Origin of the sequence: Sporolactobacillus caesalpiniae, assembly GCF_040513385.1 — a bacterium.
Classification (GTDB): domain Bacteria; phylum Bacillota; class Bacilli; order Bacillales; family Sporolactobacillaceae; genus Sporolactobacillus.
This window is the reverse complement of record NZ_JBEVCB010000001.1, coordinates 403,701-517,230: the sequence shown is the minus strand read 5'-3', so window position 1 is coordinate 517,230 and position 113,530 is coordinate 403,701. Positions and strand designations below refer to the sequence as shown.

The 113,530-nt window shown below is 44.2% G+C and carries 131 protein-coding genes, 5 tRNA genes and 1 pseudogene (1 of these 137 running past the window's edge); 25 read left to right on the top strand and 112 right to left on the bottom strand.

The window, feature by feature from the left end; genetic code table 11:
* The 27 genes from ABWW58_RS02525 to ABWW58_RS02395 all read right to left on the bottom strand — a co-directional run.
* On the bottom strand, positions 1-289 hold the 5' end (the start) of the coding sequence (locus ABWW58_RS02525; protein ID WP_353867679.1) for a phage portal protein. Its footprint begins 938 nt before the window's first position; 289 of the gene's 1,227 nt are visible here — the first part of the coding sequence; its start codon is at positions 287-289; its stop codon lies beyond the left edge, outside the window.
* Between the two features lie 22 nt (positions 290-311).
* Complete coding sequence (locus ABWW58_RS02520; protein ID WP_353867678.1) at positions 312-2,006, bottom strand: terminase large subunit; 1,695 nt, start codon at positions 2,004-2,006, stop codon at positions 312-314.
* Positions 2,003-2,359: a hypothetical protein gene (locus ABWW58_RS02515; RefSeq protein ID WP_353867677.1), complete on the bottom strand. Its 357-nt coding sequence runs from the start codon at positions 2,357-2,359 to the stop codon at positions 2,003-2,005. The genes ABWW58_RS02520 and ABWW58_RS02515 overlap by 4 nt, the downstream gene beginning before the upstream one ends.
* Positions 2,360-2,455: 96 nt before the next feature.
* Entirely contained in the window at positions 2,456-2,746 is a 291-nt protein-coding gene (locus ABWW58_RS02510) for an HNH endonuclease family protein (RefSeq protein WP_353867676.1), read from the bottom strand.
* 178 nt (positions 2,747-2,924) lie between these two features.
* Complete coding sequence (locus ABWW58_RS02505) at positions 2,925-3,470, bottom strand: tyrosine-type recombinase/integrase (RefSeq protein WP_353867675.1); 546 nt, start codon at positions 3,468-3,470, stop codon at positions 2,925-2,927.
* Complete coding sequence (locus ABWW58_RS02500; protein ID WP_353867674.1) at positions 3,467-3,928, bottom strand: sigma-70 family RNA polymerase sigma factor; 462 nt, start codon at positions 3,926-3,928, stop codon at positions 3,467-3,469. Before ABWW58_RS02500 ends, ABWW58_RS02505 begins: the two co-directional genes overlap by 4 nt.
* A gap of 10 nt (positions 3,929-3,938) precedes the next feature.
* Positions 3,939-4,106: a hypothetical protein gene (locus ABWW58_RS02495; RefSeq protein WP_353867673.1), complete on the bottom strand. Its 168-nt coding sequence runs from the start codon at positions 4,104-4,106 to the stop codon at positions 3,939-3,941.
* 89 nt (positions 4,107-4,195) lie between these two features.
* The gene (locus ABWW58_RS02490; protein ID WP_353867672.1) at positions 4,196-4,828 is read right to left on the bottom strand and encodes a hypothetical protein; all 633 of its coding nucleotides are present in this window, start codon (positions 4,826-4,828) and stop codon (positions 4,196-4,198) included.
* Positions 4,825-5,022, bottom strand: coding sequence for an XtrA/YqaO family protein (locus ABWW58_RS02485; protein ID WP_353867671.1), 198 nt, complete (start codon positions 5,020-5,022; stop codon positions 4,825-4,827). The genes ABWW58_RS02490 and ABWW58_RS02485 overlap by 4 nt, the downstream gene beginning before the upstream one ends.
* A 358-nt stretch (positions 5,023-5,380) precedes the next feature.
* On the bottom strand, positions 5,381-5,734 hold the full coding sequence (locus ABWW58_RS02480; protein ID WP_353867670.1) for an HNH endonuclease: 354 nt from the start codon (positions 5,732-5,734) through the stop codon (positions 5,381-5,383).
* Positions 5,735-5,753: 19 nt separating this feature from the next.
* Positions 5,754-6,122 (bottom strand): hypothetical protein, encoded by a 369-nt coding sequence (locus tag ABWW58_RS02475; protein ID WP_353867669.1) that lies wholly within the window; start codon positions 6,120-6,122, stop codon positions 5,754-5,756.
* A gap of 114 nt (positions 6,123-6,236) precedes the next feature.
* Entirely contained in the window at positions 6,237-6,815 is a 579-nt protein-coding gene (locus ABWW58_RS02470) for an HNH endonuclease signature motif containing protein (protein WP_353867668.1), read from the bottom strand.
* A gap of 2 nt (positions 6,816-6,817) precedes the next feature.
* On the bottom strand, positions 6,818-7,048 hold the full coding sequence (locus ABWW58_RS02465; protein ID WP_353867667.1) for a hypothetical protein: 231 nt from the start codon (positions 7,046-7,048) through the stop codon (positions 6,818-6,820).
* Positions 7,049-7,053: 5 nt separating this feature from the next.
* On the bottom strand, positions 7,054-7,638 hold the full coding sequence (locus ABWW58_RS02460; RefSeq protein WP_353867666.1) for a Rha family transcriptional regulator: 585 nt from the start codon (positions 7,636-7,638) through the stop codon (positions 7,054-7,056).
* Positions 7,577-7,858 (bottom strand): hypothetical protein, encoded by a 282-nt coding sequence (locus tag ABWW58_RS02455; protein ID WP_353867665.1) that lies wholly within the window; start codon positions 7,856-7,858, stop codon positions 7,577-7,579. The genes ABWW58_RS02460 and ABWW58_RS02455 overlap by 62 nt, the downstream gene beginning before the upstream one ends.
* Positions 7,859-7,981: 123 nt before the next feature.
* Positions 7,982-8,128 carry a hypothetical protein gene (locus ABWW58_RS02450; RefSeq protein WP_353867664.1) on the bottom strand — a complete coding sequence of 49 codons (147 nt, stop codon included), beginning with the start codon at positions 8,126-8,128 and terminating at the stop codon, positions 7,982-7,984.
* Positions 8,129-8,272 carry a hypothetical protein gene (locus tag ABWW58_RS02445; protein ID WP_353867663.1) on the bottom strand — a complete coding sequence of 48 codons (144 nt, stop codon included), beginning with the start codon at positions 8,270-8,272 and terminating at the stop codon, positions 8,129-8,131. It abuts the gene before it with no gap.
* Entirely contained in the window at positions 8,238-9,566 is a 1,329-nt protein-coding gene (dnaB, locus tag ABWW58_RS02440) for a replicative DNA helicase (protein WP_353867662.1), read from the bottom strand. Before dnaB ends, ABWW58_RS02445 begins: the two co-directional genes overlap by 35 nt.
* The gene (locus ABWW58_RS02435; protein ID WP_353867661.1) at positions 9,559-9,882 is read right to left on the bottom strand and encodes a hypothetical protein; all 324 of its coding nucleotides are present in this window, start codon (positions 9,880-9,882) and stop codon (positions 9,559-9,561) included. Before ABWW58_RS02435 ends, dnaB begins: the two co-directional genes overlap by 8 nt.
* A complete protein-coding gene (locus ABWW58_RS02430) occupies positions 9,851-10,738 on the bottom strand; it encodes a phage replication protein O (RefSeq protein WP_353867660.1) in 888 nt (295 codons plus the stop codon). Before ABWW58_RS02430 ends, ABWW58_RS02435 begins: the two co-directional genes overlap by 32 nt.
* Positions 10,731-11,081, bottom strand: coding sequence for a putative phage replisome organizer (locus ABWW58_RS02425; protein ID WP_353867659.1), 351 nt, complete (start codon positions 11,079-11,081; stop codon positions 10,731-10,733). Before ABWW58_RS02425 ends, ABWW58_RS02430 begins: the two co-directional genes overlap by 8 nt.
* Positions 11,074-11,235, bottom strand: coding sequence for a hypothetical protein (locus ABWW58_RS02420; RefSeq protein WP_253059715.1), 162 nt, complete (start codon positions 11,233-11,235; stop codon positions 11,074-11,076). The genes ABWW58_RS02425 and ABWW58_RS02420 overlap by 8 nt, the downstream gene beginning before the upstream one ends.
* Positions 11,236-11,332: 97 nt before the next feature.
* Positions 11,333-12,076 carry a hypothetical protein gene (locus ABWW58_RS02415; RefSeq protein WP_353867658.1) on the bottom strand — a complete coding sequence of 248 codons (744 nt, stop codon included), beginning with the start codon at positions 12,074-12,076 and terminating at the stop codon, positions 11,333-11,335.
* Positions 12,077-12,098: 22 nt separating this feature from the next.
* Positions 12,099-12,416 (bottom strand): DUF771 domain-containing protein, encoded by a 318-nt coding sequence (locus ABWW58_RS02410; RefSeq protein ID WP_353867657.1) that lies wholly within the window; start codon positions 12,414-12,416, stop codon positions 12,099-12,101.
* Between the two features lie 53 nt (positions 12,417-12,469).
* Complete coding sequence (locus tag ABWW58_RS02405; protein WP_353867656.1) at positions 12,470-12,634, bottom strand: hypothetical protein; 165 nt, start codon at positions 12,632-12,634, stop codon at positions 12,470-12,472.
* 49 nt (positions 12,635-12,683) lie between these two features.
* A complete protein-coding gene (locus ABWW58_RS02400; RefSeq protein ID WP_353867655.1) occupies positions 12,684-13,196 on the bottom strand; it encodes a helix-turn-helix domain-containing protein in 513 nt (170 codons plus the stop codon).
* A gap of 14 nt (positions 13,197-13,210) precedes the next feature.
* Positions 13,211-13,435 carry a hypothetical protein gene (locus tag ABWW58_RS02395; RefSeq protein WP_353867654.1) on the bottom strand — a complete coding sequence of 75 codons (225 nt, stop codon included), beginning with the start codon at positions 13,433-13,435 and terminating at the stop codon, positions 13,211-13,213.
* A gap of 85 nt (positions 13,436-13,520) precedes the next feature.
* Here ABWW58_RS02395 and ABWW58_RS02390 point away from each other — a divergent pair, with 85 nt between their 5' ends.
* Positions 13,521-13,907 carry a hypothetical protein gene (locus ABWW58_RS02390; protein WP_353867653.1) on the top strand — a complete coding sequence of 129 codons (387 nt, stop codon included), beginning with the start codon at positions 13,521-13,523 and terminating at the stop codon, positions 13,905-13,907.
* A 29-nt stretch (positions 13,908-13,936) separates the two neighbouring features.
* On the opposite strand, the gene ABWW58_RS02385 is transcribed toward ABWW58_RS02390, so the two are convergent.
* Positions 13,937-14,161 carry a hypothetical protein gene (locus tag ABWW58_RS02385; protein WP_152540337.1) on the bottom strand — a complete coding sequence of 75 codons (225 nt, stop codon included), beginning with the start codon at positions 14,159-14,161 and terminating at the stop codon, positions 13,937-13,939.
* 6 nt (positions 14,162-14,167) lie between these two features.
* Complete coding sequence (locus ABWW58_RS02380) at positions 14,168-14,368, bottom strand: hypothetical protein (protein ID WP_353867652.1); 201 nt, start codon at positions 14,366-14,368, stop codon at positions 14,168-14,170.
* Positions 14,369-14,451: 83 nt separating this feature from the next.
* Between ABWW58_RS02380 and ABWW58_RS02375 the strand changes: the two genes are divergently transcribed.
* Positions 14,452-14,754 (top strand): hypothetical protein, encoded by a 303-nt coding sequence (locus ABWW58_RS02375; RefSeq protein WP_353867651.1) that lies wholly within the window; start codon positions 14,452-14,454, stop codon positions 14,752-14,754.
* Here ABWW58_RS02375 and ABWW58_RS02370 read toward each other — a convergent pair.
* Both ABWW58_RS02370 and ABWW58_RS02365 read right to left on the bottom strand, forming a co-directional pair.
* Positions 14,714-14,929, bottom strand: a complete 216-nt coding sequence (locus tag ABWW58_RS02370) for a hypothetical protein (RefSeq protein WP_353867650.1) — start codon at positions 14,927-14,929, stop codon at positions 14,714-14,716. The two genes, ABWW58_RS02375 and ABWW58_RS02370, sit on opposite strands and share 41 nt — an antisense overlap.
* A 36-nt stretch (positions 14,930-14,965) precedes the next feature.
* On the bottom strand, positions 14,966-15,151 hold the full coding sequence (locus tag ABWW58_RS02365) for a helix-turn-helix transcriptional regulator (protein WP_353867649.1): 186 nt from the start codon (positions 15,149-15,151) through the stop codon (positions 14,966-14,968).
* A 158-nt stretch (positions 15,152-15,309) separates the two neighbouring features.
* Here ABWW58_RS02365 and ABWW58_RS02360 point away from each other — a divergent pair.
* The 3 genes and pseudogenes from ABWW58_RS02360 to ABWW58_RS02350 all read left to right on the top strand — a co-directional run.
* A pseudogene (locus ABWW58_RS02360) lies at positions 15,310-15,525 on the top strand (helix-turn-helix domain-containing protein); the annotation flags it as partial.
* Between the two features lie 136 nt (positions 15,526-15,661).
* The gene (locus ABWW58_RS02355; RefSeq protein ID WP_353867647.1) at positions 15,662-16,153 is read left to right on the top strand and encodes a DUF4429 domain-containing protein; all 492 of its coding nucleotides are present in this window, start codon (positions 15,662-15,664) and stop codon (positions 16,151-16,153) included.
* Between the two features lie 156 nt (positions 16,154-16,309).
* Positions 16,310-17,308 carry a beta family protein gene (locus ABWW58_RS02350; RefSeq protein ID WP_353867646.1) on the top strand — a complete coding sequence of 333 codons (999 nt, stop codon included), beginning with the start codon at positions 16,310-16,312 and terminating at the stop codon, positions 17,306-17,308.
* On the opposite strand, the gene ABWW58_RS02345 is transcribed toward ABWW58_RS02350, so the two are convergent.
* A complete protein-coding gene (locus ABWW58_RS02345) occupies positions 17,277-17,849 on the bottom strand; it encodes a sce7726 family protein (protein ID WP_353867645.1) in 573 nt (190 codons plus the stop codon). The genes ABWW58_RS02350 and ABWW58_RS02345 overlap by 32 nt on opposite strands.
* 211 nt (positions 17,850-18,060) lie before the next feature.
* Between ABWW58_RS02345 and ABWW58_RS02340 the strand changes: the two genes are divergently transcribed.
* Positions 18,061-18,564: an ImmA/IrrE family metallo-endopeptidase gene (locus ABWW58_RS02340; RefSeq protein WP_353867644.1), complete on the top strand. Its 504-nt coding sequence runs from the start codon at positions 18,061-18,063 to the stop codon at positions 18,562-18,564.
* Positions 18,564-19,709, top strand: a complete 1,146-nt coding sequence (locus ABWW58_RS02335) for a tyrosine-type recombinase/integrase (protein WP_353867643.1) — start codon at positions 18,564-18,566, stop codon at positions 19,707-19,709. Before ABWW58_RS02340 ends, ABWW58_RS02335 begins: the two co-directional genes overlap by 1 nt.
* Before the next feature lie 140 nt (positions 19,710-19,849).
* Here the strand turns inward: ABWW58_RS02335 and ABWW58_RS02330 are convergent.
* The 6 genes from ABWW58_RS02330 to ABWW58_RS02305 form a co-directional block, all read right to left on the bottom strand.
* Positions 19,850-19,939, bottom strand: a tRNA-Ser gene (locus ABWW58_RS02330).
* Positions 19,940-19,947: 8 nt separating this feature from the next.
* Positions 19,948-20,024: transfer RNA gene (locus ABWW58_RS02325), tRNA-Ile, on the bottom strand.
* A 3-nt stretch (positions 20,025-20,027) separates the two neighbouring features.
* A tRNA-His gene (locus ABWW58_RS02320) sits at positions 20,028-20,100 on the bottom strand.
* Positions 20,101-20,127: 27 nt separating this feature from the next.
* Positions 20,128-20,201, bottom strand: a tRNA-Met gene (locus ABWW58_RS02315).
* A 1-nt stretch (position 20,202) separates the two neighbouring features.
* Positions 20,203-20,277: transfer RNA gene (locus ABWW58_RS02310), tRNA-Asn, on the bottom strand.
* 172 nt (positions 20,278-20,449) lie between these two features.
* Positions 20,450-21,088: an NfeD family protein gene (locus ABWW58_RS02305; protein ID WP_353867642.1), complete on the bottom strand. Its 639-nt coding sequence runs from the start codon at positions 21,086-21,088 to the stop codon at positions 20,450-20,452.
* A 233-nt stretch (positions 21,089-21,321) separates the two neighbouring features.
* Here ABWW58_RS02305 and yqfZ point away from each other — a divergent pair, with 233 nt between their 5' ends.
* Complete coding sequence (gene yqfZ, locus ABWW58_RS02300) at positions 21,322-21,666, top strand: protein YqfZ (RefSeq protein ID WP_353867641.1); 345 nt, start codon at positions 21,322-21,324, stop codon at positions 21,664-21,666.
* A gap of 137 nt (positions 21,667-21,803) precedes the next feature.
* Positions 21,804-22,913 carry a flavodoxin-dependent (E)-4-hydroxy-3-methylbut-2-enyl-diphosphate synthase gene (gene ispG / locus ABWW58_RS02295; protein ID WP_353867640.1) on the top strand — a complete coding sequence of 370 codons (1,110 nt, stop codon included), beginning with the start codon at positions 21,804-21,806 and terminating at the stop codon, positions 22,911-22,913.
* Between the two features lie 75 nt (positions 22,914-22,988).
* On the opposite strand, the gene ABWW58_RS02290 is transcribed toward ispG, so the two are convergent.
* The 4 genes from ABWW58_RS02290 to ABWW58_RS02275 all read right to left on the bottom strand — a co-directional run bounded on the left by ABWW58_RS02290 (position 22,989) and on the right by ABWW58_RS02275 (position 27,324).
* Positions 22,989-24,506: a glycosyltransferase family 2 protein gene (locus tag ABWW58_RS02290; RefSeq protein WP_353867639.1), complete on the bottom strand. Its 1,518-nt coding sequence runs from the start codon at positions 24,504-24,506 to the stop codon at positions 22,989-22,991.
* Between the two features lie 673 nt (positions 24,507-25,179).
* Positions 25,180-25,758 (bottom strand): nitroreductase family protein, encoded by a 579-nt coding sequence (locus ABWW58_RS02285; protein ID WP_353867638.1) that lies wholly within the window; start codon positions 25,756-25,758, stop codon positions 25,180-25,182.
* Between the two features lie 128 nt (positions 25,759-25,886).
* Complete coding sequence (locus ABWW58_RS02280) at positions 25,887-26,249, bottom strand: hypothetical protein (RefSeq protein ID WP_353867637.1); 363 nt, start codon at positions 26,247-26,249, stop codon at positions 25,887-25,889.
* An 85-nt stretch (positions 26,250-26,334) separates the two neighbouring features.
* On the bottom strand, positions 26,335-27,324 hold the full coding sequence (locus ABWW58_RS02275) for an ATP-binding protein (protein ID WP_353867636.1): 990 nt from the start codon (positions 27,322-27,324) through the stop codon (positions 26,335-26,337).
* Between the two features lie 297 nt (positions 27,325-27,621).
* On the opposite strand from ABWW58_RS02275, the gene ABWW58_RS02270 reads away from it, so the two are divergent.
* Positions 27,622-27,885 carry a DUF2624 family protein gene (locus ABWW58_RS02270; RefSeq protein ID WP_353867635.1) on the top strand — a complete coding sequence of 88 codons (264 nt, stop codon included), beginning with the start codon at positions 27,622-27,624 and terminating at the stop codon, positions 27,883-27,885.
* A 63-nt stretch (positions 27,886-27,948) separates the two neighbouring features.
* Here the strand turns inward: ABWW58_RS02270 and ABWW58_RS02265 are convergent, their stop codons facing one another.
* Entirely contained in the window at positions 27,949-28,842 is an 894-nt protein-coding gene (locus tag ABWW58_RS02265) for a deoxyribonuclease IV (protein WP_353867634.1), read from the bottom strand.
* A gap of 153 nt (positions 28,843-28,995) precedes the next feature.
* On the opposite strand from ABWW58_RS02265, the gene vrrA reads away from it, so the two are divergent.
* Together vrrA and ABWW58_RS02255 are read left to right on the top strand one after the other, a co-directional pair.
* A complete protein-coding gene (vrrA, locus tag ABWW58_RS02260; RefSeq protein ID WP_353867633.1) occupies positions 28,996-29,610 on the top strand; it encodes a VrrA/YqfQ family protein in 615 nt (204 codons plus the stop codon).
* 91 nt (positions 29,611-29,701) lie between these two features.
* Positions 29,702-30,664, top strand: a complete 963-nt coding sequence (locus ABWW58_RS02255; protein WP_353867632.1) for a 4-hydroxy-3-methylbut-2-enyl diphosphate reductase — start codon at positions 29,702-29,704, stop codon at positions 30,662-30,664.
* 102 nt (positions 30,665-30,766) lie between these two features.
* Here the strand turns inward: ABWW58_RS02255 and aroD are convergent, their stop codons facing one another.
* Positions 30,767-31,519 (bottom strand): type I 3-dehydroquinate dehydratase, encoded by a 753-nt coding sequence (gene aroD, locus ABWW58_RS02250; RefSeq protein WP_353867631.1) that lies wholly within the window; start codon positions 31,517-31,519, stop codon positions 30,767-30,769.
* A gap of 488 nt (positions 31,520-32,007) precedes the next feature.
* Here aroD and tkt point away from each other — a divergent pair, with 488 nt between their 5' ends.
* Genes tkt through aroB form a run of 3 tightly spaced genes read left to right on the top strand, consistent with a single transcriptional unit; the run spans position 32,008 to position 36,170 of the window.
* Positions 32,008-34,026: a transketolase gene (gene tkt / locus ABWW58_RS02245; RefSeq protein WP_353867630.1), complete on the top strand. Its 2,019-nt coding sequence runs from the start codon at positions 32,008-32,010 to the stop codon at positions 34,024-34,026.
* A 57-nt stretch (positions 34,027-34,083) separates the two neighbouring features.
* On the top strand, positions 34,084-35,085 hold the full coding sequence (aroF, locus tag ABWW58_RS02240; RefSeq protein ID WP_353867629.1) for a 3-deoxy-7-phosphoheptulonate synthase: 1,002 nt from the start codon (positions 34,084-34,086) through the stop codon (positions 35,083-35,085).
* 8 nt (positions 35,086-35,093) lie between these two features.
* Positions 35,094-36,170 carry a 3-dehydroquinate synthase gene (aroB, locus tag ABWW58_RS02235; protein WP_353867856.1) on the top strand — a complete coding sequence of 359 codons (1,077 nt, stop codon included), beginning with the start codon at positions 35,094-35,096 and terminating at the stop codon, positions 36,168-36,170.
* A 122-nt stretch (positions 36,171-36,292) separates the two neighbouring features.
* Here aroB and ABWW58_RS02230 read toward each other — a convergent pair whose 3' ends face one another.
* The 20 genes from ABWW58_RS02230 to rpsU all read right to left on the bottom strand — a co-directional run bounded on the left by ABWW58_RS02230 (position 36,293) and on the right by rpsU (position 54,190).
* Complete coding sequence (locus tag ABWW58_RS02230; RefSeq protein ID WP_353867628.1) at positions 36,293-37,417, bottom strand: Nif3-like dinuclear metal center hexameric protein; 1,125 nt, start codon at positions 37,415-37,417, stop codon at positions 36,293-36,295.
* A 26-nt stretch (positions 37,418-37,443) separates the two neighbouring features.
* Positions 37,444-38,151 (bottom strand): tRNA (adenine(22)-N(1))-methyltransferase, encoded by a 708-nt coding sequence (locus tag ABWW58_RS02225; RefSeq protein ID WP_353867627.1) that lies wholly within the window; start codon positions 38,149-38,151, stop codon positions 37,444-37,446.
* A gap of 288 nt (positions 38,152-38,439) precedes the next feature.
* The gene (rpoD, locus tag ABWW58_RS02220) at positions 38,440-39,546 is read right to left on the bottom strand and encodes an RNA polymerase sigma factor RpoD (protein ID WP_093669989.1); all 1,107 of its coding nucleotides are present in this window, start codon (positions 39,544-39,546) and stop codon (positions 38,440-38,442) included.
* Positions 39,547-39,582: 36 nt separating this feature from the next.
* Positions 39,583-41,379, bottom strand: a complete 1,797-nt coding sequence (gene dnaG, locus ABWW58_RS02215) for a DNA primase (protein ID WP_353867626.1) — start codon at positions 41,377-41,379, stop codon at positions 39,583-39,585.
* A gap of 23 nt (positions 41,380-41,402) precedes the next feature.
* The gene (locus ABWW58_RS02210) at positions 41,403-41,879 is read right to left on the bottom strand and encodes a YaiI/YqxD family protein (RefSeq protein WP_353867625.1); all 477 of its coding nucleotides are present in this window, start codon (positions 41,877-41,879) and stop codon (positions 41,403-41,405) included.
* Between the two features lie 199 nt (positions 41,880-42,078).
* Entirely contained in the window at positions 42,079-42,732 is a 654-nt protein-coding gene (gene ccpN / locus ABWW58_RS02205) for a transcriptional regulator CcpN (protein ID WP_353867855.1), read from the bottom strand.
* A gap of 372 nt (positions 42,733-43,104) precedes the next feature.
* Positions 43,105-43,857: a DNA repair protein RecO gene (recO, locus tag ABWW58_RS02200; RefSeq protein WP_353867624.1), complete on the bottom strand. Its 753-nt coding sequence runs from the start codon at positions 43,855-43,857 to the stop codon at positions 43,105-43,107.
* A 35-nt stretch (positions 43,858-43,892) separates the two neighbouring features.
* Positions 43,893-44,048, bottom strand: coding sequence for a YqzL family protein (locus ABWW58_RS02195; RefSeq protein WP_445783405.1), 156 nt, complete (start codon positions 44,046-44,048; stop codon positions 43,893-43,895).
* 106 nt (positions 44,049-44,154) lie between these two features.
* A complete protein-coding gene (era, locus tag ABWW58_RS02190) occupies positions 44,155-45,060 on the bottom strand; it encodes a GTPase Era (RefSeq protein WP_353867623.1) in 906 nt (301 codons plus the stop codon).
* Positions 45,057-45,452, bottom strand: a complete 396-nt coding sequence (locus ABWW58_RS02185) for a cytidine deaminase (RefSeq protein WP_093669977.1) — start codon at positions 45,450-45,452, stop codon at positions 45,057-45,059. The genes era and ABWW58_RS02185 overlap by 4 nt, the downstream gene beginning before the upstream one ends.
* 20 nt (positions 45,453-45,472) lie before the next feature.
* The gene (locus tag ABWW58_RS02180; RefSeq protein ID WP_353867622.1) at positions 45,473-45,847 is read right to left on the bottom strand and encodes a diacylglycerol kinase family protein; all 375 of its coding nucleotides are present in this window, start codon (positions 45,845-45,847) and stop codon (positions 45,473-45,475) included.
* A gap of 1 nt (position 45,848) precedes the next feature.
* Entirely contained in the window at positions 45,849-46,325 is a 477-nt protein-coding gene (gene ybeY, locus ABWW58_RS02175) for an rRNA maturation RNase YbeY (protein ID WP_353867621.1), read from the bottom strand.
* 7 nt (positions 46,326-46,332) lie between these two features.
* Positions 46,333-48,471 (bottom strand): HD family phosphohydrolase, encoded by a 2,139-nt coding sequence (locus tag ABWW58_RS02170; protein ID WP_353867620.1) that lies wholly within the window; start codon positions 48,469-48,471, stop codon positions 46,333-46,335.
* A gap of 77 nt (positions 48,472-48,548) precedes the next feature.
* Positions 48,549-49,448, bottom strand: coding sequence for a PhoH family protein (locus ABWW58_RS02165; RefSeq protein WP_353867854.1), 900 nt, complete (start codon positions 49,446-49,448; stop codon positions 48,549-48,551).
* A 181-nt stretch (positions 49,449-49,629) separates the two neighbouring features.
* Positions 49,630-50,847 (bottom strand): sporulation protein YqfD, encoded by a 1,218-nt coding sequence (gene yqfD, locus ABWW58_RS02160; protein WP_353867619.1) that lies wholly within the window; start codon positions 50,845-50,847, stop codon positions 49,630-49,632.
* Between the two features lie 15 nt (positions 50,848-50,862).
* A complete protein-coding gene (gene yqfC, locus ABWW58_RS02155) occupies positions 50,863-51,144 on the bottom strand; it encodes a sporulation protein YqfC (RefSeq protein WP_353867618.1) in 282 nt (93 codons plus the stop codon).
* Positions 51,145-51,929: 785 nt separating this feature from the next.
* A complete protein-coding gene (locus tag ABWW58_RS02150; RefSeq protein WP_353867617.1) occupies positions 51,930-52,397 on the bottom strand; it encodes a YqfB family membrane protein in 468 nt (155 codons plus the stop codon).
* A 27-nt stretch (positions 52,398-52,424) separates the two neighbouring features.
* On the bottom strand, positions 52,425-53,429 hold the full coding sequence (gene floA / locus ABWW58_RS02145) for a flotillin-like protein FloA (RefSeq protein ID WP_093669963.1): 1,005 nt from the start codon (positions 53,427-53,429) through the stop codon (positions 52,425-52,427).
* Positions 53,430-53,551: 122 nt separating this feature from the next.
* On the bottom strand, positions 53,552-53,995 hold the full coding sequence (locus ABWW58_RS02140) for a GatB/YqeY domain-containing protein (RefSeq protein ID WP_093669961.1): 444 nt from the start codon (positions 53,993-53,995) through the stop codon (positions 53,552-53,554).
* A gap of 15 nt (positions 53,996-54,010) precedes the next feature.
* A complete protein-coding gene (gene rpsU / locus ABWW58_RS02135) occupies positions 54,011-54,190 on the bottom strand; it encodes a 30S ribosomal protein S21 (protein WP_093669959.1) in 180 nt (59 codons plus the stop codon).
* 240 nt (positions 54,191-54,430) lie between these two features.
* Here rpsU and ABWW58_RS02130 point away from each other — a divergent pair, with 240 nt between their 5' ends.
* A complete protein-coding gene (locus ABWW58_RS02130) occupies positions 54,431-55,351 on the top strand; it encodes a Na/Pi symporter (RefSeq protein WP_093669957.1) in 921 nt (306 codons plus the stop codon).
* A 13-nt stretch (positions 55,352-55,364) separates the two neighbouring features.
* Here the strand turns inward: ABWW58_RS02130 and mtaB are convergent, their stop codons facing one another.
* The 11 genes from mtaB to gpr all read right to left on the bottom strand — a co-directional run bounded on the left by mtaB (position 55,365) and on the right by gpr (position 68,188).
* Entirely contained in the window at positions 55,365-56,714 is a 1,350-nt protein-coding gene (gene mtaB / locus ABWW58_RS02125) for a tRNA (N(6)-L-threonylcarbamoyladenosine(37)-C(2))-methylthiotransferase MtaB (protein ID WP_353867616.1), read from the bottom strand.
* A gap of 2 nt (positions 56,715-56,716) precedes the next feature.
* A complete protein-coding gene (locus ABWW58_RS02120; RefSeq protein WP_353867615.1) occupies positions 56,717-57,484 on the bottom strand; it encodes a 16S rRNA (uracil(1498)-N(3))-methyltransferase in 768 nt (255 codons plus the stop codon).
* Position 57,485: 1 nt separating this feature from the next.
* On the bottom strand, positions 57,486-58,430 hold the full coding sequence (prmA, locus tag ABWW58_RS02115; protein WP_353867614.1) for a 50S ribosomal protein L11 methyltransferase: 945 nt from the start codon (positions 58,428-58,430) through the stop codon (positions 57,486-57,488).
* Between the two features lie 121 nt (positions 58,431-58,551).
* Positions 58,552-59,694, bottom strand: coding sequence for a molecular chaperone DnaJ (dnaJ, locus tag ABWW58_RS02110; protein ID WP_353867613.1), 1,143 nt, complete (start codon positions 59,692-59,694; stop codon positions 58,552-58,554).
* A gap of 184 nt (positions 59,695-59,878) precedes the next feature.
* Positions 59,879-61,723: a molecular chaperone DnaK gene (gene dnaK / locus ABWW58_RS02105; protein ID WP_353867612.1), complete on the bottom strand. Its 1,845-nt coding sequence runs from the start codon at positions 61,721-61,723 to the stop codon at positions 59,879-59,881.
* Between the two features lie 49 nt (positions 61,724-61,772).
* Positions 61,773-62,387, bottom strand: a complete 615-nt coding sequence (grpE, locus tag ABWW58_RS02100) for a nucleotide exchange factor GrpE (protein ID WP_353867611.1) — start codon at positions 62,385-62,387, stop codon at positions 61,773-61,775.
* Positions 62,388-62,427: 40 nt separating this feature from the next.
* Positions 62,428-63,450, bottom strand: a complete 1,023-nt coding sequence (hrcA, locus tag ABWW58_RS02095; RefSeq protein WP_093669943.1) for a heat-inducible transcriptional repressor HrcA — start codon at positions 63,448-63,450, stop codon at positions 62,428-62,430.
* 100 nt (positions 63,451-63,550) lie between these two features.
* Complete coding sequence (hemW, locus tag ABWW58_RS02090) at positions 63,551-64,684, bottom strand: radical SAM family heme chaperone HemW (protein ID WP_353867610.1); 1,134 nt, start codon at positions 64,682-64,684, stop codon at positions 63,551-63,553.
* On the bottom strand, positions 64,674-66,497 hold the full coding sequence (gene lepA / locus ABWW58_RS02085; RefSeq protein WP_353867609.1) for a translation elongation factor 4: 1,824 nt from the start codon (positions 66,495-66,497) through the stop codon (positions 64,674-64,676). Before lepA ends, hemW begins: the two co-directional genes overlap by 11 nt.
* 205 nt (positions 66,498-66,702) lie before the next feature.
* Positions 66,703-67,029 carry a hypothetical protein gene (locus ABWW58_RS02080; protein ID WP_353867608.1) on the bottom strand — a complete coding sequence of 109 codons (327 nt, stop codon included), beginning with the start codon at positions 67,027-67,029 and terminating at the stop codon, positions 66,703-66,705.
* Between the two features lie 79 nt (positions 67,030-67,108).
* On the bottom strand, positions 67,109-68,188 hold the full coding sequence (gpr, locus tag ABWW58_RS02075; protein ID WP_353867607.1) for a GPR endopeptidase: 1,080 nt from the start codon (positions 68,186-68,188) through the stop codon (positions 67,109-67,111).
* A gap of 275 nt (positions 68,189-68,463) precedes the next feature.
* Here gpr and rpsT point away from each other — a divergent pair, with 275 nt between their 5' ends.
* A complete protein-coding gene (gene rpsT, locus ABWW58_RS02070; RefSeq protein WP_353867606.1) occupies positions 68,464-68,730 on the top strand; it encodes a 30S ribosomal protein S20 in 267 nt (88 codons plus the stop codon).
* Positions 68,731-68,788: 58 nt separating this feature from the next.
* Here the strand turns inward: rpsT and holA are convergent, their stop codons facing one another.
* The 4 genes from holA to ABWW58_RS02050 all read right to left on the bottom strand — a co-directional run bounded on the left by holA (position 68,789) and on the right by ABWW58_RS02050 (position 74,029).
* Positions 68,789-69,817 (bottom strand): DNA polymerase III subunit delta, encoded by a 1,029-nt coding sequence (gene holA / locus ABWW58_RS02065; RefSeq protein ID WP_353867605.1) that lies wholly within the window; start codon positions 69,815-69,817, stop codon positions 68,789-68,791.
* A 627-nt stretch (positions 69,818-70,444) separates the two neighbouring features.
* Positions 70,445-72,763: a DNA internalization-related competence protein ComEC/Rec2 gene (locus ABWW58_RS02060; protein WP_353867604.1), complete on the bottom strand. Its 2,319-nt coding sequence runs from the start codon at positions 72,761-72,763 to the stop codon at positions 70,445-70,447.
* 68 nt (positions 72,764-72,831) lie between these two features.
* On the bottom strand, positions 72,832-73,299 hold the full coding sequence (locus ABWW58_RS02055) for a ComE operon protein 2 (protein WP_353867603.1): 468 nt from the start codon (positions 73,297-73,299) through the stop codon (positions 72,832-72,834).
* An 85-nt stretch (positions 73,300-73,384) separates the two neighbouring features.
* Complete coding sequence (locus tag ABWW58_RS02050; RefSeq protein WP_353867602.1) at positions 73,385-74,029, bottom strand: helix-hairpin-helix domain-containing protein; 645 nt, start codon at positions 74,027-74,029, stop codon at positions 73,385-73,387.
* A gap of 111 nt (positions 74,030-74,140) precedes the next feature.
* Here ABWW58_RS02050 and comER point away from each other — a divergent pair, with 111 nt between their 5' ends.
* Positions 74,141-74,971, top strand: a complete 831-nt coding sequence (comER, locus tag ABWW58_RS02045; RefSeq protein WP_353867601.1) for a late competence protein ComER — start codon at positions 74,141-74,143, stop codon at positions 74,969-74,971.
* Between the two features lie 73 nt (positions 74,972-75,044).
* Here comER and ABWW58_RS02040 read toward each other — a convergent pair whose 3' ends face one another.
* The 8 genes from ABWW58_RS02040 to ABWW58_RS02005 form a co-directional block, all read right to left on the bottom strand.
* Positions 75,045-76,055 (bottom strand): DMT family transporter, encoded by a 1,011-nt coding sequence (locus ABWW58_RS02040; RefSeq protein WP_445783404.1) that lies wholly within the window; start codon positions 76,053-76,055, stop codon positions 75,045-75,047.
* A gap of 95 nt (positions 76,056-76,150) precedes the next feature.
* A complete protein-coding gene (rsfS, locus tag ABWW58_RS02035; protein ID WP_093669919.1) occupies positions 76,151-76,504 on the bottom strand; it encodes a ribosome silencing factor in 354 nt (117 codons plus the stop codon).
* A gap of 9 nt (positions 76,505-76,513) precedes the next feature.
* Positions 76,514-77,095, bottom strand: a complete 582-nt coding sequence (gene yqeK, locus ABWW58_RS02030) for a bis(5'-nucleosyl)-tetraphosphatase (symmetrical) YqeK (protein WP_353867599.1) — start codon at positions 77,093-77,095, stop codon at positions 76,514-76,516.
* On the bottom strand, positions 77,085-77,669 hold the full coding sequence (locus ABWW58_RS02025; RefSeq protein WP_353867598.1) for a nicotinate-nucleotide adenylyltransferase: 585 nt from the start codon (positions 77,667-77,669) through the stop codon (positions 77,085-77,087). The genes yqeK and ABWW58_RS02025 overlap by 11 nt, the downstream gene beginning before the upstream one ends.
* 8 nt (positions 77,670-77,677) lie before the next feature.
* A complete protein-coding gene (yhbY, locus tag ABWW58_RS02020) occupies positions 77,678-77,974 on the bottom strand; it encodes a ribosome assembly RNA-binding protein YhbY (protein ID WP_353867597.1) in 297 nt (98 codons plus the stop codon).
* Positions 77,975-77,996: 22 nt separating this feature from the next.
* Complete coding sequence (gene aroE, locus ABWW58_RS02015) at positions 77,997-78,836, bottom strand: shikimate dehydrogenase (protein ID WP_353867596.1); 840 nt, start codon at positions 78,834-78,836, stop codon at positions 77,997-77,999.
* Between the two features lie 6 nt (positions 78,837-78,842).
* Entirely contained in the window at positions 78,843-79,943 is a 1,101-nt protein-coding gene (yqeH, locus tag ABWW58_RS02010; protein ID WP_353867595.1) for a ribosome biogenesis GTPase YqeH, read from the bottom strand.
* A gap of 3 nt (positions 79,944-79,946) precedes the next feature.
* A complete protein-coding gene (locus ABWW58_RS02005; protein ID WP_353867594.1) occupies positions 79,947-80,492 on the bottom strand; it encodes a YqeG family HAD IIIA-type phosphatase in 546 nt (181 codons plus the stop codon).
* Positions 80,493-81,005: 513 nt separating this feature from the next.
* Between ABWW58_RS02005 and ABWW58_RS02000 the strand changes: the two genes are divergently transcribed.
* The 3 genes from ABWW58_RS02000 (at position 81,006) to ABWW58_RS01990 (ending at position 82,444) form a co-directional block, all read left to right on the top strand.
* Positions 81,006-81,146, top strand: coding sequence for a sporulation histidine kinase inhibitor Sda (locus tag ABWW58_RS02000; RefSeq protein ID WP_093669905.1), 141 nt, complete (start codon positions 81,006-81,008; stop codon positions 81,144-81,146).
* A 156-nt stretch (positions 81,147-81,302) separates the two neighbouring features.
* Positions 81,303-82,004: an RNA polymerase sporulation sigma factor SigK gene (sigK, locus tag ABWW58_RS01995; RefSeq protein ID WP_093669903.1), complete on the top strand. Its 702-nt coding sequence runs from the start codon at positions 81,303-81,305 to the stop codon at positions 82,002-82,004.
* A 143-nt stretch (positions 82,005-82,147) separates the two neighbouring features.
* Positions 82,148-82,444, top strand: coding sequence for an acylphosphatase (locus ABWW58_RS01990; protein WP_093669901.1), 297 nt, complete (start codon positions 82,148-82,150; stop codon positions 82,442-82,444).
* Between the two features lie 1,171 nt (positions 82,445-83,615).
* Here the strand turns inward: ABWW58_RS01990 and ABWW58_RS01985 are convergent.
* The 17 genes from ABWW58_RS01985 to ABWW58_RS01905 all read right to left on the bottom strand — a co-directional run bounded on the left by ABWW58_RS01985 (position 83,616) and on the right by ABWW58_RS01905 (position 97,620).
* Positions 83,616-83,837 (bottom strand): YrhC family protein, encoded by a 222-nt coding sequence (locus ABWW58_RS01985; protein ID WP_353867593.1) that lies wholly within the window; start codon positions 83,835-83,837, stop codon positions 83,616-83,618.
* A gap of 116 nt (positions 83,838-83,953) precedes the next feature.
* A complete protein-coding gene (locus ABWW58_RS01980) occupies positions 83,954-85,087 on the bottom strand; it encodes a bifunctional cystathionine gamma-lyase/homocysteine desulfhydrase (RefSeq protein ID WP_353867592.1) in 1,134 nt (377 codons plus the stop codon).
* A 34-nt stretch (positions 85,088-85,121) separates the two neighbouring features.
* Positions 85,122-86,036, bottom strand: a complete 915-nt coding sequence (locus ABWW58_RS01975; protein WP_353867591.1) for a PLP-dependent cysteine synthase family protein — start codon at positions 86,034-86,036, stop codon at positions 85,122-85,124.
* Positions 86,037-86,073: 37 nt separating this feature from the next.
* Positions 86,074-86,544 (bottom strand): S-ribosylhomocysteine lyase, encoded by a 471-nt coding sequence (locus tag ABWW58_RS01970; RefSeq protein WP_353867590.1) that lies wholly within the window; start codon positions 86,542-86,544, stop codon positions 86,074-86,076.
* A gap of 1 nt (position 86,545) precedes the next feature.
* Complete coding sequence (mtnN, locus tag ABWW58_RS01965) at positions 86,546-87,244, bottom strand: 5'-methylthioadenosine/S-adenosylhomocysteine nucleosidase (RefSeq protein WP_353867589.1); 699 nt, start codon at positions 87,242-87,244, stop codon at positions 86,546-86,548.
* Positions 87,245-87,267: 23 nt separating this feature from the next.
* Positions 87,268-87,906: a class I SAM-dependent methyltransferase gene (locus tag ABWW58_RS01960; protein WP_353867588.1), complete on the bottom strand. Its 639-nt coding sequence runs from the start codon at positions 87,904-87,906 to the stop codon at positions 87,268-87,270.
* A 236-nt stretch (positions 87,907-88,142) separates the two neighbouring features.
* Positions 88,143-88,697, bottom strand: coding sequence for a YrrS family protein (locus ABWW58_RS01955; protein WP_353867587.1), 555 nt, complete (start codon positions 88,695-88,697; stop codon positions 88,143-88,145).
* A 378-nt stretch (positions 88,698-89,075) separates the two neighbouring features.
* Positions 89,076-89,546 carry a transcription elongation factor GreA gene (greA, locus tag ABWW58_RS01950; protein WP_353867586.1) on the bottom strand — a complete coding sequence of 157 codons (471 nt, stop codon included), beginning with the start codon at positions 89,544-89,546 and terminating at the stop codon, positions 89,076-89,078.
* 102 nt (positions 89,547-89,648) lie between these two features.
* On the bottom strand, positions 89,649-90,293 hold the full coding sequence (udk, locus tag ABWW58_RS01945) for a uridine kinase (RefSeq protein WP_353867585.1): 645 nt from the start codon (positions 90,291-90,293) through the stop codon (positions 89,649-89,651).
* 1 nt (position 90,294) lies between these two features.
* Complete coding sequence (locus ABWW58_RS01940; RefSeq protein WP_353867584.1) at positions 90,295-90,969, bottom strand: O-methyltransferase; 675 nt, start codon at positions 90,967-90,969, stop codon at positions 90,295-90,297.
* Between the two features lie 41 nt (positions 90,970-91,010).
* On the bottom strand, positions 91,011-92,099 hold the full coding sequence (mltG, locus tag ABWW58_RS01935; RefSeq protein WP_353867583.1) for an endolytic transglycosylase MltG: 1,089 nt from the start codon (positions 92,097-92,099) through the stop codon (positions 91,011-91,013).
* A 140-nt stretch (positions 92,100-92,239) separates the two neighbouring features.
* Complete coding sequence (locus tag ABWW58_RS01930; RefSeq protein ID WP_093669875.1) at positions 92,240-92,560, bottom strand: DUF1292 domain-containing protein; 321 nt, start codon at positions 92,558-92,560, stop codon at positions 92,240-92,242.
* Positions 92,553-92,990 (bottom strand): Holliday junction resolvase RuvX, encoded by a 438-nt coding sequence (ruvX, locus tag ABWW58_RS01925; RefSeq protein ID WP_353867853.1) that lies wholly within the window; start codon positions 92,988-92,990, stop codon positions 92,553-92,555. The genes ABWW58_RS01930 and ruvX overlap by 8 nt, the downstream gene beginning before the upstream one ends.
* The gene (locus ABWW58_RS01920) at positions 92,987-93,253 is read right to left on the bottom strand and encodes an IreB family regulatory phosphoprotein (RefSeq protein WP_093669871.1); all 267 of its coding nucleotides are present in this window, start codon (positions 93,251-93,253) and stop codon (positions 92,987-92,989) included. Before ABWW58_RS01920 ends, ruvX begins: the two co-directional genes overlap by 4 nt.
* Before the next feature lie 37 nt (positions 93,254-93,290).
* A complete protein-coding gene (gene alaS / locus ABWW58_RS01915) occupies positions 93,291-95,933 on the bottom strand; it encodes an alanine--tRNA ligase (RefSeq protein ID WP_353867582.1) in 2,643 nt (880 codons plus the stop codon).
* 348 nt (positions 95,934-96,281) lie between these two features.
* Positions 96,282-97,343: an AI-2E family transporter gene (locus ABWW58_RS01910; protein WP_353867581.1), complete on the bottom strand. Its 1,062-nt coding sequence runs from the start codon at positions 97,341-97,343 to the stop codon at positions 96,282-96,284.
* Between the two features lie 79 nt (positions 97,344-97,422).
* The gene (locus ABWW58_RS01905; protein ID WP_093669865.1) at positions 97,423-97,620 is read right to left on the bottom strand and encodes a YrzR-like zinc ribbon domain; all 198 of its coding nucleotides are present in this window, start codon (positions 97,618-97,620) and stop codon (positions 97,423-97,425) included.
* 815 nt (positions 97,621-98,435) lie between these two features.
* On the opposite strand from ABWW58_RS01905, the gene ABWW58_RS01900 reads away from it, so the two are divergent.
* Complete coding sequence (locus ABWW58_RS01900) at positions 98,436-99,674, top strand: IS110 family RNA-guided transposase (protein ID WP_353867580.1); 1,239 nt, start codon at positions 98,436-98,438, stop codon at positions 99,672-99,674.
* Between the two features lie 723 nt (positions 99,675-100,397).
* Here ABWW58_RS01900 and recD2 read toward each other — a convergent pair.
* The 5 genes from recD2 to cymR all read right to left on the bottom strand — a co-directional run bounded on the left by recD2 (position 100,398) and on the right by cymR (position 106,286).
* On the bottom strand, positions 100,398-102,755 hold the full coding sequence (gene recD2 / locus ABWW58_RS01895) for an SF1B family DNA helicase RecD2 (RefSeq protein ID WP_353867579.1): 2,358 nt from the start codon (positions 102,753-102,755) through the stop codon (positions 100,398-100,400).
* 41 nt (positions 102,756-102,796) lie between these two features.
* A complete protein-coding gene (locus tag ABWW58_RS01890; RefSeq protein ID WP_353867578.1) occupies positions 102,797-103,465 on the bottom strand; it encodes a tetratricopeptide repeat protein in 669 nt (222 codons plus the stop codon).
* Positions 103,466-103,500: 35 nt separating this feature from the next.
* Complete coding sequence (gene mnmA / locus ABWW58_RS01885) at positions 103,501-104,637, bottom strand: tRNA 2-thiouridine(34) synthase MnmA (protein ID WP_353867577.1); 1,137 nt, start codon at positions 104,635-104,637, stop codon at positions 103,501-103,503.
* Positions 104,634-105,800 (bottom strand): cysteine desulfurase family protein, encoded by a 1,167-nt coding sequence (locus tag ABWW58_RS01880; protein WP_353867576.1) that lies wholly within the window; start codon positions 105,798-105,800, stop codon positions 104,634-104,636. Before ABWW58_RS01880 ends, mnmA begins: the two co-directional genes overlap by 4 nt.
* A 63-nt stretch (positions 105,801-105,863) precedes the next feature.
* Entirely contained in the window at positions 105,864-106,286 is a 423-nt protein-coding gene (gene cymR, locus ABWW58_RS01875; RefSeq protein ID WP_093669855.1) for a cysteine metabolism transcriptional regulator CymR, read from the bottom strand.
* A gap of 257 nt (positions 106,287-106,543) precedes the next feature.
* On the opposite strand from cymR, the gene ABWW58_RS01870 reads away from it, so the two are divergent.
* From ABWW58_RS01870 to ABWW58_RS01860, 3 genes are all read left to right on the top strand, one after another.
* A complete protein-coding gene (locus ABWW58_RS01870) occupies positions 106,544-107,881 on the top strand; it encodes a replication-associated recombination protein A (RefSeq protein WP_353867575.1) in 1,338 nt (445 codons plus the stop codon).
* A 123-nt stretch (positions 107,882-108,004) separates the two neighbouring features.
* Positions 108,005-108,703, top strand: a complete 699-nt coding sequence (locus ABWW58_RS01865) for an RsfA family transcriptional regulator (RefSeq protein ID WP_353867574.1) — start codon at positions 108,005-108,007, stop codon at positions 108,701-108,703.
* 315 nt (positions 108,704-109,018) lie between these two features.
* Positions 109,019-109,774, top strand: coding sequence for a prepilin peptidase (locus tag ABWW58_RS01860; RefSeq protein ID WP_353867573.1), 756 nt, complete (start codon positions 109,019-109,021; stop codon positions 109,772-109,774).
* A 12-nt stretch (positions 109,775-109,786) separates the two neighbouring features.
* Here the strand turns inward: ABWW58_RS01860 and ABWW58_RS01855 are convergent, their stop codons facing one another.
* The 3 genes from ABWW58_RS01855 to ABWW58_RS01845 are packed head-to-tail and all read right to left on the bottom strand — an operon-like array spanning position 109,787 to position 113,504.
* On the bottom strand, positions 109,787-110,821 hold the full coding sequence (locus ABWW58_RS01855) for a glycoside hydrolase family 5 protein (protein ID WP_353867572.1): 1,035 nt from the start codon (positions 110,819-110,821) through the stop codon (positions 109,787-109,789).
* Positions 110,822-110,865: 44 nt separating this feature from the next.
* Positions 110,866-112,071 carry an alginate O-acetyltransferase AlgX-related protein gene (locus tag ABWW58_RS01850; protein WP_353867571.1) on the bottom strand — a complete coding sequence of 402 codons (1,206 nt, stop codon included), beginning with the start codon at positions 112,069-112,071 and terminating at the stop codon, positions 110,866-110,868.
* Positions 112,072-112,082: 11 nt separating this feature from the next.
* Complete coding sequence (locus ABWW58_RS01845; protein ID WP_353867570.1) at positions 112,083-113,504, bottom strand: MBOAT family O-acyltransferase; 1,422 nt, start codon at positions 113,502-113,504, stop codon at positions 112,083-112,085.
* Positions 113,505-113,530 lie beyond the last annotated feature (26 nt).

The window sequence follows — 113,530 nt, the reverse complement described above, 5'->3', positions numbered from 1 at the left end:
CCTGCATAACTTGGCCGGTCATCAACGGGTTCGGCTCCTCGAGTAAAAAACGAATGCCAGGATCCGGGTTCACTTTGAAATCAGTCGCGTTGTTCCGAACATGCTTAGCCACAAGCTTGCCGACCGCTTTTGCTTTGGGTCGAATGCAGGAACGGACAATATCGCTCTTATACAAACTGCCATTCCACTGATAAAAGCCATTTCCGGCATCATTGATCATTTCAAAACGCCGGTGCGTGCCGCTGCTCTGCGGCGTGCGCTTGCCGAATATTTTTTCAAACAGCCCCAATCAACCACCCCCTTTCCTGCGATCAGATCATGTTCATATAGTCGTTTTTCTTTTCCTGAAAAATAACATAGGCATCAAGCAGTGATGCGGTACCGTCAATTCTCCGACGCTGATTCTGCGTTTTGCACGGCTGAATGTTCAGGTTCTTGTCTATTTCAATCGCTGTATTCGACAGGCACCATTTGTCGATCGGATTGTTGTTGTAGACGACAATCTTTTTCTCAAGATCTGCGCCAAGCAACTTCATCGGACTAGACAAAGTCTTCTTACCCTGGATCACCGGCATCATTGCTTCCTTGCCGAAGTAGCCTTGCATGTCCTCAACCCAGTATTTAGCACTCCAAGAGTCATAGCCGATCCATGGAAGATAAATGCCGTAGTCATCGCGCATTTCGAGGAACCATTGCGTCACGTATTTCGCGTGAACGCTGTTTCCCGGTGTCGTGCGCAGGAAGCCTTGCTGTTCCCACAGATCATAGGGAATCTTGTCCTCTTTGGCTCTCTGTTCAAGCAAGTCTTCAGGCAGCCAGTACATTTGCAAAACGTAGATATGCGGATCATTGGCGACCATGAAAATGACTTTTGCTGATGTAAGGTCGGTCGTGCTCGACAAGTCAGTACCGCCAATCCCATAGCTTGGATTCAGCTGCTTGATGTCAAACGTTTGCGGATTGTTCAGCTGCTCGAAGGTCAGCCAGGCTTCGCTCGAAGTCTCACGAATATCAAAATCCTTGCACAAGAGATTCTTGACAAGAATCGGATTCGCTTTTGCCTTGTTGACTTTGCTACGCAGCGTGTCCAATTTCTTAATCGTGCCCAGTCCAGGATTCGCCTTTTTCCAATTCTCCTGTTCCGTCCATTCCGCCCGGTTGTCGAGTTCATAGATGATTGGGAGAAATCGGTCATCCGTGTAGCCATTGGGATCATCAAAACCATTGAGCACCATCTCTCCTTCATCGTATTTGATATCGTAAACCGATTCGCGCACCGTTCCCGCCGTTGAGATCATGAGGATCATTGGCTGCTCACGGGATGAAGTTCCGTCAACAATGACATCATAGAGATTCTTGTCTTTCCACGCGTGAATCTCATCAAGCGATGCGCCATGGACGTTCAATCCGTCCAGTTTGTCACTGTCACTGCCCAGTGGTTCAAATGTGCTGTCATTGAAATCCGCCCGCAGCTCCTTTACGAGCGGTGTGATCCGCTTGCGAAGTACCGGCGACTTCTTGACCATCTTTTTGGATTCAGACCAAACGATTTTCGCTTGTTTCTCTTTCGTGGCCACCGCATACACTTCCGCGCCGCCTTCACCATCCGCAATTTGCAAGTAAAGACAGATGCCCGATGACAACGTGGACTTGCCATTCTTACGGGCAACGATCAGCAGCACTTCGCGATATTTTCGCGTGCCGTCAATCTTATGAATGAATCCGAAACTCGCAGCGAGAAAAGCTTTCTGCCAGAGCTCCAAATCAATTGGCTGCCCCGCCCATTTGCCTTTCGATTGCCGGCAATAATTTTCGATGAATTCGATGATGTGATTGGCGCGTGCCGGCGAGTATTCATAGACCGACTTCTGATCATAGACATCAGCGGCCAGCTTTTTATAAATCCGTCTGACCTTGTCACCGACAACTTCCTTGCCATTCTCAATCTGTTCCCAGTAGTCAAGAATCGGATTATAGGCAAGTGGGTACTGTTTTCTCTGACTCATCGGCTGTTCACGAATTCATCGAATCCATCATCCTCATCACCATCATTTTTGGGCAGGAGATTGATCAGCTTGTCCATTGCCGCGGTATAACGATTGATCATCGCGTTGTACGACTTCTGCGCCGGGTTCTCTATCAGCATTCGCTGGCTCCCTTGAACCAGCAAATAAGTCGGGCCCTTGGTTTTGATCGTGTCTTCAAGAATTTGAAGCGTGATCGTCATAAAAGCGACCCGCTCAATTAAGCGCTGGGCCGCTTTCTTTTTATCCTCTGAAATATCTTTGTAAATCTCGGTAAGTCGGTCAATCTCGGAGTTGATCAATTCATCTTGTTTTTTCTTGCTCAATTTTGCCATAAAAGTGACCCCCCCTCATGTGGGATGACCTGCGTGTTCACCGAAGCTGGGGCTAACGGTTACGGTGACATAGGAAGAAAAATGAAAATGGGGGGGCTATGACTGCACCAGTTCACCATATTCATTGAAGTGAACACCTTCCATCGTCACCCCATACTTCTCATTGTGCTCCCTGTTGTGGCAGTCCTGGCAAAGCAATTCAAAATGTAAATCATTCAACGTGATCATTGGATCATTGATGTTCTGTGGATTAAGGACGATCTTATGATGAACAATCTTGCCAGGCTTGCCACATCGTTCACAGATGCCACGCTTCTTTTTGTAGTAAGCATCCCTGCATCTTCTCCATTGCTTTGATGCATAAAATGCTCTAGCCCATGGTTGCATCTGCATCACGTCCTAAAAATAACCCCTACACTAATAGGTGCAATTCGTGTGACGAGTTCACCTCAATACCTATTCTGTTCAACTCGCTAAACTCTTGGAACCCTTGATCTATCAGGCTTAAAAAATATTTTTACTATGAGTTCACGCTAATAGAAATTGTGGTGAAGTGACTAGATTGCTAGATTAATTTGACCTTGTCTACAGACCGATCAATCTGGTCTTGCGTGATGCCGATGTACCTGAGCGTGATCTCAGGTTTCGAATGGTTGAACAGTTCCTGCAGGATGGCCACATCATGGTTCACCTTGTAGTGATGATAGCCAAACGTCTTGCGCAGCGTGTGTGTGCCGATCTCCTGCAGGTGACATGCCTTGGCTGCATCATTAAGAATCTTATATGCTGTTGATCGGCAGATCGGTTTATTCTTCCCTTGCCGGCTCTTGAAGATAAAGTCCCCATCGTTCAACCGATCAGCAAACGGAACCACGTATTTCTTGATGTAGCCAGGAATCTTGAAACGCTTGGTCTTTTTCGTTTTCTTCTCAATAATCGTGATGTGCGGTTTGTAAAGATCCTCTTTCTTCAGCCGCAACAAATCGGAGATACGCAGTCCAACGCAGATGCCGAGCAAAAAGATCATAAAATCACGCTCGGATCTGCTTCTCAAATGCTCATACATTTTATTGATTTTCTCCTGGTCCCGAATCGGCTGCACAACGTTCATGATCTGCCTCCTAACGCTTGATTGATTTTCTTTTGCGCGCGTCTGATCGTGGTGGCTACCGTACTTTTCTTCACGCCAAGCAGCTCCGCAATTTCATCCAATGGCAGCATCTCAGCATGATGCATGACATAAATATCTGTCTCGCGTTCTGTCAGCTTTGAGAGTGCAATCTTTATGTCTATACGTTCCATATAGCTTAACTCTCGTGATTGTTGTGGCTCTGATTCCAATTCAATTGCATCCATCAAATCAGGATCCATGAATTGAACTTCTGATCTGCGATAAGCTCCGCGCTTATGGTATGGATTGAATCCGCAGTAGATCCATGTCAGTGCAAAATGCATGTCACTCAGCATTCCGCCAATCACTGTTTTCTCTGTTCCTTCAGCAGCTTCGTAAGCTCTATTAGCCAATCGTATTGATCGTCTATATTCATAAACCATTGTTCTTAAACTCAATGACTACACCTCACTTTTGCTTGAATGCTCCACCCTTGACGCGCTTGTATGTCGGTCCATGAATGCCCATAAGGTTCTCGATCACGTGTTGCGGCATCTTTTTGGAACGATGCTTCTGTTTCCGCAAACGATCGCTGTCAGAATCAGTACTTTTCTTGCGACTTTCGGAACGATTCATGAATAACACCCCTTTTTTGGCAAATAAAAAGAGGACACAGAATAACGGCTTTTAACCGTATTCCGTGTCCTCCAGTTGACTGGTAGAACTTATATATTAAGATAGACATCTAAATATTTTTTTGCAGAGCGAGCATCCTCAATTAACTGATTAAAATATTCATCAATCGATTTCAAGTATTTCCTCAACTCATTTATATCACCGCCAATATTAAAATATCTAAAAAAACCAATCATTTTCTCAACAGAATTTTTTAGAATATAGTATTGATCAACAACATCAAACTCAAATTTATCAATTTGTAAATTTTTCAGGTCAATTGACGTATTATTTAAATGAAACAACACAAATTGACTAGCAATAAAAATTTGATCATCACTTATTTTTTCTGAACTAAGATCTTCAAGAAACTGAACTCCATGTTTCAAAGCTGTTTCTATTTCTTTATTTATTATTTTATAATTATTTATCGTTGCCTTTTTACTTGATTCCTTAGTATTATTTAGATCTTTATTGTAAAAATAATAAGCAATATAATAAGCCGTCAAAGCACTCAGTAATGTACCAATTATAGAACCGATAAATCCCATCCAACCATCTGCGGATATTCCAAACCATCTAGTTTTGAATATTAATCCCAGTAATGACACCAAAAGAAACGATGACATAATTCCCCCAAAAAATCCCAATGCCCATTTGAGGATTGTTAATATCCTGTTCAAAACTCCTCCCCCTCGTCCCACTTCACGCGCTTCACCTTGCCCTGGTGCGTCACAATCGTTGTTTCGCCGTGTTCCGGCAAGTCTGTTACTTTTGCCTTACCGTCACCAATTACAATCACTTTATTATGTAATTCCATTATATCAAGTTGCAGGCTCATTGTGGCTGTATCTATTTTCATTTCTTTTAATCGCATCAATATCCCTCCGTATGGTAGAATTAACTTGTCGAAGTTGCTCGGAGGGATCCGAGCTTTTTCTATGTACGCAGATGTATTAGAATCCGTGTCTTAATACACCTGCACATTCGCGTCTGACTATGCATTAAGGGAATTTAATGAAATTGATAACCGCAAGCGAACTCTTTGGATAATTAAGCTCCTTTTCTATAATCCTGCCAATTTCTTGAATATCATTCATACCCTTTATCTCGTTTTTTATGTGATACTCATAATTTCCATATCCAGCATGTGTTCCCAGATTGTCATTATATCTAACGCTATAAGATATAAAATATCTAATCATGAAATTTTCTCCCTTCCTTCACCTTAGTTGTCAACTGCGCCGTTCGAACCAAAACTTAACTTTCACATTCGTCTCTTGCAAAAGACCATATCTCTTAGCAACCGCATATTGTGTATGGTACTCATTCAGACTATTTACGAATCCTGCTATACGGTCTCTAAAATTCTCTACTGACATATTTCCTTTTTGAATGTTGCAGCTGGCGCAGCAGGGGACAAGATTATTCATTTCCTCGTTTTCTGGATGTTGCTCTGTACCATCCCACCAGTTTCGGATAACTGGCTTTACATGGTCTGCATGCCATCCTTTTTCAGACAAATCGCAACCACAATACCAACACTTTCCGTTTGACTTGTTCCAAATTTCCTGTCGCTTCTTATTCATTTACTCACCTTCTTATCCTTTAAACCAACTCGATCTGCAGCTTCTTCCTCCGTTCATCGAACAGCTTTGCCCTGGCTTCTTTACGACTGATAGGGAATAGTGGCTTTATGTAAAAGCTAATGTCTATATCCGTTCCGTCAATTTCTATATCCGAATATTCAATCACCTTGTACCATAAACTGTCTAATTCAAATACATAACCAAGTGCCGTGGAATTTTTCAACCGTTTGTCGTCATATTTACATCGGACGTGCGCTTCCTGCCAGTGTTCAACCGGTGTCCATATTTTTTCACTGTCCGCGTAATTTGTTTTATTCAGGTTCTGACATGTATACCAGATTGTCAGATGCTGTCCATAAAGTTCGTATTGGTTAATTCCAATAATCAAGTAAATATCATCCTGGTATTCCATTGTGTCGCCAATTCGTTTGGGATGTTTGAATAATCGTGTCGATCTCCTCAAAACTCTTATTGGGCTGGTCAAGTCCTCCGACAATCAGAATCACCTGCGCTTCCATTCTTGTATCTTACTAAACAGATCAGCGAGCACAATTCCGGTTCTAGTCAATTCAGCATTATTCTGAATGAGTCCTTTTCTGTTCAGAACGGCGAGCTGCTTATCAGTCACCAAGATTAAATTATTGAGGTCGATGTTCTGACGATCGCCATCACCGAAAATGATTTTATGTCCTTTCGGTACCGGACCGTTTACCCGTTCCCAAAGCAGCAAGTGCTTTTGTCTCCATTTGCCTGGATCCGCAATCTTAACCCAAATGTAACCGTCACTTTTGACACATTCGGTACCGATCGGCATGTAGTTATGCGGTCGGCGCCCGTTTTTGAATTGAGTCGGTTCCCAGCCGCCGTTGTGTGTGCCTTTATTTACTGGCACATGTCCTTTTTTAAAGTGACCATTCAAACCACTGCTAAGCCTATGATTACGCTTGTACGTTTTTACTTGTTGCCGGGTGAGCGACAAACCAAACTTCTCGTTGAGCATCGTGGCAAGCTCTGCGTTTCCAATGCCTTCAACATGGTCTCTGAGAAATTGATCTTGCTCCGGAGTAAATAACCGCGCCATGATCAACCCTCCAACATTTTCGGCAGCTGAGAGTCTGCCCGGAAGCTGTCCTCCGTTGCCTTTTTCGCTTCCAATACCAACGCACCGTTTGCGATGATCTGAGAAGCAACACCGGTAATCGACTTGGCACGTTTCATTTCCGTCTCAAGTTCTTCTCCAGTTAGTTCTTCATTGCTTAGCCGTTCCAGTTCTTCAAACAAATGGTTGTTCAGATCGCCTAATGTGTTTCTCACTTTCATCATCCTTTCACGAGGTTTTCGCTAATTGTGGCACTCGCCAATTTTGGTGAGTCCCATTCCTGAATGAATTTTTTCGCAGATTCAAAGTCCGAGCTGTTAATATCCCGATAGGATTGCACGCCGTATTTTGCTTTCAGCTGTCTGTAGATTCTTGCATAATACTTTCTCCTGGCAGCGTCTCGGACGGTTGGAAAGAGCAGCATGATTCGTGTTCGCACCGCATCCCTTATTGCGTTCTGCTGCTTTGAAATGATCGTCAATTGGTGCCCGTTTCGACTCTCCAAAACTGTGCGCATCCTCTGAAATTCGTTGATGTACTGCTCTTTGAATGCCATTGCCTTGTCGCCGGTATAACCCATGGCAAGGATATAAAATCCATTTTCCTTGATGATGTAGAGCGGCATTTCTCGTCCTTGTTTATTTAAGTAAGAGGACTCTCCAAAATTGAGCACTTTGAATTGTTCAGAACATGACAGGTTCTTGATGTCACGCAAAACCTTGTCATGGCGCTTCTGAAACACTTTAGCGATCGTCAGAGAATCTGTTACAATTGCGGCATTCTTTTGATAGACCAGGCTGTCCATCGCTCGCGCTCCTTTCTAAGTCTTTTAACCGATGCTTAACTTCAAGCTCAATAATTTTCTTACACAAGGGTTTCATAGAACTCGCAAGTTTCCCATCCCAATCGGACACCATATGTTCTTCTTCCTCGTTCAGCTCGTCTCGCCACTGCTGTGTCTCTTCATCGTTTGTTTCGCTCCAAAACAACTCACTCAATTCGCTCATGCGTTCTTTTGCAATCATGAAGATTCTCCCTTCTTCGCAATTTTCTTTTCGCCAAAATTGATCCACAGAGTAACGCTGCGATCGCCATGATTCCATTTGCCAGCAGCATGAAGATCACCAAACACAGTGCCACCAAAATGATCATCTGCTCACATCCGTTTCGCCTTTGGCAACTTCCCAACCAGCACGCATTCTTTCGCGCGTTTGCTTCCACGTCAGATACTCGAATGTAAAGATCAATGCGCCTTCATCCTTTTTCTGCAAATAAACAAGTTCACGTCTTCGCATTCACTCACCGCCTTCAGGAAGGCAGCATTCCAAATAGTTTTTCTGAATGAGCTTGTCCGACTTTCTTTCCCAAAACTCTCGGGTGCAGCCTTCTGCCATCATCAAGTACTCAATCATCATTTCTCGGTCTTGCTTGCTGAGCATGAGCGGCCACCGCCTTTCGATCGATATTGACGAATTTTGCATACTCCTTGATGAACGCTGCTTCTACGGTTCCGACCGGGCCGTTGCGCTGCTTTCCCATGATGATTTCAACAATGTTCTGTTTGTCAGATTCGCGGTTATAATAGTCATCGCGATAGAGAAACAAGATCAGATCCGCATCCTGCTCAATGTTCCCGGATTCCCGCAAGTCGCTGAGCATCGGACGCTTATCTTGCCTTGATTCAACGCCACGGGACAGCTGAGCAAGAAGGATGATCGGCAGATGGTAACGCCTAGCAAGCTGTTTCAAACCGCCTGTGATGGCACCTATGGCCAGGTCTCTGCGCTCATACTTTCCGGTGATCTTGATAAAGCTCAAATAGTCGATGATCGCCAAGTGCTTTTTATCCGGATGCTTTTTAATCGACTTGCGAATGGTTGCGCGGATGTTGGCAATGGTCTGTGACGGTCGGTCATGAATCGCTAAGGACCATCGTTCATAGATGCCCATGCCTTTGATGACGCTCTCCACGTCTCGTTCGCTCATGAATCGTTCCGGATTGCGCCACTTGCCCGCATCGATGTTGCCGATTGCCGACAGCAGACGCTGCTGAATTTTTGTTTTCGGCATTTCCAGGCTGAACAGATCGACCACCACATCATCGGCCGCTGCGCTCTTGGCAATATTCAGCGCGAAGGCTGTCTTACCCATGGATGGGCGACCGGCAACAATGATTAGGTCATCATCCTGCAGGCCGCTTGTCATGCGATCAAGATCGGTGATGCCTGTGGTTACACCGGAAATGTCACCGCGCTTCTCAAAAAGAGAGTCATAGATTTTCATCATGCTTTCGCGATCGGTCATCTCGTCATCGATCGGACGCGCATCGGCGATCTCATCCAGCGATTTTGCCAACTCTTCGATGCCCTCGGTGCTTGGATCGTTCACAAAACGATTGGCCTTAGCCCTAGCTTCACGCAGCTTCCGTGCATCGTTCAGGATCCGTTCGTAAAACTCAAAGTTCGATGTCGTTGCAATCCCGTTGACCAGTTCAGCCAGGTAGCCAATGCCGCCTGTTTGATGCAGCCTGTCGCCAAGCTCTTTCGCAAGCGTCACCGGATCGATCGGCGCCTCTTTAAGATTCAAGGCTTCAAAGCCAGTGAAGATCACTTTATGTGCTGCCTTAGAAAAATGGTCTGCAGTCAGCCAGCACATGTCCATCAGCTGATTGTCATACAAAATGGATCCAAGAACCGCCTGCTCGGCTTCGATTGTTGCTTGTTCCTCAATCATTTTCGAACACCTCCAAGCGCGGCAGTCTGCTTTTATTTACCGGATGCGCCTTGGCTTCCGCTTCCCACTGCCGCATCTTTTTCGCCTCCTGAGACAGTCCATTATCGCGTCCCTTTACGACAAGGTCAGCAGGCAATGGAACAGCGTGACGGCTTTTAGGATCGCTGACGTAGCGATAGAAGTGCTCCATCGTTGCGTCAAAATCCGCATGCTTTGTCGTCGCAAGCCAGATGTTCATGTATGTATCATCAGCGACAACGAACGGATACATTTTCACGATACACTTAACCAGATGGGCCACTTGCAATTGATTCATTCTGCCTCAACCACCTTTCAATCGCTGCATCATTTTGCTTCGCTCGATTCGTTGGAAAACCTCTGCCTTGCTTTTGCTTACTCTCTTGCCGACAACGCGCAACCATTTTGTCAAAGCCTTTTCTTAGACTGTTTGGAGATAAAATGACTGTGTTCCAAAAATCATCTTTCTGTGACCAACGAATTAAATACTCTACCTGCTCTTTCGTCCGATTGTCTCGCTCCATCATGAGACGAATGTCATTTGCCCATTTATCCATGCTTTTCGGTGATTTGTAGTTAGGGTTATTCTTCTTGATCAAAGAGAGTAATAGATTCGCCATTGACAGGTGCTCGTCGGAAAACTTTGTTTTTCGACAAGAAGTCTTTTCTTTTTCTTGTTCTTCTTCTTTTTCTTCTTCTTGTCCCCCTGTCGTTGACGTGTCGTTACACGTATCGTTAACGACACGTAAGAACCGCTCTACAATCGTATCGTTAGGAATGTGCTCAACGATTAAAGTAAGCAGCGATTTGTCTTTGACGGAGGCTAATTCTTTGTCAATACAATCCAGCACCGGTTTACCTGTCTTATTAAGGTTGTATTTGCCCCATTTTATAATGGCAATCTCCCGTGTCTCCTGGTTGTATTTGATCAACCGATGATGCATTTCAAACCGATTAATCAAGCTGTTGACCGTTTCAAGTGAGTAACCAAGATCAAAGGCCATTTGCTTTTTTGTAATCTGATAAACGCCTATTTGAGCCGTCAAAGGATTGGTTAAAAGGTAAAGATAAAAATAGCGATCTTCCGGAGTCATTTCCTCAATCACTTTAGGATCCGACCAAAAATTCACATGAACCTGCCTGAATTTAGCCAATGCCCTTCACCTTCTTACAATCTGGGATCAAATAACTTTCCCAATTCACAATGTGAATTAATTCATTTCGATCCATTTCGACCATTTGTAGACGACATAAAACACTAATTGAGTAGCGGACAATATTGATCGGACGTTTTATAAGAGTTGAGATCTCTTCAATGTTCAGTGGAATGTCTTTTTCAAGTACTATAAATCCTTTTGCATTTGCTCGATGTGAAAGACCAATCAATTTGAACCATATTACTAAAACCGTGTCACCCGATGGTTGTGATTCTATTTCTCGTATCTTCTCGTTTTCAAACATGTCGGTCTTCAACTTGATCCATGTAATATCACCCAATGCCTCTCACCTGCCGTTCCTGCTTCGCCAGTCGGTAATACCTACATTTATTCGCCTTGGCATAAGAAACGACATGAGGCTTGTCCTGAACAATCATGTTCACTTCCAGAGTGGCGAAGAACCCGTACCAGTCTTTGTTCGTCTTGAGTGCCAAACCATCGTCCCCTTTCCTGTCGGTGTTCCTGCCCGCTGCATGGGCAACACTTGGTATTACCCCTGCGCCGGGCAGGAACATGTCCGGCATTGATCATTTACTCAAATGTTGGTTCTGGTCTCTTCTCAGGAGTCACTTCATCACGATCACCATCAGAGTCAATGATCAGATTTGTACCTGCTTGGCAAAGATTCATGAGAAAAACCTCAAACTCATCAATGTTTCTGAGTGAACTTAGATCGCTGGCATGTTTATAATCAATGGTCCAGCCCTCGTTTGACGATTTAGTGTATCTATAGAGCTTAATTTCAAAATTCATCGTTGCATCATGCTCGCATTCAAAAGTCAAAGTAGCATGTTCGAAGCAGCTCCAATCTCTCTCGTAATCACGTTCAACTTCAAAAGTGACGTCAACAGCTTCATAGGTTGGCTCGTCATCGTAATCAATGTCCAAGTCGTCAGTATCAACATTCTCCTCAACGAACTTCATCCAACGATCAAAGAGATCTGTTACCTTGATTTCTTTGATGTCGTGATCAACCATTAGATTTTTGAAGTTAGTCAGAAGCTTTTTATTTTCCAATGCGGAATTTTTAAGCACATCCACTAAGACACTATCCAACTTGACGAGATACTCGGAATAGTCGTAGGATTCCAGGTATGGAATCATGACCGATTTCACCTTTTTCTCAATGACCTCTGTGACATCGCCATACGAGCGAAAAAGATTGTCGAGCGCGTTTTTCACTCCGTTTTCGAGCTGCTCACTAATCAACTTTTCAACCGTTCCATCTTCGAGTTTTTTGCTGATGACATCTTTAATATTGCTTTCCAAGTTCATGACCAATCCCCCCAATGAATTTTTATCCTAACCGCCGTACCTTGCTGTTTTCCTGAACAAAAATATCTCTGAAATGAAGCTTGAGAAACTGCTCCATCTTATCCGCAATGAAACACCATTTGTCGCCTTGTGCTTCCGGAAAATGTGTGAACGTCTCTAGCTCTCTTTTGAACCGTGGCTGATACAGAATGTTGTCCTTCAACCAGTTTTGACTTTTCCCGGTCTTCGCCCTCAGCTCGTCCATATGCCACCACACCATTTCCGTGCGGATCAGCTTTTGAACCTCTGCCTTCAAAAATTCCTCATTCAAAATGACCTGAACACCTTCCAAATTGACCACCTCTCCCCCCGCATGCTAAAATGGACATATATCCTATTTGATTGATTGACGTTTCAGCAGGTCTCCGTTGCACCGGAGGCTTTTTTCATGCGCTTTAAAGCTGCTTTCATTTCCGCAAGCTCAGCCATCACCCAACGTTCACTCCAAACGCAACCCAACTTTTTCAAACCGCTGCGAATCTTTTCCAGCTCGCTGATCCGATTCATGACCTCATTCATCGCTTTTTCACCTCGATCAATTGAATTTTGTTCGATTGGTTGTTCTTATTCATTTCCGCATCCTTCTCGCCTTCAATGTGACTTCCAACTGTTGGAACATCGTCCGAAAAGATAATCCGTACTCCTGACAATTCACGCGGACCAGGTTAACCATGGAGCACGCTGCTTCGAGCACTTCCTCATTGATGCTCCGGACCTCTTGCTTGTCCCGATCCGTCGCATGTTCAGGCGGCTTGTACAGCTGAGCCTTTGCCAACTTGTCCATTGCTTCCTTCGTCTCTTTCATCGCCAGGTCAATCATCGCCAACGTATCTTGCCGAATATAATCACCGTCTAGCGGTGGCAGCGAGACACCATTTGTTGCTAACACACCAATTTCCATCATGAGATCCGGATCATCGAAGCGATTGCTCAACTTCGGTAACACATCACCAGGAACACGCCGTCTCTCATTTGCCCATGCGCTGACCGCCTGCCGGGAATAATGAACATCCACAGCCAAATCCGACTCTTTCACGGCCCCAGCTTTCATTGCATTTTTTAACTTTGCACCGATTGACACATGTCCACTCCCCTTTATTCCGAATAAGTTGCACCGGTCAGATAATTGGTTAACGCTCTTTTGCAGTCTTCATACACTCTTAATTCCGTTTGAGCTTCACTAACATCTGTTTCAAATCCAAGATTGCGGTATTTTTTCAAATTCTTCTGGCTCATTTCAATGGATGACTCAACATATTTTAAAAAGACATCACAGGCTTCTTTAGGCGGCATGGGTGGATAATGATATTGCTTTACCAAAGAAATTCCTCCTTCCATTCAGATCCGTTTAGGTTATTTTGTTTGGTATAATATTCCTATCTGATAGAGATAGGAGGTGAATCACATGGGCATCGACACAATTCCAAAGTACAAAGTGGAGTATATTAAAGACTTATTGAGTGAAGCCTACAGTTACGCACAACGAGCATATGCAAAGGTAGCCGAAACCTCCGAGCCTGACTACCTTTCTGCATCAACCTTTACCACAGAGGCAAACACGTTTTTTATCAGTGCAAAATCTTTCTACATGCACTATCCTGATCTCGCTCATTATGAATTTGAAGGCACATTTGAGTCTTTTAAAAACTTCAACTTTGAAATCTTGCAAACAATTACTAAGCGAGATGAAAACACATCTTGGCTATATTCCAGAAACGAAGACTTGAAAAGCAGGTATGATTCATTAAGTAAGCAACTTGATCAATTGCTTGAGAACATTACCGAAAAATAATCTTTTTGCCTTAGCCCCTTGTATGGGGCTTATTTAATCTTGATTTCGCCTATTTTTTTATAGACGCTATGCCTTACCTTGGTGCCAACAAACTCCGTCAAATATTCGGGAATTGAAGCACTCATTAACTTCTTGAGATTGTCCCAACTCGACAAATCATAAGCATCACTAATCGTTTTTGCCTTTTCAAATATCTGGTTAACAATATTATTTGCAGTTTCATTTACAAACTGATCAATGTCTTCAGCTTTCACCTTCATTCACCCCCTCTCGTTTGTGTCATCCTTGCCCGCCGCTCCACACTCAGAACTGCTATGTTTAATTAAGGGAGTGCCACCACAATACATATCAATTGAAATTGGGTCAGGGTCTTCGACTGGCAGGCTGCATTCCATCAATTCAATCAACCGATCCATTTTGCTATTGAGCTGAACTAGGAGCAGCTCCGTATTGCTTAACATTGATCCGCCTCCTTTCTCCTATCCTCTGGTAAAATGGAATTGTCCCGCCAGACAAATCCACAAAGAGAGGAGAAAATAGTTGAATGGATAAAATCGAACAAATTTCTAAAGCAATTCTCGATATTCGAAACATGTCACTGAAAAAGAATGGATTTGAACTTTGTTTAGAAAAAAACTTGGTTATCCACGGCAACAGATTAATTGGTTTTGAATTACTGAATTATCTTAAGGAGCAGGAATCAATATCTTTGGATCATGAAGAACTTGTTGAACTGATTCCAGGCATCTGCGAAAAACTATCGCTAAAAATTGAAAAAGCGTATCTTGCAAAAGACATTGATAATCCTAATCGTCAGATGTATGACTATCACATTCGACTCGTCTGACAATAAACATGTCACCGATTGGATCATCTATTTTCTTTAGTCCCAATTTCTCTCTTGCTTGGTTAGGTGTTATTTGACCAGCGTCTACTTGCTTTATGACACATGCAGCTTTTTTTCTTAATCCAACATCCTGTCTTGGCTCTTTTGATTCAGGATATTTTTTTTGAATAGTCATTGATCCGCCTCCTTTTAGAAACATTTTGTGTCTAATTTATTCAAAAAAAATGTCATCGACTGATGAATTATAATAGTCAGCAATTTTCTTCGCTAGCTTCAACGAAGGCGTCCTGTCACCTCTTTCAATTGCTCCAAGCATCTGGGGTGTGATTCCTAATTCTTTAGCAACAAATGATCTTGGATTTCCGTTTCTCATTTTAATGAGTTTATTTTGTCTCATTATCTGTAAATCACCACCTATCAGAAACGTTTTGTTTCCCGATGACTTTATTATATAGAAACGTATCGTTTCTGTAAATACTTTTTCGAAACTTTTTGTGTCTAATATAGACTAGAAACTTATTGTTTCCTATAATTAGGACTAAAGGAAGGGATATTATGTTTGCACAGAGACTTATATCTCTAAGAAATTTAAAAGAATTGAGCCAGTATGAGATTGCAGAACGTTTGGGTTTCTCACGCGGTCAATACGCTAATTACGAACAAGGAACACGTGAACCTGACTTTGAAACTCTTCAAAAATTGGCAGACTTTTTTGAAGTATCCACTGATTACCTGCTCGGTCGAACAGACGATCCTGAAGTTAAGTCTGATGGTGAAATGTATTTCTTCGATAAGGACAAGTGGTCTGATGAAGAAATTGAAGAGGCCCGCGCCTTTATCGAAGCGCGCCGGCTGATGAAGAAGAAGAAAAATAATTAAATATAGATTCTTCTGGGGGAATGCTAATATGTTTGGTAAAAAGAAGCCATTACTAGATCCAAGCGATTACGAGAAAGTATTTGAATTTCCCAAGCCTTCAAAAACAACAGTAGCAATTGATGACCACTCAGTTCATATCTTCCGCAAAGGTGTCAATTCTGCTTTCACCGTTGGACTAAGCGGTGAAAAAACAATCCCACTCTCCAGCATCACTAGCGTTCAGTTTAAAAAACCGGGAATGACCAGCGGATATTTACAGTTTGGTGTACTCGGTGGCAAAGAAACACAAGGAATTATGAATGCTGTCAAAGACGAAAATTCCGTGATCTTTATCAAAAAAGAGCTTGACCAAGCATTAGAACTGAAAAAGCATGTAGAAGATCGTATCAACAAGAATAACAACTCCACGAATACCATTGATCCGGCCGACCAAATTAAAAAGTTTGCCGAACTGAGAGATCAAGGAATCATCACCGAAGAAGAATTCACCTCAAAGAAAAAGCAGCTCCTTGGAATTTGATATTTTTTTGCCCAGACTCTAGTACTTTCATAATAGATAAATAGATTCACAACCGGAGAGTGACAGAACCCCACACCTTGATCCGCATCCCCTCTCCCCTGTTTTGGTATTAGGCCGTAAGGCTTTATATATAACAAATTATAAGGGGGAAAATTCATGATTTATGTACCAATTTTGAAATGTAAGAAAGGCGAAAAAGATGCTCTTGATTCTCTTAATGACGATTTGAAGGATCAGGTTCTACCATTACTTGAGATTTGCCCTGACATTATAGCAAAAGGAACTTTTAATGGAGCAAGTGATTTCTGGGAAAATCGTCAATATCTGCTTGATGTCTCACCAGAGTATAGAGATGAACTTACAGATCAAGAAAGTTTTGAATTGTTGAGTAAATGCGGCAATGAGCAGGTTATACCAGTTGTACGCTTATATGATAGCGATGAAAAAATTATGCGATTCAATAATGAACTTTCAAATGGATTTGCTCTTAGACTATATCTTGAAGATATATCGGATGAAAGCTTCTCCTTAGAATTTGAGCATTTTATTCAATCAGTTAATTTGCAAAATGTTGATTTGATCATTGATGCGCAATCAATCGATACTGGTGAACTAAGCCAGAAAACATTTTTGATCCGTGCAGCGCTTGAATTAGTTCGAAATATTAATCAATTTAGACGGGTAATATTTGCAAGTAATTCATTTCCATCAAAACTTGATATTCAGAAAGAAAGATTAGTCTTGCTACCTAGAGAGGAGTCGACCCTATTTTCAAGAGTCTCGCCACTGTTCGCGTCGTACGGTGTCACTCCTATTTATTCAGATTATGCAATTAATCATTGGAGCTATTTTGTCTTTATTCCTGGAATGCAACCATCTTTTAACATCCGCTATACTACCGAGGATAATTACGTTATTTATAAGGGGCTCACAACTAAAAGAGGGGGGCTTAACATTGAAAATGTTCGTTCAGCTTGTCAAATGCTTGTTCAATCTCCCTATTACTTTGGCGCAGATTTTTCGTGGGGAGATAATGAAATTTATTTGAAAGCAGTTGGTGAAACAACAAGGTCTGGAAATCCAACTACTTGGAGAGCTATTGGAACGAATCATCATATTACATTTATACTAAATCATCTCTCCAACCAATTCTAGTTTTTAAAGTTTCTCTTGTGTAATCCCTAAGCATTTTCAATTTCAAATTATCCATGGCTAATTTTTTCAAACCGCACTTTCCTTTATTTGAATAGCCATGGATTTTATTTTGTTTTAAAAATACTTTGATCTCAGAGTTCCAAAGTAGATCGAGTAAATACGATGCAGATATTCTTTTATTAATTCTGCATGGCCTTAAGCTTTTAATTGACACGTTTCCAAACTTATTTAAATAGGCAATCTGAATACCCCAATGACTTGGAACGTATTCCTTAATGACGTCTTCAAACTTTTCACCGATTACTATTGTAATTTTATCGTATGTTTTGTCATAACATTCTACTTGGTTTGGTAAACGATCTAATGTATCACAGTCACTTTTTATTTCATAACCATGGAGAATACCGTTAGCTACAGTAATGTCTGCACGTGCTAACCCATCGCAGATAACTAATTCTTCTATAATTCGGTAATTCTTCCCATTATTTGCTTTATGGAGTTTTTCAATTAAACGATTTCTGATATCATGATCAGTAAGCATACAATTCACTCCACTCTACAGTAAGAACAAGTACTTATCTATAATAAAACATATGTATTGCAATTTCAACTTTATACAAGAACATATATTCTTATTTTCACTTTTCAAAAGTTGACAAAGATTGTATAATAGCATCCATAGATGACCGGTCAATCACCGGTTATTATTTTCATCATCAAATCGAACATATATTCTCATTGGAGCTGATGACATGCCTCGACCTTACTTCCCTTCCCTGCTTGAATCCTGGGTTTCACATAAATTCATTGATCACGGCATCATGAAGCCCGAAGATCTCGACCTTAAGAAGATTGCTCACGCATTCGGCATTGGATACTCAATTTGGCATGGTCATCCCTTCGCCTATCGGCTCTCCGAGGATTCGGCTGCCTACATTATCGAAAATGAGCAGGCGGCCGAATATGAGCAGCGTGAGCACTTCTTTCACGAGCTGGGACATATTGTCCGGCACTGCGGTGACCAATGTGATATGCCTGAGCCGTTTCGTCAAATGCAAGAAGCAGAGGCTCGTCAATTCGCTCTCTATGCAGCCATCCCCTACCATATGATCGATTTCAACCGCCCTCATTCATTAGAAAGTATCATGCAGGAGTTTCATGTAACTCGAAGCCTGGCTTACACTCGAATTGACGGAATGTGTCAACAAATCATCGTACAGCAGAACGGATCCACTGACGAAAAGAGGTGCGAATAGTGGCAAGTATTTCAAAACGAAATGGATCCTGGCAGTATCGTGTCAGCTATAAAGATGGCCAGAAGTACAGAAATAAGACATGTGGTGGTTTCAGCACGAAGCGTGCAGCACAATTGGCAGCTGCGGACATTGAAACGAAGCTAGGACGTGGCGCCAATCTGAAAGCCTCTGAACGACTTTTCTGCGAGCTTTTCCGTGAATGGTATGACACATTCATTGAAGGCAAATACAGCCCCGATAATCAGCGTCTGGTTGAGCGTATTGTCCGTTTCTCGGAGCGAGCGTTCCCAGGGATGAAGATCAAAGAAGTTGACCGCACCATCTATCAGCAAGCGCTCAATACTTTTGGCGAAAAACACGCTACAGAAACCGTGAGAAAATACAACATCTACATGCGTGCATTCATTCGCTACGAAATTGAAGAGGGAGTTATTTTTAAGGATCCTTCCTATAAAGCTAAAGCGATCGGCAAAGTCGCTGAGAAAAAAGAAAGCCTGAAATACATTAATTTCTCGGATGCACAAAAATTGATCATAGAGGTTAGAAGAGACATGCGTCCAAAGTATGTCTCAAGATATATGATCTTGTTCCAACTTGCCACCGGCTGCCGTTTGGAGGAAGTTCTTGGCATGACATGGGACTGCATCAACTTCAAGAAAAAGACCGTAAAGATTGAAAAGTCATGGGATTATAAAGACAAGCATGATTTCGGCGGATTGAAAAATAAAGCCTCCTATCGCACCATCACGATCGATGCGAAAACGTTGAAGATCATTAAGAAGCTAAAAGTACACCAATCAGAAATTCATATGGCTACTGGTCGTGAGAACACGAACAATTTGGTTTTCGCGAATGACCAGATGCAGCTGATTTCACCTGAAGCTTTGAACAAGGTACTCAAGAAGCTGTGCAAGCGACTAAAACTGATTGAACTGACCTCACATGGATTAAGACACACCCATGCCTCTATACTGCTTCTACATAAGCGTGTGACGCTGAAATACTTATCTCGGCGTCTTGGCCATGAGAACATCATTACCACCCTTCAAACCTATGCCCATGTGCTTGATGAACTTGAACAGCTTGAAGATCGATCCGTTGATGATACCATGGAAGATTTGTATCAGGAGTCGCCGCACTCCTGATTTATTTCTGCGCAAAATCTGCGCAAAATGTTTTGATATTCTTTGCTTTTCGTTGACGATCTGAAAACAGTAAAACACCCGGAAATGCCTTTAAATGGCTACTTCCGGGTGTTTGCGTATGGGTATTGATTATGTATCAACGGAGGAAGAGGGATTCGAACCCCCGCGAGCCGTGAAGCCCCTGTCGGTTTTCAAGACCGATCCCTTCAGCCAAACTTGGGTATTCCTCCATGAAAAGTGGTGGACCCTGTAGGACTCGAACCTACAACCGGACGGTTATGAGCCGTCAGCTCTAACCAATTGAGCTAAGGGTCCACGGGCGGTTAATGGGGATCGAACCCACGCATGCCGGAACCACAATCCGGTGTGTTAACCACTTCACCATAACCGCCATGGTTAGTGAAATAAAACAAAAAAATAGCGGCGGGGGGGATCGAACCCTCGACCTCACGGGTATGAACCGTACGCTCTAGCCAGCTGAGCTACACCGCCATGGCTCCACAGGTAGGATTCGAACCTACGACCGATCGGTTAACAGCCGATTGCTCTACCACTGAGCTACTGTGGAACAAAATCAGAACATGAATTAATTTATCACAAGCACCAAGGCTTGTCAACAAAATCTTTTCAAACGTTATTGCCTGTCCTAAGGACAAGAAATAATATACCATATCTGGTTGGATATGACAATATCTTTTTTTCATAAATTCATTTTAAATTAATTACCGCCGCACATCCGCTTATTCGCCTGCATTCAATTGATCGATGAAGATCCGCGTACCGTCGACAGAGATCACCTTAACAGGTACATCCTTTTCCAGAAAAACGCCATCAGTAATTGCGCTATAGTTTTTCCCATCGATTTTCACTGTACCAATTGGATGGAACGGTGTCATCGTCTTTCCTTCCTTGCCAATCAGTTCGTGGTAATCACTGTTTATGGAATTATAGCCTTTGTCGCTGGAAAGCTTGTCATGCAGCATCAATTTATCCAGATAATCGCGTTGCGGCAGTATTTTTCGAAAGAAAAGCGAACCGCAGGACCCAATTACGAAGGCAATACCAACCAGCATGCCATAGAGCAGAGACGGCGTCGGCAGTGCGCAGCCAAGAATCATGAGAATAAAACCGAACACACCGATAATTCCGGTTGTGAACAATTTGCCGTCAATAATAATTAGCAGCAATCCGCCGACAAGCAGTAAGAAAATCCACGGTGACGCTTGATCCGTAAGGAAATGCAAGAAATAATAGATAAAAAGTCCGCTGCCTGTCAGAGCAAGTAATCCCTTCGCTTTGACAAGAAGCTCCGCGAACAAAAAGCAAGACGCGAGTAAAATAATGATAAATCCGCCTGCAGGATAAGAGAGCAATTCCATTTTGTTCCTCCTCTTTATATGAATCTTTTCTATCTCTACATTTAAAATATGATGATTATCCAGATACCTTTCTTCAATTATTAATTAAACCATACCTAACGGATCAGGGAAAGCTTCTCTTAAAAATCATTAACTTTTTCAGAAAAACAAGCATATTATTGGGTACACCGGCATATACATGATAATAGCGCCTTAACAGGCAAAAATTGCGTCTTGAACGGAGAAGCTGAGCGATGAAAAAACGATTCTTCACAATCCTTTTTATTGTGGCTTGCTGGACAAGCTATGTCGATCTGTCATCAGGATCACTTCCTGCAGGACAAGCAGCACAACCAGTGACACCAACAGTATCTGAAAAAGCCGCAGTCTCTTATCAACGAGTTACAGTAGCTCCGGGTGATACCCTGCTCTCAATTACCGAACGTATTAATGAGAAACAGCCATCAATCGAAAAGACACTAAAAGATTTTGCGATTCTGAATCCTTCGGTCAATCCAAATCATCTTCAAATCGGGAAAACGTACGCCTTCCCTCGCTATGACAAGTCGTCCGATTCATCAACAACCGGAACTCCTTAAGAACCATTGAATCTCTTGCGTCTGTCTTGCCTTTCATAGACGCATTAATTCAGGCAAGTGATTCGAATTCATGTTATACTGACCATATCTGAAAGATTCACAAATCATTCACTTATTTACGAAGGAGCGAATCGCTCGTGTCTGAAATTACACACCGCACGAAAACGAGAAAAGTCAAGGTTGGCAATCTAACCATTGGCGGATCCAATGAAGTCATTATACAGAGTATGACAACAACGAAAACGAGGGATGTCACAGCAACAGTCGCTCAAATTCATCGTCTTGAAGATGCCGGTTGTCAGATGGTACGCGTCGCATGCCCGACCATGGAGGACGCGCTTGCGATCCCGGAAATTAAGAAACAAATTCATATTCCACTCGTTGTGGACATTCATTTCAACTATAAGTTGGCATTGAAGGCGATTGAAGGCGGCGCCGATAAAATTAGAATTAATCCCGGCAACATTGGGAAACAAGAGAATGTCGAGGCAGTTGTGCGCGCTGCAAAAGAAAAGCATATACCAATCCGTATCGGTGTGAACGCTGGTTCGCTGGAAAAACATATTCTAGAGAAATACGGCTACCCTACGGCAGATGGAATGGTTGAGAGTGCGCTCCATCATATTAAAATTCTTGAAGATCTCGATTTTCACGACATTATCGTTTCTTTAAAAGCATCAAATATTAATCTAGCTGTCGAAGCCTATGAGAAGGCTTCGCGCACCTTTAATTATCCGCTCCATTTAGGGATTACCGAATCCGGAACGCTTTTCTCAGGAAGCATTAAAAGTGCCGCTGGGCTGGGGATTTTATTAAACAAAGGCATTGGCAATACCATTCGTATTTCACTATCCGCGGACCCTGTTGAAGAAATCAAGGTTTGCCGAGAATTGTTAAAAACCTTCGGATTGACCAACGCTGCCACTCTGATTTCCTGTCCGACTTGCGGACGAATCCAAATCGACCTAATCAAGATCGCCAATCAAGTGGAGCAATATATATCTAAAATTAACGCGCCGATTAAAGTTTCCGTTCTCGGATGCGCGGTTAATGGTCCGGGTGAAGCTCGAGAGGCCGATATCGGTATTGCCGGCGGTCGCGGTGAAGGACTCTTGTTCCGTCATGGCGAGGTGATCCGCAAGGTTCCTGAAGATCGCATGGTTGACGAATTAAAAATTGAAATTGACAAGTTGGCCGCGGATTACTTTGCGAAAAAGAAAGCGGAGCAGGAAGAAGTTAACATCTAATTCATTACACAATATGATTCAATTAAAAGAAGCTGCCGCACAGTCCGGAATCCCCGTCTGCGCGACAGCTTCTTTTTACGCTTTATATGGACCTCTAAGCTTCCAAAGCTGATTCAGCATCACAGCAAACTCAAAAATGGTGAGAATGGTCAGCAGCACGAACCCTTGCATCAGGTACGGATTAAGTGCTCGCTGAATTGGTGGGCTCGTCAGCATACTATAGTTCAATTTAACGTAGTACGCGGCGAACGCAATGAATAAAAGAAACAAGATAAAATACAGAAGAGCACGAGAACGCGTCTGGCCGGTTTCCGCGCGGTACTGGTTCTCCCAACCGTCTTGTTTGCTGATCCTGAACTTAGCTGCCCATACATTAATATGAATACTGATCGTTATCCACAGATAGATTTCCGGACTGATGAGTAGAGTAGCCAAAATAACATCCAGAAAGCGGCTATTCGGCGTTTTAAGAGTCAGCACCAAATTGAGCAGCGATGCGGCGATGATCGGCGTAATCCAGATCCAGTTCCAGTAAAATTGGTCTGTGAGTAATGACAAACCAACCAAGATCACAAACATCAGTCGAATGAGCAGATTTAAAAATAGTCCGGACTCCTGAATCCACAATCTTCTGGAGTATTTGGTTTTAAGACCATCCTGAAGCATATAATCCGTTGTACCGGATACCCATTTGTTCCGTTGGCTGGAATAGGTATGCAGCGTCTTCATACTGTCCACATAACACCGTGCGCTTTCACTGATTAAGCACACCCAGCCACACGCCCGCACATACTGAGTCAGCAATAAGTCTTCTGTATCCGACTTATCGTCATAGAGACCATTCAATTTATAGCGTTCGCGGACTTCTTTCGCAGCTTCCGGGCGAAAAATGCTGCATTGGCCGCCCGCGATTTCAGCAAAGTGGTTGCAGTATTTTTGTTTCATCGTCCATTGAGCGAACTCACGATTTTGTTGCGCGACCCACCATCGATTCAACGCATTGCCATATTTTCCTTTCCGAATTAGTCGTTCTCGATTTGGATCGTTTCTTAATGCTCGTCGTGCGCTTTCCGGCATCAAACACGTATAATTTGCAGAAACAGCCCCGATTTTATGATTATGACTGAGTTCTTTCCACAATGTTCGAATACATTCTTTATCAAGATAAACATCGGCGTCTACACCGACAAACGCCACAACGCTGTTTACATAAGCCTTCTGCTGATCCCCGATTTCTTTATGATCCGGGTCATTCGGGTTCCCCCAGAACAATTGATAAAGCTGATTTAGCGCACCTACCTTTCTCTGTCTATTATTAATCGTATGAAGAAGGAAAAGTGACAACTGATAGAACTCGTTACAAACAGCTATTGATTTTTCTGTATTATCGGTGCAATGATCGAGCGCAATATAGACATCAAGTTCCAACCCTTTAGGAAGTGACTGCTCGGACAAGCTCTTTAGAACATCTGCAATGGAGTCCTCCTCATTATGCGCGGGGATCATAACCACGATTCGTGAGGCGAAAAGTCCGGTCGAGAAAATACGATTGTTCACCGCGTCGTCATAGGTAATAACATGCGTAGTCGTCATATTTCAAATCCCTTCCATTTCACATGTACAAGCATTTGAATCATTACTATGACCAAACGAATGAATTTATGACGTATGACCCGGTAAAAATGTGTTATTGACTTAACGCGGCATAAGTATCAGAACGGAATTACACGAGAAACCGGGCAAAAAGCACGGTCCTTACTCCACAGGATGCGGTGACTTACTATAAATGCGGTTTTGAATCATCAACCTTGGCTTGAACAGACATTTCTAGTTCAAACTGGTAGGAAAGTATAAGAAAACATTTAAAGGAAACGAGTGTAAGCGCAGCCAAGTCTTCTAATGATCCTTAATTAAGTAACGAGTAAAATAAGCGGAGATTTTCCGGCTATTTGCATCATGGTGCTTGTTTTACAGGTAAATAAGGGTAATTTTTCCGCTTATGCACGGAAAAATCCTCTATTTTCACGTTTTTCGATGCGATAAGCGGAATTTCTCCGTCTATTTAAGCTATTTTTTCATTCATTTTCTAAATAAGCGGAATTTTTCCGTTTATTTCTTAGACTGGGCGGCTTACCTAATCGTCCATCCGAATTTTATGACCTTATCGTCGTACCGGCAAGGCAAAACGATAAACGTTCTTTTCTTGCAAAAAAAGACCGGAGAATATCCGGTCTTGAACTGATTCTTCATCTATTTTCCGCAATGATTAAGCGTCTACCCATTCGGTGACCTCGGCTACAGATTTGCGTTCAGGAACTTTCGGTGTGGTTCCTTCCGCTTGATAGCCAACATAAATGAAGCCTAGCACTCTGCCCTTATCACTAACGCCAAATTGTTTTTTTGCTTCTTCAGTATACGCGGCACCGCCCGTACGCCACATTGTGCCCAGCCCGAGTGCGTGAGCGGCAAGCATCAAGTTTTGAGTCGCGCAAGCGGTAGCTTCAATATCTTCAACTTCAATAGCGCGTGGATTGTCACTTGGTTCCATGGTCACAACAATGATGACTGGCGCGCGTTTGGCACTTGCCAGCCCTTTGTCATAAGCAGCATCAAGATTTTCTTGGCTCTCACCTTCAAGACCTTTCTGGTTGATCTTTCCGTATACTTCACCAAGCTTGTTCCGGCCTTCACCTGTTAGCACGATAAAATGCCATGGTTCCGTATTCATATGATTTGGCGCGCGTCTTGCCGCGTCTAAAATTTGTTCAATCAGTTCTTTAGAAGGTTTTTGATCCGATACTTTACGCACCGATCGCCTTGTTTTTATCGCTTCAATCGTATCCATAGCACTCATTCCTTTTTATAAAGTTCGAATAATCACACGTTAAGTGTAACATGCATCACATACATCATTCTACAAATATGCTTATGCAAATAAAAGAACCCTTATTTTCGTAAGGGTTCTTTTATTTGTTACCAAAATAGTGGTGAAAGCAACTGAATCAGCACGGCTAAACAGCCAATGCCGATCGCCCATCCCCCAAGAGTTCGCGCGCCTTCCCTGAGCGCAATATAGCCGATAATGATACCGGCAATGCCCAGGACAATCGGCAAAAAGAACAAAGCAATCACGGAGAAAACAAGCGCGAGCCAGCCAACACCTTTTCCGCCTTCAAGAACACGGCGATGATCAGAATAGTCATCGTCCGCTCGAGATCCTCCCGCTTCCGGATCATATTGATCGGCAGCTAATTCTCTCGCATACTCCTCATTATGATAGGCGCTCTGCTTATCGTACAATGAGTCTTCATTGTGAAAATGATCCTTATCAGCCACAATGACCCCTCGCTTTCATTTTAGGATCAGCTATAGTGTGACTCAGAATGATCATTTTCACAGATGTACATTATGGAAATAATGATTATGGCGATACAAACGGAAGAAAAAAGCTGACAGTCGTGCCCTTTCCATTAACACTGCTGATACAAAAAGTACCCTGATGGTCGGCAATAATTTTCTTGCACAAGGATAAGCCAATACCTGTTCCCTTTGCCTTTGTTGTAAATAAAGGTTTGCCCAAATTGTTCAGCACATCAGTTTCCATACCCGGTCCGTTGTCAATTAATGAAAAGCGATAGCCATTATCCTCAACACTGCCGCGAAACATGATCTTTTTTTCACCGGTATGCTCGTCAAAAGCCTCCAATGCATTACGCAGTAAGTTAATCATGACTTGCTTAATTTTATCAAGATCAATTTTGCATACGCTCTCAGAATAAGCGATATCATAATCAAGCCTAACCTTATTAACAACGCATTCCGCCGACAATAATGAAATAAGCGATTTGCATACCTCATCAGGATTCATACGTTGACACTTGCTTTTTCTTAACGACAATGTCAAGAAATTCTCTAAAATCGTATACATCCGATCAATTTCCGATAAGATTACCGGTTGGTATTTGTCATATTCTTTTGTATAGCCGCATAACTGAATAAATCCTTTAATGACAGTTAACGGATTTCGTAATTCATGGACGATTTCGCCCGCAAGATGAGTAAACATTTGGGTCCGGTATCCAACCAAAATAATTTTCCCATCCTTCGAAATGCCATTATATAAAGTGCCAAGATCTCGATCACTTAATTTATCACAAAGCAAGGCGGAGACGATATCATCACTTTTCATGATCGCGTCCAAATAATCTTTCGCCTCACATGCGATATAGTCTGGAAAAAAATGAAGAAAATACGGCCCATATCGTTCTACTAATGCTTGTCCCTTTTTATTGCACTCTAAAATATAGCCGTCAGAATTTATGCAAAAACGTATTTCCACAGATAATTGTTCTTCAAATTGATCTTTTTCTGAAACAGAAAGAAAGGACTCTCGGTAAATAATGATGATCACTCCTCTGTATTAGTAACAACCCTCACCATTCCCCAAAAAATAAAACATACCTATCTGTGCCGATTTCCCATTTTATTTGCGCAGAAGCTTTAGGTACTTTATTCTCTTTTTATGTCGCTCTTATTTTCCTTAATTATACTTTAATCATCGACCCTATGGCACTTTTTAATGGCAATTATTGTTAGACAAGTTCCGACATTTTTCAGAAAAATCAACTTTTCAAAAGATGACATCATTTTATTTGCGCAGTCATAGTCTATTCAATGAATGCATTCTAAATGGATTGGGGTGACGCTTTTGAATCCAATTATTGAGCAGCTAGTGATTCAGAAAATGAATCAAATAACACCTGCAGAGCTCTATCAATATGCGCGACAATACTCTATTCCGGTTACAAAACAACAAGCAGAAAATGTTGCTATACGCGTGCAGAACAAAAATATAAACGTGTTTCAGCCTGCGGGACAAAAGCAGCTTCGACTCATTCTTGATGAGGAAATTGGCCCTGAACTTGCTGAAAGCTTGCAAAAACAGTTTGAGCAACTAGCCAAGGGATTTTGAGTAAAATGAAAACCGGAGTCCTGTATAGGAACTCCGGTTTTCATCACTCCAAAGATCTTAGCCTTATCCGGCTTCAATATCTTGAATCAGCTTTTCATTATATTTTTGCTCTTTAAACATGTCGATTTCGTACTTATACGGCGGCCTCTTACTTTTCTTGTCCGCACCGACATATGGTGTTTCCAAAATTTTCGGAAGAGCTTCAAGCTGCGGATGATGCACAATATAATTTAACGCGTTGAAACCGATTGTACCAAGCCCGATATTCTCATGGCGGTCTTTGCGCGCGCCTTGCGCATTTTTACTGTCATTCACATGAACCACTTTAATACGTTCGACACCGACAATATGATCAAATTCATTAAGCACGCCATCAAAGTCTTCGGCCACCGAATAACCTGCATCATTTGTATGGCACGTATCGAAGCAGATCGACAGTTTTTCATTCAAATTCACACCATAGATGATTCGCGCGAGGTGCTCAAATTGAAAGCCGCATTCACTGCCTTTTCCGGCCATCGTCTCAAGCGCAATCTGAACCTTATCCCTTTCTTCAAGCACCTCATTCAGTCCTTCAATAATTTTGTTTATACCTGCGTCAACACCAGCGCCTACATGTGCGCCCGGATGAAGAACGATTTGTTTTGCGCCAATGGCTTCCGCTCGGTCAATTTCTTTACGAAGGAATGAGACACCTAATGCAAAAGTCTCTGGTTTTACCGTATTGGCTATATTAATAATATATGGAGCATGAACGACTATTTCCTCAACACCGTTCTCCTCCATATGTTTATGGCCGGCCTCAATATTTAACTTTTCAATCGGTTTTCTAACAGTATTTTGCGGCGCACCTGTATAAATCATCATTACATTTTCTCCGAATGACACTGCCTCTTCACTGGCGCCAAGAAGCATCTTGGTACCGGACATATGGACATGAGACCCGATTCTAAGCATGGACAACCCCTCCTCTACCCTTGCTATTTTACCATAGACACCGTGCAAGCGCCTTATCAGTGATTGTCACGAATTAGGCACGATAGCATACACTGACTATCAGCAAGTACCCCGTATCCCTTTAGAATATCCTTAAGAAAGGAATGATGAAACATGCCACCGTTTGAGCATGGGCCAGAGCAGCCATTTTTCCGGAATCCGCCTCAGTCCCATACGCCGCCCATGACTCCAACACGCGGCTTTCCGCCCATTTTTCCTGAAAGGGCTCCTCAAGTTCCTCCAATTTCCGACCCACAGGCTCAATCAAGAGGCGGAATTGGCGGACTTATTTCATCATTTCTTTCACCTGGTTCGACTGGCGCAGCAGGAAACTTGGACTTTGTAGGAATGATTATGAATGCGCAGAAAGCGATTCAAGCGGCTCAATCCGTGCTTCCTATGATTCAACAGTTTGGGCCATTGGTTAAGAACGCTCCGGCCATTCTCGGTGCATTGAAAGGACTTCAGGGCAATTCATCAACAGAGAAAAACGAACAAACCGAACCTGATGAAAAAGGTGATATACCAACGAAAACCGAGGAAAAAGATGATCTGCCGAAGAAAACCGAGAAAAAAAAAGCTGAGTCAGTCAAAGATACCAACCATTCAGCTACAGCTTCAAAAACAGTGAAAGGCACCACAAAACAGCACAAAGCACATGTCGCCGCATCGCTGATGAATAGCGAGGATTTGCCGACACATCCCTCCGTTCCACGAATGTATATCTAGTGACTGCTGATTCATTGTGTTCCCTCTCTGCCTCATTTATAATGATTGATGGAACTAATTTATGCAGGAACTGCAGAACGGGGAGATTTACATGAACGTAATTAAAGTCTCACCGCGAGGCTATTGCTACGGTGTTGTCGACGCACTGGTCATCGCCAGACAAGCAGCCATGAATCCGGACCTGCCAAGGCCGATTTATATATTAGGAATGATCGTCCATAATCTTCATGTCACAGAGGCTTTGAAAGATGACGGTATCATTACGCTTGATGTTCGCGGAAAAAAAAGAATTGACCTTCTTGATGACATTGATCAAGGAACGGTTATCTTTACTGCACATGGTGTCTCGCCTGAAGTGCGGCGTATCGCCAAAGAAAAAGGGTTGACTGCGATCGACGCGACTTGTCCCGATGTTACAAAAACCCACAATCTGATTCAGGAAAAGAAAAAGGAAGGCTATCACGTCATTTATATTGGCAAGAAAGGGCATCCGGAACCAGAAGGCGCGATCGGTGTTGCTCCTGAAATTGTCCATCTTGTCGAGACCATCGCGGATGTTGATCAGCTCCAATTGGAAACGGACAAGATTCTAATTACCAATCAAACGACCATGAGCCAGTGGGACGTCATGGATATTATGAATTATATTAAATCCAAATATCCGCAAGCGGAGAATTTCAATGAGATTTGCCGAGCGACTCAGACACGTCAAGAAGCAGTTGCCTCTCAAGCCAAGGATGCCGATTTACTTATCGTTGTCGGCGATCCGCGCAGCAATAATTCAAACCGGCTCGCACAGGTATCCAAGGAGATCGCGCATACACGCTCTTATCGTATCGCAGATCTCTCGGAGCTTAAGCTTGAGTGGCTCGACGGTGTGCAGAAGGTGGCCGTGACAGCAGGCGCCTCGACACCCACACAGCTCACCAAGGAAGTCATCTTATTTCTCGATCAATATGATCCGCAAAATCCCGAAACTTGGTCAACAGACAGTCAAGCGGCGAAGAACAAAAACATCCTGCCAAAAGTGAAAGTAAAAATGAGGAAAAGTTAAGTAAACGTATCTGCTTTTTTTGCAATCCATGCGCTCATACGGATCTCCCTTTTCATAGAGGGCAGGCCATATGAGCGTATTGATTTGCGCATGTCCACTCATTTAATTTGCAGACAATTCATTCAGTACCTGTTTCAAAAATTTCAATTCAATCTGACCGGGAGCAGAGGCTTGATCTACACTGCCGAAGGTAACCGCCGATCCTGTAATTGCACCGCTGATTCTTGACAATTTGCCTAAAGTCCCCATGGACATCGTGACAATTGGCACCGTCATTGTTTCACTCGCTTTTAAGGTTGCATTCATTAAAATCAGCACATCCGCCGGTGAGCAGGGCATTACCGCAATTTTTGCGATATCCGCGTGTTCGGCCTCCATCTTTTTCAAGGTCGAAATGATCACAGATTCGGACGGGGTACATGAAAAATGGTGCGCGCTGAAGACGACCTTACTTCCCATTTCGTGTAACCGTTTTACCAAACGCATTCGGGTCTTAGCCGGACGAGACAGTTCCAAATCGAATGCGTCTGCAAGTTTCTGCTTCGCCAATGTAGCGTACAGTTGGAAATAGTCCTCTTCTCCGATAGATTGTTTTCCTCCTTCATCTACGCTTCTAAATGTGGCGAGCAGAGGAATTTGACCCAACACGGTATGAAGCTGATCTGCAGTAGCCAAAATAGTGGTCAAAGAACTGTTTTTCATATAATCAATACGCCACTCAATAAAATCAACCGGACCTTTAAGAATCTCTTCAGCCGAGTTCACTGCTTCTTCAGGCGTACCGGCAGTGATCGGAACACAGATTTTCTGCCGACCGGACCCGATCATTAAATTTCTTAATAAGACAGCACTCATCGTTTTCCTTCTTTTCTGTTTTTTATCGAGAGCGTAGCACGCAATCTGAACTCTGTCAATTCACGGAAGCGATTGACATCGAATGACAATTGTCTTTTTTCAAATTTATCTTGACATTCATCATACAAATTGTTATTGTATTTCACACCAACTGGTTTAGGAGTTTTTAAAATGATGATAAAACAAAAAAGTTGTTTCCAAAACAATCGATATTATTACTTTGGCTGGTTTAGTTAGTGTTTGTATCTCGCGAGTCACGCAGATGCAAACACATTCCGTTTGCATCCGTGCTGGCCAAAGTTGTTTTTCATGCATTTTAAACAACAAGCCGCATTGATGTTGTCCGATCCAAGGTCAATAAACTGTGCGGCTTTTCCCTATTTCCGGCGAATGATCCGGAAGAGAGTCCCGCGGTTTAATGATAGCCGCGGGACTTTTTTCAGTTCATAAGGTTATTAAAAAGAGAAACAGGAAGGAGTGAAGGAAGTATGAAAATCGATTCCATCGATCAATTATGTGTCAATGCCGTGCGCATGCTGAGCTGTGAATGTATCGAGCTGGCGGGTTCGGGACACCCGGGGCTTGCGCTCGGGGCTGCCCCGATGGCTTATGTTTTGTGGCGCAATCATCTGTGCCATAATCCGGAGGATCCAAAATGGTTTAACCGCGACCGATTTGTTCTGTCGGCAGGTCACGGATCAGCCATGTTTTATAGTCTGCTTCACTTGTCAGGATTCAATTTGACGATCAATGATTTAAAACACTTTCGCCAGTTGAACAGCAAAACCCCGGGACATCCCGAATACGGAACGACGTGCGGTGTAGACGCGACAACCGGGCCGCTTGGACAGGGATTGGGAATGGCCGTCGGTATGGCTATGGAGGAAGCTCACCTTTCTTCTATGTATCACACTGACCAAGCGGAAATGATTAACCATCGCACGTTCGTATTGTGCGGCGACGGCGATCTAATGGAAGGCGTGTCTCATGAAGCAGCCAGCCTGGCCGGGCACCTGAAGCTTGGCAAATTGACCGTCCTGTACGATTCAAATGAGATCTCACTCGATGGTGCAACAGGGCGTTCTTATTCTGATAATGTCCGTGGACGCTTCGAAAGCTATGGTTGGCACTATGAATGCGTAGAAGACGGTAATGATTTAAACGAAATTGATGCGGCGATTTGCAGGGCAAAAGAGCAGAACTCATGTCCGACCTTGATTGAAGTTCGTACCGTGATCGGGTTCGGCGCACCTGGTCAAGGAACAAACAGTGTTCACGGTACACCGCTTGGTGATTCCGGAATTGCAAATCTGCGCACCAGACTCAATTGGCATTTTCCTGAATTCACGATTCCCAAAGAAGTCTATCAACGTTTTGCGGACTGCGTGGCGAAGCGCGGCAAGCAGGCTGAAGCTGAATGGATCCGCCGTATGAATCAATGGTCAATCGATTTTCCTAAACAAGCGAAGCAATTAAAACAATCACTCAGCAACAAGCCGTCAAGCGCATGGAAGGAATTTCTTCCGCAATACGCCGTTGGGACAGAGGCGTCCGGCCGTGAAATCAGTCACCACATGATCCAAATTTTAGCAAAAAAAATCCCTTACCTATGGGGCGGCTCAGCAGATTTAGCCAGTTCGAATAAAACGGATATTGAAAACAGCGATTTATTCAGTGCAGCAAATCGTGACGGCAGAAACATCGCTTTCGGTGTTCGTGAATTCGCTGAAGGGACTATATTAAACGGTATGATGCTTCACGGAGGCAGTAGGGTATTCGGAGGAACATTTCTTGTTTTTTCTGATTACATGCGAAGCGCAATCCGTCTATCTGCTATGCAAAAGCTTCCAGTCATCTATATCTTCACGCACGACTCAATTGCCGTTGGCGAAGACGGACCGACTCACGAGCCGGTCGAACACCTGATGAGTTTGCGGACGATGCCTGGAATTTCACTCATTCGCCCGGCAGACGCGAACGAGACAGTTGCAGCTTGGGAAGCGGCTATAGATACATTAGATCGGCCCACCATCCTAGCACTCTCTCGACAGCAACTGCCGGTTTTGCGACACTCGGCGGAACGCGCGCGTGAAGGGGTTCGACGCGGTGGATATGTTCTTTCACCGCAAACAGGTGCCAGTCCCGAAGCGATATTCATCGCGACCGGCTCGGAAGTCCGACTTGCTGTTGCTGCTCAGCAGATTTTGAGACAGACCGGACATGACGTTTCCGTGGTCTCCTTGCCTTGCTTCGATCGTTTCGAACACCAAAGCGATGCCTATCGTGAATCGGTGCTCCCATCCTGTGTCCGACGCCGACTGTCAATTGAAATGGGAGCAACACTCGGTTGGGAACGCTATGTAGGAACGGAGGGCATCCGGATTGGCATGGACACATTCGGATCCAGCGGGCCAGCAACCGAACTCCTGCAAGCTTACGGATTCACCGAAAATCATATTGTCGACCAGTATTTGCAACTCATTGATTCTGTATCACCATCCGTCTGAACAGGAACAATTAATGACGAAGATACCCAAAAACCATTTTAAAGTGAGGTAAATTATATGATTATCACATTTAAACAATCAGTCACACCGGAAATGCAAAAGGCGTTTCAATCAAAATTCAGGGAAATGCATAAGCAGGTAGTTATGTCCGGTTTGCGAATGGCGGTTGTCGGCCTTGATCACTGCCAGCTTTCAGATCAAGAATCCGAGGTCATTGAGCAAATCGTTTCGGAAACGCCGTCTTATGTTCAAGCAAGCCGCAGTTTTCATCCGGATAACAGCACTGTTCAGCTGCCTCACTCAAAAATCAGTGCCGACACCTTTACAATCATGGCCGGTCCATGTTCCGTTGAATCTGAGGATCATATTCGGCATATGGCTGAAATTGCCCGCCTTGGCGGTGCATCCGTTCTGCGCGGCGGCGCATTTAAGCCACGGACTTCACCCTACACCTTCCAAGGCCTGGGTGAAAAAGGACTGCGCTACCTGCGCAAAGCTGCGGATGAAAATGGAATGGATGTCATTACCGAGGTAATGGATGAGACCCATGTGGCACTGGTTGCGGAATACACAGATGTGATACAAATCGGCGCACGAAATATGCAAAACTTTTCTTTATTAAAAGCTGTAGGAAAGACCTCTGTTCCGGTTGCGTTGAAGCGCGGTATGGCTGCTTCCATCGATGACCTTCTGAATGCGTCCGAGTATATCGCCAGTGGCGGTAATACCGATATTATTTTAATTGAACGCGGAATCCGGACATTCGATCACAAATACACCAGAAATACGTTTGATGTGGCAGCGGTTCCGGTCCTGCAGAAACTGACGCACTATCCAGTTATCGTTGACCCAAGTCATGCGGTCGGCTTTAGAGATTTGGTTGCTCCCGCCGCATATGCTGGTACTGCCGCTGGTGCCAGTGGTATGATCGTTGAAATTCATGATCATCCGGAAAAAGCAGTGTCCGATGGTCCGCAAGCGCTCAAACCTAATGATTACCTGACCATGACAAAGCGCGCTGCCGCCCTTCGGAAATGCATGGAATCATGGGAGAACTGACTGTGAAAATGTCTGTAGCGTTACCGCATAAAAAGTACCCACTATTTATTGAACGCGGGATTCTCGAACAGCTGGGTTCGCTGCTTACTGGGATCTGGTCGCCACGGAAAATAGCCATTATCAGCGACAGCCATGTCGCGCCGCTGTATCAAGAGCGCATCATCCGGCAATTGCAAACAGCGGGATTCCACGCCGTCGCTTTTCAAGTACCCGCCGGTGAGTCGGCCAAAAGCTGGGAAAACGCGATCCGGCTATACCGATTGCTGACAAAAAACCAGTTCACGCGATCAGACGGTGTACTTGCGCTCGGAGGGGGTGTTGTCGGCGATCTCGCCGGTTTCGTTGCCTCAACCTATATGCGCGGTATTGCTTACATTCAAATACCCACTTCGCTTTTGGCACAGGTTGACAGCAGCGTCGGCGGAAAAACGGCAATTAACTTAGACACAGCTAAGAACATTATTGGCACCTTTCACCAACCCGATGCGGTTTTTATTGATCCTGATACGCTGAAAACCCTGCCTCAGCGTTTTATTTGCGAAGGCTATGCCGAGATTGTCAAAATGTCTGCATTAGAAGGCGGAGAATTCTGGCAGATGACCGGTGACGTGCACCATCCGGATGAAATTGTCACTCAGGTGGAGCCGCTTATTCGTCAAAGTATCACCTATAAATCAAGGATTGTCTGTCGGGACGAAAAAGAAACAGGTCTGAGACAGATTCTGAACTTCGGACACACAATCGGCCACGCGATTGAACTTCTTTCCGATGGCGCACTCGCTCACGGTGAAGCGATCAGCATTGGGATGGCTCAAATAGCACAGTTATTCGAAGATTACGGTCTGACGAAAAACGGTACTTCGGATGGCCTGATTCAGCGTCTTCAGCAAGCGGAGCTCCCGTTGAATTCTTCGTTGATTGGAAGCGCAGAATTTTACCGGAAAATCATTAATGACAAAAAAAATCATGGCGGCAAACTGACACTTGTCTATCTGAAAGCACCGGGTCAACCCGCCATGCGCTCGATCCCGATCAGCAAAGCTGAATTGTTTTTCACAGGAAAAAATTCACTTGAAAACGAATAAACAGAATCGGCTCAATACAGCTGCTCATTGTCGGCGCAGTCTTCAATCCGGCACCATCATGCAACAAGCCCTCTCATTTATATTGAGAGGGCTTGTTGCTGTGGCTTCCGTCCATTTTCTAATTAAACGATAAACCGAAACGGATTAGTTACCGACTCTGAAATCAGCACTTCTGTATCAGAATGTTCTTCTTTAATAACCCGGGTTAAATACTGCTTCACGCCTTCTTTCATCACGCGCTCAATATAATGGCCCGCGTCAATAACATTAAGTCCGCAAAGCAACGCATCATGAGCCGTATGATAGTAAATGTCGCCACTGATTAACACATCTGCCCCTCTGTATTTTGCAAAGGGAATCAAACTGTTTCCATCGCCGCCTGAGACCGCCACAGTGCGAATGCGTGCATCTGTCGGCCCAACAGCGCGAAGACCGTCTATACCTAGTTTTTCTTTTACAAGGCGGCAATAACGTTCAAAAGGCATGGCCTCCGGAAGCTTTCCCATTCTGCCAAGTCCGTACGCTTTTCCCTTATTTTGAATGGGGATTGCCTGATAAACGGGTTCCTCATATGGGTGTGCATGAATCATTTTTGCCACCACCGTGCGAAGCAAGTGCTCTGGAACCGTCGCTTCAATCCGCTGTTCATCTGTCTTTTCCATCTTTCCCACTGAGCCAAGATACGGATTGGCACCTGATTGTGGAAGAAAGCGGCCCGATCCTGGAACAGAAAAACTGCAATGGCTGTAATTGCCGGTGGAACCTGCCCCTGCATCTCCGATCACCTGACGAAGAGTTTCCGCGTGGCTTTGAGGTACATAAACAACAAGTTGATACAGCGGTTCATGATAGGTCGGCTGTAAAATTTGTGTATGCTTCAACCCGAGCTGTGCTGCAAGCATGTCATTGACCCCGCCTTCAGCAATATCAAGATTTGTATGGGCTGCATAGACGGCAATGTCATTTTTTACGCATGTTGTAACAATTTTCCCCTGCCCTTCATCAGAGCGGACATTTTTAAGCGGGTGGAAGATGAGCGGGTGGTGGGCAATGATTAAATCAGCCTGCTTATCAGCCGCTTCTTCGGCAACATTTTCGAGTACATCCAAAGTCACCATCACGCGTTTCACTTTTTTATGCAGAGTCCCCACTAGAAGACCGATCTTGTCCTTCTCATAGGCTAACTTTTTCGGCGCCCATTCTTCAAATCGTTGAATTAATCGTTCGCCGGAAATCCAGTTTTCCAATGTATTCGCTTCCCTTCTTGACGCACTCAGTGGTTAGTGAAACATGAACGAATCAAATGCAATTCTTTCTGACTCTCTTTTATTTTTGCCAGCACCTCATCCGAATGCTCTGTATTCTGAAGTGCGTGCAGAATACCGATGAGTCTGCGTTCTCTGCTTTGCCATTTTTTGATAAATATCGGATTTCTCTCGGATGAGAGCATCGGCCCCATCAATAGTTCCTGCTCGGATAACGGTTGTGTTCTGCTGCCTTGACGCGCGTGAATGACTTCATAGACATGATGGCCTTCATTGACAATGGCTTCATCAGAAATAATCCAGCCGTTTTGATCAAGCCATCGCCGGACACGCGCTTCTCGAATATTCGGCTGTAAAATCAATACCGTATCAGGTCCAATTTTTTCTTTTCCACGTTCCAAAATATCCGCAATCAACTCACCGCCCATTCCTGCAATCGCAATAGCGTTCACTTCGTGGGGTTCACGGATAACGTCAAGTCCGTCACCCATCCGGACATCAATCTTGTCCTGCAGTCCAAGCGACGCGACAGTGACCACAGACTGATGATAGGGACCCCGTCTGACTTCACCCGCGATCGCAAAGTCTATGCGGCCTTCTTGGATCGCTCGGCTAGGCAGATGCGCGTGATCCGATCCGATGTCGGCCAAATATGCCGATTTTGGAATAAATTGAAGAACAGCATTCAATCTTGGAGATAAATGTATCGTTTCCATAGTCACAATCCTTATCATTCGTATCAACTGCTATCGTAACACAAACACTGCAAAACCCCAATTTAAGAAAAATGTTATGGGTGTAATTTGATAACGTTTTCAAAATATATTAAAATAGAGGAAGAGTTGCAGAAACAAAATCTGTTTTGACTGTTTTCACTTCCGGGCGAGTTGCATCTGGTCATCAAACTCTTTAAAATGAAAGTCAAAGGTAATCAACTAAATGAGCAGCAGCTATCGAAGAACAAAAAAAAATTGCCCCCCCTTATGGGAGCAACCGTGTTTCGCTCAGTCAAGAAAGTCTTTTAGTTGTTTGCTTCTGCTTGGATGGCGAAGCTTACGTAGAGCCTTGGCTTCAATCTGCCTAATTCGCTCCCTTGTCACACCAAAGACCTTGCCGACCTCTTCCAATGTTCGTGTCCGTCCGTCATCAAGGCCGAAACGCAAACGTAATACATTTTCTTCGCGGTCCGTCAGTGTATCAAGAACATCTTCCAACTGTTCCTTTAACAATTCATAAGCTGCGGCCTCCGATGGCGCTTTGGCATCCTGGTCTTCAATGAAATCGCCAAGATGTGAGTCGTCTTCTTCACCAATCGGTGTCTCGAGTGAAACAGGCTCCTGCGCGATCTTCAAAATCTCGCGTACTTTTTCCGGTGATAATTCCATTTCTTTGCCGATTTCTTCGGGTGTCGGTTCGCGTCCAAGATCCTGAAGCTGTTGTCTCTGAACACGAATAAGCTTGTTGATGGTTTCAACCATGTGTACAGGAATACGAATGGTGCGCGCCTGGTCGGCAATGGCGCGAGTGATTGCCTGACGAATCCACCATGTGGCATAGGTGCTGAATTTAAAGCCCTTCGTATAGTCGAATTTCTCAACGGCTTTCATTAAACCCATGTTGCCTTCCTGAATGAGGTCGAGAAACAACATGCCGCGACCAACATAACGCTTCGCGATACTGACCACAAGGCGGAGATTGGCTTCGGCAAGTCTGCGTTTTGCGCTCTCGTCGCCATCATTGATTCGTTTTGCGAGTGTGATCTCTTCATCGGCAGACAGCAGATCCACCCGACCGATTTCCTTTAGATACATTCTGACGGGATCGTTAATTTTGACGCCCGGCGGAACACTGAGATCATTCAGATCGAATTCCTCTTCTTTATGCTTAACATCGGAAGCCGGCGCTTCGGATTCATCTGAAACATCAATGCCTTGATCGGCAAGCGTCTCATAAAATTCATCCATCTGTTCCGGTTCCTGATCAAATGGAGCAAGCCGGGTTGATATTTCTTGGTAGGTAAGAGAACCCCGTTTCTTGCCAAGTTCCAACAGATGTTCTTTTTCCTGATCCACCGTTAGTTCTTGATCCGTCTTGCTGACTTTTCCAGCCATTTGACCCCCTCCTTCCAAATACTGATCATGCTTAACTTAAAAATGTCCTAACTGTTTTTTTACACTGATAATCTCGGATAGCAGCTGAGCCGCCAATTCATAATCCCCGCTTTGCTCAGCTTTCTTTCTCTGCTCTTCCTTATCCGCAATCAGCGATGATTTAGAATGCCTGATGACTTGTTTCACACAATCTTCAATTTCCCCATCATCCGCCTGATCACTCATAGGCATCAATGATAATTCCGTCACCTTGCGCTGCAGTGCCGGATCTTCGAGTTTCTGAAGAAATAGTCCCTCATCCGGCGGATTACCTTGAGCATAGTATGCGTAAAGATATGCGGCCAAGGCTTGATGGACATCAATCGTAAATGAGCCGCCTAATGTGTCCCGGACCTGATCAGAAATTTCCCTGCTTCTCATCATTCGTGCGAGCAGTCTTCGCTCTGCCATCTCATATGCAGGTGGAATCCGATTACTCCGGGCAAGCGGTGCGACGCGGGCTCTTCGCTTATCGCGTCTTACTGCCGTGACACTCATCTGGTGCAGTTGTTTCTTCAAGGAATCAAGGGAAATTGAAAATTCCTCCGAAAGCAATCTAAGATAGTGATCTCGTTCGACCGCTCGATGCTGTGATGTCAGTTCCCTCAATACATCTTCAATATAGAGGAGTCGATCTCCTTCATCACTTAGATTCCTTTTTCTTCGAAGATAATTCATTTTAAAAGTCATCAATGTTTGGCTTGCCCCTATTACATCACTTTTAAATCGTTCGCCGCCAAATTTACGAATGTAGTCATCGGGGTCAAGACCTTCCGGCATGTTTGCTATTTTTATGACTTTCCCATTTCCCTGCAACAGTTCTGCTGCTCGAAAACTTGCTTCTATCCCTGCTGTATCTGAGTCATAGCAGATAATAATTGTGTCGGCCATCCGCGTCAATGCCGCCGCCTGAGCTTCCGTCAACGAGGTTCCCATTGATGCGACACTGCAGGTTACCCCGACCTGATGAGCTCGAACAACATCCACATAACCCTCAAGAAGGACTACCTGGCTGCTTTTCCTAATCGCCTGTCTCGCCAAATGAAAGCCATACAGGATACTGCCTTTATGAAATACATCTGACTCAGGTGAGTTCAAATATTTGGGCTTATCTTCTCCAAGCGTCCGTCCGCCAAAAGCAACCGTTTTTCCGCTCATATTAAAAATCGGAAAAATGATCCGATTTCTAAACCTGTCAAAATATTTGTTATCAAACCCGCGTTTCTTAATCAGTCCCGCATGCTCCATGAATTCAAGACTAACGCCTCTTTTCTGAAGCAGATGAGTCACCGCCTCCCAGCTGTCGAGCGCGTAACCGATTCGGAATCGCTCAATCACTTCTGAATTAAATCCACGCCCCTCAAGATAACGCATACCAGACGAACCATATTTTGCGGTTGTCAATAAATAATGATAAAATTTCGTTAAAAGTTCCAATCCCTCAGTAATTTGTTTCCTCTTTTGATCGTTCGGATCACGATATGCGTTATTCTTTGTAACAGAAGGTCCTAAATCTATATTCGCGCGATCAGCAAGAGATTGGGCTGCCTCGGTGAAGGACATGCCCTCAATTTCCATCATAAACGTAAATAAATTGCCGCCGGCTCCGCATCCAAAGCAATGATAGAGCTGTTTATCAGGCGAGACGGAAAATGAAGGTGTCCGTTCCGAGTGAAACGGGCAAAGACCAATATAATTTTTTCCTTGCTTCTTTAACTGCACATAACTGCCGATAACATCAACAATATCCAGTGATTTCCTAATTTCTTCAATAACCTGTTCCTGAAGTTGCAAATGGCCATGCACCACCAGTATTATTACTTATTTATATCCCAATGATCGAGTTGGCATAACAGTTTTATTAAGGCTTCTGAAAAATATTTACGATTTTGGCTTGTAAACGGCTTTGGCCCTCTAACTCGTTCTCCGGCATTGAGTGCGTGATACGATTGATATCGCCGGTCAAGCAACGCTTCCACATTCTTTTCATTAATCAATTGGCCTCGTATTGAGAGTACAAAAACATTCCGTTTGGTGAGCAAGCCTGCAAGCCCAATATCCTGTGTAACAACAACGTCATTAGGAGAGACGTGATTGACGATGTAAAGATCGGCCGCCTCTTTTTCCTGATCGACAAAAACCCATGTTCCTTCACGATTCGCTGAATAGCTGGCATAGGAAGCAACAAAAACGGTATCAAGGTCAAAGGTATGCGCAATAGTCAAGATTTCATTCTTTACGGGACAAGCATCTGCGTCGACAAATAGTGTGATCTTTTTCATCATCTTAAGCATTCTCTATTTCCTTGTAAAAATCCTGCATGTACTTTTATGTTTTTATTTTTCAAATAGTGTCACAAATTGTCGAATCTTGCGCAGGGCAACAAAATATTATTATAAACTAAATTCTATTATTAAAACAGTAAAACCTGTTTTCTTTTTTAAAGATACAAAAATCGTCAAAAAAAGCGATGTAATTTCTCAATAAATTGAATCACTCACTATCGCCCTTTTCGGATTCACCTACATTTGCAAGACTTACAAATGCCTTTGTTATATTTGTCTTGGTCATTCGACCAATGACTTCAAAGCCATTCCCTTTTTTCCGTACAACAGGAACCGCGTCAATCTCCTTTGTGATGAGCAATAGGGCGACATCCACTACTGTATCATCATGTTTACAATAGGCAATATTTGGCATTCGAGACATAATCACACTGACCGGAACCTGATTCATATCCTGAGATCCAATCGCAGTTCGGAGTAAATCCTTCCGTGACAGGACACCAGCGAGCAATCCACTATTGTCAACCACAAACAACGATCCGACGTCCTCAACAAACATTTCGCACACGGCTTTGTATGCGGAAGCACTTTCTGCAATAACAACAGGTGACGACAGGAATTCCCCAACCTTCAATTTCCGAACTTCTTCAGATAATATCGTACCCGATGTTTGTCCTGTATAGAAGTAGCCGACGCGCGGACGAGCTTCAAGAAAACCGGACATTGTCAAGATTGCCAAATCAGGTCTGAGTGTCGCACGTGTTACGTTTAACTGTTCCGCAATTTGTTCTCCGGTTATCGGCGCCTTTTCTCTAACTATTTGAATAATTTTGTGTTGTCTATCATTAAGATCCAAAGCAATCGCCTCCCCTAATTCTTCTATCAGAAAAACTGCACCTAGCACAGTCCTTAAGCCAGCCTGGTTTTACGCTTCGGTTGCTCACTTTCCGCGGGCGATCCGGGAGCCTCCTCGGCTCAGACCATAATGCCTGCGGGGTCTCCCCTGGCTCGCTGATCCCGCAGGAGTCTCGCACCTACGCGTTTGGTTCATAACCTTTTGATTTGGCAAAAAATCATATGCTCTCTTTACTTATTAGAAAAACCGCGCATAGCACAGTCCTTCGTCGTCACTCTGAATACAGCTTTCATTCATCAACTATGTGCTTGAATGATACTTCAGCTGCGCGCTTCTTGATCCCGGTGCAAAAAAATTCATTCCAATTCAGGCAATCAATTAGTCATTGGTTCGAAATTTGGCTAATTGCTCAATAAAATGCCTGGAACGCAACTTAATTCCGGCATTTCGTTCATAATAAGCATATATTATTGATTCGATCTCGCCAATCGTTTTTGATTTTAATGATACCTTTCCAAGTCTATCAAGGGGAATGGCTCTAATTAGTGGCAGTAATCGTTGCGTTGCTTGGCTTAGAATCAGCGCGTAATCGTCCACTTTCGCGCAGGTGCTGCAAAGAAACCCACCTTCGGACACGGAGAACAAATAATGATCCTTTTTTTCGCCGCAATGAACACAACATGTCAATTCAGGATCAATTCCCGCCTGAGGCATCATTTTCAGTGCATAGATGGAGGATAAAACCGCTGGGTCAGTCCCTTTTTCCATAAGCAGCAATGTATCACAAAGCAGGTTGTAGATACCCTGAGAAGGTCGGCCGTCCTCAGTCAGTCGGTCAGTTAGTTCAAGAATTAGCGCGGCATAACCCATTTTCTCGATATCTTCGCGAATTGCGCGAAACGCGTTCAATGTCTCTGCCTGATATAACGAACCAAGGCCTCTGCCTTTACTAAAAAGACAGAGACCATAGAACAGAACTTGACTCGCTGCGGAAAGGGGATTTTTTGGTTTTTTGGCTCCTCTCGCCATCAATCCGATTTTGCCAAACTCTTTTGTATATAAAGTCACGATTTTATTGCTTTCTCCATAATCGGTAGTACGAATGATAATGCCTTCAGCTTTGGCCATCATCAGTATCACCTGCTTCCCTAATCGCCGATTATTTTTTACGCCCCGGCATGTTCCTTCAGATCACTCATCTCGCAGCTTTGCTGTTTTTGTTCTTCATCTTTTTCCTTTTCTATTTCTTTGATCAAAAGATAAGAGCCGATTGTTCCTGTCATACTAAATAGCTTCCAACTGAGATCCAACATTTCACTCATCCTCCCATTTTTTCTCCTCACCTATAGCGTTGACGAAAAGAGAAGAAACATGTGAAGAAATGATTGTCAATTCAAGATGTTGCAGGCAGGATATACGACTAAGCGATTAATTATTCTGCGACGTGTAACCGAAATTCTTAAGCTCTTCTTCCTTATCACGCCAGTTCTTGTCCACCTTAACCCAAAGTTCGAGGAAAACCTTGGATCCAATTAACGCTTCAATTTCCTTCCGTGCCAGTGTGCCGATTTCCTTCAGCATGCTGCCGGATTTCCCGATGATGATTCCTTTTTGGGAAGTCCGTTCGACCATGATTGTCGCTTGTATCTCTGTTAGATGACGCTTCTCATCCTCTTTCATCTTATCAATCACAACAGCAATTGCATGGGGCACTTCATCTCGCGTCAAATGAAGAATCTTTTCCCGGATTAATTCAGCGACAATAAAACGCTCCGGATGGTCGGTGATCTGGTCGTCGGGATAATACTTTGGTCCTTCAGGAAGGTATTTGCCGATTTGCTCCATAAGTGTAGCTACATTCTGACCCTGGAGTGCCGAAACTGGGATAATTTCCTTAAAGGTATAAAGACTGCGATACCGGTCAATGAGCGGCAACAGTTGATCCGGATGCACTTTGTCGATCTTATTAACAATGAGGAAGACCGGCGCGTTTGTCTTCTTCAGGAAGTCGATAATGAACTGATCGCCTCGTCCATACCCTTGTTCCGCGTCAATGAGAAATAAAACAAGATCAACCTCATTCAATGTGGCAAGCGCAAGAGAAGTCATCATCTGACCTAGCATATGCTTTGGTTTATGAATTCCCGGTGTATCAATAAAAACGACTTGTTCTGAATCAGTTGTGTATATGCCGTGAATTTTATTGCGCGTTGTTTGCGCTTTATCACTCATGATTGCGATTTTCTGTCCGAGAACGCGATTCAGTAACGTTGATTTACCTACATTCGGCCGTCCGACAATAGCCGCAAATCCCGATTTAAATGGTTTACTCATTGCATATCCTCCGATTCAAAGGCGCCGGGAAGTAATTTGGCAACCGTTGTTATTTCCGAAATCCCCTCGGTATTTGACAAGATCACACGCATTTCTTTTGGACACAGCTCGCTCATGACCTGTCTGCACGAGCCGCATGGTGGAACCGGGCGCTTGCTCGCAGCCATAACAGCAATGGCTTCATAATCATGTTCTCCTTCTGAGAATGCCTTAAAAATTGCTGTTCGCTCAGCGCAATTACAAACCGAATAGGCCGCGTTTTCGATATTACATCCTGTAAATACTTTGCCCGACTTTGTGAGCAGCGCGGCGCCAACCTGATAATGCGAATAGGGCACATAAGCCATTCGCATTGCTTGACGCGCCAGCTCAATAAGTTTCTTGTCATCCATTTATTTGCACACTCCTATTTTCAATCCATTAAAGTACTCCAAACAATAATTACATAAATAGTAACGGCGATAACTGAAAACCACCAGACTGCGGCAGCAGCCGTGTCCTTTGCCGCTTTAGCCAATGGGTGCTGATTCTGGGTAATCAAGTCAACAACTCGTTCAATCGCCGTGTTGATCAGTTCAAGACTGATCACACCGCCAATTAAGAGAAACACAATCATCAGCCCAACAACTGACACATGAATAATCAATGAAAAAGCAACAACAATGATCGCGGCAAACATCTGGATATGTAGGTTTCGCTCTTGGACAAACGCCAGCACAAAGCCCGAAATAGCGTCCTTAAAACTGTCAATCAGGTTCTTGTGTCTTCGCGGATGATGTTCGTTCATTTTAGTCCCTGCTTAGGCCAAACGAAGAAAGAATACTTTCCTGCAAACCGAACATTTCCTTCTCTTGTTCTGCATTCTGATGATCATAGCCGAGCAAATGAAGTAAGCCGTGAATGACGAGGAATCCAAGTTCGCGCTCAAAGGAATGATTATACTCAGCTGCCTGTTCATGTGTCCGTTCAACAGAAATAATGATATCGCCAAGAATTCGCGGCTCACCTTCTTCCGGAAGAATTGGCACTTCATTCTCGTCCATTTCTTCGAGTGCGAATGAGATAACGTCAGTCGGCCGGTCAATACCGCGATAATCGCGATTAATTACCTGAATACGCGCGTTGTCAACGAACGTAATGGAACATTCAATTTCGCCTTCCAAATCAAGCTGTTCCGCTGCGTAATCAATCAGCTTGATCACACTCTCTTGTATTGTATGATTAATTTCCTTTGTTTCATCGTGCATATCAATTGTCATTGCCATTTTAGATTCACCTTTTCATTTTAAGGTCTTTAGGATACTCAATGCGGGAATGATAAACACCTCGCAGTGTTTCATCGATCGACTTCTCCACACTTTTCAACTCTTTAAGCGTTATATTGCATTCATCAAACTGACCGTCACTTAATCGATCGTTAAAGATACTTTTAACAAGATTATTCACTTTGACAGGATTCGGCTTTTTCATTGAGCGAACCGCCGCCTCAATACTGTCCGCAAGCTCAACAACTGCCGCTTCTTTCGACTGAACCTTCGGACCTGGATAACGAAATTCACTTTCATCAATTGGCTGCTCGCTTTGCTCCTGAGCCTTCACATAGAAATATTTGAGAAGCGTTGTCCCGTGATGCTGCTCAGCAATGTTGACGATTTCTTTAGGCATACGGTATTGTCGAAGAATATCCGCCCCATCATATGGGTGTGAAATAATGATCGTCCGGCTAAGCTGCGGCGAAATCTTATCATGGGGATTAATCCCATTCATTTGATTCTCAACGAAAAATTTCGGCCGTTTGGTCTTACCTACATCATGATAATAGGCTGCGACGCGGGCAAGTAAACCATTCGCTCCGATCACCTCACAGGCACGTTCAGCCAAATTGGCGACCATAAGACTATGATGATATGTTCCAGGCGCTTCAATCAATATTTTTCGGAGCAGCGGATGGTTCGGGTTCGACAACTCAATCAACCGGATGGGTGAAAGAATGCTGAATCCCGTCTCGAAAAGCGGCATAAAACCATTGGTTAGAACTACGGACAAGAATCCTGATAAGGCGGCAAATCCAAGACTTAGTCCCGTACTCAAAAGCGAAAATGGTGTGTTTTGGAACATCAGAAGCGAAAGCACGACCAGCACATTCACAAGCGCGATTAGTCCGCCGGTTTGCATAATTTTCGGACGTGCTTGACGTTTTCGCAAAACCAAAGCCCCGGCAAGTGATGAAAAAAATAAAACAATGCCCATGCTTGAGTCAAAGATTGCAGCTTTCGCGCTGATACCGAAGAGTACGCTGCCAACCAATGAGAGCAATAAGCCGGAGACAACAGCGACACGCTCATTCAAGAGAATACGAATCATTAGCGGTGCCATGGCCAGTGGAACAAGATAGCTGATTCCTGAGATATTCGTAAGCCTTAGATAGCTGCATATTTTAATGATTGCCGCAGCTCCGCAAAAAATGATTGCGTAGATATATAAAAATTTAACAGAATAGTTTGGGTGGCTCTCTTTAAAGCGGAAATACTCGAACCAGAAAATAAAGGTAATGAAGCTGACGAAAAGAAGCAGCCCAACGAAAGGAATCAAATTGAAGTGCTCGTCTAACAAGCCTACCAATTTAAGCTGTCGAATCATATCATTGGTGACGAGTTCTCCTTTTTTTACAATCACTTCACCTTGATGAATCACGACATTGTCAACATTTCTTGCGGCTTCCTGTTTGTTTTGTTTCGTCGCGTTGGCATCAAAAGAATAGTTTGCGGTAATGTACGCGTGCAGCACTTCATTCAGCGCTCGTCGGATGCTGTCATTCAATACCGATGACGGCAGAGAAGCCGAGGCCTTATCTTGCGCGCGTTCCAGATCATTCCAACCGACTTTAGCATTCATCGCCTCATATATACTCGTGCTTGCGATATCCTCCGCAATTTGAAGATTATGATCTGACGCAGTAATCAAAGCGGTCATGGTGTTGCTGGAAAGATGCGAATCCGTAGAGTCGGACAGACGATCCATAATGATTTTTATTGCCGCATTCACTTGTTCTTGAGTTGAATCGGATGAAATCTTCTCATCATTCTTTACTTCGGCAATCGTATCAAATAAATCACCGACTTTTTCAACCTGTATAAGTCCAAGATTTTTATTATACGCATAGGCTGATGGTGTCGAACCGATCGCTTCTTGCCGCTTCGCTTGCGTAGCTTGTGTGTCCACTGTGTCAATCGGCGACTGAATATCATTTGTCGCAATTTCGTGCAGCTTGACATTGGGATTCTTTGGCAGAACGCTGCCGATCATCAGTCCATACAAAATAAGACCGACAATCAGCACAATTCCCCAATCAGTCAAATAAACGAGTACAAATTTTTTAATTTTTTGTTTGAACGGGATTGTTGGTGTCATTGCTACGCCTCCGCAACCTATCTCCTTGACCTGGCCCGACATTCATATAACGAAATGATCGGGACAAGTAGGCAGAGTCAGTCGCCATATGCTTCAATGATTTTCTGTACAAGCGGATGCCTAACAACATCTGTGCGATTCAGATTAATAAATGAAATCCCATCGACATGTTCTAAAAGTTCTTTCGCCGTCTTAAGTCCGGATTTCTTTCCCTTGGGAAGATCAACCTGTGTCACATCACCGGTAATAATCATCTTTGAACCAAAGCCGAGCCGTGTCAGGAACATTTTCATCTGTTCTTGTGTTGTGTTCTGCGCTTCGTCAAGAATCACGTAGGCATCTTCCAGTGTCCTGCCTCTCATATAAGCGAGCGGCGCCACTTCGATTGTCCCTCTTTCAATCAATCGAAGCGTGTGCTCCGCACCAAGCACATCATGAAGCGCGTCATAGAGAGGGCGAAGATAGGGATCCACTTTTTCCTTCAGATCTCCAGGCAGAAAGCCGAGACTTTCTCCCGCTTCCACAGCAGGCCTTGTCAAAATCAGGCGTTTGATCTTCCCCGCTTTCATCGCGGTCACAGCCATAACTACCGCCAAATACGTTTTTCCGGTCCCCGCCGGTCCGATGGAAAACACCATGTCATGTTTTCGGATTGCCTCAACATAACGCTTTTGACCAAGTGTTTTAACGCGGATCGGTTTGCCCTTACTATTGGTTGTAATTTCATTCGCATACAAATCGCCAAAAGCTTCTAGTTGACCGTTGTCTGCCATTTTCAGAGCATAGACAGCGTCGCGGCTCGTGATTGCGATCCCCTTTTTGATTAGGCTGAGCAGCGCGCTCAGCACTTGTTCCACTTTACGAGCTTCCGTCTCGCTTTCGGCAGAGACACTTACCGATCCGCCCCGCGTCACGATCGAAATTCCAAGCGTCTGCTCAATTATTTTCAAATGAGCGTCTCCTGGTCCAAAAAGCATGAGTGCTTCGTTTCCATTTTCACAATCCAGTGTAATTTTATATAAATGGCGTTCTGGCAAGCTCTTTTTGTCCTCCTCGAAAATCAGTAGCGTTTCCATCATTTTACCATATGTTATCGCTTAAATTCCAATTTGATTTGACGCGCGCGCAATCGCGCCCTTGAAAGATTCCGTATGCACCTTATTCTTCATTCTTCGCTTTCAGTTTTTTCTCCTCTTTTTTTACATCAATTGCACGTGCAGCAGCAATATTTTCATGCACGACTTGATGTGTTCGAATGTACACACTGTTTTTCACTACTTTCTTATAGTCGACGGCGGTATTTATGATTTTCGACTCTTTTGGAAGGCTGTCCAATAGTTTTTTGTCGGATGACTCAACCGCATCAGCAATCGCTTGACTGACCGTTAATTTACGAGTCGCTATTTTTTTCTGACGATCGTTTTCTTGAATCCAGACAAATGGCGTCTGCCAAATCAAAAAGCGGATCGGTTTGCGCAACGTTTCACGATCATAGTGCTTAAATGGCTCTTTATCGAACCCCCACAAGGGCACTCGCAGGTTCCAAAGTTTTAATTGATACTTATGATAATCTGCGCCTGAATAAGTCGTATATCGGCTAAGAAGCGGAATCTGAGCCTCTGAACGATACCACGTCTCGCCAATAACCGTTCCTTTTGCGGAGACGAACCGTGAAGACTTTTCGTTGCCGATTATTCCACTGACCAGAACCTGTCCGGGTTTCACAAATTGATCATTTTCGACGACAGGTTGTCCTGTTTCCACGAATAAACGCTGGATCACCGCCTGTTTTGTCGCCACAAGATTTCTTGGTCCCGTGACCTCTTTTGGCTTCGGGTATTTTTTTTGAACGACGTTGATTCTATAGGCGGTCCCTTCTCTTGAAACACCAATCCACGTTACCTTTGTTAATTTGGTGGATAATGCGTTCTCAAGTTTGCTGGTATCCGGGACGAAGAGATCAAGTGAGCCTTCATAGAGATGATTTTGCTTTAAAATACTGCGAATATGCTCCTCCAGCTTCGAATCAGCTCCTTTGATATTGATCGACCACACCATATTAGAGAGAATAAGGAGGAGCATTAAAAAGAATAGAAGACCGGCCACGATGCCTAGTCGCAATTTTATCTTTTTTAAAAGAAAGGGGAAACCTTCTTTTTTGAGAATACGGATCCGGCAATTTGTGTCCTTGAGCCTTCTTTTCAAAGTACTCGAATTTGTAAGTTCTATAAAACAAATGAGGGTTGTCTCATTTTTGCGTACAATATGCCATATCTTTACGTGTTCACTCACGCAGAGTCGGATGAATTTTTCAGGATCATCACCTATGATTTCCGCCTTCAGATATCCCTCCGCACGTTGCATTGTATGCCTCAACCGGCTAGCCTCCTCTCATTCATCCACAAATCGAACATCATCTACACGTCCTTGAAGAATGATTTCTCTTTCTAGAATCGTTTCAAGGACAAAATCATCACCTGCGATATGAAGTTCGCCTTTATTCATAGCAAGCTTCAACTCTGTCTTTGAGAATGCAAGAACGCCACGATAGTTTTCAATGGAGAGTCGAAACTGGCCAATCAAGGTCAATCGAGGCGACCCTAATACCACATCTTCAGGAATGTCGGACACTTCGGCAAACCATTTTTTTAAATGAGCGCTCCATTTTCTCATGTTTTCTCTCCACCTCTTTACAAACTTATGAGTAAAGAATGTCGGCTAGCACAGAAATCGTTTAGATCATCGAGAAAGTACGGAAGAAATTACCCGAATCAATTATAGGAAGGACAGCAGACACACAACTACTTTGAAGCGGCAGCATGACGTATTGATGTGGTTAAATGAGGATTCGGTATGGCAGCAAAAATCTTATTTCAAAGCAAAAAGGACGATTCCAATCCATATGCGGTGGCTTTCGCGTTGCATACAGGACGTACTTTCACAGGATGTGATGACTTTCGCGTTGCATACAGGACGTATGCGTGCTTAGCGAAAGCTCCCTTACACTTAGCGAAGGCTCCTTACATATGAAAGTTTCCTTTTAGTCGATAGTTTCTTACATATGAAAGTTTCCTTGATCCAAATGCCATTTTGAATCATCAACTTTGTGCTTGAACAGACATTTCTGTTTCATTTAACGCGCAAAATAAGCGGAGATTTTCCGCCTATTTGCATCATAGCACCTGTTTCACGGGTACATAAGGGTAATTTTTCCGCTTATTCACAGAAAAACCCTCCATTTTCACGTTTTTCGATTCAATAAGCGGAATTTCTCCGTCTATTTAAGCGATTTTTTCATTCATTTTCTAATTAGGCGGAATTTTTCCGTTTATTTCTCAGATTGGGCGCTTACCTGATCGCCTAACCGAATCTTATGTACCAACAAGTCAGAACGCTATATTTTTTTAACTGTAAAAAAGCCCGCAACCAATAGAGTCACGGACGACATTCAGATTAAATTAGCGTACCCGGGTCCTGTCAAAAAAGTGATGAGGTTGAACGGCACGAGGTTTTCCAATACATTCTGAGAAAATAAAGGCCTGACGCAGGGCATCTTGATCGCTCTTCCAACCATTCCCGACGGTCTCCGACCCTGATGCCTTTGCCGGACGCAGCGATCGATCGACTGTTTGTTTACTCGATGATTGGTTCATTCGATCCTTAGTTTCATAGTATTTCTTCATCCAGACATTCTCAGCAGTATGTGTATCGGTCGATCCCTGTTCCATAATCGGTTCAGCGCGTGAGGATACGGCGCGTCTCGCTTGAGAAACCTGTTCTTTCGTGCTCGACACTTGCGGACGTGTACTCACTCTCCGCTCTAGTTCTTGTCTCCGCTTCTGTCCTTCGTCATTCTGTTTTTCAACAGACTTTGCAACATAGAAGATCATCCAGATAACTAAACCAATAATCCAGACAAATGACACTGCCTCACCCTCTCTCATGAATGGTGTTTATTTGTACTCATCTCCGGATGTATTGTCATTGTTGTTCTCTTTGCCAAATGAATGGCGCATTTCTGTATCTGCTTTGATGTTGTTGTAATTCATATAATCCATGACACCTAATTTTCCTGATTTAAGCGCGGCTGCCATTGCGAGCGGAACTTCAGATTCCGCCTCCACAACTTTTGCGCGCATTTCTTCGACGCGAGCACGCATTTCTTGTTCATTAGCGACAGCCATTGCGCGGCGCTCCTCAGCCTTAGCCTGTGCGATGTTCTTGTCTGCCTCAGCTTGTTCCGTTTGCAGGAACGCACCGATGTTCTTGCCAACATCCACATCCGCAATATCAATAGACAAAATTTCAAACGCAGTACCGGCGTCCAACCCTTTATCGAGAACGGTCTTAGAAATCGTATCTGGATTCTTCAGCACATCTTTATGTGTGTGTGACGCACCAATCGTGCTGACTACACCTTCACCAACACGGGCAACAACGGTTTCTTCGCCGGCTCCTCCGACTAATCGATCGATGTTCGCGCGAACCGTGATTCTCGCTCTGACTTTAACCTCGATACCGTTAATTGCCACCCCGGCAATATATGGAGATTCAATGACTTTAGGATTGACACTCATTTGGACAGCTTCCAATACATTGCGTCCGGCGAGATCAATCGCCGCCGCACGTTCAAATGTCAAGGCTATATTCGCTCGATGAGCAGCGATCAGTGCGTTAACCACTCGGTCAACGTTTCCTCCTGCGAGGTAATGGCTTTCAAGTTGGTTCGTATGAAGGTCAAGTCCCGCTTTGGTTGCCTTAATCAACGGATCAATGACTCGTCTTGGTACCACCCGTCTCAGTCTCATACCAATCAATGTGAAGATACTGATCCGAACGCCGGAAGACAGCGCTGAAATCCACAACATAACCGGCACAAAAGTGAAAAGAATGACAATCACGATAATTAGAAGTGCAGCAATTATGAGAATTCCTACTGTTGAAGCGTCTAATTGCATAGCTCTCATCCCCTACCTATTTATAATCTGACGTTGCCAGTTGCTCCATTACTCACCTTTGAAGTACTCTTAATGTAAACAAAGCTCTGTTTGTTTTTCCGACAAACAGAGCTTCTCATTTCTTAACTTAATTTACTGCGCACGATTTTATTGATCATGCTTCCATCCGCCCGGCCTTTGACTTTCGGCATGACCGCTTTCATCACTTTGCCGATATCTGCCTTGGAAGCAGCGCCGACTTCCGAAATTGTTTCATCTATAATCGCCGTAACTTTCTCTTCAGAAAGTTGTTCGGGCATATAAGATTGGACAATTGCAATTTCATTGGTGACTTCTTCAACAAGATCCTGTCGCCCTGCGTTCTTAAACTCTTGGAGGGAGTCTTTCCTCTGCTTAAGCTCTCGGGTCAGGACTGCCAGTGCCTCGTCATCGGACAATGGTTGACCTAGCTTGATCGATTCGTTCTGCAGTGATGTTTTAATCATGCGAATAACCGAGAGACGCGCTTTCTCCCTCGCTTTCATCGCTTGTTTCATATCTGTAGTCAAACGATCAACAAGGCTCATTTATAAAACTCCTTCTCAGAATCTGCGGCGTTTCTTACGCGCAGCCTCAGATTTTTTCTTGCGCTTAACGCTAGGTTTCTCATAATTTCTCCGCTTCTTAACTTCTGCTAATGTACCGGATTTAGAGACCGACCGTTTAAAGCGTCGCAACGCATCTTCAATCGATTCATTCTTCCGAACTCTTGTCTCGACCATCTTTGTTTCCCTCCCTCCAAAAACGAAAACAACTCAACTGACATCTCTTTTATGTCACTTGCCATTATATACGATAAAAAAAAAATTATCAAATTTAAGAAAGCGTTATTTTTAAACCATCTCTATTTTTTAAGTGCATTTCATGCAATAACAACATATCGAAAAATTATTTTCATGTATAAATATCTTTTTGTCATGCTCGTACCCACTTGTCCATACAATAGGACGAGGTGAGCGGACGTGGATCAACAGGTAATTATTTTTATCTTATATATCTTACTTTTTTTATTTGGCATGGGCGTCATGACGGGCGGTATGCACGCGCTCGTTGGAGACCGGATGCGCCAAACACTCGAACGTGCCGCAAGCACACCGTTGAAGGGCCTGCTGATTGGAACAATCGCATCCATGCTTCTGCAGAGCAGCTCAGCAGTAACCATCATCACGGTCGGATTGATTGGCGCACGAGCGATGCGCTTCTCACAGAGCGTCGGAATTATTCTCGGTGCGAATATCGGTACCACGATGACCGGAGAGATTGCTGCCTTACCCATCGGATCATTACATTACGTTTTTTTCGGCGCAGGTCTGATCATGATGTGCCTTCCGTTCCGGCGATTCTTTTCATTCGGGACATTTCTGTTCGGCATCGGCTGCCTGTTTGCCTCGATGAATGGATTTAGTTCGCTTGCCGAATCACTCATTCAGTCACCATTTATCCGCGATCTTCTCGTTGATGCCAATGATAGTATGATCTATGCAGTAATTGTCGGAACCTTGTTTTCAGCAATTATCCAGTCCAGCTCCGCCACATTACTTGTCTGCATGGGATTCTTGGACCACAACATCCTGTCCCTGCCTGCGGCGATCGCCATCATGCTCGGTTCGAATGTCGGTACTTGCCTCACCACTTATATCGCGAGCTTGGGGACCGGCAGAGAGGGCAGATGGACCGCATACACTCATATTCTTTTCAACGTGCTAAGCGTTATTGTCTTTTTCCCATTCATTCACTACATGGCAGATTATTCGATAATAATCGGGGGAACAGGACGAGCAGCACTCGCACACGCATCGGTTATCTTTAACCTGATCACCGGTTTAATCGCCGTACCTCTTGCCGCGCCTTTTGGCCGCTGGGTTGAGCGAACACGCCTTTAATCAGACACACGGATCAGATCGTCACGGCGGATTGTCCGTTCTCAGCAAATCGAACGAACACGCCTTCATTCATTGGATAGCCTGTTTTCACAAGTTTAACGCGTGCTAGTTTACCGACAATATCTTTGGACGGATACTTAAATTTCACTTTCAAATAATTATCCGTGAAACCGACAAAATAGCCGTCCGGTTCGCGATGATTCAAAGGTTCTTCCGGAATCACTTCCAAGACTTGATCCTGATAACCGGCTGCATATTCGGCGGACAGCTTGCTTGATAATTCGATCAAGCGATCCACACGTTCATGCTTCACCTCGTCCGGTACCTGATCCGGCATACCTGCGGCAGGTGTGCCCGTTCGTTGTGAATAAGGGAAAACATGCAATTCAGAGAAACGAAGATCACGAATAAAATCGTAAGTTTCTTGAAATTCTTCATCGGTTTCGCCAGGGAAGCCGACAATCACATCGGAAGTCAAAGCGAAATCCGGCAAAGCCTCACGCAGCCGGGCCACTTTCTCAGCAAAATACTCGGTTTTGTACTTGCGATGCATCCGCTCCAAAACGCTATCGGAACCAGCCTGAAGCGGAATATGGAGATGGCGTGCAAGGATTTTCGAACGCCCGACAACGTCAATTACTTCATCGGTAATCTGACTTGCCTCAATAGACGAGATTCTCAATCGTTTCAAACCACGAACATTTTCCTCTAAATCGCTAAGTAGATGCGCAAAATTGTAATCGTTCATGTCCTCACCATACCCGGCAGTATGTATTCCGGTGAGCACGATCTCCTTATAGCCGGCATCGACCAACTGCTGAGCCTGCTTCATCACGTTTCCAGGTTCCCGTGAGCGCAACAGTCCACGCGCCCATGGAATGACACAAAACGTGCAAAAGTTATTGCAGCCTTCCTGTATTTTCAGTGATGCACGGGTGCGGTCGGTAAATTCGGGAACATCAAGCTCTTCGTATACTTTCGCCTTCATGATGTCACTGACCCCATTGATCGGCTCGCGTTCATTGCGAAACTGATCAATATATCCAAGCAGACGCTCACGATCCTGCGTCCCGACCACAATATCCACACCAGGTATGGACATGACTTCAGCCGGAGAAGTCTGAGCATAACATCCGGTCACGCAAATCACCGCATCCGGGTTATTACGAATGGCACGGCGAATCGTCTGGCGGCTTTTCTGGTCGCCGGTATTGGTAACCGTGCATGTATTAACAATATAGACATCAGCGTGTTTTTCAAAATCGGCACGTTCATAACCGCCTTTTTTGAAGAGCTGCCATATGGCTTCTGTTTCATAGTGATTGACTTTACATCCTAACGTATGAAAAGCAACTGAAGGCATTTTTATTCACCCACCTCACAATTTAATAATTCAAAATGATAGGAAATTGCCGACAAAAGATAAACAGACGCCGTCTCTGTCCTTAAAATTCTCGGACCCAATCCACAGAGAATAAATCCATGAGCTTCAAGCTGTCGCGCTTCGTCTGAAGTTAACCCGCCTTCCGGTCCAATAACAGCGAGCAGCTGATCTCCTTTGCCCATTTTACCCAAAAGTGTTGGAAACCCGGCTTGCGCGCCTGCCTTTGCTGTTTCTTCAAATGCGACCATTTTGATTGTGAATGATGCACTGAATGTGATCAACTGGTCGAGATTCATTGGTTCGCCAATTTCAGGTATGAAGCGTCGATGCGATTGTTCCGCTGCTTCTTTAGCAATTTTCTCAAGACGGAGCTTTTTCTTATCCTTCTTGTCCTTTTTCCAAACGGCTACGGAGCGTTCCGCTTGAAATGGGATAAATTGAGCAGCACCGCACTCCGTACCTTTTTGAATAATTGTATCAAATTTATCAGCTTTTGGAATGCCTTGAGCAATTGTGACATCGATAGGAAGCTCCGGGTCCGCAGTTAGTCTGCTCTTAATCGCTGCATGCACCTGATCCTCGTCGATATACTCAATTTCGCATAAATAGGCATCACCTTTATTGTTCGCGCAAATAATCGAATCAGAAGGTTTCATGCGCATCACCTTCTGAATATGCCGAGAATCGGCCCCTGTGATCGTGACTCTTTTCTCCGTAAAGTGGTCTTCCGGAACAAAATAACGCTGCATCTCAATCCGCCTTCTCAGCAATCAGCGCGACCCAATCGCCGGAGTCCCTTTCATCAACGACATGAAGCCCCGCTTGAGCAAGTGCCTGCGCGACTTGTTCTTTTTTCGGTTTAATAATCCCCGACACAATCAGCTGCCCGTTTTCTTGCAACAAACTCGCGACACCGCCCTTAGCCAGTCGGATAACCAGTTCCGCAAGTAAATTGGCGACAACGATGGTGTACACACCTTTTATATTATCAGAAAGGTTGTTTTGGCGAACCGCAACAACCTCCTGAACTTTATTTAATTTGATATTAAGTTTTGCGGATTGAACCGCGACCGGATCCAAGTCGACAGCGTTCACTTGACGCGCGCCAAGCTTCGCAGCTGCAATTGCCAGGACGCCGGTACCTGTCCCGACATCAAGCACCGTTGCATTCTCAGGCAAGTATTTCTCAAGTGCTTCAATGCACAGTACTGTGGTCGGATGAGTTCCGGTTCCAAACGCCATTCCAGGATCGAGTTCAATCACATGACGCTCATGATCCTCAGGCTGAAATAATTCCCATGTCGGAGCAATATAAAAGTGTTTGCCGACACGCACGGGCTTATAATATTTCTTCCATGCGGTTGCCCATTCTTCTTCATTGTGTTCGCTAAGTGTCATGCGGCCATCGCCCAAGTCGATATCATACAAGAGAAGATTATTCAGCGATTGCTTAATCTCTTCGACAGTCTCGCCAAGAAAACTGTTGATCGGCAAATAGGCTTTGACATTCACTCCGTCAAGAGGATAATCCGCAGGATCCAGAGAGTATACCGAGTCTTTATCAGACGCCAGCGTTCTTAGCAAATCCTGTGAATCTTCAATGACTACGCCACCGGCGCCGGCTTCATAGAGAACATTAGTCACCGCTTCAATTGCTTCTTCGGTTGTATGAATACAAATCTCCGACCATCTCATCGCGTTTATAGATTCGCTCCTTAAAAGAAGATGTGTAGAAAAACTGGCGATCATATTAGGTTTAGGGTGAAGACCAGCCGCTCTGTCCTATTAATGATCAATGAAAACGATGATGCGGGAATCAGTCCGCTTTAAATACCTTTTTCTTCATTTTGTCAAAAAAACTCTCGTCATCTTCATTCAGCGCGCTGCCTTCAGTAGCGGCCAATTTCTTAAATACCGCTTTCTGCTCATCAGACAAATGCTTCGGCGTCACAACTTTCACCGTGATATGTTCATCGCCTTGACCATATCCTCTGACATTTTTTATGCCTTTTCCTCTTAATCGGAACTTGGTACCCGTCTGTGTTCCCGCCGGAATCCTCAGCTTCACTTTTCCGTAAAGAGTCGGAACCTCAATTTCATCACCGAGCGCGACTTGAGCGAAGTTCAACGGTACCTCCAGAAGAACATCGTCTCCGGCACGCTGATAATATTTATGCGGCTTTACGCTGAAAACAATGTACAGATCACCTGATGGGCCTCCGTTTACTCCTGGTTCGCCTTGACCGGATAGGCGAATTTGCTGCCCGTCGTCAATACCCGCAGGAATCTTGACTTCGATTTTTTTATTCACTTTCATTTTACCGGTTCCGGCACATGTTCCACATGGATTTTTAATCATTTTCCCCGTACCATGGCAATAAGAGCAGACACGACGATTAACGATACGTCCAAAAGGTGTGTTCTGCTCCTGATTCAGTTGACCGGTGCCGTGACAATGCGTACATTGTACCGGCTTTGTTCCAGGTTTAGCACCGCTGCCATGACATGTTGTGCAGGTTTCTTCCTTTGGTATACGAATATCCGTAGTCTTGCCAAAGGCAGCTTCCTCAAATGTAATTGACATTTCATATTGAAGATCAGATCCTTGGCGCGGCGCATTAGGGTCACGCCGTCTGGAAGACCCTCCGTTAAAAATCTGATCAAAAATATCGCCAAATCCACCGAAATCGGCTCCGCTGAAACCTTGGCCGCCGCCAAATCCACCAAATCCGCCTTGATTCGGATCCGCTTCGCCAAATTGATCATACTGTGCCCTTTTTTGCGGATCACTTAAGGTTTCATATGCCTTAGTAACTTCCTTAAATTTCTCCGGCGCGTCCGAATCCTTATTCACATCGGGATGGTATTTCCGTGCCAATTTTCGAAATGCTTTCTTGATTTCCTCCTTCGACGCGTCTTTGCTTACGCCGAGGATCTCATAATAATCCCGTTTACTCATCAAATCACTCCCGAAATGATTTCACATAAAGTTTATCATATCATTCGCTTCGTTGGTTAAGCAAGAAAAAGCCAAAGCCAGAACCCGCGTCCGACTTCGACTTTCTCACAAAAACTGCTTTCAGGTTTAGAACACCGAGACCCCTGGGTCCCATTGAACAGATCAATAATTAACGTATGAACGATCAGTTCTTTTTGTTCTTGTCTTTATCCTCATCGTTAACTTCTTTGTAATCCGCATCAACGACATCGTCATCCGCTTTTTTGCTGTTATCGGCTGCACCTTGCGCGCCTTGTGCTTGTTGCGCCTGTTGATACAGTTTCACAGAAAGCTGCTGAACAACTTCGTTTAATTCATCTTTTGCGGCTTTAATGGCGTCAAGATCCTTGCCTTCAAGCGCCTTTTTCAGCTTATCCTTAGCGGCTTCAGCTTTCGATTTCTCGGATGCGTCCACTTTGTCGCCAAGGTCTTTAATTGTTTTCTCCGTTGCGAAGATTAATTGATCCGATTCATTGCGAAGATCAACTTCTTCTTTGCGTTTCTTATCTGCATCCGCGTTCGCTTCAGCATCTTTAACCATCTTGTCAATTTCATCGTCGCTCAGACCTGAAGACGATTGAATCGTGATGGATTGTTCCTTATTCGTACCTTTGTCTTTTGCTTTAACGTTTACAATACCGTTCGCATCAATTTCGAATGTTACTTCGATCTGCGGAATACCACGTGGTGCCGGCGGAATATCGGTCAATTGGAACCGTCCAAGCGTTTTGTTATCCGCGGCCATCTGGCGTTCGCCTTGCAGCACGTGAATGTCCACGGCTGTCTGGTTGTCAGCTGCCGTCGAGAAGACTTGGGATTTGCTTGTTGGGATCGTTGTGTTGCGATCAATCAGTTTCGTGAATACACCGCCCATGGTTTCAATACCAAGGGATAGCGGCGTAACGTCAAGCAGAACGACATCCTTTACATCTCCGGTCAGGACGCCGCCTTGGATTGCGGCACCGACAGCGACCACTTCATCAGGGTTTACGCCCTTGCTTGCTTCTTTTCCCGTCAGATTCTTGATTGCAGCCTGAACAGCCGGAATACGCGTCGAACCACCGACAAGAACAATTTTATGGATGTCATCCATAGTCATGTCTGCGTCGGACAACGCACGACGAACCGGACCCATCGTTGATTCAACTAAATCAGCAGTCAATTCATCGAATTTCGCACGTGACAGGTTCGTTTCCAAGTGTTTCGGACCAGACGCATCTGCTGAGATAAACGGAAGTGAGATTTGCGCCTGTGATACACCGGATAATTCCTTTTTCGCTTTTTCAGCGGCGTCTTTCAAACGTTGCAGCGCCATCTTGTCACCAGAAAGGTCAAGACCGGTTTCCTTCTTGAATTCACCGATCAAATACTGGATGATGCGTTCATCGAAGTCGTCGCCGCCAAGTTTGTTGTTACCTGCGGTAGCTTTAACTTCGAAAATGCCGTCGCCAAGTTCAAGAATGGAAACATCGAACGTACCGCCGCCTAAGTCGAATACAAGAATCGTCTGATCTTCACCTTTATCAAGACCATAAGCAAGTGATGCCGCTGTCGGTTCATTGATAATTCTCAGTACTTCAAGTCCTGCGATTTTACCTGCATCCTTTGTTGCCTGACGTTGCGCGTCGTTAAAGTAAGCAGGCACCGTAATAACCGCTTTATCAACACTTTCGCCTAGATAAGCTTCAGCGTCTGATTTCAGTTTCTGAAGGATAATTGCTGAAATTTCCTGCGGGGTATATTTTTTACCTTCCGCCTCAACTTTATAGTCCGTGCCCATATGACGTTTGATCGAAAGAATCGTATTCGGGTTGGTGACCGCTTGACGTTTTGCAACTTCGCCGACTTGACGTTCACCATTTTTGAATGCGACAGCAGAAGGTGTTGTTCTTGCTCCTTCCGGGTTAGGAATAACGACCGGTTCGCCGCCTTCCATAACTGCCACGCAAGAGTTTGTCGTTCCTAAGTCAATACCAATAATTTTGCTCATGTTCATTTCCTCCTAATATTTAAAAAACATTAAGTTTGAACCTTCTAAATCAAGAGCTGACCTTCACCATTGCAGGACGAATCACACGTCCATTCAAAGTATAGCCTGCCTGAAGTACTTGAATTACTGTGCCGGATTCATGATCAGCGCTCTCCTCCTGCATAACTGCCTGATGCACATTGGGATCAAACGGCTGATGCAGCGATGGAATTTCCTCGACGCCTTCCTTTTTAAGTGCATTTTCCAATTTTGAGAGCAGCATTTCCATTCCCTTTTTTAGGGATTGACCCTCTTCGGAAACCGTCTCAACTGCAAGTGCGCGTTGGAAATTGTCCACAATTTCAAGGATATCCGAGACAAGATCCTGAGCGCGAAACTTACGTGAATCGGCCTTTTCTTTAGTTGTGCGCTTGCGGAAATTATCGAAGTCAGCCTGTGTTCTAAGCAACCGATTATTAAAATCATCCGATTGCTTCTTAAGTGAATCAATTTCAGCTGTCTGTTCGGCGATCTTCTTGAGAAGCGCTTCGCTATCCGGAGCGGCAGTCTCATCTGTTTCCGGTGCTTCTGAGGTGTCGGCAACTGTTTCTGCTGTTTGTGCGTCCTTGATTTCTTCTGTTTCTTCGTTGGTGTTTTTAGTTTCTTTGTTTGCCTGTTCTGTCATAGGCTCACCTCCTGAACTAGTTAAAGAGCTACTCATCTCTTCACTCTTGTTTATTTAGATTTTCAGTTAATAATTTGGAGACCATATCGATCAGTGTAACAACTCTCGGATAAGCCATTCGCTTAGGACCGATCACAGCGACCGTACCCAGGTGTTCACTTCCTACCGAATAAGTAGTCGTGATCAGGCTGCAATCCTCAATGCCATTAAGTTTGTTCTCGCGGCCGATACGAATATGCAGCCCTTTCGCCGGCATACTCATTAATTCACGGACGATCTCTTTTCCCTCAAGCACATTTAAAAGTGAAATGATCTTATCGACGTCCTGAAATTCAGGCTGGGACAGCATATTGCTTTTCCCACTGTAGAAAATCTGCTCAGGATCATTGATCGTCAAACTGTCTTTCAGCAGAGTCATCACTCGTTCGTAATCACGGACATGAGCACGAAGCACACTGGCAATCTCGACATTCAGACGACTTTGAAGTTGATAGAGCGGAACCATTTTCAGTTTGTCATTCAAGATATTAACAATCTTCTCAATATCATCCGCTTTTATCGACTCTGGAAACGACACGACACGATTTTCCACATGACCGGTATCTGTCACGATAATCAATACACCTTGAGTCTCATTCAGTTTAACCAACTGAATATGTTTCAGCTTCATTTCCAAGAGTTCGGGGCCGAGCATAATCGCTGTGTAATTCGTGAACTCGGACAGCACTTGGGCTGTGACCCGAATCAGTTCCTCCGTCTCAGAAAATTTCTTCTGATAGGCGTACCGAATATTTCCCATTTCATCATCGGAGAGAAGCACCGGTGAGAGTAAATGGTCGACATAAAAACGATACCCCTTTTCGGAAGGTACCCGCCCTGAGGAAAGATGTGTTTTCTCAAGATAGCCCATCTCTTCCAAGTCCGCAAGTTCATTTCTGATTGTCGCCGGACTGAAATTGACATCATCGTGTTTCGCAATTGATCGTGAACCGACCGGCTCGGCAGAGACAACATAGTCATTAACGAGAAGCTGCAGCAAAAACAATTGACGATCAGTTAACATCTTGTTGATCACCTCTGTTAGCACTCGATCTAACCGAGTGCTAATTCTACATTAAAATTTACCAACTTCATTCCTATTTGTCAAATGTTTTAGGCCATTCTTACGAAATTAAAAAGGCTTCAAATACATTATTCCCTAAAAAGATTCCTTTTTGAGTCATCGCAAGCCGCCCATCACGCTCAGTGAGCAGTTCTTGTTTCATTAATTGAGCAATTTGCTCACCGTAAACATGCTCGATTGATTCTCCAAATTTTTCTTTAAAATGCTTGATGCCGACGCCTTTCATCAGACGAAGGCCAAGAAACATTTCTTCCTCCATTTTTTCTGTGACGGTGACCGGATGTTCGGATACTCTCCCGTTACCCCGCTCTCGCACACGATCTATATACTTTTTCACCGGACCTGCATTAGCATATCTCATGCTGTTCCAATAGCCGTGCGCACCCGCACCAATGCCGTAGTATTCTTCATTACTCCAGTACATTGAATTATGGACGCCTTCATAACCCGGCTTTGCGAAATTGCTGATTTCATAGTGGTGAAGCCCATGTCTCTCCAACTCAAGAATGATCTGACCATACATATCAGCTTCGATATCTTCTCCAGGCAGTCTTAATTTTCCGCTCTTCATTCGATTGTAGAAAATCGTTTTCGGCTCCAGCTGAAGCGAATAAATGGAGATATGCGGCGTCCCCAAACTCAGCGCCTGTTCCAGCGACTCGTGAAGACTTGCCTCCGTCTGTCCCGGTAAAGCGAACATTAAATCAAGCGTCACATTATCAAAACCGCAGCTTTGCGCGAGTCGGACTGCGTTTGCCGCATCGTCCGCTTTATGTGCTCGTCCGATTTCTTTAAGCAGCCGATCATCAAAGGTTTGAACCCCGATGCTAAGCCTTGTTACACCGAATCGCTTCATGATGTCTAATTTTGCCTCATTTAAGCTCTCCGGATTGGCTTCAACCGTAAACTCTATGACGGATGGATTCAGTAAATAACGTTCAATAGCGGTGAAAAGTCGTTCAAATTGTGTTTCATTAAGCGCAGTCGGTGTCCCGCCGCCAATATAAATAGTTTGGGGACGCCCTTCTTTGCCGTAACCGCGCATCTCCAGGGCAAGCGCGTCTAAATAGTCGTCGACAGGCTGGTTCTTCATAAACACTTTGTTAAAGTCGCAATAATAACAGATGTGATCGCAAAAAGGGATATGGATGTATGCCCCGCGTTTAGTCGTCATGACTCATCCGGAAAACGGACATGAATGCCTCCTGCGGTACTTCGACACTGCCGACAGCCTTCATCCGTTTTTTTCCTTCTTTTTGTTTTTCAAGCAACTTACGTTTACGCGACACGTCACCGCCGTAACATTTAGCGAGCACGTTTTTCCGAAGCGCCTTAATTGTTGATCGAGAAATAATCTTTTGACCAATCGCCGCCTGAATCGGCACTTCAAATTGTTGCCGTGGAATCAGTTCTTTCAATTTCTCGACGATCCCTTTTCCACGATCATAGGCGAATTCTTGGTGAACAACGACCGAAAGTGCATCCACCTTTTCACCATTCAGCAAAATATCCATTTTCACCAAATCGCTCACACGATAGCCGTCCATCTCGTAATCGAGAGAGGCATAGCCTTTCGTGCTTGATTTAAGAATATCAAAAAAGTCATACATGATTTCCGACAGAGGCAAATCATAGATAACATTAGTCCGATTAGCGTCAAGATACTCCATCGTCTGAAATTCGCCGCGCTTCCTTTGGCAAAGCTCCATGATCGCACCAACATAATCATTAGGCGTCATGATCGTCGCCTTAACATAGGGTTCCTCTACCTCGGCGATGTATTTGCGGTCCGGCATCTCAGACGGATTACCCACGCGCACTTTCGACCCATCAGTCAAGCGGACACTGTAAATAACGCTTGGTGCGGTCGCGATCAGATCGATATTGAATTCACGCTCCAAACGCTCTTGAACAATATCCATATGCAGCAAACCGAGAAATCCGCATCGGAATCCAAAGCCAAGAGCCTCCGAAGTCTCCGGCTCATATTGAAGCGATGAGTCGTTCAGTTCAAGTCTGCCAAGCGCTTCCCGCAGATCATCATACCGAGCGGTGTCAATAGGATAGAGTCCGCAGTAAACCATCGGATTCATTTTTCGATATCCGGGCAGCGGTTTATCAGCGGGACGTTCTGCATGAGTTACCGTATCGCCGACCTGTGTGTCATGAACTGATTTTATCGATGCAGTAAGGAAACCGACATCCCCGACAGACAACTCATCGCGATTTTCAATTTTAGGTGTGGAAACGCCAACCTCCAACACCTCGAATGTTTTTCCATTTGCCATCATTTTAATTGTATCGCCGACGCGAACGGTACCTTCAACCACCCGAATATAAACGACGACACCTCGATACGCGTCATAAAGCGAATCAAAAATAAGCGCTTGAAGCGGCGCATCCGGATCGCCTGACGGTGCGGGAATTTTATCAATAATCTGTGCCAGAATTTCATCCGTTCCGATTCCGGTTTTCGCCGATGCCAGCACAGCCTCAGAGGTGTCAAGACCAATCACGTCTTCAATCTCTTGCTTGACGCGATCAGGATCGGCGTTCGGAAGGTCGATTTTATTAATAACCGGAACAATTTCCAAATCGTTCTCCAGGGCAAGGTAGACATTTGCCAAGGTCTGCGCCTCGACCCCTTGAGCGGCATCAACGACGAGCAGTGCTCCTTCACAGGCAGCCAGGCTCCGCGACACCTCATAAGAAAAATCGACATGCCCAGGTGTGTCGATCAAATGAAAAATATACGTTTTTCCATCCGGCGCTTTATAATTCAATTCCACCGCGTTCAGTTTTATCGTAATCCCGCGTTCACGTTCAAGATCCATCGCATCCAGCGTTTGTGCCTTCATCTCTCGTTGCGTGAGCGCTTGTGTTGCTTCCAAAATTCGATCGGCTAATGTTGATTTGCCGTGATCGATATGCGCGATGATAGAAAAATTACGGATTCGCGACTGACGTACGTCTTGCTTCTCTGACATAGTTGTTCCTCCTGCTCGCAAAAAACATCACTTAATCTCGATTATATCAATCGTCAAGTCACGTTTCAATGAGGAACCATGAAAGCATGTGTTTGTGAATGGACTGTAGTCACTTTTGGTGCATAATTTTTTAAAAAAATAATGGGGCAAGCAATTCGATCAAATAAAAAAACAGCCGGAATTCCAGCTGATTTGTATCACTGCCTTAAGCAAATAGTTGGATTAATCCATCCACAAACTCAGCAATGGCGCTGACACCCCATAAAAATAGGCGCTGCACTCTGTCCGAGAGTGAATAACCATGGCTCTTGGTACCACTATTTATCGGTGTATTTGTATTTAGCTCCTCTGAATCCATCGATGATTCAGGTTCACTTTTAGGAACCACAATTTTTTGTTCATGAAAAACTGTGCGTGTCGTTTCATTGCTGAGCTGCGGCTGATGCGCATCGCGAACCGTAACCGCCCCGTAAAGCGCGCACAGGAGAAGTACAAATAGTACCACGAAACATTCAATGACGATACGTTTCATCTCCCACCGCTCCCTTTCATTTCAAGGCTTGTCCCTTGTTCGTAGTTTCATTTTATGCGCGCAAACGACTATTCATGACTTAATGTGTAAAATGACCAACATTCCCTTGGTCGATCTGATGATGCAGTGCTGCGTTTAAGCCTTCAGCGATGACATTGCCCATTTTTTCAATGAAAAAGTCAACTTCTTTTGGTGTGACCATAAGCTGAGTGCCGCTCGCTCCAAGCGCCTCTTGAATTAATTGCGCCTTTTCGACCTCGGTCAACGTACCGACCATACCGAGAAATGCTGCGCGATCCTCCTTGCTAGGCAAATTTAGTTTTTTGTAGTCCACCTTTTCCCCAAATGACATCCATGACGGAGCAAGTGATTTGGATGGTCTTGTATCTTTCATTTCCCGCTCCAGATGGCGCAGCAGCAAGTCAAGCGAATCACTCGTAATCGTTACCGCGTCAACAACTGTTGGCACGCCAATCGCAATGACTGGAATTCCCAATGTTTGCTTGCTCAATTCTTTCCGATTGTTTCCAATTCCCGATCCCGGATGAATACCGCTGTCGGCAACCTGAATCGTTGTATTTACACGATCAATCGCGCGTGCCGCCAGCGCGTCAATGGCAATAAGAAAATCCGGTTTCGTCTTCTCGATCACGCCAAGAATGATATCACTCGTCTCAATACCTGTGACCCCCATAACTCCTGGTGTTATGGCGCTGACCGGACGATAACCCGGCTGCACATTCTCCGGTTGAAGGTCAAACATATGCTTTGTCACAAGTACATTCTCTACCACACTCGGCCCAAGCGCATCCGGCGTCACTTTTAAGTTTCCCAACCCGACAACAAGACAACTCGCGTCATCTGCAATATCCAACTGTTTGAGAAATCGGGAGAAATAATGAGCAAACACCTTTTCTGTTTTTCCTTCGATTTCAGTGTTACCGGTACGCAGCTCCTTCGCTTCAAAGGTAAGATATGCTCCTGGCTTCTTGTTCATCGATTCGGCTGCTTGCTGATCGATAGTCATTGATGTCACTTTAATGCCGGATTCCATTTTCTCCTCAATATGAACACCCTGAATTGTCGGCTGACTTTCATTCGCCTCAATTGCCAGGTCTGTTCGCACCGCATATTGCTTTAAATCCAGATCTCTATTCATGCAAAGTCCTCCTCGTTAATTGACCTTCTTCACTAAGAACGGAATTTCCGCACGCCCATAGCAGCTTCATATCTGTTAAAAGGATGTTCATTTACGCTTTTTTCATTCATTCATTGCAAAAGACGGGAGCCTTTGATACAATACAGTTTGTCAGAATGAATCTCTGCTCATAGGAATAGAGGCCTTTTCGGTCTATCGTTTATTTATATAAGAACGTTTTTATTTCGGCGGAGTTAGTATGATGACCGGGAATTCATGATTTGGAGGTGAATCGAATGCCAAATATTAAATCAGCAATTAAACGTGTGAAAACGAGCGAAGCGAACCGTCAGCACAATGTGCAATACAGGTCCGCAATGCGCACAGCGATTAAATCATTCAACGTAAAGGTTGAAGAAAAAGATGTTGAAGGCGCAAAGGATGCTTTTCTTGCTGCTACGAAGAAGGTCGACAAAGCAGTAACTAAAGGATTAATCCATAAAAATAAAGCAGCTCACGAAAAATCAAGGCTGTCCAAGAAAATGAATAGTTTGAACGCTTAATTATGAAAAATGGCTCGCTTCTCAAAGCGGGCCTCTTTTTTTGCATTTTTTCTTATAGTCAAGCCGCTTTTCCGGATATCTGAACGATCAAAAGCTCCAGTGCAAGTACCTTGTCCGCTTGTCCGGTCTTGATCTGATAGTCCGTTTGCGCACATTTCTCCAACGCATTTTGCAACAAAGCAGCACTGAATAAGCGCGTCTGCTCAAGTGCCAACTTAACCGCATAGGGGTGAACACCGATTTTGCCCGCAATGCTGCTTTGTGTGTAGCCTTCCTTCTGATAGTATCCGGCTTGATACACGATCCGGAATTGACGTTCCAAAAGTGCAAGCAGCTTCAGGGGTTCTTCTTTCATTCGAACAAGTTCATGAAGCAATTGCAATGCCTGCGCCGTTTTTCTGTGCATTACATGATTCACAAGCAAAAAAACATTAGTCTCAAGCGATTTTGAACCGATCTCTTCAACCACCCGCGCGTCAATCGCGCGATCCGTATCACAATACAGAGCACATTTTCCAACCTCATTGGCAAGTTGACCAAGATGAGGACCAATTGCTGCCAGCAGCTGTTCATGGCCTTCCTTCGTGTATCGCGTGCCATATTGGGCGGCAACGTTCTCAAGAATAGTGAAAAGCGTCGTGTCCGAAAGGTGTGATAATTCATAGACAGCGGCCGATTTTTCAAGCTTTTTGACAATTTTCTTACGTCGATCAAGCTTTTCGTAAGGAGCATTTATAATGAGCACAGCACTCTCTGCCGGATGTTCCATGTATTGTTCCAATCGGTCAATTTTTTGCTCAATTTTCGTCTTCGTTCGTTCAGCTGTCAAAAAGTAAGCATTTTCTATAATGACAACTTTCTTATCACCGAAAAACGGAATCGTTTCCGCATCTTCAATCGCATGCTCAAGCGGAAGTTCTGTCATATCATATCTGGATAAATTAAAATCACGTTCTTCATCGTTTAACGCTTCACTCGTAATGTTTTTTTTCATCAATTGGATGAGAAAATCCTGCGTGCCGAAGAGCAGATAGATGGGCGCAAGCGGTTTACTTATCGATAAGTTTGCTGACTTAGGTACTGCCATTGGTAGTGTTCATCCTTTACCTTGAATTCTTCAAAGCGCCTTACGCGCTCCTTACCTATACCTACTTTACCGTCCCGCCGCCCTGATGACAAGATGCCCAGCCGCATTTCCGATCTTATCGGTCACTCTGGATGCGGTTTTGAAATCTTTTGAGCCTTGATTAAGTAACGTGGCCGGAATAAATTAAGCGGAGATTTTCCGGTTATTTGCATCCTGGCGCTTGGTTCACAGGCATATAAGGGTAATTTTTCCGCTTATGCACAGAAAAGCCCTCCAATTTCACGTTTTTCGATTCGATAAGCGGAATTTCTCCGTCTATTTAAGCAATTTTTTCATTCATTTTCTAATTAAGCGGAATTTTTCCGTTTATTTCTCAGATTGGGCGCTAACCTGCTCACCCAATCGGGTCTTATGACCTTTTCGTCGTACCGGCAAGGCAAAACGATAAATGTTCTTATCTTGAAAAAAAGAAAGCGGCTTATCGCCGCTTCCTGTTATATATGAACGCCGACCAACGAAACCTAGGACATCGCTGGTCAAACGATATACATTACTCTCTCTATGTTATCCTATGACTTAAAAAAGTATGGGTGACAATGTTATTTTGCGTTTTATAAATGATGGAAATTATGGGTGATAAAGGTGCTCAAAACCGATAACCCGCTCATTGTCAAACTTAAATTGGATCGCCCCCAATTGGTCGGTGCGCAAGCTGCTTATTTGATGCGCGTCAAGCAATTGGACAACCTCCGGATGCGGATGGCCATAACGATTTCCTTTTCCGCAAGAAATAATCCCGATTGCGGGTTGAAGCTGATTCAGCCATTCTTCCGATGTGGACGTACGGCTGCCATGATGGCCAAGCTTGAGAACGTCGGCGGTTGTTCCCGGATAGCGTTCGAGCAGCTTTTTTTCACCATCTTGGCTCAAATCACCGGTAAACAGCCACTGTTTGCCGCCTAATTCCGTATGCAGCACGACGGAGTTATCATTGCTCTCCTTTGACCTCGCAGCCGGTGCAAGCACATGAAACTCTGCCTTTCCGAGTTTCAGCGTCATCCCCGAATGAATACGTTTCACCACAGTTCCGTCACGTACCATTTTTCTGAAAAGCGCTCGATCATTTGCATCCGGATCATGATACGGACTCACGAGCAGCTGATTAATCCGCACTTTACCTACGATCCCTTTAACCCCACCGACGTGATCGTAATCTCGATGCGTCAGTACAAGAGCGTCGAGATAATTAATACGCAAAGCCGACAATTCGTGAAGCACCACATCTCTCCCGACTTCAAATGGTTTTTTCCGTTCCCTCCATTTTTCTCGTCCAAACGAAATCGTCCCTCCGGTGTCAATCAGTACCGCGCCTTGTTTATTAGGAAGCTGAATCAAGATGCTGTCACCTTGACCGACGTTCAGAAACGTCACCGTACCGCGATCATCGAGAAGATCAGCAAGCGACACACTCATAAAAATCAAACCAAAGGGAACCAGCAAGACCAAAATCGCTTTTCTATTCCGGAAGTGTTCCCAGAAAAGCAACGAAGCGACAATAAAAAAGATGGAAAGACTTGTTTGCCATCCGGTTAAGGCTCCATAATTCAGTTGAAACGGCGGATGCTGCGCAAGGTAGAGCAGAATACGATGAGGAACAGATAATAAACTATCCAGAACGTAAGAGAATAAACCGGAAAGCCCTATAAATGCCAAGCTGCAGAAATACGCAGCAGAGCACAATGGAAAAATAACGAAAGTGATAAATGGAGCGAAGAAAACACTAAGGATAATACCTGCAAGTGAAAGCTGATAGAAGCTTGAGACAATGATGGGGAATGTTGCAAGTTCACAAATCACAGAGAAGATGATCATTCGCATAACCGGAGATCGATAGGATTTGATCACTGTTGGACCGGCAATAAGGACCGCAAAGGTTACAACGAATGAGAGCTGAAAGCCCAAATCAAACACAACATTCGGGTCATAAACGACCATCAGCAGACAAGCGATACTTATTGGATCTGAAACCAGAATGTTCCGCTTCTTCATCAATGTAAAAATAAGCACACAACTGGCTGTAATTCCGGAACGCACGATGGACGGCTCAGCACCGGTAAGTACGACATAGGCTGGAATCAATGCAAGTAACAGAAGCGATGCGTGTTCCCGAGCCATCCCAACGCGCCTGAGCAGATAGAACAAAGTACCGAACACAACGGCGACATGCATGCCGGAAACAACGAGCAGATGTACCAAACCGAACATCCTGTATGCTGACATAAGCCCTTCTTCCATTTGATCATCCGACCCAAACAGCAAAGCATTCATCATTTCCGAAGAAGAAGGCGTGAAGTTTTCGGAAATAAACGTAATTTGACTTTGTCGAATGCGGCGAAGCAGATCGGCAAGTGTCAGTGAAGACTCGGAATAGGCAGGTAATTGGCTGGTCTTCAGCTGCCAATAAATATGATGTCGTTCTAAATACAAGCGCTGATTAAAAGCATGAAAATTACCAGGCAGCTCCGGTTTCTCAAGCTTCCCGATCACGCGGCAAACCATGCCGGTTTTCAGTTCACGAATTAACGTATTCTTCTGATTTTCCGTTTGCATATGCAAATCAACTTGCACCAGTTCGCCCTGTTCAGTCTTCATTCGAAAGCGAAGCAGATCGCCGTCAAAATGAGGAAGATCGGCAATCCGACCGCTTAATGTTTGTTCTTTTCCGGATAAGATTGATTCATTTTCTTGAAAAAACGTGAGATCAATTTTTATGGCCAGAAAAACAAGAAAAAGAATTGCAAGCAGCCGAAATTTGCGTTTCGATACAAGGAATAGCCCGTAAGCGACAAGCAGCACGAGCGGAACAAACGAATCACCGTCTAAAAGGGCCCAAGCTGACAAGCAGCTGCAAAAGGCGACTAGGTGCCACTTACCGGCAAAAGGCATATTGAGCCGTTCTGAAGAGGATTAGTTGATAATCAATACGATCGTTCACATGAAAACCCCTCCTTCATTTAGTTTCTTGTTCTCCCCGCGAGCTTTATTTCAATCAGATCATCAAATGGAACCTTTTTTACAGTCACATGTGCTGCTTTGTAGAGCTCACTTGCGTACGGGTGATTTTTGTAATCCTTAGCAAAATAGACACCTTTGATCCCGGCTTGAATGATTGCCTTACAGCACTGCAAACATGGATAATGAGTGACGTAAATTTCCGCACCTTCTGTCGGCTCTCCGAACTTTGCGCATTGGAGAATCGCGTTCATCTCCGCATGAATGGTGCGCACGCAATGTCCGTCGATCATATAGCAGCCTTCATCCGTACAATGTGGTCCGCCGGCGATTGAGCCATTGTACCCGCCGGCAATAATGCGCTTCTCGCGGACGATGGTTGCGCCGACAACCAGCCTTGTACATGTGCTTCGAGACGCGAGCAGATGACTCTGCGCCATAAAATATTGATCCCAAGATAGTCTTTCCATGATAGAACAGCCTCCCGATTTAGCAACCTGTCCCTATTGTATCAGAATCCGCCTCTTATTTTCATTTCTATTATCAGTTGTACGCTTACTGGAGCGACATATTTGGTTTCATCTTCTCCAAAGACTTCTCACCAATTCCTGAAACATCTGTCAACTCATCCAGGCTGTTGAACGGTCCATGTTCATCTCGATACTGAATAATCGCTTTCGCTTTTGCGGGACCGATTCCGGGCAGATTCTGCATCGCCTGTTCATCCGCCGTGTTTACATTCACCATCTCTGTGCTCCCCTGCTGCCCAGACACCACTCCCGGTGCCCCGCCGGCAGACACCTGCATCTCTTCACCTTTCTCCGGCACATAAATTACCATCTCATCGGCCAGTTTCTGGGCCAGATTGATTTTGTCGCGATCTGCTTTTTTGCTGAACCCGCCAGCCTGCTTAATACCGTCAATGACGCGATCAGATGCTTGCGCATGGTAAATACCCGGATTTCGCACCGCGCCCTTTACGTCGATAATTAACTCTGACGGTAAACTAATTTGCTTGCTTAGGGATTTTTCGGATGTACCGTTACTTTTCTGTTGCGTCGAAAAGAGCTGATCGGTTTTCTGTACTTCCGCTGATCGCTTGAGATTGTTCTGATGCTGATAAAGCAGCCAAAAAACGAGGAGAACCGCGACTATTCCGACAATCACCCATACTCTATATTTGATCAAACGTTCTCTCAAACCATCACCTCCTTTTGTTTGGTGAATGAAGTCATGTATTGCCAGACATAATCCATGAGTTTGTGACATAGGTTCAAAAAGGATACTGAAGCGAGATTGAGGTGGAAAATCATGAGGATCGGTGTGATTGGGACCGGAAATATGGGCGCGCTGCTTGTCGACGCATTGGTGAAAAGCAAGGCAGTAAAGCCACGGTTTATTTCTGTAATGAACAGAACAAAGAAAAAAGCATTGGACCTGGCGAAGAAGCATCACCGGTTGTCTGTTTATGAATCGCCGGTTGATATCCTCCGGCACGCAGATATTGTCTTTCTTTGCGTCAAACCCGGCCAATTCTACTCCTTGCTCCAATCGCTACGCGGCGCATGGCATCCCGGACAGCTTGCGATCTCCATTACAAGCCCAATTTCCGTGAGTCAGCTCGAGCAGCTGATTCCTTGCCAGGTCGCACGGGTGATTCCGAGCATCGTTAACCAAGGCCTTTCAGGCAGCACGCTCGTCACATTTGGAACAAGTATGACCGATATTCAGAAAAGCAAACTATGGGCGATTCTCTCCCAGTTTTCTCATCCGATTGAAATTGATGAGGAAAACATTCGCGTGGCTTCAGACCTCTCCAGCTGCGGCCCCGCATTTATCTCTTTTCTGCTTAGAAAAATGATTGACGGCGCGGTGAATACAACATCGCTCTCAAAAAAACAAGCGACACAGTTAACAACTGAGATGGTCGAGGGCTTGGGCAAGCTGTTTGCGGAGCAGATTTACACGCTCGAAGAATTGCAAAAGAAAGTAACAGTCAAGGGCGGTGTAACAGGGGTTGGTTTAGATATCTTGGAACAGGGATATAACGAAGACTTTGAAAATCTCTTCTCGGCGACACAGCAAAAATTTGCCGAAGATCGACAGGCAGTGAACGCTGCCTTTAATCAAGAAGAAGTCTAAAATGGGATCTTTTATTATTTCGACAAATCAATGTGAATCCCTTCTAATCAAATAAAAAAAATGACCCGAACGATTATTCCTTAGTGGAAACATCAGTCAGGATCATTTCTTTTTTATTGCCACATAACTCGGTAGTTGTCGATGGGCCTGCACCATGTGATCGGAAGCTGTGTAGAATCATGCCTGCCATGATGATCAGCATGCCTGTCCAAGAAAGAAGCGAAGGTAACGGAGTGGACAAAAGGACAAGTTCCCATAACACTGTAAATAAGACTTCCATTGATTGCGTCGCTTCAACGGTCGCCAACTTCTGCATATTGCCCCTCACTTGGTCTGTCGCCGAAAAGAACAGAATGGTCGCAATAACCCCGGAGCTAATCGCAACAATAAACGACTGAACCACCTGAGTTCGGCTGGGCATTCCCGCTGTAAAAATGCCGAATACCGCAAGCACAAGCCAAAAAGGCATACTCGCCAGTGTCATTCCGAACACACGCTGATATGTATCTAAACGATCGCCGCATACGTCCATCATTTTTCTATTGCCGAGCGGATAAGCAAAAGCCGCAAACACAACCGGAGCAACCGCCAATAGTGCATAGCTAAGAGAAAGACTACTTGCCTGCTCCACCTGAAGGAGTGCAATGCCAATCAAGATGATCAATGAGAACATAAGACCTTTTACGGGAATACGGCCTCTTATCCGCACAACGCCATTTACAGTGTGCGTTGTCTCATAAAAGAGCGGTGACAGTAATGAACCGGCAATAATTGTGAACTGCCATGTACCCGCGATCAGCCAACCAGGCGCGAAACTAGCTGAATAACAGAGCGGCGCATAGAATAATCCGAAACCGACAGAGCTCCATAACACCCAGCGCGGCCAATTGGACCTCATCTCACGCAATAGATGCAGAAAATTTCCACGCATAATAACAATTAAAGCAAGGAAAGGCAGCATAAAAAAATAACGCAATGTGCCGCTCCAGACCCAACTGCCGCCGGATAATTCCATTGAATGATTAAAGATAAAAGCCGCAGCAAAGAAAAACGCTGCTAACACACCGAGCATTATCGCTTTCAAGTCTACACCTCCGCGTTTACACGTAACATCCAATCTCTTCATAATTAAGTAAAAAAATGTGGAGAATGAACAGTCATCTCCACAAATTACGCGCTTTACATAGGTTTTTTTTCTAATGTATATAATGGGGCGTCTCCCCATAACTTTTCCAATTGATAATAATCACGTTCATCCTTATGAAAGACATGGGCAACGACATCCCCAAAATCAATCAGAACCCAGCGTGCCTGATCATATCCTTCCATTCGATGAATCGTCAGCCCTTTCTCCTCCGCTGCTTTCCGGAGCGCCATAGAGATAGCCTGTACTTGTTTTCCCGAATCACCATGGCAAATGATAAAGTAATCGGCAATAATTGAAATACCTTGCATTTTTAGCATGACAAGATCTTGAGCTTTTTTGTCGTCTGCGGTCTCCGCAAGATATTTGACCCATTCTTCGCTGTTCATTCAGTCACCTCATCGATTTTCTTGTTTTTTTTGTTCTCGTACAAGATCATTATATGCTTCAAACGTCTTTGGATAGACGCTTTGTTGTTTGGAGAGAAGATGCGTGATTGTCTTCTGTAATTCCAGCAACACAGCCGTATCCAAATTCCGCTCAGCTGCTTCTCTGACTTCATCAACTCCAGGAAAATCACGGCTTGGCTCTATATAATCGGCCAGAAAAATTATTTTTTCAAGAAGAGCCATTTGTTTGCGTCCGGTTGTATGATAAATCATTGGATTTAGAATGTCCAAATCAGTGATACCATACGTTTCTTCAACATAAATCGCCCCGGCAGGAGCATGCCACAATTTATCTGAATACTCTAGGCAGTCACTCCACGTCCCTGGTTTGCTCAAAATCATTGCCTTTAATTCATCATCTGAGAAATATTTGACAATATCATGCAGCATTCCGGCGAGCCTGGCCTTTCTTTCATCTGCGCCATATTTTTCCGCAAGTTTTCCCGCTGTTTCCGAAACACCAACAGAATGTACATACCGTTTTTCAGGCAGAATGGCCTTAATTGCTCGCTGTGCTTCATCAATCTTCATAAAGCCCTCGCTCCTTTATGTAGTTTATGACTGCGTCATTCAAAAAGTAACGGCATGACCGCCCCTGTCTCAATCTCCTACGCAAAAAGCTCGAGGATAAATCCACCTTTGGCATGTCAATGTAGCGCACATCGGCGAAGTCGGGATGCGTCTCCGGGTAGCCCGGCCGTTTGAATGCGATGAATGATGTCAATTTGCTTAACTCAGCCACCTGATGCCATGTTGGGAGATCATCAACCATGTCCGCGCCGAGAATGAAGTGAAAATGATAATTCGGGTATTTTTCAGTCAACTCGCGAAAAGTATCCACTGTATAGGACTTGCCCTTACGCTCAATTTCTGCTCGGCAAACAGCAAATCGTTCATTCTCTTTAATCGCCAGATACACCATATCCGCGCGTTGTTCGGCGCTTGCGCGAGCCGTTTTCCCTTGGACGTGCGGCGGTTGGTAGCTCGGCAAGAACCAAACTTGATCAAGTTCACACGCTTCAAGAGCCTCCTCTGCAATCAGCAGATGCATCAGATGCGGCGGATCAAACGTGCCTCCGAAAATACCAATTCTCTTATTTATCATGGGGATGCCTACTTCTTCGGAATTTCAATCCGCATATGCTCTTTAGAACGTCTATATAAAACAGCGGTATGACCGATCACCTGAATAAGCTCCGAACCTGTGCGTTCACTAATTTCCGTGCTTGCATCAAACGGATCTTCGAATGTATTTTGTAAAAACTGCACCTTGATTAGCTCACGTTTCTCGAGCACATGATCAATCTCATTAATAAATTGATCATGTACACCGGTTTTGCCAACTTGAAAAACCGGCTTGAGCGGGTGTGCCAATTTTTTTAAATATTTCTTTTGATTATTGCTCAGCATACGTTCTTTAACTCCTCCATAATTAACTCATCAAATACATTTTAATAAGGTGGTTCTCCATTTTTACAGTTTCAGGAAATACTCCCGTCCATTTCTGAAAAGCGAGCGCCCCCTGATAAACCAGCATCGATAGACCATTCATTACAGGATGACTGAGCCGCTCGGCTTCTCGCAGAAACGCAGTTCTTCTTGGACTATAGATCAAATCCGCAAAGAGGGTTCCGGGAAGCGCCCTATTTAAATGAATAACCAAATGATCTGCATCTGGATTTAAACCAATTGATGTTGTATTAATGACAACCTGATACCGATCCAATTGCTGTTCGGCCTGATCGAGCTTTAACGCATCAGAATTGCTGTACTCACCGCAAGCCGCACTCAACGCCACCGCTTTTGAACAAGTCCGGTTGCAAATATCGACGCGCGCCCCTATCGATCGTGCTAACGTCAACGCTACAGATCGCGCGGCTCCACCTGCTCCAATCACTAGAATGGATGGCCTTTTATTAATGAAACTGGGAAAATTCCTTTGTAACCCCTTAAGAAAACCAATACCATCCGTATTGTACCCAATCAGTCTGCCACCTGTTTGAACAACAGTATTTACAGCTCCAACCACTTCAGCAGCCTCATCGACTTCATCAAGTAATGACAAAATAGCTGTTTTGTGTGGAAAAGTGACATTAAATCCCTTTACCCCTGCTTCTTTTATACGCGACACTGCTTGGACAAGGTCGCGCTTTTCCACTGGATAAAGCCGGTAGTCACCCGAAATACCATATTCTTCAAACCAAAAATTATGCATGGCCGGTGACAGACTGTGCGCAATTGGCGCGCCTATAAGACCATACTTATCGTCCATTTGTCGTTACCCCTTTATAATCGATGAACGCAAAGAAACACCTATTCCTTTCGGTGCATAAGCAGAAACCCTGGCCCCTTTTCCTTTGATAGTGATCCAACCCAGCCCGGAAAAAACAACATCCGAATCCGTTTCATCGGTGCGAAAATCATAACGCACCATTTCCGGAAGGCTCGTCCCCTCACTTGGCGGAGCAAGCAGCCGGCCAAGCTGCCTTTCATACAAATCATCTGCCTGTTCCATCTTTGTGCGATGAATAAGCAATGAGCCCGCCGCATACACGATCAAAGATCTCTTTGCAGGTCCGATATAATCAATTCGCGCAAGCCCGCCAAGAAATAACGTTTGGTTTTCGTTGAGCTGAAAAACCTTCGGCTTAACTTCTTTTCCAGGCATAATCTTTTTGTAATCACGCGTTTCCACAAAGTGTGCCACCTGATGATCATTAACAACCCCGGGCGTATCATAAAGATTGCGATCATCATCCAGCGGAATCGCAATGAAATCCAAGGTCGTTCCAGGAAATTTTGATGTCGTAATAACTGAATTTCCGGAGCCAAGCTGCTGAATCAGATGATTAATAAAGGTCGACTTTCCCACATTTGTCGTGCCCACAACGTAGACATCGCGGCCTTTGCGATAGTAATCAATACACGATGCCACCTCATCAAGCCCGTGATTTTTTGCTGCACTCATTAATACAACATCCACCGGTTTTAACCCTTGCTCATGCGCAGAACGATGCATCCAGCTGATCAATTTGTTCGGATTCGTCGATTTTGGAAACAGATCCTGTTTGTTTCCAACAAGAAGTACCGGATTATTACCGACAAACCGCTGCAGACCAGGAACCCAGCTTCCGGCAATATCGAACAGATCAACCAAATAAACGACCAAAGCATCCTTCTCGGAGATCCGAGAAAGCATGTTTAGAAAATCATCTCCGGTCAGTGAAACATCTTGAATTTCATTATAGTGTGCTAAACGAAAACAGCGCTGGCAAACCACAGGTTCATGCTGCAGCGCGCTTGTCGGGGCATAACCAAGCGCATTTGGATCGTTGGTCTGAATCTTTACGCCGCAACCGGCGCAATAAAGTTCATCCATGCATTATTCCTCCCATTTCAGCCATCCTTTGCGCCTCATCTGAGAAAGGATAAACCGTTCCAAATGACGGTTAACTTTGGTCGCCCAACCGTCAGTAGAGGCAATAGGTGTTACTAAAATTGTGTGAGCACCGACTTGATTGGCTCCCCACACATCAGTCAGCAATTGATCGCCGACGACCACCATTTCGTCTTTTCTCACCTTCATGATTCGCATCGCACGTTTAAAGGCAAAAGGCAGCGGTTTTCGCGCTCGATAGATGTAGGAAACACCGGCAGAATGCGAAAACAGCTTGACCCTTTTCTCACTATTGTTCGACAGAACCATAACCGAGATTCCCGCCTCTTCCAGAGAAGAGAACCAGCCGATCAGTTCCGGTGTTATCTCCTTTGCATTCCAGGCGATAAGTGTATTGTCCAGATCTGTGACCAGCGCTTTTATTCCTCGCTGCTTCAGTTTATCCGGTTGAATATCTAGAATACTTTCTACATGTTCCTCAGGTAAAAATTTTCTCAACACTGAATTCTCCACCTCATATTCTTTTCTCATTTTCCCACATGTTGACGATTTTACCAAGTCCTAAATCATTTTTATCAGACAACGATTCAAAAAAATCTATTGACCCCGTGTAAAAAACATAAACCGACTATTCTATGTGCGACATTGACCATCCAGTTCCTAAATATTTCGACAAAAGTTGACAGCATAATTTTTGTGGATAAATTTGTCCACATCACCATCCAATAGACTTCACTATTTTCGTCAAGTTACCCACATAAAGCGCACAGTTTATCCACCTCCATTGTGGATAAATATCGAATTGTTCCGAAACACGGAACATGGTAAAGTGTATTTATGCAATTTAATTTGTAGATTTGATCACAATAACAACATGGAAACGGTTGACAATTGTACTGAATAAACAACTCGTTAATCATCAAGCAAATTCTAAGATCTCCTATTGATTGCACCACTTTTTCAATATATATCTATGATTTGTGCAAAGATACGTAGTGATTATTAATTCTATAAAAGGAGATGAAAAACCGGTAACGGTTGACAATGGACATTCTTTCAGACGATCTACTCATTGAATCCTATACAAAAGCTAAAGAATACCATTTATGTGAGGATTTTATTAAATTGATTGAAGCAGAAATGGAACGTCGAAGCTTGCGGAATCAAATGCAGCAGACAAGCTAACATTCAATGATCAGTCAAACTCCAAATAACTCGTTGACAAAATAGAACATTAGGACCAAGTGATTCTTTTCAAGCAGGACAGGCACAGGACAGGGCGAGTGCCCATAAACTAAAAGACAGCGAAGGAAAATAGATCTCCCAAAGGAGTGAACACTCATGCTGTCAATTGTCGGTGGACTCGCCTATTTGTTCAAAAATGTGTGGTTGCTTGTATCTTATGTGAAAAACAACGCTTTTCCCCAGCCATTGTCAGAGGATGAGGAAGCCAAATGTTTACAGCTTATGGCTGAAGGCGATGAAGATGCCCGCAATAAGCTCATTGAACACAACTTGCGGCTTGTCGCTCATATTGTGAAAAAGTTTGACAATACAAAAGAAGATACGGATGACCTGATATCCATTGGTTCCATTGGACTTATTAAGGCCATCAACAGCTATTCAACAGGAAAAGGGACGAAACTCGCAACTTACGCTGCGCGTTGTATTGAGAACGAAATTTTAATGCATTTGCGTGGACTAAAGAAATCAAGAAAAGACGTTTCATTAAATGATCCGATTGGGCAAGACAAGGAAGGCAACACCATTTCGCTCATTGATATTCTGAAATCCACGAATAAGGACATTGTCGATGAGATATCTCTAACACTTGAAACAAAAAAAATTTATGGTGCCTTGCATATTCTTGATCCACGCGAACGTGAAGTAATCATCGATCGATTTGGACTAGACAATCAAGATGAGTTGACTCAACGGGAAATCGCAAAAAAGCTATCGATTTCCAGAAGCTATGTCTCACGGATTGAAAAACGTGCGCTGATGAAGCTGTTTCATGAAATCTACCGAAAACCTAATCACTAATCGTAATTAAATCAACAATAGATAAGCATTCTCATACCCTGTCATCTGATTAAATGGTACCATTAATAATAAAGATTCAGAATAAGTATGAGAATCGAGGAATCAATATGGACGAATCGCACAAAAATAGAGGTTTGAACCTGATGGGAGAGCCGGAAGAAATTAAAAGTGTTCACCTAATGGTTAAGGGGAGAGTACAAGCTGTTGGATTCCGCTATTTCACTTGGCAAACAGCAAATGTATATCGCATTTCCGGATGGGTACGCAATCGTGACGATGGCAGTGTCGAAATTGCTGCTGAAGGCGAAAAATCAGATATTCAACAATTTGTGAAAACGATAAAAAAAGGAAGTCCTTTCTCGCGAATCTCTAGCGTTGACCTGTATGAATATACCGAGCCGAAAAATTACATTCAATTTGAAATAAAAAATTCAGATTGATCGAACCAACTCTAAAAAGCAGTAAAGCAAGACCTATGCGTCTTGCTTTACTGCTTAAATTTTTTGTAGTTGACGATACTCTTTAATGAATTTATATCAGGTAAGCCTATCAAATTGATTCCTCTTAGTATAGTACAATCCCCAATGTCCTCATAATAGAAATGTGTGCTCGCATTGCCGATCCAAGATTGTTTCATGAGCTTTTTTTATAAGTTGGTTGCGTCTCACTCTCGACGCGCGATCAATGTATCCAGGCTTCCACTGTAGGGTTACGGTCAGTTTTTGAATATGGAAACAGATCATTTTTGTATGCCTCCTACGTATTATTCATCTATACCGTCATTTTACATTCCACCTTAATCTGTTTCGACGGGCTGTTGGATGGTTTCTGCCTCCTTCCGAGGTCTGAACTTTCCTCAGTCTGAGAAGAAGAAAGAACAGGCAAATAAGTAACGAGTAAAATAAGCGGAGATTTTCCGGCTATTTGCATCATGGTGCTTGTTTTACAGGTAAATAAGGGTAATTTTTCCGCTTATGCACGGAAAAACCCTCTATTTTCACGTTTTTCGATGCGATAAGCGGAATTTTTCCGTTTATTTCTTAGATTGGTCGGCTTACCTAATCGTCCATCCGAATCTTATGACCTTATCGTCGTACCGGCGAAGGCAAAACGCTATACTGTCTTAAAAACCGGGCAAGTCCGGTCCTTAATCTCCAGCCATGTGTGATGGTTTTGTGTCTTTTCAGTGCTGAATCGCCGCTTCGGTTACTCGCTTGCCGCGGGCGCACCGCGAGCCTCCTCAAACAGGCAGAAATCTGCGGGGTCTCGCCGGCACGCTAATCCCGCAGGCGCCCTCGTACCTCCGCTTTGATTCTCGGCCAAGACACTGGTCTATTGGTTTGAAAACGTGCAAAATAATAAACTTTCTTTACCTGCAAGAAAAACCTGGGCAAGCCTGGCCCTTGGCTATCATTCTGTATAAAGCTTTGATCCATTAAACTTGTGACTTGAACGACACTTCAGCTGCTCGCTGGTCCCGCAGGTCTCACGCTTTCGTGTCTGGATATTTTTTCTGGTTCAGCATGCTCAAGATCTAATACTTTCTTTACTTGCAAAAAAAAAACCGTCGAAGGATCTTAATCGATCGTTCGACGGTTTATCGTGCATCTATCATAGTTTTTCCTTCAGTTTCGATGTTCTCCAGTATAAAAAGAATGAAAAGATTAGGAATATGAAGCTGGATAAGGATAGAATTCCAAGCTTCCATTGAACTTCGGCATATTTAGGAATCAAAGTGCCGCAATAGAGAAACGAGCTGATAAACAAGCATAACATGCCGATTCTTTGGTAGTCGATGATTTTATCTAGAATCATTTTTTGTTGTTCTTCCAAGTTCATCCCTCCGTCACTTGATTACTATAACACGAGATGAATATGAGAAGATCAGGTAGTTTCTGACAAAGTGAAACGCAGATTGATTCCACACCTAATCGACAAACCGTATTAGATCAACTTAATGCTTGTTCCAAATCTTCAATTAAATCTTCCGCATCTTCAATGCCAACGGACAAGCGAATGAGACCATCAGTAATACCCAGTTCTTCTCTTCTCGGCTTCGGAATTGATGCGTGCGTCATTTTCGCCGGAACCGAAATCAAACTCTCTACAGCACCAAGGCTCTCAGCAAGTGTGAAAAAATGAGTCTTTGAAAGGATTTGATTCACAGTCTTCTCATCTCCAACATCAAAAGAGATCATGCCGCCGAACCCTGATGCCTGCTTTGCAGCAAGATTGTGCCCAGGATGACTCTCGAGACCCGGATAATAAACCTTCTTCACTTTTGGATGTGCCTCGAGAAATTTTGCGATCTGATTCGCGTTCTTCTCGACCTGCTCCATACGCAGGCCAAGTGTTTTGATTCCGCGGACGAGAAGCCAAGCATCTTGGGGACCTGGCACCGCGCCAACTGAATTTTGAACAAAATAGAGGCGTTCAGCTAATTCATCAGAAGCGACGGCGACGAGTCCTGCCACTACGTCACTGTGTCCGCCAATATATTTGGTCGCACTATGAAGAACAATGTCCGCGCCTAAGTCGAGCGGATGTTGCCAGTATGGTGTTGCAAATGTGTTGTCAACAATCAACAGCAGTCCATGCTGATGCGCGATTTTAGATGCTTCACGAATGTCCGTCACTTTCAGCAAAGGATTTGTCGGTGTTTCCAGATAAAGCGCTTTTGTCTTGGCAGTGATCGCTTTTTCAATGTTTTCCGGAACACTTGTATCGACAAAGGTCGCAGAAATGCCCAACCGTTTAAATACTTTATCAATAACGCGGAACGTCCCGCCATAGACATCATCAGTAATGACCAAATGATCGCCGCTATTAAGCAACATGAGAACCGAAGAAATAGCGGCCATACCGGATCCAAACGCGAATCCCGCTTTTCCATGTTCAAGCTCTTGGATCAACACTTCAAGTGCATGACGTGTCGGATTGCCTGAACGAGAATAATCATAACCTTTCGTTTTGCCCACTGCTTCTTGTTTATAAGTACTTGTCTGATAAATCGGCACAGACACACTGCCTGTGAACTCATCCCCAAAAATTCCTGCGTGAATAACTTGTGTCTTTGGTCTCATGTATGATTCCTCCAGTTTTTTTGAGAAAATTCTTTTACTCATAGATATGTTCGCCGAGATAACGTTCACTCGAATCAGGGAAAATGACAACAATAGTGGTTCCCGGTTCTGATTTTCCCGCCTCAAGCAAGGCTGCGTGCAGTGCGGATCCTGATGAGCTGCCGATCAACAGTCCTTCATATTTTGCTGCCTCTTTCAACCGCCGAAAAGCATCTTGGTCTGCAATTGTATAAATTTCATCAAAATACTTGGTTTTAACGAAAGAAGGAATAAATTCCATTCCAATTCCCTCAGTGCGGTGCGATGCGGGCTTCCCGCCGTTTAAAATGGAACCCACAGGCTCAACAACCACCGTTTTCACATCCGGATTTTTCATTTTAAGATATTCCGCCGTACCTGTGAATGTGCCGCCGGTACCTGCACCCGCGATTAGCACATCGACTTTCCCGTCCAAGTCGTCCCAGATCTCAGGTCCTAGTGTTTCAAAATAAGTCCTCGGGTTATCGGAATTCGCGAATTGATTCGGGCAGTAGCCGCCCTCTATCGTCCGCTCCAGTTGCCGCGCTTTCGCTACCGCTCCAGACATACCTTGATCGGTCGGCGTGGTAACGACACGGGCACCGAGCGCTTTCATTAAGACTTGCTTCTCCGCGCTGAATTTCTCAGGGACGCAGAAAATGACATTAATGCCCTTCCCCACTGCCGCAAGTGCCAACCCGATCCCTGTGTTTCCAGCTGTCGGCTCAATTAAGGTGCCGCCCGGCTTAAGTTTTCCAGACTGTATCGCCTCACGGATCAGCTTTTCTCCCAGTCGGTCCTTCACGCTGCCTCCGGGGTTGAAATACTCGCATTTCGCATAGATTCGCACACCCTCGGGCAGTGGAAATGCGTGCAAAGCGACAAGCGGCGTCTTGCCAACAAGTTCATGAACACTTTCGTAAACTGCCATAACCCTCTCTCCCTATCTTTGGGGCACAAGGTCAAGCTCAGGCATAGATTTCTCTCCACTCGGCTTTGTGCGCCAACATTTTTTCCGCAACTTTCTTTGCGCCGGCAAGATCATGGCTTGCCGCCCAGCCGCACTGATAACAGTTTGCAGCTGGAACTTCAGTTGCGTTCACTACGTCAATAAGTGTACGCTCAATTGCTTGAAGAATAGCGTCATAGCTGCTGTTGTCAACGATTGACACGTAAAAACCGGTCTGACAGCCCATCGGACCGACATCGACTATATTATCAATATGATTGCGAATGTTTTCTGCCATTAAATGTTCTAGAGAATGGAGTGCCGGCATTTCCATATGCTCTTCATTCGGCTGGCAAAAACGAACATCATATTTATAGATCTCATCTCCACGCGGCGCCTTGGTCACCCCGACCAGCCGCACATAAGGCGCCTTCACTTTGGTGTGATCCAGATTAAAGCTTTCAACGTTCATTTTGGGGCGTTCCGTCAAGTTAAGCCATCTCCTTAATGATTGAGATAATGAATTCAGCCGAATGTTTCGCGGCGGTCTTTAAAAATTGATCAAAAGATATAGTCGAATCCTTACCGGCGATGTCAGATAAGGAACGGATGATCAGAAACGGCACATTGAACTGGTGACAGACTTGCGCGATTGCCGCTGCCTCCATTTCCACTGCCTTTAACTCAGGAAATATATTTTTAACATTTTGGATGCGTTCCGGATCAGACATAAATGAATCGCCCGAACCGATCAACCCCTCAACAATTTGATGCTCAGATCTTGCAGCTTCAGAAGCGGATATTGCCGTCTCAACCAATTTGCGGTCCGGAAGAAAAGCAGGAGGCATACCAGGTACCTGCCCCGGCTCATAGCCAAAGGCGGTCGCATCGGCATCGTGATGAATGACGGATGACGAAATCACAACATCACCAATATTAAGTGCCGCATCTGTACCGCCAGCCGATCCGGTGTTAATGACGGCAGACGGATGATAATGGTCGATCAGAAGCGTCGTTCCAATCGCTGCGCTCACTTTTCCAATTCCTGATTGGAGCAGAACAACCTCAGTACCTTCAAGTATTCCTTTATAAAAATGGCAGCCGGCAATTTCTTTTTCCTCGACTCCGCTCATATGTTCTTTGAGCAATGCGACTTCTTCTTCCATTGCTCCGATCATTCCTAATGTCACAACTTGGTCCTCCTGAAAATCATTTAATTTTTTTCGGCGACAATCAGCCACGCGAATCGATTCAGCTGCTTAAAATACGGCACAAAGTGCTTCTTGCGAAATGCCGTATATAGATTGCTTCGCAGTGGATAGTATTCTGTATTTAAATCCTTCAACAAATGAGCATACCCATTCGCGCGCGCCCACCGATGCACCTTTTTCTTTTCTAGTTCGCTGTCAAACAGTGTATCTGCAAACACTATTCTACCATTAATCGGCAATAGGCGACTATATTTCTCGATCGCTTGTTCCTTCTCTTCATCCGTTAGGTGGTGAAAGGCGAAAGAACTGACAATAGAATCGATCGGATGATCGGGCAGCGGAAAATCGAGAAAATCGCCATCCACTAGTTGTAAATTAGGAAGCTTGGTTTGAGCTTTCTCACGCATTTTTTCTGATGGTTCAATACCCACGACATCCAGTCCCCGGTCAATCAATTTCTGTGTCAGGTTGCCGGTACCGACCCCAAACTCGAGGACTGCCCCGCGTGCATGCTTGGCTACTTCTTCAAGGATCAAATCGTAATTTTTAAAAACTTCCTTATATTCTCTGTCCCCACCAAAGACAGAGTGATCATAATGATCGGCCCATTGCTCAAATGTATGAATAAATTCGCGTCCCATTTATTTTTCCTCCCATACTAGTCGAAAACCATTAATTTCATATAATATTAGTATGGATTATTGAATTCAATGTCACTAAATTAGCACACATTATAAAAAACTACAACAAAAAACTATTCTACACCTCTACCGAAAGCTGGAAAAAAGTGCACACCCATTTTCTTATGAATCGTCAGCAATAAAGCAGAATCTAAAAAACAGCCGCACTCTGCGGCTGTTTGATGATAAGGGCTGGTTCACGGTTTCTTGACATTATCTGCTTGCCATTTCCCATCTTGATAGATCAAATGAACAACATAGATAGCGTTTTGATTATTTTTCGGTGCAACGCGTGCAAGAGAGCTGTTCGGCGTTCCACCGTTTCCCAGCCAGCGAATCGTCATGTTGGCCACGTCAATCCCTGTAGCCTCGGAAATAGCGCTCACCTGAGCGTTCCAGTCTGCAGACCCCATCTCGTATGAGGCTTGGTGATTCTCATCAGACTCCGTTGCCGAACTCGATGATTCAGAACTGCTTTCATCCTCATTTGATGCCTGACTGGAATCAGATGATGACTGATCGGAACTATTTTCTTGAGAATTGCTGCTTTCGCTGGATTGTGCCTGCGAATGCGATGATGCAGCTTTATTCGATGATGGCGATGTGTGAAAAACTGAAATGAGAATGATGCAGCCCACTGCTAGAATGAGCAATGAGACAATGCCAATTGTCCAGCTCAGCAAACGATCTCCTTTACTTTTGCGCTGCTCAACTCGAGACGATGAATCACCATTCCCTCTCTGACTTCTCATAGGACATCCTCCTTTTTACCGACAACACTAACTGATTATATACGGGACAGCTTTAAAAGTATATTATTATTTGAATTAAGTGGCCCGCAATAGTTAACAAACTACTTCATTACGAATACTTTGTCTATAATGCATGTCACCCCAAAATCTGTATAAAGGAATTCGAAGGAGTCAGGCTCGTCATGACTGTCCCTTTTAAGACTGCCATAAATATACACTGTACAACTTATGCGCATGCCTCAAAACTATTCCCGTCTGATCCTTTTCACGTATGATGCCTTATTGAACATCTTCCTTTAAACACCTATATAGAAAAAAAGCGCAAAACTGCCGGACTCATCACATCCGAACAGATTTGCGCTGTTTTCTTTTTCTCATTTATTCGACCTTTAAAATCTTGACGCGGATGTCGCCGCCCGGTGTGCTCACACTAACCTCTTCACCGACCGACAGACCAATCAAGCCCTTGGCCATTGGAGAATCGTTCGAAATCTTACCTTTAAACGGATCGGATTCGGCGCTGCCGACAATCTGATACGTTTCTTCATCGCCATCCGGCAATTCACGGAACGTTACCGATTTACCGATTTTTACAACATCAGTCGTTTCGTCATCTTCAATGATGACCGAATTACGGATCATGATTTCCAGCTGTTGGATGCGCGCTTCAACAAACGCTTGTTCATCCTTTGCTGCGTCATATTCAGAGTTTTCGGAAAGGTCGCCGAATCCACGAGCGATCTTAATTCGTTCAACAACTTCTTTTCGTTTCTCAGTCTTCAAATAATCAAGTTCATGTTCAAGTTTCGCTTTACCTTCAGCGGTCATATAGTGAAGTTTCTCTGCCATAGTCTGCCACACTCCTGAGTTAATTTATGATCAACTGCTCTAGTCTGCAATTCGGATGTCCATCGACAAGAGCGAATTGAGATTAGGGTTTTCACTTTCAAGTCATGTTGTCAAATTGCCCTTGCCTTCCAGAATGGTGCGAATTTTCGTGGCCATCAGGTCAATCGCTACCGTATTTTTCCCGCCCTCTGGAATAATAATATCTGCATACCGTTTCGTTGGTTCCACAAACTGCAGATGCATCGGGCGAACATCGGTTAGGTATTGATTGATGACCGATTCAACACTTCTGCCCCGCTCCGCGGTGTCGCGAAGCAGTCGGCGAATAATACGGAGATCTGAATCCGTATCCACAAAAACCTTAATGTCCATCAAATCGCGAAGCCGTTCGTCTTCAAGAATAAGAATGCCTTCGAGTATGATCACATCTTTTGGCTCGACGGGTACAATTTTAGCAGATCTTGTATGTACTGTATAGTCATACACCGGTTTTTTTATCGGGTGGAATTGAAGCAGCTCGTGAATATGTGAAATTAGCAAGTCCGTATCGAATGCAAATGGATGATCGTAGTTTGTCAGAAGCCTCTTTTCAAAAGGTTTGTCGTCTTGAGCCTTGTAATAAGAATCATGCTGAATAACTGCGATTGATTTGTCGGGGAAACTGCGGTAAATTTCCCGAGTAACCGTCGTTTTGCCGGATCCCGAACCTCCGGCAACTCCAATAACAATGGGCTTGTTCCTTTTCATATCAGTTTTCCCCCTCGTGCGCGGTAAATGTTTTCTTTGTGCTTACGGCCATTCCGTCGCCAATCGTGAGAAATAGGGTATCGAAATCGAGCTGCTCTGAAAGGAAGTGATTGTATTCATCGACTTTTTTGACGAGCCTGTTCAGCTGCCTTTTCTTAACAGCGTCAATATCGCAAACAAGGCCATGGAAAAAGACGTTGTCTGTAACAATAATGCCTTTATCAGACAAAAGACCGGCACACTTCTGAAAAAGATGTTCATATTGGGCTTTTGCGGCATCAATTAAGATCAGATCGTACGGGGCGGAAGCATGTACTTCCGGCAAATCTTCAGTCGCGTCCCCATCCACAATTTGTATCGAGTCCTGAAGATTGAGCGCTTTAATATTCTGAGTGGCCTCTTCGATCATCGCCGGATCCCGCTCAACCGTAATGATTTTCGAACCATCGCCGGCGACGAGCGCCATTCGAATGGACGAATAACCAATCGCGGTGCCAAGTTCAAGAATTCTTTGCGCGTTTGTCCAACGGATCAATTGCTGCAGAAAAGCCATCGCAGAAGGCTGCATGATGGGAATATAAATATCCGCAGCTTTCTTTTCCATTTTGCGAAGCAGCTCATTCTCCGAACACGTGAAAGCGGCCGCATACGCCGACAGCTCTTTAAAATCGATCAACCTTATCTTCCTTTCTCTAATTCATTGAATCCGACATTTACTTACGATTTCTCAGACCATTCATGACGATATTTAGCGACAACCGCGAGATGCTCTTTATAGGTTTTCGAATAATAAATTTTCCCATTCGGTCTCGCATAGAAAAACAGATATTTTGAAGGTGTCGATTTCAGTACCGACTCGATCGCGTCTTTTGCCGGAGCACCGATCGGTCCGACCGGTAAACCTGTTCTCGTGTACGTATTGTACGGCGTATCCTTGCGAATATCTTTAATCGTATAGTCTCGATTTCTTTTTTGTCTGCTGTAGATAACCGTAGTATCTGATTCAAGTCTTTTTCCCTGATCAAGCCGATTGTAAAAGACCCCTGCTATAAGACGACGATCTTTATCTTTGGGTGCCTCTTGCTCAACAAGTGAAGCCATCGCCAAAATGTCATGAAATGAGTGAAGCTTATTTTTCTTAATTTGGGACAAATAGTCCTTATACGTATTCCCTGTATTCTCAAGCATCTGATCAACCATTCGATCAAGAGTTATAGGATCCTTCTTCGTCACTTTAAAGCGATAGTTGCCCGGAGCAAGATAACCTTCCAATGGATAGTTAATTCCCTTAGAAAAGATCTCATTAGTGAGAAATGAGTACTTCTTTGCATAGTGTTCTTTTACATAGGCATGATCACTCAGTTTCCGGAGGATATCTTTCTTATCCAGCTTGGACACTTTGGCCATTTGATCGGCGACTTCACTGACCCACATGCCTTGACGGACATCCACAAGCAAAATCAGCCCGTGATGTTCCCCTTTCTTCAGATCATTCATCAATGTGCCAACCGACATCGTCTGATTAAACGTATAAGTTCCTGAATGGTAGGTGTTCAGATGATTCCATCGTACATAGAATTCAAATGCCCAAGCTTTGCGAATTAAGCGTTTCTTCTCAAGAATGTGTCCGATTTCACGGACGGAGGCACCGGACGGGATGGTTACCGAGACCGGTTGCTTATTTTGGCGATTGACCGGCGTCAACTGGTTTATATAGTATCGGTTAAAACCCCAAGCCGCTCCCGCAATCATCACGAAAAAAATAATGATGATGACAGCAATCATGCGCCAGTGTTTTTTTATCATAGAAATGAGCCGCTCCTTTCAAGAGTACCCCATCAATTATACACTAATTAACAGCAAAAATTTTTCATAAATTGACACGATTCGTTTCGATTTTTACCAGTTCATTTGGCATAGAAAAAGCCCCTATTGCCGGGGCTCAATCATTCTTCGCCTTCATCGCTGAATGTGTTGATCATCTCTTCAACAATATCCCATTCTTCATCCGTTTCGATTGGGAACAGTTTAAAATCTTCGTCATCGCCTTCATATCGGAAAGCGAATACTTCCTGCTCTTCATCATCATCCGTATCCTGTTCGGCAGGTACAACCACAACATAAGACTTGTCTGTTTCCGGAACATCAAAATAAAAGAGAACGTCAAAGAGATTTTCGTCTCCATTTTCTTCAGGGATGACAATACGTTCTTTTTCCTCGGAATCCGGCAGGAAAATCGGGTAATGATTGTGCTCGTGTTCACTCATCTTTTTTTTGCTCCATTCGTTTTTTATCAAGAAAACTTTGCAGTATGAGTACCGCCGCTTCCTTATCAATCACTTGTTTGCGTTTCTTGCGGCTGACATCAGCTTCAATTAGAATGCGTTCGGCAGCCATCGTGGTCAGTCGCTCATCCCAGAGTTCCACCGGAATCTTGAACTTGCGTCGGACGCTTTTGGCAAACCCGCGCGAAGCAAGCGCACGCTCGCTTTCCGTGCCGATTAGATCCTTTGGAAGACCAACCACGACAGATTCAATTTCATAGTGTTCGATTAATTCACCAATTCGGTCAAAAAGCAGATTTTTCTTATGTTCGACATAACGTACCGTTTCAATACCTTGAGCAGTCAGCCCAAGTGGATCGCTAATCGAGACCCCGCACGTCACCGAACCGAAATCCAAGCCCATAATTCTCATTCTTTGTCCCATTTCTCTTTAAGGTATGAAGTGACCAGCGCTTCAATGAGCTCATCACGTTCGAGTCTGCGAATTAATTTCCGCGCATCCTTGTGTCTCGGAATGTAGGCGGGATCTCCGGATAGCAGGTAACCAACAATTTGATTGATTGGATTATAGCCCTTTTCATCAAGCGCATCATAGACTTGAAACAAGACTTCACGTGGATTGTGATCCTTTTGATCGCCAAAACTGAATTTCATTGTCTTATCCATGATACTCATCTCCCAAACAGGAATTGTGTTGTCCATTGACACCGAATTAGCGAACAGCCGCTTTTTCAATCAGGTCGGAAACCGCGTCTAATGCCATACGCACTTTTTCCGGACGCTTGCCACCGGCTTGAGCCATATCCGGGCGTCCTCCGCCTCCGCCTCCGCAAATTGTCGCAACCTCTTTGACAATTTTGCCGGCATGGAAGCCCTTTTGAATCAGATCCTTGGTCACACCAGCGACAAGATGAACCTTTCCGTCTTCGACTGAGGCAAGCACAACAATGATTGATTGAAGTTTATTCTTTAGATCATCAGCCATCGAGCGGAGTTGATTCATGTCCATGGCATCGACCTTAGCCGCGATGTACGTGACATCTCCGCTTTGTTTCGCGGATTGTTCAAGTTCCCCTGTCTTCGCGCTGCCAAGCTTATTCATCAGTGCCGCATTCTCTTTCTCCAAGCTCTTAATCTGCTGCTGCAGTGCGTCAATACGTTCCGCAAGTTGATCCGGAGCCGCCTTCAGTGACGCGGCAATATTCTTCATCTGAAGTTTGACTTGATTCAACTTTTCAAAAGCCATTTCTCCGGTCAGTGCTTCGATGCGGCGTGTGCCGGCGCCGATACCACTTTCACCGACAAGTGTGAACAAGCCCAATTCCGAAGTATTGGAGACATGGCAACCGCCGCAGAGTTCCATGCTGTAATCGCCGGCACTGACAACGCGCACGATTTTACCATACTTTTCACCGAAGAGAGCAATGGCGCCTAGCTTTTTCGCTTCGTCAATCGGCATTTCTTTGATTGTCACCGGCAATTGTTCCCAAATTTTCTCATTAACGATTTTTTCAACTTCCCGCAGTTCGTCTTCTGTCACCTGACCATAGTGAGAGAAGTCGAATCTGAGCCTATCGGCTGAGACATAGGAACCGGCCTGGCCGACATGGGTACCTAGTACATCCTTGAGTGCCTGATCAAGCAAGTGTGTCGCCGTATGATTTTTCTGAATGGCAAGGCGCGCTTTCCCATCAATCGCAGCCTTCAGATGGTCACCAACTGCCACTTCACCGCTTCTAACAACGCAGGTATGCAGGTTCTGACCATTTGGCGCAGTCTGAACATCAGTAACATCGAGTTCGGCCTTCTCATTGGACAATGTACCTTGATCAGCCACTTGACCGCCCATTTCCGCATAGAACGGGGTGCGATCCAGAATCACTTGCACTTTTTCTCCCTCAGAAGCATGTTCTACAGCAGCATTATCCTTCACAAGTGCGAGTACCTTGACATCATCAACGGTGAATTGATCATAACCGATGAATTCGCTGGCTTCTGTAATATTGCGCAAGGTACCACTCTGAACCTGCATCGACTTCTGGTCCTTGCGGGCAGAGCGCGCGCGATCTCTTTGCGCGTCAAGCTCCTTCTCAAATCCCGTTCGATCAATAGTCAAGCCTTCCTGGTTCGCATACTCCTCAGTTAATTCAACAGGGAAGCCAAAGGTGTCGTAGAGTTTGAACACATTCGCCCCAGAGAGTTCGTCCTTGCCTTGTGCCTTCGCTTCTTCAACTTGCTGTTTCAGAATCGAGACACCTTCGTGAATCGTCTCCTGGAAACGTTCTTCCTCGCCGCGAATCACTTTCTGAACAAAAGCCGCCTTTTCGGAGACTTCTTTGTAGTAGTCTTTCATTATATCGGCAACAATCGGAACTAATTCAAACAGGAACGGTTTGTCGATCCCAAGATCCATGGCGTAACGAACCGCGCGGCGAATCAATCGGCGCAGAACATAGCCGCGGCCTTCATTCGAAGGAAGTGCCCCATCGGCAATCGCAAAAGTAACCGTACGCGCATGATCGGCAATAACCTTGAACGCTGTGTTCTTTTTGCCGATCTGATACCTCGCGCCGGAGAGTTCTTCAATCCGATGAATGATTGGCAAGAACAAGTCGGTATCGAAGTTCGTCTCGGCATTCTGAATCACGCTGACCATTCGTTCCAAGCCCATTCCGGTATCAATATTCTTCTTTGGTAGCGGGGTATGGCTGCCGTCAGGGTTGTGATTGAATTGCGAGAACACGAGATTCCATACTTCCAAATAACGCTCGTTCTCACCGCCCGGATAGAGTTCAGGGTCCTTCGGATCATTGCCGAAGGCTTCACCGCGATCATAGAAGATCTCCGTGTTCGGTCCACTTGGTCCTTCGCCGATATCCCAGAAATTATGCTCTAGCTTAATAATCCGGTTTTCCGGAAGACCAATTTTTTCATGCCAAAGCTTATAGGCGTCTTCATCCTCAGGATAGATGGTCACCGACAGCTTGTCCGGATCAAAATCAATCCATTCCGGGCTGGTCAAGAATTCCCACGCCCAAGTGATGGCCTCTTCTTTAAAATAATCGCCGACCGAAAAGTTGCCAAGCATCTCGAAGAACGTATGATGCCGCGCTGTAAACCCGACATTCTCAATATCGTTCGTTCTTATCGCCTTCTGAGCATTACAGATGCGCGGATTTTTCGGGACGACACGCCCGTCAAAATACTTCTTCAGTGTTGCCACACCACTGTTGATCCAGAGCAAGGACGGATCATCTACAGGAACCAATGATGCACTGGGTTCGACCGTATGCCCCTTACCTTTGAAAAAGTCCAAAAACATTTGCCTGACTTCCGATGAACTAAGCTGTTTCATCACAAGAACCTCCACTCAAGTTTGCTGCAACTACCATTATGTAAAACATGAGGACGCCAAGCGAAAAAAGCTCTCATCCCATTCACCAGAAAGGACGAAAGCTTTCAAGCTTTATCTGCGCCGCCAATGAAAAGAAAACTACGCGGCATATGTATAACAGCACTCGACGCCTCAGTCCGCCGAAAGCTTTCTTCAGGCGCACCGCCGTAAACGCTAAAACTAAACTACAGAAAAGCCGTTCCCGCAGTTTAAAATGGTTCAGACGGTCAATTGATTGGCTGCTCGCGCTGTCGCTATTCTTTTCGTCTCGTTTTCATTATTCTGCCGCTATTATAGATGAAATTCCCCTTATTTGTCAATAATTCGGAACCGCTCGTTCAAGTGGCGCAGACAGGTGCGGATGATGATAAAACAAGGAATGGCAAGGAGCATACCGACGATTCCCGCAAGTTCGCCGCCTACACCGACAGCAAGCATAATATAGAGCGGATGAATATCCGCACTCTTGCCGACAACGAGCGGTTCAATGACGCTCCCCTCAAGGAACTGAATCAGTATAATCATCAGAACAACACCGGCCATCGAATAAAATGACTTTGTCGCGGCAACCAGAACTGCCGGGGCGGCACCAATAAACGGACCGAAGTACGGAATCAGATCCGTTGATCCAATAAACAGTCCGAATACAATAGGATAAGGAACTTTAAGAATCCACAGTCCGATTGTCGCCATCACTGCCAGAATCGCGCAAACGGTCAACTGACCCCGAATATAGTTACCAATGGATTGGTCCATTTCCGAAAACAGGTCGGCCGTTTGCTTGCGCCACTTTCTCGGGACAAGCAGCAACGCATGTTTCTTAATTGATCCCGCATCCTTTAATATATAAAAAGAGAGAAACGGAATAATCAGTAACGTAAAGAACGATTGGACAACCCCGGAGCACCAGTCCATCGCCCGATCGGCAGTATGTGCCAAGCTGTTGCGGATTCGCAGCAATGCATCATTAACTTGATCATGCACAGCTTCCGGTGTCGATCCATATAAGTGATCTAAATTGGTTTGATACATTTTTTCATAATTTGATATATCATCATCAAGCCCTCTGAGCTCATGCAGCAGCACCGGGCCGCCTTTATAGATCGTAAAGCCGACCACGCCAAAGAAAAGCGCGTAGATTGCAAGAATCGCCACTGTCCGCGGCACCCCCATACGCTGAACGCGTCCCACGAGCGGATGAAGCAAATAGGCGATAATAGCTGCCGCAATAAACGGAACAGCCACTTTGGTTAGAAATTGCAGCACAATACCGATTAATGGCAGCAACCGATAAAAAAGATACCCGTTAAGAAAAATCAGCAGTGCGATAGATAGACCCTTCATCCACTGCAGGGCAGTCCATTTCCGCATCATCATCCCTCCACGCTTAGCTTTGCCCAATCATAAGCAAAACATGAGCGGCAGGATCGGAAGATGTGGACGAATTCGATCAGAATCCGTTCGCTTTCGCCTCCAGCTCTGAAGATTGAAACAAATCATCCAGACCGGTTAAACTCCCATCCTCTTCAACCTGACTCAATGATAATTTCCCATCCTCAAGTGACAATTCAATAAAGCAGTTCCAACAGTAATATTGATTGACACCGATTTTACCGATATTCTTACTTGAACAATTTGGACATTTCATCTGCGTTCACCTCAAGTTTCATTAGAGCGTTTGCTCAAATCTTGTTATGTGCATCAATGTCCAAATTTCTAGAAAAGTATACATTCGTTGGAAAAAGTGAAGAGAAAAAAATCACCTTTGAAAAATATTGTCTATTTGCGATGATTGTACTTTTCAAAAGCAAGAACGAACTACCGTTGAGGAATGAGCGTGAAATGACTCACAGTAAAGACGGAGTGCGCAGCATGGAACGGGAAAAGTTAAAGCAAACACATCTAAAGTTGGCGTATCCAACGATTTATTTCGCAGGTTAAACGGTTATTCAACAGGTTAGACGTTTATTCAACAAGTGAGCTACTTCATTCGTTATGACCTTTTTTCAATTTGATACGAGTTTCCGAATTCGTTACTACTTTCGATGTCTTCGTTACAAATTTAATGTCTTTCGTTACGATTTTTTTCCGGTTCGTTACGAGTCTCAGAGTTCGTTACTACTCGTATATTAATAATGTACTCAGTGAGAACTTGTATAAATCTGATCAAATGATTTGGACACCTGGTGATATTCCTAAGATAATGAGTTTAAGGATCATTTGGGTTAATTCCCGTTACTACTGTAGTTTGACTACTTTAAAAGACTGATTCCCGGTGTACGCAAGGGACTCCTTACTCGCAGGCTGTTCATCTCTGATTCTCATTGTCCTGTTTGAGTAGGCAGGACGCGGCTAATGAAGCAGAGAATAAGTTCCGATACGCGAGTGTGCTGGTCGGCGTTCACACTTAGGGATATCCCCAGATGCCCAAGTTATCCTAATTGAGAGGAGGATGGTTGTATCATGACCTATTTTGTTGGTTTGGACGTAAGTTCACTAGATATCAAAGTCTATATTGAAAATGAGAAAGGGAACAAAATAAAAGCTTACCCGATCCCAAACAATCGTCCAGGTGCTCTAAAACTGCGCGACGATCTCATTTCTTTAGCGGAGGATCAACGGGTTGATGCGTACACAATTGGCTTGGAATCCACCTCTGTGTACAGCTATCATCCAGCCATGTTTTTTCATACAGATCCTGAATTAAAGAAGATCGGCTGCACCGTCTATATGCTTAATCCTAAACAAGTGGCCAACTTCAAGAAAAGCTATGCGAATCTGGATAAAACAGATGAGATTGATGCGTTTGTCATTGCCGACTATCTGAGATTTGGCCGTTCGACACTCTCTGTAGTCAAAGAAGAACAGTATATCGCTCTTCAACGACTGACGCGTTCCCGTTTTCTCTTGGTTCAAGAGCTGACAAGAGAAAAACAACATTTTCTGCAGCACCTAAACTTTAAATTCAGCCAGTTTACTCATGACGTTAAAACTTCCGTTTTTGGACAGGCTATTTTGGACTTTCTCAGTGATGAATTCAGCTTAGATGATTTGGTGACTATGCCCTTGGAAAAGCTGGCACTGTACCTTCAGGAAAAGGGAAATCACCACTTTGGGGATCCCAAAAAAGTGGCCTCATCCATCAAAACAGCGGTCAACAATTCCTATCAGCTGAGCCGTTGTGTGGAAGATTCAGTGGATCTTCTCATGAGTACTTCAATTACTCTGATCAGAACGATGAAAGCCCAGATTAAAGCCTTAGAAAAGGGCATTGAGAACCTAATCAAAAGTCTTCCGGTAGCAACGCGAACAATTGATACTGTTCCAGGGATTGGTCCCGTCTTTTCAGCTGGAATCATCGCTGAAATTGGTCAGATTGATCGGTTCCCAAACGAAGCAAAGCTGGCAAAGTATGCCGGATTGTATTGGCATAAACACCAGTCGGGTACTTTTACTGCTGAGGATACCAGACTTTCACGAACCGGGAACGTCTATTTGCGTTATAACCTGATTGAAGCCGCCAATCATGTCATACGCTACGTTCCGGAATACCGAAGGTACTATGAGAAAAAGGCAAGTGAAGTCACCACTCATAAACACAAACGTGCACTCGTTCTAACTGCAAGAAAATTGGTCCGCATGGTTGACGCTCTACTCCGTCACCATGAAGTTTATGCACCGAGTAAAGGGATGACCGGATAAGTCAAAATGACTGTTTCCACTCCCTTATCTATTCCCAGTATTTTACATTTCACACTGGGCTTAGATTAGAGTTCGCCTTTTTATCGATCAATGAACAAATATACTTTACAAAGCACTTGACATAATACCGCAGGTCTTTTGATGCCTTCGTTACAACTTTAATGACTTTCGTTACGATTTTTTCATGGTTCGTTACGAGTCTGGGAATTGGTTACGACTTTCGATAAATTAGCTACGACTTTGAGCTCATTCGTTACGACTTTTTCGCGATTGGTTACGAGTTTGGGAATTCGTTACTACTTTCGATAAATTAGCTACGACTTTTTCGTGGTTCGTTACGATTCTGGGAAATAGTTACAACTTTTCCTCTCTTGGGTTGATGAACTTCCCAGGGCTTGGGTTCAACTTTTCACTCGTTAGGTTGAACTTTTGGTCTTCGGTTGAACTTTTCCTCTTTTGGGTTGAACTTTCCCCAGGTGTTCGTTCTAACCTCGACTCTTACACGCTTGTTGCGTTTCTTCCGTCAACTGTTTCATTAAAGCAGAACTGTATCGATCTATACAGTTAAAGCCCAAAATTTTATGTACAACAAAATATAGCCGATAAATTTAATCAGCTATGTTTTCATGTTAAATTCCTTTAATGAGCATGAGAATCGGTATGTGATTTGGGACGTTGGCATCTAAGGAATAACACCCGAAGCGTCAACTTCGGGTGTTATTCTTATTTTTCCACTTTTTCATCTACAACCGTTTCCTCGTGTACTTCTTCCGTATCTATTGTGGGAACGGCTTCTTCCTCCGGCATGCCGTTCATCAGAATCAGCCGCTCGCGAATCTTGCTGGCAAGGCTGGAATTACGCTGATCGACATCGTTGCGGCTAATCGCCTGATTGAACGCCTGCTCGTCCCCGCACAGAACGAGCGAATCCTTGCTTCGCGTCACCGCCGTGTAAATCAAGTTGCGCTTCAACATACGGTGATAACCTTTGACTATCGGCAGAACCACGATTGGAAATTCGCTTCCCTGCGCTTTATGAATCGAACAGCAGTACGCAAGCGTCAGCTGATTCAAGTCATGCTTCAAATATTTGACTTCGATCGAGTCGAATGTGACAATGACCGTTTCTTCCTTATCCGTTGTCTCTTTCGCTTTGAAAATGGCGGAAATTTCGCCGATATCACCATTAAATACATGTTCATCTGGGTTATTGACCAGTTGCAGTACTTTATCGTGTACACGGAAGATGTGGTCACCATAGGTCAATTCTCGTTTCTGATCGCCGGCAGGGTTGAACAGCTCTTGAAGTGCCTCATTAATCCGCTCGATTCCTGCATTACCGCGATAAATCGGCGCGAGTACCTGAATGTCCTTCGGATGATAGCCTTTTTTTTCGGCGGCAGCTGCCACTTGACAGATGAGATCGACCACTTGATTCTGGTGACATTTAAAGAAACAGCGGTCACTCTTCGGTTCGGTAACGTCAGATAACGCGCCTTCTTTAATTTCGTGCGCAAGCTCAATGATCGAGGATCCTTTTGCTTGCCGAAAAATATCCGTCAAACGAATCACAGGAATCGCGTCAGACTGGATCAAGTCACTGAGCACCTGTCCCGGACCAACCGACGGCAGCTGGTCTTCGTCCCCAACAATAACAACCTTCATCTCTTCAGGTAGTGACTTGAGCAGCTGGTTTGCAAGCCAGATATCCACCATCGACATTTCATCAACAATCAGCAGCTTGCCCTCAATCTGATTATCCTCGTCATGCGCGTATCCTGCGCCGCCGTTCCATCCCAGCAGACGATGGATCGTTACAGCGGGAAGACCTGTCGACTCCTTCATTCGCTTCGCAGCGCGACCGGTCGGCGCCACAAGCAGAACCGGATACGGATGATCGTCGTCATAGTCCTTCGGCTCGAGCGAGTAGCTGTTCAATTCCGCATAGACTTCGACAATGCCGCGGATAACCGTTGTTTTCCCGGTTCCGGGTCCCCCCGTTAAAATCATAACCGGTGACTGAATCGCTTCCCGAATCGCACGCTGCTGGCTGTCCGCATATTGCATCGACAGCTTGTCCTCCACTTTTCCCAAAGCTTTAAGAAATTCACTCTCGGAAAACTCTTTCTCAGACTCCTGCTCCACTAATTTCTGGATCCCGGTCACGATTCCTTTTTCCGCATAATAAAGTTGTGGAAGATAGAGATGATCCCCATCACGTACCATTCTTCCATCTTCCTCAAGAACGTCCAATTCGCGCGCCAAATCTTCTTCGTCAATTTCATCCTTGGCAGATAATAATTTTTGCACCTCGGCAACTGTTTCCTGCTCAGGCATGAACACATCACCGTCATTCATCGCCCGCTCGTTCAGCCAATACAAAAAAGCGGCTTGAATGCGGTCCGGATGATTTCCGGAAATCCCCAGACTCGCCGCAAGTTCATCGGCTCGCTGAAAACCAATTCCTTCAATATCTTGAATCAATTGATAGGGGTTTTCCTGAATCACATCTAAACTCTCATTACCATAGGCTTGATAGATTTTCATCGCAATCTGCGACCCGAAACCAAAGTCTGAGAGTCCGATCAAAATCTTCTCAAGGCCCTCGTTTTTCAGCAGGATGTCTGAGATCATCGAACTTTTCTCTTCATCCAATTTAGGCACTCGGTTCAGGCAGGACGGATCATTTAAAATCTCAGAGATCGCGTTTTCCCCGAGCTCGCCAACAATCGCTTCCGCTGTCTTCTTGCCGATGCCTGGGAACAGGTCACCAGACAGATAGTTCACGACACCAGATCGTGACTTAGGCAGCTGTTTGCGATAGTTCTCCACCACATACTGTTGTCCATATTTCGGATGTGTTTTCAGTTTGCCCGCAAATTGATAGGTTTCATAAAGATGGACAGCGGGAAAGTAGCCAACCATTGTAATCTCTTTTTCATTGATTGGTTCATTGGTTTCATCAATTTTTACGATCATCACCGTATAACCGTTCTCACTGTTCTGAAAAACAATTCGGATCGGCTCGCCTTTAATTGAAGTCGTGTGATCTGGAAAAAGATCCATGGTTGCCTGTTCCATCTTTTCCGCCGTCCTTTCTCTCTTTTTTGCACATTTAGCACTTAGTTCGATTGCGCATCTATTGCGCGCAGTCCGTTAGCCGCAAGCATGTGACCCGGATTCAGCTCAAGCGCCTTTTTGAACGACTCGCGCGCTTTATCCTTATTATCTCTGAAAACCGCGATGACGCCAAGGTTATAATAAGCGTCGGCATGGGACGGATCTGCTTTAATAACGGTCAAAAATTGTGCTTCGGCCGTAGTCAGATCGCCAAGTTTCGCTAATGTGAGCGCGTATTGAAAACGCGCCTCCAAATCACTGCCGTTCAATTCGACTGCGCGTTGAAAGGCTGCGAGCGCCTGACCGCTATGACCGAGTTCAAGCGCGGACCGGCCGATCATATAGAATAAATCCCCATTATTTACACCGTTGTTTTGGGCGTCCGCAAAGCGATCCATCGCCTCTTTATACCGCCCGAGTTCAAACAGCGCATTGCCATAGCCAAATGCCGCGGATCCATACGCAGGATTGAGAGAAAGCGCCTTTTCGAAAAAAGCGGGTGCTCGTGAACTCTCGCCCATCGCAACGAGCAAATTGCCGAAATTGGTGTAGCCCTTCGGATCTTTCGGATGCTCTGAAATCGATTGATCCAAAGCTGCCGCCGCCTGCTCATATTTTTTTTCTGCGATCAAGTGTTGGATTTCTTCCATTGTGTGTGCCACGTTTATCATCACCAAATCTTTTTGAGTGGAAAAAGACTCGGGCTTCAGAGCGAAGCCGAGTCTGTAAAATCTAGTGCCGTATCCGTACCCTGATTCAAAATGGTCGCGATGGTTCCGCCGCCAAGACATACATCATAATCATAGAGAACAACCGATTGTCCCGGCGTTACTGCCCACTCCAGTTCATCAAAAACAATCTCAAGCCGGCCATCATCAAGCACATGAACCGTAACCGGACGATCCTTTTGGCGGTAGCGGAACTTCGCTGTGCAGTGGAAAACACGCTGCGATGGTTCCCCGGAAATCCAATTGATATGGTCTGCAATCAACCCCTGTGAGTACAGCGCGGGATGGTCGGCGCCAGGTGCCACATACAGGATGTTGTGCTTCAAGTCCTTGCCGCAGACGAACCATGGCCCGCCCGGACCGCCGATACCAAGGCCTTGACGCTGTCCATTGGTATAATACATGAGTCCGTCATGATAGCCTTTCCGTTCACCGTCAATTGTCCGAATCTCACCGCGATTTGCGGGAAGATAGGTGCTCAGAAACTGCTTGAAGTTCCGTTCGCCGATGAAACAAATGCCGGTGCTGTCTTTCTTTTCCGCCGTCGCCAGGTGATGCTCGCGCGCGATCTCGCGCACCTCCGGCTTTTCCAGATCGCCGAGCGGGAACATCACCTTAGAGATCTGCTCTTGAGACAACTGATTCAGAAAATACGTCTGATCCTTATTTTGATCAACGGCGCGTATCATCACCGCTTTCCCGTCACGCCTCTCCACGCGCGCGTAATGCCCTGTTGCCACATAATCAGCGCCGAGCGCCATAGCATGATCAAGAAAAGCCTTGAATTTGATTTCTTTGTTGCACATCACATCAGGGTTTGGTGTGCGGCCTAATTTATATTCATCTAGGAAATACGTAAAAACGCGATCCCAGTACTGCTTCTCAAAATTCACTGCGTAGTAAGGAATACCGATTTGATTAGAGACACGGACGACATCTTCATAATCCTCTGTCGCCGTGCAGATCCCATTTTCATCAGTATCGTCCCAATTTTTCATGAAGATGCCGACAACATCGTAGCCTTGCTGCTTTAAAAGCAAAGCGGCGACTGTCGAATCCACACCTCCGGACATACCCACAACGACCCTGGTCTGACTGGGGGATTTCGTTGTCACAGCGATTCACCAGCCTTTCCCGCAGACGTAAGCGCGCGAACCGATTCCGCGATAATCTTACCTGCTTCTCGTAATCGATCTTCTTTCATGCCTTCACCGAAACTAATGCGGATCGAGCTGCCCGTCTCCGGCGCGTCTTTTCCGAACATCGCCGTTAGCACGTGGGACGGCTCAACAGAACCTGCCGTGCAAGCCGAGCCGCTTGAAACTGCCACGCCTTCCAAATCAAGTCTGGTCAGCAATGTTTCCACACGTGTGCCCGGAAAATAAAGATTCAGTACTTGCGGTAAAAAGTGTTCCGGATTCCCATTGACCTGATAAGTTACGTTCTGAGCGTCGAGGGTCTCAAGGATAATCTGACGAGAGCGCAGGCTTTCATGAATCCGTTCACGAAGATGTTCGCCAACCTTCTCAACCGCGCGGGCAAGACCCGCAATTGCCGGCACGTTCTCAGTCCCTGCGCGACGCTTACGTTCCTGATCGCCGCCGTGTGTGTATGCCTGAAGCGAAAGTCCGTCACGAACAAAGATGAAGCCGATTCCCTTTGGCCCGCCGATCTTGTGTCCGGCCATCGACAGCAGATCAATCGGTGTGTCTTTTACATCCATATCTGCGGTACCGAATGCCTGCACCACATCGGTGTGGAAATAGGCTTGATGATTCGCCAATAGATGAGCGATTTCACGAATCGGCTGAATGGTGCCCACTTCATTATTGCCGAACATGATCGTCACAAGAATCGTATCGTCTCTCAACTTAGCCTTTAATTCATCAATAGATATTCTGCCTGTACGGTCGACGTCGAGATAGTCAATGTCAAAACCCTGGCTTTCCAAATAAGCGCACGTCTTGAGCACACCATGATGCTCAACTTTCGATGTAATAATATGCTTTCCTTTATTACTGTTCGCAAGCGCCGTGCCGAGAATCGCGATGTTGTCGCCTTCCGTGCCTCCGCTCGTAAATACAATTTCACGGCTGCGCGCGCCGATGTACTTGGCAATCGTGTGTCGCGAGTCGTCAACAATCTTGCGCGCTTGTCTTCCGAACGAGTGGATACTCGACGGATTGCCTACTACATTTTGGTATGTTTCCACCATAATTTGCAAAACTTCCGGATCAATCGGTGTTGTCGCGGCATGATCAAGATAAATCGGATCCACGCCCTATCACTCCTTTAATATTCCTAAAAAAACAGGGTTCATTTAACCCTATTCACGTGTCAATTAAATATAGAACATATCCGGATCCTGAACTTGCGGATCGGAATCGTAATGAATCAGATCGTCCAGCGTCGTTCCTTGAAGAACGTCACGTACCGCGTCTCTGATTTTCACCCACAGCTCGCGTTTGGCCGGATCATCGTCTTCCATGACTTCAACCGGTTGAATCGGACCTTCCAGAACGCGGATTACATCCGCCGCCGTAATTTCGCTTGGCATTTTCGACAGCACATAGCCGCCGTATGCCCCGCGGATACTGCTTACAAGGCCCGCATTTCGAAGCGGCGCAATCAGCTGTTCGAGATAGTGTTCCGAAAGGTCATGTTCATTTGCGATCGCCTTCAGCGAAAGCGGACCGCGACCTTTATTTTTTGCCAGCGCCATCATGATTGTTAGACCGTAGCGACCTTTTGTTGAGATTTTCATATCATTCACACCTTTTCAGTTATCCTATAGCATCTAACTAGTTGTTAATCGTTTTATATTCATTCATTGTATCCTTGTTCACGCACTTGCCTATTATGACTGTCCATGATCCCATAAACAGCTGCAAAATGCGAACATAGTATCCAAACTATGGTAAACTATGTTCAGACCTTAAATCATTATAGACGAAAATGCTTGGAGTTGCACGTAATCAATAAGGATTCGCACAAATACTGATAGATGAGAGGATGATCGGAATGGATCTCTTCGATCTTCCAACCGATGACCAATCCAATTTAAACGGACGCCCATTGGCAGACCGAATGCGCCCGCAGACTCTGGACGAATTTGTCGGGCAGGAACAGATTGTCGGGAAAGGACGACTGCTGCGCCGCGCCATTCAGGCGGACAAGCTGACGCCAATGATCTTCTTCGGCCCTCCTGGAACCGGGAAGACGACGCTTGCTCATATCATCGCCCGCACGACGGCTGCCTATTATGAACAACTGAACGCCGTAACTTCAGGTGTCGGCGACCTGCGCAAGATTATCGCCGCAGCTGAAGAACGGCTTAAATTTGATAAACAAAAAACAATTCTGTTCATTGATGAAATCCATCGATTTAATAAAGGACAGCAGGACGCGCTCCTCCCTTCTGTTGAAAAAGGGACCATCATTCTAATCGGCGCGACGACCGAGAGCCCAATGTTTGAAATCAACGCCGCGCTGCTGTCACGTTCCCGTCTGTTTCGCTTCGAGCCCTTGTCCGATGACGCGATTCGCGAAATTCTTGCGCACGCGCTGACGGATAAAAAGAGAGGCTATGGTGACGTAGCCATAAAAGTCGACGATGAGGCGTTTGATCATTTGGTTCGTGTTGCGAACGGCGACAGCCGCACCGCGCTGCACGCGCTCGAACTCGCTGCGCTGACGACCGACCCTGACAAGGACGGCGTCATTCACATTGACCGGAGTGTCGCTGAAGAATCCATACAGGAAAAAGTACTGCAATATGATAAAAATGGAGACAACCATTACGACACAGTTTCTGCCTTCATTAAAAGCATGCGCGGTTCCGATCCGGACGCTACCCTCTATTGGCTGGCAAAAATGATCGCCGCAGGTGAGGATCCGAAATTCATCGCAAGACGTATTTTCATCCATGCGGCTGAGGATGTCGGTCTTGCCGATCCGAATGCCATTCTCGTCGCCAACGCCGCCGTCACCGCGGTAACCTTTATCGGTTTGCCCGAAGCACGCATCCCGCTCGCCGAAGCCGCGCTCTACGTCGCTACCGCGCCAAAGAGCAACGCCGCCGTTATCGGCATCGACCAAGCGCTTGCCATGGTGAAAAACGAAAAAACCGGTGAGGTACCGATCCATCTGCGCGATGCCCATTATAAAGGCGCGGCCAAGCTCGGTCACGGTAAAGACTATCTTTATCCTCACGATTTCGAAGGCGGCTATGTGACTCAAGATTACCTGCCTGAGCATTTACGCAACAAGACCTTCTATCATCCGGCACCGCGCGGCTATGAACGAACCGTTCAGAAACGGCTCGACTACTTCGCCAAGCGAGATCAGGAAAAAAGATAGAAAACGATTTTAATTTAGCCTCAACCAATCCGGATTTTTCTTGAAAATCGATCGTGTATAAAAGTCTCGCAAATTGTCAATCCTTTTTACCAATCAACAAGAATGCAAGAAGGAGCCTATACCATGACAAAAGTGAGACAAGATGCATGGTCGCATGAAGACGATCTTATGCTAGCAGAAACCGTCCTGCGCCATATTAGAGAAGGAAGTACACAGCTCGACGCCTTTGAAGAAGTGGGCGACCGTCTGAATCGGACCGGGGCAGCGTGTGGATTTCGTTGGAACGCGATCGTACGCAGAAAATATGAGCAAGCGATTGAAATAGCAAAGAAACAACGCAAGCAGAAAAAACGCGCCGAGCAACGCGGGCGGGTCGTTCATCCGATGACGGCCGCGTTTCCCGTTATGGAGACTTCTACGATTCTGGATCCCCACGAAATCACTGCCGAGACGCAAAGCTTCCAGCCGGCAGCCACAACGCAGCCTAGTTCCGCTCCTGCTGAGAAGCGCCTGAACGATTTAACCGATGTCATTCAGTATCTGCAGAACCTGCAAAGCGGCAGCGCGACGAGCGATCGACTCGACAAAGAAAACACGCATCTCAAGGAAGAAAACAACCGCCTGCAAAAGCGCGTCAAAGAGCTGGAGCAAGAAATAAAGGCATTAACCGTTCGCCAGCAAACCGTAGAAGACGATTATCAAGCGCTCGTCGGCATTATGGACCGAGCGCGCCGCATGGTCGCCTTCAAGGATCAAGAAGCGACCTCCGCACCCGCCTTCAAGATGGATCAAAACGGCAACCTGGAGAAAATTGCGAAGTAAACTTCAAAAAATTGAAAAGAAGATACATATACCCCCGAGTGAAAGATGGCCCGGGGGTATATTTTCTATGCACTATACATGTTGATATGAAAAAAACAGGATGATTCTCATTAAGTCGGAAGACAGCTGATTAAATTTGTCATTTAGAATGTTAAACATATTTTTCGGAAAACAGACAAACATTTCTGAATTATTTTATTTTCAAACAACCGTAATTATATTAAACTAAGTTTAATATGTTAATCTTCATCCCACCCTCTAGAAATATTCAGCTTTATCTTCATCGTTTTCTACCTCAGTGAAAGAAGGCAAACTATGACCATTATTACCAGTATTTATGTAACCGTCATCGGAACTATTTTTGGATCTTTTTTTAATGTTGTTGGATATCGAATCGTCAATAATGAGTCTATTATATTCCCGAGATCCCATTGCCCTTATTGTGGCCAAACCATTCGTACTCTTGATTTAATCCCCATCTTATCTTATCTATTTCTTAAAGGTCGATGCCGTAATTGTCATTGTAGGATTTCACCACTTTACCCAATTGTTGAATGGCTAACAGGTCTCATGTTTCTTTTCAATTTCTTATATTCGACTAATTTCCATGATTTTACTACGGGTTTACTTCTCGTATCATTTGTCATGATCAGTATTGTAACTGATCTTACAAAGATGCTGATCCCCAACAAAATCATCTTTTCTTTCTTCATCATTTTTTCTGGATATCGAATGATCATCCCTTTGAATCCGTGGTGGGATCCCATTCTTGGCTGCGGATCAATTTTTCTATTATTAGCTCTAATTGTATTCTTAAGCAATGGAGGAATTGGCGGAGGAGATGTTAAACTTTTCGCTGTTGCAGGAATTCTCATTGGTACTAAGTTTGTTTTCATCGGATTAATTTTAGCCCTATTTTCAGGTACAGTAATTTGCACCATTGCCAGTATGCTCAATCTTATACAACGGAAACAGCCAATTCCTTTCGCCCCATTCATTGCTATCGGCATGATTGCCTCTCTTTTTTGGGGAGATTACCTATTATTTTTTTATCAGAAAATCATTAAATAGTTCTTCAATTCTTTACTTGTCTTTACTATTAGGAATGAGTGTTCTGAGCATTTGTTGATCCCAGTTGTTATTTTGAGCATCGTAAATTCCAAATAAAGAGGCAAACTCCCAATACCCCCAACTAAATCCATACTTTTCTGCTTGTTCACGAACCTCCTTAGTCCAACGCAATCTAGACTCATAGGGTGCTTCTTTGTTTGCACCAAACTCACCCAAATATATTGAGACATCATGTTCATCAGCCCATTTTTTCACCTCTGAAAAATTGCTCTTTATTATGTCTACTTCATGTGATGACCCATTCCATTGTACATCATGATATTTTTGGAAGCCTAAGTATGGACTCTTTTGAAAAGTAAAAGTATTTGGTTCGTAATAATGGAACGAGACAACTAAATGATCATCCTTTGGAATCTTCAAGGCATTAAGTCGATCAAGAGAATAGTAATTATCAGGACCTACGATGATTGTTCTGGTCGGATTTGATTTTCTAATAATCTTAATCGCCTCCGCCATGTACTTATTCCATAACTTTCCTTCAAGATTCTCTTGAGGTTCATTCAAAACTTCAAATATTAGACCGGAAGGATAATTCTTGTACCTCTCAGAAAGCTGTTGCCAAATACGCAAGAAACATTTATGATATTGCTTAGGATTTTTCATTATTTCTTGAAAGTGGTGTAAGTCCAAAATAATTGTTAACTTCTGATCGAGGGCCTCTTTGATATATCCATCAACTTGCTTCATAAACGCTTCACCTAAAACATAATTAGAGTTATCCTTGGCATAATCTGAAAAACGGACAGGTAATCGGACAGAATTAAACCCAGCCTTTTTAATAATAGTAAAGTAATCCGAATTCATCTTGACATCCCATGGCTGATTACGTGGAGCATCTAATGCGTTACCAATATTCATTGAACGTAATTCCAATGGACGTTTTTCCCCCGTTTTATTCCGTATGAACCAAGCAAGAGAAACAGTTGTTAAAAGAAGTATGCATATGAGTAACATGTTAATCATCAGTCGGACTTTATTAACCTTCATTAGTCATGGACACCCCCCATTCCAGCAAATATGATCAAAGGCTACTAAAAAGGAAAAAATTCATTTGTTAAATTTTGTGGGTAAACAGACATAAATACATAATCCAATTTATTTTCTTTGTTAATTAAATTTGGAATACTGTCATGATAGTATCTTGGATCTACTAAATAGACATCCGAACATACATTCGCCAAAAATGCAGCTAAAGGAACTGATAGAGAATCCTTAATGAATAACACCTTTGGACCATTTGGATTTTGTTTATTAGTTATGTGCACCAGTCCGTGGTTTCCATAGAGGTAAGAAAAATACTGATTAGATTCAAGAGCGAATAACTGATCGCTACCCTTTTGATAAAAAGGTCTTGCATTAATTAAAGCTTCTTCAAAACGCCCTTGTGTATGAATCTTGTAATCCTTATCATTGATACGGAAATCAAAATCAGTTTTAAATTTCGGGTAAATAAGCGTAAAATCATCAATTCCTGCATAGAGAGGGCCTGCTTTTGTCCCCATTGATCCTAAATAAGAATGTTTATATGTTATCTGATTATAATTTTTTAAATTAGTATAATATTTATGTTGATCCAATTTTGCATTATTTTCCTGATTCAAATAACCTACTAGTTGTTGATAAGCCCAAAATGCCGTTTGAATTTTCCAGTGATGATCTGTTTTGTAAAATAATTGATCAGCCGGAATACCGCTTTTCAACAAATTTTTTCTAAAGTCAAAAGTTTTTATTTCATGTTTTCTTACAGACTTAAGGTAATTGTCCGCGGTTTCATTCGCATATGAGTAAGGTATCCCTTTTGGAAACTTAGTGTAACCCCTTATATATTTATCAGGTGGCATAAGCGCGATTACTTGAGTTTTTTTATTATCAATTTCGTTCTTTAATCGTGCGAGACGATCTGCTAGATCGTTCACTTTATTAGCTCCTGTAGCGAAATAAGTATAATGTAAATTACCTTCCGTATCTTTCACTACTTCGAAATTTGACTCTTCATTTTTATCCATTAGTTTTTGCAAATAGCCAAAACCATCAATCATTTTATATTTTCCCACTATATTATCATCTATTATTGAATTTATAGCATTAATATTCGATTTTAAAGATGTAAGCTTCATGTTAACAATGGTATTTTTTAGTGGTTTAAGAGCAAATGAAAAATTAATGACAGCGTATGAAAATAAAATAATTAGAAAGAGTATTGATGTTATTAACCGTACAATAAAATATCTTTTCATAACGCTGCTCCTTAAAATTGAAAATAAATAAAGGGATTATAATTTCCTTTTACTAGATAGGTGACGGACACGACAAATAATCCAAGAATGACAAGTGGATACATTATCCCAACAGTCGTGCTAATTACAGGATATTTTTGATCCACAATTATTCGATTTACACGTTTAGCTATTGGTGCACACAGAATCAAAGCGATAATAAAAAATACAAAATATTCCTTAACAAACATAAAGGCCATATCGCTCCAAAAACCTCCATGTCCAAACATTGAACCCAGATAATTGCCTGCTGCTTTCAAATTCTCAGCGCGGAAGATGACCCAACCGATAATAATGATGAAAAGCGCATATATATGTTTCACAAAATTATTTTTTACTAATTCATCAAAGCGGAATAGTTTCTCAAAAGCGATACATATAAAGTTAAGAAGCCCCCAAAAAACAAATGTCCATTCTGCGCCATGCCAAATCCCTGTTAAGGTCCATACTATGAATAAATTTCTCACTAGTTTATCCGTACTGTCTACACGTGAACCGCCAAGTGGAAAATAAACGTAATCTCTAAACCACGTGCCGAGTGAGATATGCCATCTTCTCCAGAATTCAGAAATAGATCTAGAAAGATATGGATAATTAAAGTTTTCCTCGAACTCAAATCCAAACATTAGCCCTAAACCAATAGCCATGTCGGAATAAGCAGAGAAGTCAAAGAAAATTTGAAAAGTATACGCAATGGCTCCAAGCCATGCAAGGGTGACAGGTATTGACGAATGTGCACTCAATGTAAATATGTGATCCGCAACTATTGCCATGTTATTTGCAATAAGGACTTTTTTTGCCAGCCCCGTCAAGAATCTACAACAACCAACAGAAAATTTTCTCCAAGTTTCTGTTCTATTAACAAACTGGTCCGCAATAGTATTGTAGCGAACGATCGGTCCAGCAATTAATGCTGGAAAAATAACAATATAAAGGGCAAGATAAATTATATTCTTTTGAACGTTGACTGTTCCTCTGTATACATCAATTATGTATGACAAAGCATGGAATGTATAAAAAGATATTCCAAGCGGTAATACAATTTCAGGAATTGGAATGTTTAAATGTGCTCCCAAATTAATATTGCGAAGTACAAAATCCAAATATTTAAAGACAAAGAGTGTGCTAAGATTTCCTGCAATAGTTACTATTAATAATGTTCGAGACCAAGATCTGCTTTTTTTTGAAAGATTAATGAAAATGCCAAACAGATAATTAAATAAAATTGATGCAATCATTACAATGACAAAACGTGGTTCTCCCCATGCATAGAAAAACAGACTAGCAAACAAGAGCACAATATTTTGTAATGTCTTTGAAAAACTACTAACAAAATATAAAACTAAAACAGCTGGAAGAAAATAGAAAATGAAAATAATACTTGAAAAAAGCATAACAATCCTCCATAAACCTCACTGTA

What these genes read in the sequence shown, in the direction of transcription:
- ABWW58_RS01920 (WP_093669871.1), bottom strand. Translation starts at nt 93,253, where the DNA reads ATGAGTATCATGGATAAGACAATGAAATTCAGTTTTGGCGATCAAAAG.
- aroD (WP_353867631.1), bottom strand. Translation starts at nt 31,519, where the DNA reads ATGAGTGCTGTCTTATTAAGAAATTTAATGATCGGGTCCGGTCGGCAG.
- ABWW58_RS02290 (WP_353867639.1), bottom strand. Translation starts at nt 24,506, where the DNA reads ATGACGACTACGCATGTTATTACCTATGACGACGCGGTGAACAATCGT.
- ABWW58_RS02165 (WP_353867854.1), bottom strand. Translation starts at nt 49,448, where the DNA reads ATGCTTTTTGGACCAGGAGACGCTCATTTGAAAATAATTGAGCAGACG.
- rpsU (WP_093669959.1), bottom strand. Translation starts at nt 54,190, where the DNA reads ATGGTCGAGACAAGAGTTCGGAAGAATGAATCGATTGAAGATGCGTTG.
- greA (WP_353867586.1), bottom strand. Translation starts at nt 89,546, where the DNA reads ATGGCAGAGAAACTTCACTATATGACCGCTGAAGGTAAAGCGAAACTT.
- ABWW58_RS02350 (WP_353867646.1), top strand. Translation starts at nt 16,310, where the DNA reads ATGATTTATGTACCAATTTTGAAATGTAAGAAAGGCGAAAAAGATGCT.
- ruvX (WP_353867853.1), bottom strand. Translation starts at nt 92,990, where the DNA reads ATGAGAATTATGGGCTTGGATTTCGGTTCGGTGACGTGCGGGGTCTCG.
- udk (WP_353867585.1), bottom strand. Translation starts at nt 90,293, where the DNA reads ATGAAAAGGAACAAGCCCATTGTTATTGGAGTTGCCGGAGGTTCGGGA.
- lepA (WP_353867609.1), bottom strand. Translation starts at nt 66,497, where the DNA reads ATGTCAGAGAAGCAAGACGTACGTCAGTCGCGAATCCGTAATTTTTCT.
- aroF (WP_353867629.1), top strand. Translation starts at nt 34,084, where the DNA reads ATGATTATCACATTTAAACAATCAGTCACACCGGAAATGCAAAAGGCG.
- ABWW58_RS01890 (WP_353867578.1), bottom strand. Translation starts at nt 103,465, where the DNA reads ATGATAAACGTGGCACACACAATGGAAGAAATCCAACACTTGATCGCA.
- sigK (WP_093669903.1), top strand. Translation starts at nt 81,303, where the DNA reads ATGCTGTCAATTGTCGGTGGACTCGCCTATTTGTTCAAAAATGTGTGG.
- era (WP_353867623.1), bottom strand. Translation starts at nt 45,060, where the DNA reads ATGAGTAAACCATTTAAATCGGGATTTGCGGCTATTGTCGGACGGCCG.
- ABWW58_RS02265 (WP_353867634.1), bottom strand. Translation starts at nt 28,842, where the DNA reads ATGCTTAGAATCGGGTCTCATGTCCATATGTCCGGTACCAAGATGCTT.
- aroB (WP_353867856.1), top strand. Translation starts at nt 35,094, where the DNA reads ATGTCTGTAGCGTTACCGCATAAAAAGTACCCACTATTTATTGAACGC.
- ABWW58_RS01855 (WP_353867572.1), bottom strand. Translation starts at nt 110,821, where the DNA reads ATGAAGGTTAATAAAGTCCGACTGATGATTAACATGTTACTCATATGC.
- ABWW58_RS02470 (WP_353867668.1), bottom strand. Translation starts at nt 6,815, where the DNA reads ATGGCGCGGTTATTTACTCCGGAGCAAGATCAATTTCTCAGAGACCAT.
- vrrA (WP_353867633.1), top strand. Translation starts at nt 28,996, where the DNA reads ATGCCACCGTTTGAGCATGGGCCAGAGCAGCCATTTTTCCGGAATCCG.
- ABWW58_RS02445 (WP_353867663.1), bottom strand. Translation starts at nt 8,272, where the DNA reads ATGCTCAGCAAGCAAGACCGAGAAATGATGATTGAGTACTTGATGATG.
- yqfZ (WP_353867641.1), top strand. Translation starts at nt 21,322, where the DNA reads ATGAAAAAACGATTCTTCACAATCCTTTTTATTGTGGCTTGCTGGACA.
- grpE (WP_353867611.1), bottom strand. Translation starts at nt 62,387, where the DNA reads ATGACAGAACAGGCAAACAAAGAAACTAAAAACACCAACGAAGAAACA.
- ABWW58_RS01905 (WP_093669865.1), bottom strand. Translation starts at nt 97,620, where the DNA reads ATGAAATGTCCAAATTGTTCAAGTAAGAATATCGGTAAAATCGGTGTC.
- recD2 (WP_353867579.1), bottom strand. Translation starts at nt 102,755, where the DNA reads ATGGAACAGGCAACCATGGATCTTTTTCCAGATCACACGACTTCAATT.
- dnaJ (WP_353867613.1), bottom strand. Translation starts at nt 59,694, where the DNA reads ATGAGTAAACGGGATTATTATGAGATCCTCGGCGTAAGCAAAGACGCG.
- ABWW58_RS02340 (WP_353867644.1), top strand. Translation starts at nt 18,061, where the DNA reads ATGCCTCGACCTTACTTCCCTTCCCTGCTTGAATCCTGGGTTTCACAT.
- ABWW58_RS02510 (WP_353867676.1), bottom strand. Translation starts at nt 2,746, where the DNA reads ATGCAACCATGGGCTAGAGCATTTTATGCATCAAAGCAATGGAGAAGA.
- ABWW58_RS02405 (WP_353867656.1), bottom strand. Translation starts at nt 12,634, where the DNA reads ATGAATGAGGTCATGAATCGGATCAGCGAGCTGGAAAAGATTCGCAGC.
- ABWW58_RS02140 (WP_093669961.1), bottom strand. Translation starts at nt 53,995, where the DNA reads ATGAGCCTTGTTGATCGTTTGACTACAGATATGAAACAAGCGATGAAA.
- ABWW58_RS02345 (WP_353867645.1), bottom strand. Translation starts at nt 17,849, where the DNA reads ATGCTTACTGATCATGATATCAGAAATCGTTTAATTGAAAAACTCCAT.
- ABWW58_RS01975 (WP_353867591.1), bottom strand. Translation starts at nt 86,036, where the DNA reads ATGGCAGTTTACGAAAGTGTTCATGAACTTGTTGGCAAGACGCCGCTT.
- ABWW58_RS01960 (WP_353867588.1), bottom strand. Translation starts at nt 87,906, where the DNA reads ATGGGACGCGAATTTATTCATACATTTGAGCAATGGGCCGATCATTAT.
- mtaB (WP_353867616.1), bottom strand. Translation starts at nt 56,714, where the DNA reads ATGCCTTCAGTTGCTTTTCATACGTTAGGATGTAAAGTCAATCACTAT.
- ABWW58_RS02375 (WP_353867651.1), top strand. Translation starts at nt 14,452, where the DNA reads ATGGATAAAATCGAACAAATTTCTAAAGCAATTCTCGATATTCGAAAC.
- ABWW58_RS02515 (WP_353867677.1), bottom strand. Translation starts at nt 2,359, where the DNA reads ATGGCAAAATTGAGCAAGAAAAAACAAGATGAATTGATCAACTCCGAG.
- ABWW58_RS02080 (WP_353867608.1), bottom strand. Translation starts at nt 67,029, where the DNA reads ATGAAACGTATCGTCATTGAATGTTTCGTGGTACTATTTGTACTTCTC.
- ABWW58_RS01845 (WP_353867570.1), bottom strand. Translation starts at nt 113,504, where the DNA reads ATGCTTTTTTCAAGTATTATTTTCATTTTCTATTTTCTTCCAGCTGTT.
- recO (WP_353867624.1), bottom strand. Translation starts at nt 43,857, where the DNA reads ATGATGGCCAAAGCTGAAGGCATTATCATTCGTACTACCGATTATGGA.
- yqeH (WP_353867595.1), bottom strand. Translation starts at nt 79,943, where the DNA reads ATGGATGAACTTTATTGCGCCGGTTGCGGCGTAAAGATTCAGACCAAC.
- mltG (WP_353867583.1), bottom strand. Translation starts at nt 92,099, where the DNA reads ATGATAAAAAAACACTGGCGCATGATTGCTGTCATCATCATTATTTTT.
- tkt (WP_353867630.1), top strand. Translation starts at nt 32,008, where the DNA reads ATGAAAATCGATTCCATCGATCAATTATGTGTCAATGCCGTGCGCATG.
- ABWW58_RS02460 (WP_353867666.1), bottom strand. Translation starts at nt 7,638, where the DNA reads ATGGACAGCCTGGTCTATCAAAAGAATGCCGCAATTGTAACAGATTCT.
- ABWW58_RS02210 (WP_353867625.1), bottom strand. Translation starts at nt 41,879, where the DNA reads ATGCTTAAGATGATGAAAAAGATCACACTATTTGTCGACGCAGATGCT.
- ABWW58_RS02485 (WP_353867671.1), bottom strand. Translation starts at nt 5,022, where the DNA reads ATGCGATTAAAAGAAATGAAAATAGATACAGCCACAATGAGCCTGCAA.
- ABWW58_RS02185 (WP_093669977.1), bottom strand. Translation starts at nt 45,452, where the DNA reads ATGGATGACAAGAAACTTATTGAGCTGGCGCGTCAAGCAATGCGAATG.
- yqeK (WP_353867599.1), bottom strand. Translation starts at nt 77,095, where the DNA reads ATGAAGATTGATGAAGCACAGCGAGCAATTAAGGCCATTCTGCCTGAA.
- ABWW58_RS02025 (WP_353867598.1), bottom strand. Translation starts at nt 77,669, where the DNA reads ATGATAAATAAGAGAATTGGTATTTTCGGAGGCACGTTTGATCCGCCG.
- ABWW58_RS01955 (WP_353867587.1), bottom strand. Translation starts at nt 88,697, where the DNA reads ATGAGAAGTCAGAGAGGGAATGGTGATTCATCGTCTCGAGTTGAGCAG.
- ABWW58_RS01870 (WP_353867575.1), top strand. Translation starts at nt 106,544, where the DNA reads ATGGATCTCTTCGATCTTCCAACCGATGACCAATCCAATTTAAACGGA.
- ABWW58_RS02365 (WP_353867649.1), bottom strand. Translation starts at nt 15,151, where the DNA reads ATGAGACAAAATAAACTCATTAAAATGAGAAACGGAAATCCAAGATCA.
- hemW (WP_353867610.1), bottom strand. Translation starts at nt 64,684, where the DNA reads ATGACGACTAAACGCGGGGCATACATCCATATCCCTTTTTGCGATCAC.
- holA (WP_353867605.1), bottom strand. Translation starts at nt 69,817, where the DNA reads ATGGCAGTACCTAAGTCAGCAAACTTATCGATAAGTAAACCGCTTGCG.
- ABWW58_RS02305 (WP_353867642.1), bottom strand. Translation starts at nt 21,088, where the DNA reads ATGGAATTGCTCTCTTATCCTGCAGGCGGATTTATCATTATTTTACTC.
- rpsT (WP_353867606.1), top strand. Translation starts at nt 68,464, where the DNA reads ATGCCAAATATTAAATCAGCAATTAAACGTGTGAAAACGAGCGAAGCG.
- ABWW58_RS02000 (WP_093669905.1), top strand. Translation starts at nt 81,006, where the DNA reads ATGGACATTCTTTCAGACGATCTACTCATTGAATCCTATACAAAAGCT.
- ABWW58_RS01980 (WP_353867592.1), bottom strand. Translation starts at nt 85,087, where the DNA reads ATGAGACCAAAGACACAAGTTATTCACGCAGGAATTTTTGGGGATGAG.
- ABWW58_RS02005 (WP_353867594.1), bottom strand. Translation starts at nt 80,492, where the DNA reads ATGAGAAAAGAATATGAGGTGGAGAATTCAGTGTTGAGAAAATTTTTA.
- ABWW58_RS02495 (WP_353867673.1), bottom strand. Translation starts at nt 4,106, where the DNA reads ATGAATCGTTCCGAAAGTCGCAAGAAAAGTACTGATTCTGACAGCGAT.
- floA (WP_093669963.1), bottom strand. Translation starts at nt 53,429, where the DNA reads ATGCAATTAGACGCTTCAACAGTAGGAATTCTCATAATTGCTGCACTT.
- ABWW58_RS02450 (WP_353867664.1), bottom strand. Translation starts at nt 8,128, where the DNA reads ATGCGAAGACGTGAACTTGTTTATTTGCAGAAAAAGGATGAAGGCGCA.
- ABWW58_RS01860 (WP_353867573.1), top strand. Translation starts at nt 109,019, where the DNA reads ATGACCATTATTACCAGTATTTATGTAACCGTCATCGGAACTATTTTT.
- ABWW58_RS02380 (WP_353867652.1), bottom strand. Translation starts at nt 14,368, where the DNA reads ATGTTAAGCAATACGGAGCTGCTCCTAGTTCAGCTCAATAGCAAAATG.
- dnaK (WP_353867612.1), bottom strand. Translation starts at nt 61,723, where the DNA reads ATGAGCAAAATTATTGGTATTGACTTAGGAACGACAAACTCTTGCGTG.
- ABWW58_RS01865 (WP_353867574.1), top strand. Translation starts at nt 108,005, where the DNA reads ATGACAAAAGTGAGACAAGATGCATGGTCGCATGAAGACGATCTTATG.
- ybeY (WP_353867621.1), bottom strand. Translation starts at nt 46,325, where the DNA reads ATGGCAATGACAATTGATATGCACGATGAAACAAAGGAAATTAATCAT.
- ABWW58_RS02255 (WP_353867632.1), top strand. Translation starts at nt 29,702, where the DNA reads ATGAACGTAATTAAAGTCTCACCGCGAGGCTATTGCTACGGTGTTGTC.
- ABWW58_RS02195 (WP_445783405.1), bottom strand. Translation starts at nt 44,048, where the DNA reads ATGAGTGAAATGTTGGATCTCAGTTGGAAGCTATTTAGTATGACAGGA.
- rsfS (WP_093669919.1), bottom strand. Translation starts at nt 76,504, where the DNA reads ATGAACAGCGAAGAATGGGTCAAATATCTTGCGGAGACCGCAGACGAC.
- yhbY (WP_353867597.1), bottom strand. Translation starts at nt 77,974, where the DNA reads ATGCTGAGCAATAATCAAAAGAAATATTTAAAAAAATTGGCACACCCG.
- ABWW58_RS02435 (WP_353867661.1), bottom strand. Translation starts at nt 9,882, where the DNA reads ATGAATCAATTGCAAGTGGCCCATCTGGTTAAGTGTATCGTGAAAATG.
- gpr (WP_353867607.1), bottom strand. Translation starts at nt 68,188, where the DNA reads ATGAATAGAGATCTGGATTTAAAGCAATATGCGGTGCGAACAGACCTG.
- ABWW58_RS02285 (WP_353867638.1), bottom strand. Translation starts at nt 25,758, where the DNA reads ATGGATACGATTGAAGCGATAAAAACAAGGCGATCGGTGCGTAAAGTA.
- ABWW58_RS01910 (WP_353867581.1), bottom strand. Translation starts at nt 97,343, where the DNA reads ATGCGGAAATGGACTGCCCTGCAGTGGATGAAGGGTCTATCTATCGCA.
- hrcA (WP_093669943.1), bottom strand. Translation starts at nt 63,450, where the DNA reads ATGTTAACTGATCGTCAATTGTTTTTGCTGCAGCTTCTCGTTAATGAC.
- ABWW58_RS02180 (WP_353867622.1), bottom strand. Translation starts at nt 45,847, where the DNA reads ATGAACGAACATCATCCGCGAAGACACAAGAACCTGATTGACAGTTTT.
- ABWW58_RS02390 (WP_353867653.1), top strand. Translation starts at nt 13,521, where the DNA reads ATGGGCATCGACACAATTCCAAAGTACAAAGTGGAGTATATTAAAGAC.
- ABWW58_RS02370 (WP_353867650.1), bottom strand. Translation starts at nt 14,929, where the DNA reads ATGACTATTCAAAAAAAATATCCTGAATCAAAAGAGCCAAGACAGGAT.
- rpoD (WP_093669989.1), bottom strand. Translation starts at nt 39,546, where the DNA reads ATGGCTGGAAAAGTCAGCAAGACGGATCAAGAACTAACGGTGGATCAG.
- ABWW58_RS02520 (WP_353867678.1), bottom strand. Translation starts at nt 2,006, where the DNA reads ATGAGTCAGAGAAAACAGTACCCACTTGCCTATAATCCGATTCTTGAC.
- dnaB (WP_353867662.1), bottom strand. Translation starts at nt 9,566, where the DNA reads ATGATTGAGGAACAAGCAACAATCGAAGCCGAGCAGGCGGTTCTTGGA.
- prmA (WP_353867614.1), bottom strand. Translation starts at nt 58,430, where the DNA reads ATGAGATGGTCGGAGATTTGTATTCATACAACCGAAGAAGCAATTGAA.
- ABWW58_RS02225 (WP_353867627.1), bottom strand. Translation starts at nt 38,151, where the DNA reads ATGGAAACGATACATTTATCTCCAAGATTGAATGCTGTTCTTCAATTT.
- ABWW58_RS01850 (WP_353867571.1), bottom strand. Translation starts at nt 112,071, where the DNA reads ATGAAAAGATATTTTATTGTACGGTTAATAACATCAATACTCTTTCTA.
- ABWW58_RS02355 (WP_353867647.1), top strand. Translation starts at nt 15,662, where the DNA reads ATGTTTGGTAAAAAGAAGCCATTACTAGATCCAAGCGATTACGAGAAA.
- ABWW58_RS02060 (WP_353867604.1), bottom strand. Translation starts at nt 72,763, where the DNA reads ATGCCTTTTGCCGGTAAGTGGCACCTAGTCGCCTTTTGCAGCTGCTTG.
- ABWW58_RS02415 (WP_353867658.1), bottom strand. Translation starts at nt 12,076, where the DNA reads ATGAACTTGGAAAGCAATATTAAAGATGTCATCAGCAAAAAACTCGAA.
- ABWW58_RS02480 (WP_353867670.1), bottom strand. Translation starts at nt 5,734, where the DNA reads ATGAATAAGAAGCGACAGGAAATTTGGAACAAGTCAAACGGAAAGTGT.
- ABWW58_RS02170 (WP_353867620.1), bottom strand. Translation starts at nt 48,471, where the DNA reads ATGACACCAACAATCCCGTTCAAACAAAAAATTAAAAAATTTGTACTC.
- ABWW58_RS01900 (WP_353867580.1), top strand. Translation starts at nt 98,436, where the DNA reads ATGACCTATTTTGTTGGTTTGGACGTAAGTTCACTAGATATCAAAGTC.
- ABWW58_RS01990 (WP_093669901.1), top strand. Translation starts at nt 82,148, where the DNA reads ATGGGAGAGCCGGAAGAAATTAAAAGTGTTCACCTAATGGTTAAGGGG.
- ABWW58_RS02505 (WP_353867675.1), bottom strand. Translation starts at nt 3,470, where the DNA reads ATGAACGTTGTGCAGCCGATTCGGGACCAGGAGAAAATCAATAAAATG.
- ABWW58_RS02055 (WP_353867603.1), bottom strand. Translation starts at nt 73,299, where the DNA reads ATGGAAAGACTATCTTGGGATCAATATTTTATGGCGCAGAGTCATCTG.
- ABWW58_RS02120 (WP_353867615.1), bottom strand. Translation starts at nt 57,484, where the DNA reads ATGCAGCGTTATTTTGTTCCGGAAGACCACTTTACGGAGAAAAGAGTC.
- yqfC (WP_353867618.1), bottom strand. Translation starts at nt 51,144, where the DNA reads ATGAGAAAATGGAGCGCTCATTTAAAAAAATGGTTTGCCGAAGTGTCC.
- aroE (WP_353867596.1), bottom strand. Translation starts at nt 78,836, where the DNA reads ATGGACGATAAGTATGGTCTTATAGGCGCGCCAATTGCGCACAGTCTG.
- comER (WP_353867601.1), top strand. Translation starts at nt 74,141, where the DNA reads ATGAGGATCGGTGTGATTGGGACCGGAAATATGGGCGCGCTGCTTGTC.
- alaS (WP_353867582.1), bottom strand. Translation starts at nt 95,933, where the DNA reads ATGAAACAGCTTAGTTCATCGGAAGTCAGGCAAATGTTTTTGGACTTT.
- ABWW58_RS02455 (WP_353867665.1), bottom strand. Translation starts at nt 7,858, where the DNA reads ATGATTGCAAAAGAACGCATGAGCGAATTGAGTGAGTTGTTTTGGAGC.
- cymR (WP_093669855.1), bottom strand. Translation starts at nt 106,286, where the DNA reads ATGAAAATCTCAACAAAAGGTCGCTACGGTCTAACAATCATGATGGCG.
- ABWW58_RS01930 (WP_093669875.1), bottom strand. Translation starts at nt 92,560, where the DNA reads ATGAGTGAACACGAGCACAATCATTACCCGATTTTCCTGCCGGATTCC.